The organism is Escherichia sp. MAL-1, from assembly GCF_052948035.1.
In genome coordinates, this window is the sequence record NZ_CM129609.1 from 1,495,565 (window position 1) to 1,610,907 (window position 115,343).

Consider the following 115,343-nt stretch of genomic DNA (forward strand, 5'->3'; position numbering starts at 1 on the left):
TTACAACATAAGTTGGATTCGGTAAGGAATCCGAGAGTGCTTTTCGGAATGATATTTGGTTTTCTAAATCACCCTGAATGACTTTACGACGACGAACTGAGCGTAACAGGTAGAATCCCCATAAAAGGCTACTGCCAACTAATAAAACGGATAATGTCGTAACAATATAAAATTGCTCGCTATATAGGTCCCATGTGTCAATGGTCACATTGGGCATTTTAATCCATTTTTCCGTCAGGCGCAGAACTTCGCTTGGGGGAATTGCATTCAGTGCTTTATTAATAATATCCTTAAGTTCCGGTTCTCCGCGAGGAAAAGCGAACGAAAGCGATGCATTCGGAACGCCAGGAATAAGAAAATGATAAAGTTCATTAGGATAGTAATGATCGATCATGTAACGCGAATTTAGCTGTGTCGCGACCAGAGCATCAAGTTCACCTTCCTTAACCTTGTGAAATGCAGCGCTGGCATTATCGACCTGTATCCATTCAACCTCCGGATACATCTCTTTTAATTGCGAATGCAGCTCATAATAATATGGAATGGCAACTTTCATTCCTTTTTTTAATGTTTGTTCACTGTCAGGCGCTTTTTGCATGACAAAAACGTAAGGCGTTGTTATGAAGGCTTCAGCAAATAAAACATTATTTTCTCGATCTTCACTATAAATAGCGCCAGGTATTATATCCCATCCTCCGGGGCTAAGCTGTGTTCCAGCATGGATATTGTGTGAAACGGTGATCGGAGAAAAATTTAAACCTGTTTGCAAGGTAATAATATTAAGAATGTCCCCCATAACGCCCCGAACCGAGCCATTTTCATCCGTCATAGAATAGGGGGGCGAGTAAGGATTTTCCAGCACCTTTAAATTGGGATGCTGCTTAATCCACTGTTTTTCATGTTCAGTGAGTTCTAATGGTTTGTTCAGAAAGGCCAGGTTTCCTGTATCAAGCCAATTTTGTGATACTTCATAGCGAACTTCATTTGTTAAAGCATCAACAAATCTATTGAGTACTTCATTAAGAATGACAGATTCTTTTCTGGTCAAGAAAAAATTATATTGACGCGGCGAGTTATAATATTTCACTACATTTAAGGAGTGAGTGAAATAGCGGGAAATCATACTGCTGGTAATGATGTTACTACCAATAAAGTAATCATTGTGCCCAGCTGAGACGGATGCTAATGCCTGATATAAATTTGTAAAAGAGATAATTGTTGCTTTTGGAAATGATTGATGAATTACCTCGTCTGGGGGGTAATTTGCTACCCGAGCAATATTTACTGGTTTTGGTGAGGTAAGCGGTCGCATTGAGTCGTGAAGGGTGGTTACCAGCGCCGGAAAGGTAATTATCAATGGTTTGGTTGCAGCAATGTCATTATTAAGAGGCGGCGAAGTAACTAAATGTGATAACACTATATCGACTTCACCTTCTGCAAGCGCGTCCATTGCTTTTTGATGATCTGCGTATTCCCGGAGTGTTAATTTGATATTTAACGCTCTTTTTAAAAGATTTAAATAATCAGCATTAATACCACGAACCCGTTGCTGCGAATCGGTATGCAACAACGTAGCCGTTTGGGACTTATGTACTGCAATCACAAGATTTTTTTTGCTCGCTAACCAACGTAATTCCTTGTTGCTCAGACGTAGTGGATCAAGTGTGACACGGTTGTTACTACTGATGCCACGATATTCGATGTAATCTTCGTCTGCGAAACTTATGGTCGACCAAAGACCACAACAGAGAAGAAAAATATAGGGTAAAAACTTCATGTGGTTAGCCGATTTTGTTACGTTGTGCGAATGTGTAAAGATCCATCAGTGATTTACATTCTAATTTTTCCATCAGGCGACTTTTATAAGTGCTGACAGTTTTGTTGCTGATGAACATTTTTTCAGCAATGTCATTATTATCCTTGCCATCAAGAATATACCGCATGACACTAATTTCTTGTTTCGATAAGGAGTCGAGTTTTTGCTGGTCGGACGTTAAACTTCCAACAAACCGGTTGAGAGAGAAGGGGAAATAGCAGTAGCCATTTTTTGCAGCTTCAATAGCCGCAATGATATTGTTCATGCCTTCTTTTTTACTCACGAAACCATTAGCGCCAGCATCAGCACAATGTTTCCCGTAAAAATGGTCATTTTTAGCGGAGACGATAATAATAATTCCGCTATATTGGCGCTTCCTCAGCGTTTCTAACACCTGGATACCGTTAACTCCGGGGATATCGACATCAATGATGACGATATCAGGCTTAAGTGTTTCCACCCGCTGAACGGCACTTCCGCCTTCAGTCAACTCTGCTAAGATTTCAATATCGTTTTTGATCAATAAATTACGAATTGCTGCGATAGCAAGAGGATGGTCATCAATAATTATTGCGTTCATAGATTATTCCCTTTGCAATGAAGCATCTCCCTTCTCCCTGTAGTAATACAGACATAAGGCGTCATCTCATTTTCTCAATAAAAATAAGAAAATCTGAGCTTCCTTTAAGATAATTCGACAAGTATACCATATAAATAGTCGGCATAAATGAAATGTCAACAATAAAATCAGGGATTGTACCGATGATTTATAGTTTCAAGTTGGCACTATAAGTCTTCTTACTAATCCTACAGGCGTAAGAATTGTATTGCAAAAGCCACGGTTTAGTCCTCTGTTGTTTTTTTTGCACCTCATTTAAATTAGGCCTCCAACGTTCCTGGGATAATGTGCAACACATGCACTGTGTTTGATATGAAGAATGAATGCTCTTTTCATTCAATTCATAAATTTCATCTATGAGAAATGAGAGATAATAGTGGAACAGATTAATTCAAATAAAAAACATTCTAACAGAAGAAAATACTTTTCTTTATTGGCGGTAGTTTTATTTATTGCGTTTTCAGGTGCCTATGCCTATTGGTCAATGGAATTAGAAGACATGATTAGTACAGATGACGCCTATGTCACGGGGAATGCAGATCCAATTTCTGCACAAGTCTCAGGTAGTGTCACTGTCGTTAATCATAAAGATACGAACTACGTTCGACAAGGTGACATTTTAGTTTCACTGGATAAAACTGATGCCACTATCGCACTCAATAAAGCTAAAAATAATCTGGCAAATATTGTTCGGCAAACGAATAAACTATACTTACAGGATAAACAATACAGTGCCGAAGTCGCTTCAGCACGTATTCAGTATCAACAATCTTTAGAAGATTATAACCGTCGAGTGCCGTTAGCGAAGCAGGGGGTTATTTCAAAAGAAACGCTGGAGCATACCAAAGATACGTTAATAAGTAGCAAAGCGGCATTGAATGCCGCTATCCAGGCTTATAAAGCGAATAAAGCTTTAGTAATGAACACACCATTAAACCGTCAGCCACAAGTCGTTGAAGCGGCGGATGCAACTAAAGAAGCCTGGTTGGCGCTTAAACGTACGGATATTAAGAGTCCGGTTACCGGCTATATTGCCCAGAGAAGTGTTCAGGTCGGCGAAACAGTGAGCCCCGGACAATCGTTAATGGCTGTCGTACCGGCACGTCAAATGTGGGTTAATGCCAACTTTAAAGAAACACAACTCACGGATGTACGGATTGGTCAATCGGTCAATATTATCAGCGATCTTTATGGTGAAAATGTTGTGTTTCATGGTCGGGTGACAGGGATCAATATGGGAACCGGCAATGCGTTCTCCTTATTACCTGCACAAAATGCGACAGGGAACTGGATCAAAATCGTTCAGCGTGTACCGGTTGAAGTTTCTCTTGATCCAAAAGAACTCATGGAACATCCCTTGCGTATTGGTTTATCGATGACAGCAACTATTGATACGAAGAACGAAGACATTGCCGAGATGCCTGAGCTGGCTTCAACCGTGACCTCCATGCCGGCTTATACCAGTAAGGCTTTAGTTATCGATACCAGTCCGATAGAAAAAGAAATTAGCAACATTATTTCGCATAATGGACAACTTTAATGGCAATCACTAAATCAACTCCGGCACCATTAACCGGTGGGACGTTATGGTGCGTCACTATTGCATTGTCATTAGCGACATTTATGCAAATGTTGGATTCCACTATTTCTAACGTCGCAATACCGACAATATCTGGCTTTCTGGGAGCATCAACAGACGAAGGCACCTGGGTTATCACCTCGTTTGGTGTAGCAAATGCCATTGCGATCCCTGTTACTGGCAGGTTGGCACAAAGAATAGGCGAATTAAGATTATTTTTACTTTCAGTAACCTTTTTTTCGCTGTCTTCATTAATGTGTAGCCTATCGACCAATCTTGATGTGCTGATATTTTTTAGAGTCGTTCAGGGGTTAATGGCGGGGCCGTTAATTCCACTGTCACAGAGTTTATTATTAAGGAATTACCCACCAGAAAAAAGAACATTTGCTCTGGCATTATGGTCAATGACCGTGATTATCGCTCCGATATGTGGGCCGATATTGGGCGGTTATATTTGTGATAACTTTAGCTGGGGTTGGATATTTTTAATCAATGTCCCTATGGGGATTATCGTCCTGACATTATGCTTAACCTTACTTAAAGGAAGAGAAACTGAGACTTCACCGGTCAAAATGAATCTACCAGGACTGACCCTGTTAGTGCTCGGTGTTGGTGGCTTGCAAATTATGCTTGATAAAGGGCGCGATCTGGATTGGTTCAACTCGAGTACAATAATAATATTAACAGTAGTATCAGTTATTTCTCTGATCTCTTTAGTCATTTGGGAGTCGACCTCAGAGAACCCGATTCTTGATCTCAGTTTGTTTAAGTCCCGTAACTTCACCATTGGTATTGTGAGTATCACATGCGCGTATTTATTTTACTCTGGAGCGATCGTCCTTATGCCGCAGTTACTCCAGGAAACGATGGGGTATAATGCGATATGGGCCGGACTTGCTTATGCGCCCATCGGCATCATGCCACTATTAATTTCACCTTTGATAGGACGTTATGGCAACAAAATAGACATGCGGTTGTTAGTGACATTTAGTTTTTTGATGTATGCGGTTTGCTATTACTGGCGTTCTGTGACATTTATGCCAACGATTGATTTTACAGGCATCATTTTGCCGCAGTTTTTTCAGGGATTCGCCGTTGCCTGTTTCTTTTTACCCTTAACAACGATTTCGTTTTCAGGCTTGCCAGATAATAAATTTGCCAATGCCTCGAGTATGAGTAATTTTTTTCGTACCTTGTCAGGATCAGTTGGTACGTCGTTGACAATGACGCTGTGGGGACGACGCGAATCGTTACACCATAGTCAGTTGACAGCAACCATCGATCAATTTAACCCCGTGTTTAATTCATCGTCACAAATTATGGATAAATATTATGGTTCGCTTTCAGGAGTTCTTAATGAAATTAATAATGAAATAACCCAGCAGTCACTTTCTATTTCTGCAAATGAGATTTTCCGTATGGCGGCTATTGCTTTTATCTTACTTACGGTTTTGGTTTGGTTTGCGAAACCGCCGTTTACAGCGAAAGGCGTTGGGTGATGATAAAAGGAGGGGGTTATAGCGGGTAAGACCGGGGATCTTAAGTCTGCGCCATCGGCAGCATCGCTCACCCAGGGAAAGGATTGCGATGCTGCGTTGAAACGTTATTAACGGCCTTTTGCCAGATATTGATTCATCTCTTCTTCCGGCACCATTCCACCTCCCGTCGCCCACACCAGATGAGTGGTATTACGCAGTTGTTCTGCGCTGAAACCGTGCATCTGTTGGTAACTTACTGATGCACACACGCGCTGAGGTCCGGCCATACCCGCCAGTGCCGAAGGTTCAAGACGAATACCTTCTTCCTGCGCCAGCCAGCCAAGCATGTCATACATGGTTTGATCGCTAAGGGTATAGAAGCCATCCAGCAGACGCTCCATTGCCCGCCCGACAAAGCCTGATGCGCGACCAACTGCAAGGCCATCCGCTGCGGTAAGGTTGTCGATACCAATATCCTGAACAGAAATCTGATCGTGTAATCCTGTATGGACGCCTAACAACATACAAGGGGAGTGCGTTGGTTCGGCAAAAAAGCAGTGAACATGATCGCCAAACGCCAGTTTAAGCCCGAATGCGACGCCACCAGGACCACCGCCAACACCACACGGCAGATAGACAAACAGAGGGTTATCAGCATCGACGATACGGCCTTGCTGGGCAAATTGCGCTTTAAGACGCTGGCCAGCGACGGAATACCCAAGGAACAACGTGCGGGAATTTTCGTCATCAATAAAGAAACAGTTCGGGTCAGACTGCGCTGCTTTACGTCCTTCCTCGACGGCAACACCATAATCTTGCTCATATTCCACGACCGTAACGCCATGGCTGCGCAGTTTCGCTTTTTTCCATGCCCGGGCATCAGCAGACATATGAACTGTCACCTTAAAGCCAATGCGGGCGCTCATAATGCCGATTGATAACCCCAGATTTCCGGTTGAGCCCACAGCAATGCTGTATTGGCTAAAGAACTGTTTAAACTCCGGAGAAAGCAGTTTGCTGTAGTCATCATCAAGCGTCAGCAACCCCGCTTCCAGAGCCAGTTTTTCTGCGTGTGCCAGGACTTCATAAATCCCGCCGCGTGCTTTTATGGAGCCGGAAATGGGCAAATGGCTATCTTTTTTCAGTAACAGTTGCCCGCTGATCGGTTGCTGATATTCTTTTTCCAGCCGTTTTTGCATAGCTGGAATGGCAACCAGTTCTGATTCAATAATCCCCCCAGTGGCAGCAGTTTCAGGAAATGCTTTTGCCAGATAGGGTGCAAAACGGGATAAGCGCGCATGGGCGTCCTGAACATCCTGTTCGGTCAGGCCAACATAAGGTAAACCTTCAGCCAATGAGGTCGTGCCAGGATTAAACCAGGTGGTTTCTTTAAGAGCAACCAGATCCTTTACCAACGGATACTGGGCGATGAGCGAGTTCATTTTAGCGTTTTCCATAGTACGTCTCTTTGCGCTTAGATGATAAATGACAGCAGGAATGTGCCCGCCAGAGCGACGACTGAAGCGATAAATGTCGCTGTCGTATAGTATTTAAATGTTTCATTGAGCGTAGCGCCGCAATATTGCTTCACTAGCCAGAAAAGCGAGTCCGTAACGATCGTGCAGCCAATTGCACCTGAACCGATAGCAATCGCAATAATTTCCGGGCTGATGTCGGGATACAGCGGCAGCATGGGTGCAACAATTGCCGTTGCCCCCATCATTGCCACGGTAGCGGAGCCCACTGCCGCATGCAGAATAAGAGCCACTAACCAGGCCAGAAGAATCGGGTGCATATGCATATTGGAGAGAATAACTGCCAGCGTATCAGCGAGACTGCTGCTTTTTAAAATGGCGTTGAATGCGCCTCCGGCCCCGATAATCAGCAAAATATTAGCAATAGAACCGAAGCCATTTTCTGTATGTGTGAGCATCGTCCCCATGCTCATATGCTGGCGTATACCCAACACATAATAGGCGACAAACACGGCGATAAACATGGCAGTGATAGGGTTGCCAATAAACTCAACCAAGATATACAAACCACTCTCACGCGCCATATTCAATTCGGCAATCGTTTTAACCAACATCAGCGCAATGGGTAGCAGTATGGTGAATAACGTTGCGCCTAATGACGGTAGTGTTTTTTCATCGCGAACTTTGAGATCTGCAAACTCTGTGGGTACAGGTTTAAAGGGCAGTCGTTGACCCAGAAATTTAAGGAAAAGTGGGCCACCGATCAGTGATGCCATCAGCCCAACCAGCAAACCGTAGACGATCACCGAACCGATATCTGCGCCCAGCTTATTGGCAACATATAAAGCAGCCGGATGTGGAGGAACCACGCAGTGCACTGCCATCAATGCGGTACATAGCGGAATGGCAAGCTTTAATAATGAGGTATTGGTTTTTTTGGCAATTGAAAAAGCCAGAGGAATCAATAGCACGACGCCCACTTCAACAAACAGCGTGATGCCACAAATCAGGCCAACCAGCACCATAATGACATCAACTGAAAGCCAGCGGCAGCGTTGAAGTGTCAGACCAATTCTTTCTGCGGCCCCGGATACTTCCATCATTTTTCCCAGTATCGTGCCAAGGCCGATAACCGCTGCGAGGAACCCCAGCGTTCCGCCAATTCCACTTTCAATAGCATTTACCATATCCAGTGGCCCCATGCCCATCATCGTTCCCACGAAGAAGCTGGCCAGCAACAGCGCCAGAAACGGGTGGAATTTGAACTTCACGATGGTCAGTACAATTAACACGATGCTGATAAGCAGCGTGCTCACAACCCAGATTTGAGAGTGCATATCTCACCTTCCCCTGTGATTAACCTGATGATATTGGACAAAAAAACAACGCAGGCTGACAAACGATAAAATTTGCCTTTCACATGAGGTAAATTGCATCAATGGAGTGATTTACATCTAAAAATGAAGGTGAATTGAGATATGGTTCACTTTAGCTCATCTCATAGCTGAAATTTTGCCGCTATTTTTTTACACTTAAGCGAAAAATGAGGTGATTATGGAACCCCTTCGTGAAATAAGAAATCGGCTGCTTAACGGCTGGCAATTATCAAAAATGCATACTTTTGAAGTGGCTGCCAGGCATCAGTCCTTCGCCCTGGCGGCAGAGGAATTGTCGCTGAGCCCCAGTGCGGTAAGTCACCGTATCAATCAGCTGGAAGAAGAATTGGGCATTCAGTTGTTTGTTCGTTCCCATCGCAAAGTGGAATTAACGCACGAGGGGAAACGTGTTTATTGGGCGCTAAAATCGTCGCTGGATACCCTGAACCAGGAAATTCTTGATATCAAAAATCAGGAGTTATCGGGAACGTTAACTCTGTATTCCCGGCCCTCTATCGCCCAATGCTGGTTGGTGCCCGCATTAGGTGACTTTACACGCCGGTATCCGTCTATTTCGCTCACCGTGCTCACTGGTAATGACAACGTCAATCTGCAACGTGCCGGAATCGATTTGGCGATCTACTTTGATGATGCGCCGTCAGCGCAACTCACTCATCACTTTCTGATGGATGAAGAAATCCTGCCAGTATGTAGCCCGGAATACGCTCAAAGACATGCTTTAACCAACACGGTAATTAACCTGTGTCACTGTACGTTGCTCCATGACAGACAGGCATGGAGCAACGACTCCGGTACGGATGAATGGCATAGTTGGGCGCAACATTATGCGGTTAATTTGCCGACATCTTCTGGAATTGGCTTTGATCGTTCTGATTTAGCTGTTATTGCCGCGATGAATCATATTGGGGTGGCGATGGGAAGAAAACGCCTGGTACAAAAAAGGCTTGCCAGTGGTGAGCTCGTCGCGCCGTTTGGCGATATGACGGTGAAATGCCATCAGCATTATTACATCACCACATTACCGGGCAGGCAGTGGCCAAAAATTGAAGCGTTTATTACCTGGCTAAGAGAACAGGTAAAAACCACTTCATAATGAATAAAACCACGAGTTCCTGGTGTGCCTTATTCGGCCTGCTAGTTCGAATTTAATTTACGGTTTTTATGTGGTTTTAGGGATAAACACAAGGATGGTGTCCCCTGCAGGAATCGAACCTGCAATTAGCCCTTAGGAGGGGCTCGTTATATCCATTTAACTAAGAGGACAATGCGGCATGAGTATACCCGCTAATGGAGTGCGGGGTAAGTACGCTGCCGCTCGATTGCTTAAACCCTCGCCATTTATGCCGGGTTTTTATCATTTTTCTTAATGTTTTCCGCACGTTCTGCTTTTTGGCGTGCTTCTGCTTTACGCTTATTGCTCATGTCGTTACGAATCTGTGCATGACTCATTAACGCGAAGATAAAGGTGCCGCCGCAGATGTTCCCCGCTAAAGTAGGTAGTGCGAAGGGCCAGATGAAATCGCTCCAGTGCAGCGTACCGTTAAACACCAGATAGAGGATTTCAACAGAACCGACCACGATATGGGTGGTGTCACCCAGGGCAATAAGCCAGGTCATCAATATAATCACCACAATCTTTGCCGCACCCGCTGCAGGAAACATCCAAACCATAGTGGCGATCAGCCAGCCGGAAATGATCGCGTTGGCAAACATCTCGCTGGGGGTGTTCTTCATCACATCCATGCCGATTTTGACAAATGCATCGCGAGTTTCTTCATTGAAGATAGGCATATATTCAAATGCCCACGCCGCAATACCTGTCCCGAGAATATTACCCAGCAGCACGACGCCCCATAACCGTATAAGTAAGCCGACGTTGCTCATTGTCGGTTTTTGCATGACGGGTAGTACCGCAGTCACGGTATTTTCGGTAAATAATTGCTGGCGGGCCATAATGACGATAATAAAACCAAAGGTATAACCGAGATTCTCCAGCAAGAAGCTGCCCGGCACACCTTCCAGTTCGACATGAAATATCCCTTTTGCCAGTAACGAAGCGCCCATCGACAGACCCGCCGCAATGGCTGACCACAGTAGCGCCATTGCGTCGCGTTCCAGCTCTTTTTCACCATCCTGGCGGATATGCTCATGAATTGCCATCGCCCGGGAGGGGAGTCGGTCTTCATCTATTTCTATTTTTTTGCCGCGCTCTTTTTCTTCGCTCTCAACTTCAATTTCGTCGCTGTGTTGATCAATTTTGTCGTTGTCCATGGTCTCTTCTCTTGAATTAGCACGTATAGCTAAAGCGTAGCGGCTTTTTTGCTCGCAACTGACGGGAGTTACTCTGAAAATGTAGAAAAGGCTGCGTTTGCCTTTTTCTGTTTCTATAGAATCAAGTAGCCTACAGGGCGGCGATTACCAGGCTATGATCAAATCAGCAAATCAGGGCGTCTGGACATCAGTTGACGTGCTGTTACAATCGCCCACACCTAAACAGGCGGATACGGTATCGTTCCGTCATGGATGGCAAACTGCATAAGCCATAAAAAAACAGGGAGACATTTATGAAGCTTCGCCTGTCGGCGCTTGCTCTGGGAACTACGCTTCTGGTGGGGTGTGCGAGTTCCGGTACAGATCAGCAAGGGCGTTCTGACCCGTTAGAAGGGTTCAACCGCACCATGTACAACTTCAACTTCAATGTATTAGACCCGTATATTGTTCGACCGGTCGCTGTCGCCTGGCGTGATTATGTTCCGCAACCGGCGCGTAACGGTTTGAGCAACTTTACTGGCAACCTTGAAGAACCTGCGGTGATGGTTAACTACTTCTTGCAGGGCGACCCTTATCAGGGGATGGTCCACTTTACCCGCTTTTTCCTGAACACCATTTTGGGGATGGGCGGTTTTATTGATGTTGCAGGGATGGCGAACCCGAAACTGCAACGGACTGAACCTCACCGCTTCGGTAGTACGCTTGGTCATTATGGCGTGGGTTATGGGCCTTACGTCCAGTTACCGTTCTACGGTAGCTTCACGCTGCGTGATGACGGTGGTGATATGGCGGATGGTCTTTACCCGGTTCTTTCCTGGCTGACCTGGCCGATGTCTGTGGGTAAATGGACGCTTGAAGGGATAGAAACTCGTGCGCAGTTGTTGGATTCCGATGGTCTGCTGCGTCAGTCGTCCGATCCTTATATTATGGTGCGCGAAGCGTACTTCCAGCGTCATGATTTCATCGCTAATGGCGGCGAACTCAAACCGCAGGAAAATCCGAACGCGCAAGCGATTCAGGATGATTTAAAAGATATCGATTCTGAATAAGAAATAAATAAAAAAGGTGAGTCGCAAAACTCACCTTTTTTGTTGTTATCCCTCAATTACCATAAGTAAAAGGAGATAAACCGACAATGACCCGGACGTAATGATGTAAAAATACTGATGTTCGTCATTGACTATTTCCGATATTCAGTCGTTGAAAAATCAAAAAACTGGAAAAATAATTTTAAATATCATCAAAATTAACACCTAACGCAGATAGTTGATTAATTTCATTTTGATATTCCGTCTGGCAATTTTGAAGCCTTTCTTCAATTTTACCTTCGAGTTTCTTATAGTGCACATATATATTTTGAGAATGGTCAGTGTTAACTTCGTTATCGAATAAAGTAGAAACTATTTCTTTTACATTATTGCGTCTATATTTTGCATTGTCCACTTGAAAATTATATCTTATTGCTCGACCATAACGTTTAAAAACTTCGTTTGGTTCTTTCAGTCTTTCCCCGTTGAGTTCGTTTACAACTTGATGATTTATACCTGTTGCAAATAATTCTGCCATGAGAGCTTTATTGCTTTCAAATGACGCTGAAGCATTCCTGGCGTTTTCACTACAATATTGTGTGAGACTATCACCATTAATACGAATTCCTCTTTTAATGTGGTAGTTGTCCTGATCGTAGTAACCGAGCGATAAATAATCGTTTCCGTTTATATTTTTAATTACAATGGCGAGAGTGTTGTATTTTTTATCTTTACCGTGCCAGGTAAATAAGTCCGTTGGTTTGCTTTTCTCGTTCTCATCGAATTTCGTTACAGTATGTATGAGGTTACGTGATATTTTATCGAAAATGAAATCAGGATCTCCATTATATATTTCTTTTATTGCGCTGAAGATATTTTTCTTGTTATTGATATCATCAGTATTCTCTACTACATTTTCATTGATGATGGTTTGGCCGACTTTTTTGTTTTCATCGTTCGCAGGTGATTTTGTTGGTTCTTGATTATCAAAAGTAATATCGTCTGTATCATTGGAGTCAATGCCAATATCACTACGATCATCAATACCACTAACAATAATACCATCAGTAAATTCAGCATTATTTATATCATCATGAGTCTTCTCAACTATGTTGTCATTAATGATAGCACGGACGAGTTCTTTGTTTTATAGCTCGCAAGTAATTTTATTGTTTCTTGGTTATCGATACCAATAGTAATATGGTCTGTATCATTGGAGCCAATATCAATATAAGTAACTGAGGAATTATTAATATTAAATCTATAAGGATCGTCGTTTACTCGTATGGCGTTTTTTATAAGCTCAAGTAGATGTTTAATACAGGTGCTTATTCCTTCCTTACCATTAAAAAGGTTTTTGAGCTCTTGTACTAATCCATTAACTTCATCATTGTTATTTTCATTAATGGATTCTGGGTAAGTTGCGCTGGTATTGTTGATTGAAATAGATGGTAGCATGATTTTATTCCATTTTGATTGATTTGTTACAAATATATATTACCTAATGAAATAGACTATCAAAAAACGCTCATTTATTTAGAACCTATCTTTAATTTGAGTGTATGAGCGCACAATAGCCAGGGGGGGGTGAGTATCCTGGAAATTCAGAAAAGTAAACTCTTTGAGAAGGACGAGCAGAACGCCTGAAAATATGCCTTTCCCTTCAGGTTTGTCTGTGGATACCGCTTATTGATTTGAAAGGGCAAGCTGCCATCAGGCTGTTTGCAAAACTCAGGAGGTAAGCAATGAGGACACTACTTTCGGTGAAGTGGGGGAGTTAAAGTCACCTGCTATGCAGGTGACTTTATCCAGGCGAACGTGTTATCAGAACGCGTAGTTAAAGTTAGTACCGAACAGCCAGGCTTTACCTTCAGACTCGAACTGGTATGGGCCTTCGTTAATTTTCACGCTCTGACCGTGCATATAAGAAACACCAACGTCGACTGAAGCATCTTTATTAAATGCGTAAGTCGTACCTGCACTCAGCCAGAAACGGTCCTGGTCCGGAATGGAGATAGAACGATTCTGAGCCGGAACTGGGCTGTCATCAAAGGCGATACCTGTACGGAAGGTCCAGTTATCATCGTAGTAATAAGTGGTACCCAACGCGATGCGGTAAGCATCTTTAAAGCCTTCATGTTTCTGGAACAGCGTGTCGCCACTCGTTGAGGTCGCTTTCAGCTGCTGGAACTGACTCCAGCTGGTGTAAGCCAGGCTATAGTGAATCGCCCACTGCGGATCAACACGGTTATAACCTGACACTTCCCACATTTCAGGCAGGTTCAGCGTCAGATAACCCGATTGCGTTGCGCCACCTGTCGCGGTAGGAATTGGCAAACCGTAGTTATTAAACGCACGATTAAGATCGCTGCTGTAGTTACCTTTGAAGTCAATTTTCACTTCAGAACGGTAGGTCAGTGCATAGCGGTTATTTTTATCCAGTTCATACAGGATTCCGGCGTTCCAGCCAAAGCCCCACTGGTTACCGTTCAGATGAGCGATTTTGGTATTACTGTCGATACCGTTGGCGGTAGCTGCCAATGCTTGCCCTTGAGGAGTTTGCCCGGCAGGAGATTGCATAATCTGACCAGCAACCAACTGCCCCAGATCGCCTGCGAAACGTTCAATTTTCGCGCGAGCGTAGACGGCGTTGAAACCAAGACCAAAGCTCCATGCATTATTTAAGCGATACGCACCGCTTAAGTTCAGGTTCATGGTTTCAAGGTCGGTTGTACCCCCGACAGAGCCGCCTGCATAAGTATCGTTAAACTCTGTTGCCAGGCCATAGTTAGAGGTAATAGAAGCGCCCCAACCAAATTGGTCGTTAATCGGTGCAACAAAGTGCATGTTCGGAACCCATGCCGTAGGCGCGATGTTATCGGCTTTCAGGCTACGACCAGATGGAGACGTTCCGCTGATATTTACATCCGGGTCAATATAAACCGCACCCGCAGAAAATGTCGGGCGGTCAAACATGGTAATCAATGCGGGGTTACGGCTAACGTTACCTGCATCATCGGCAATTGCACCTTCCCCTGAATAAGCCCGGCCCAGGCCAGAGGAAGAAAATTCGTTTAACTGAAAGCCTGCCGACCAGGCCTGGGTGGAGATAAGTGCCACTGCGACTGCGAGAGCAGACTTTGTAAACAGGGTTTTCTGGCTCATGACCATAACCTCAATGATTTATTTTTATACAAACTATGTTACGTGCTGTAACAGGAGCGCGAAGTGTAGGGTCTGAGGTACATCTTAGAAATCAGACCAGTGGCGAGAGTATAGGTCGGACCAGCTGGAATGTTGCAAGTATGTTTCTATCTTTTTTCAAATATGATCTAAGAAACGCGATCCAGCTGGCAAAATTTGGAGGTGGCGCACTCATGGATTCGGGTGAATTTTGTTTTAGATCATTTTTAAGTGTGATTTCGGTCACTTATCCGATTTTGCAGAATTAACAACTGGAGCAGCACTTTCCGGAAGCGTAAAATATCCACAACGTTTATCTGGCACCTTGGGTGCACATACAGAGGAAATCAACGATGAGTAAATGTAGTGCTGATGAAACCCCGGTTTGCTGCTGTATGGATGTTGGCACCATTATGGACAACTCCGACTGCACCGCGTCTTACAGCCGCGTGTTTGCAAACCGCGCAGAAGCAGAACAAACGCTGGCGGCGCTGACTGAGAAAGCCCGTAGCGTGGAATCCGAACCGTGCAAAATCTCCCCGACTTTCACTGAAGAGTCTGACGGTGTGCGCCTGGATATCGATTTCACTTTTGCCTGCGAAGCTGAAATGCTGATCTTCCAGCTGGGTCTGCGTTAATTCCTCTCGGGTACGTACGCCCCTGTCAGTTGCTGGCAGGGGCGTTTTCTTTTCTCTTCTTCTTTTCTCTCTGTGTCATAGCTCCCACTTTCCCTTTTCTCCGCTTGGCTAAATGTAAAAAAATGGTTAAGACTATGATCAGGTCAGACCACTTTATTTATTTTTTACAGGGGAGTGTTATGGGTCAGGTTTTACCGCTGGTTACCCGCCAGGGCGATCGTATCGCCATTGTTAGCGGTTTACGTACGCCTTTTGCCCGCCAGGCGACGGCTTTTCATGGCATTCCCGCGGTTGATTTAGGGAAGATGGTGGTAGGCGAACTGCTGGCACGCAGCGAGATCCCCGCTGAAGTGATTGAACAACTGGTCTTTGGTCAGGTCGTACAAATGCCTGAAGCCCCCAACATTGCGCGTGAAATTGTTCTCGGTACGGGAATGAATGTGCATACCGATGCTTACAGCGTCAGCCGCGCTTGCGCTACCAGTTTCCAGGCAGTTGCAAACGTCGCAGAAAGCCTGATGGCGGGAACTATTCGAGCGGGGATTGCCGGTGGGGCAGATTCCTCTTCCGTATTGCCAATTGGCGTCAGTAAAAAACTGGCGCGCGTGCTGGTTGATTTCAACAAAGCTCGAATCATGAGACAGCGCCTGAAACTCTTCTCTCGCCTGCGTTTGCGCGACTTAATGCCCGTACCGCCTGCGGTAGCAGAATATTCTACCGGCTTGCGGATGGGTGACACCGCAGAGCAAATGGCGAAAACCTACGGCATCACCCGAGAACAGCAAGATGCATTAGCGCACCGTTCGCATCAGCGTGCCGCTCAGGCATGGTCAGACGGAAAACTCAAAGAAGAGGTGATGACTGCCTTTATCCCTCCTTATAAACAACCGCTTGTCGAAGACAACAATATTCGCGGTAATTCCTCGCTTGCCGATTACGCAAAGCTGCGCCCGGCGTTTGATCGCAAACACGGAACGGTAACGGCGGCAAACAGTACGCCGCTGACCGATGGCGCGGCAGCGGTGATCCTGATGACTGAATCCCGGGCGAAAGAATTAGGGCTGGTGCCGCTGGGGTATCTGCGCAGCTACGCATTTACTGCGATTGATGTCTGGCAGGACATGTTGCTCGGTCCAGCCTGGTCAACACCGCTGGCGCTGGAGCGTGCCGGTTTGACGATGAGCGATCTGACATTGATCGATATGCACGAAGCCTTTGCAGCTCAGACACTGGCGAATATTCAGTTGCTGGGTAGTGAACGTTTTGCTCGTGATGTACTGGGGCGTGCACATGCCACTGGCGAAGTGGACGATAGCAAATTTAACGTGCTTGGCGGTTCGATTGCTTACGGACATCCCTTCGCGGCGACCGGCGCACGGATGATTACCCAGACATTGCATGAACTTCGCCGTCGCGGCGGTGGATTTGGTTTAGTTACCGCCTGTGCTGCCGGTGGGCTTGGCGCGGCAATGGTTCTGGAGGCGGAATAATGGAAATGGCATCAGCGTTTACTCTTAATGTTCGTCTGGACAACATTGCTATCATCACCATCGACGTACCGGATGAGAAAATGAATACCCTGAAGGCGGAATTTGCCTCGCAGGTGCGCGCCATTATTAAGCAACTCCGTGAAAACAAAGAGTTGCGCGGCGTGGTGTTTATCTCCGCGAAACCGGACAATTTTATCGCCGGAGCAGACATCAACATGATCGGCAACTGCAAAACGGCGCAAGAAGCGGAAGCTCTGGCGCGGCAGGGCCAACAGTTGATGGCGGAGATTCATGCTTTGCCCATTCCGGTTATCGCGGCTATTCATGGCGCTTGCCTGGGTGGTGGGCTGGAGTTGGCGCTGGCGTGCCACGGTCGCGTTTGTACTGACGATCCTAAAACGGTGCTCGGTTTGCCTGAAGTACAACTTGGATTGTTACCCGGTTCAGGCGGCACCCAGCGTTTACCGCGTCTGATAGGCGTCAGCACAGCATTAGAGATGATCCTCACCGGAAAACAACTTCGGGCGAAACAGGCATTAAAGCTGGGGCTGGTGGATGACGTCGTTCCGCACTCCATTCTGCTGGAAGCCGCTGTTGAGCTGGCAAAGAAGGATCGCCCATCTTCCCGCCCTCTACCTGTACGCGAGCGTATTCTGGCGGGGCCGTTAGGTCGTGCGCTGCTGTTCAAAATGGTCGGCAAGAAAACAGAACACAAAACTCAAGGTAACTATCCGGCGACAGAACGCATCCTGGAGGTTGTCGAAACGGGATTAGCGCAGGGCACCAGCAGTGGCTATGACGCTGAAGCACGGGCGTTTGGCGAACTGGCGATGACGCCGCAATCGCAGGCTCTGCGTAGTATCTTTTTTGCCAGTACGGACGTGAAGAAAGATCCCGGCAGTGATGCGCCGCCTGCGCCATTAAACAGCGTGGGGATTTTAGGTGGTGGCTTGATGGGCGCCGGTATTGCTTATGTCACCGCTTGTAAAGCGGGGCTTCCGGTCAGAATTAAAGATATCAACCCGCAGGGCATAAATCATGCGCTGAAGTACAGTTGGGATCAGCTGGAGGGCAAAGTTCGCCGTCGTCATCTCAAAGCCAGCGAACGTGACAAACAGCTGGCATTAATCTCCGGAACGACGGACTATCGCGGCTTTGCCCATCGCGATCTGATTATTGAAGCGGTGTTTGAAAATCTCGAATTAAAACAACAGATGGTGGCGGAAGTGGAGCAAAATTGCGCCGCTCATACCATTTTTGCTTCGAACACGTCATCTTTACCGATTGGTGATATCGCCGCTCACGCCGCGCGACCTGAGCAAGTTATTGGCCTGCATTTCTTCAGTCCGGTGGAAAAAATGCCGCTGGTAGAGATTATTCCTCATGCGGGTACATCGGCGCAAACCATCGCCACTACGGTAAAACTGGCGAAAAAACAGGGCAAAACTCCCATTGTCGTGCGTGACAAAGCCGGGTTTTACGTCAATCGCATCTTAGCGCCTTACATTAATGAAGCTATCCGCATGCTGACCGAAGGTGAACGGGTAGAGCACATTGATGCTGCGCTAGTGAAATTTGGTTTTCCGGTAGGCCCAATCCAACTTTTGGATGAGGTAGGAATCGACACCGGGACTAAAATTATTCCTGTACTGGAAGCCGCTTATGGAGAACGTTTTAGCGCGCCTGCAAATGTTGTTTCTTCAATTTTGAACGACGATCGCAAAGGCAGAAAAAATGGTCGGGGTTTCTATCTTTATGGTCAGAAAGGGCGTAAAAGCAAAAAACAGGTCGATCCTGCCATTTACCCGCTCATTGGCGCACAAGGGCAGGGGCGACTCTCCGCACCGCAGGTTGCTGAACGGTGTGTGATGTTGATGCTGAATGAAGCAGTACGTTGTGTTGATGAGCAGGTTATCCGTAGCGTGCGTGACGGGGATATTGGTGCGGTATTTGGCATTGGTTTTCCGCCATTTCTCGGTGGACCGTTCCGCTATATCGATTCTCTCGGCGCGGGCGAAGTGGTTGCAATAATGCAACGACTGGCCACGCAGTATGGTTCCCGTTTTACCCCTTGCGAGCGTTTGGTCGAGATGGGCGCGCGTGGGGAAAGTTTTTGGAAAACAACTGCAACTGACCTGCAATAAGAAGGTCAAAGCTATATGAATCCGCGCTGAATGGCGGAGTGTTGGTCAAAATGTAAACGCATATTGACTATACTTACGCCATTGAGGTAAAAAACAGCGTTTCATTCGGTGAATGGATAAGGCACAATGCCGGCCACCGTTTTCTTTCTCTGGTTTCAGATGAAAGAAAATGGGCGAATCTGGTTAACAAAAGCGGTGCAATATGCAAGTTTTTATCATGCGTCACGGCGACGCAGCCCTCGATGCCGCCAGTGATTCGGTTCGTCCTCTGACCACTAATGGTTGTGACGAATCTCGCCTGATGGCGAACTGGCTGAAAGGTCAAAAAGTGGAAATCGAACGCGTTCTGGTGAGCCCGTTCCTGCGAGCCGAGCAAACACTGGAAGAAGTAGGGGATTGTCTGAACCTGCCTTCCAGTGCAGAAGTTCTGCCGGAGTTAACGCCCTGCGGCGATGTTGGTCTGGTCAGTGCCTATTTGCAGGCGTTGACCAATGAAGGTGTTGCTTCGGTACTGGTGATCTCTCACTTACCGTTAGTCGGGTATCTGGTTGCCGAGTTATGTCCGGGCGAAACGCCGCCTATGTTTACCACCTCGGCCATTGCCAGCGTAACGCTTGATGAAAGCGGAAACGGCACATTCAACTGGCAGATGAGCCCGTGTAATCTGAAGATGGCAAAAGCTATCTGATGAGTTCCAAATTATGCCCAATGAGGTAGATTCATTGGGCATAATTGCTCATCAGGCAGCGGATATCTGTCAACCTCACTACTATCGAAGACTCTCCCCATCTATAAATAAAACACTTTCTACTTTCATTCGGAAATTATTCTTCTGCGCGTATCTTGATTTTGCCCAAAGTTACATGTTGAAATGAATAATGTCTGTTTGACACTCATTGTCATTTATTAATACAGATAATAGAGAAAATAGAGTTGAATAATCAGGCAGGATGTAATTGAAACTTGATTAAATTCTGGCTATAGTGTTTATATATTATATTGTCAAAAGTGGATAAATGCCAAACGCATTATATGTTCATTGTTTGTTTTTTAAGCTGTTGATATTCATTATTGATATACTTTCTATTTTTTCTAAATACTTATTCCGTATTTTTTAAGGATGTCCTTAAGATAACCTTTCTTTTGTCAATATATTAATTAAATCTACATTTACTCTTTAGTAAAATTAAATTGCATCAGGGGTGTGGAAACATCACTATGCGGCCCCACACCAACGAATACAATTTTCTACGACCTGTTCTTTTTGGATCGCATGCCGTATTCAATGGCTGGGTATAAACATTGGCTATTGACTGAATCAATGTATTGCAATGTTTATATTTTTAATTATTTATAGTTTAAGGACAAATAATGAGTAAGTTTGTTAAAACAGCTATTGCTGCGGCAATGGTGATGGGCGTGTTCACCTCTACGGCAACAATCGCTGCGGGTAACAACGGTACTGCACGTTTTTACGGCACCATTGAAGACTCAGTGTGTTCTATCGTTCCGGACGATCACAAACTGGAAGTTGATATGGGTGATATCGGTGCCGAAAAACTGAAAAATAACGGCACCACCACGCCGAAAAGTTTCCAGATTCGTCTGCAAGATTGCGTATTTGATACTCAGGAAACAATGACCACTACCTTTACTGGTACCGTTTCTTCTGCAAATAGCGGCAATTATTACACCATTTTCAATACCGATACCGGTGCGGCATTTAACAATGTTAGCCTGGCGATCGGTGACTCTCTGGGTACCTCTTACAAAAGCGGCATGGGTATTGACCAGAAAATAGTGAAAGACACTTCTACTAATAAAGGCAAAGCGAAGCAGACACTGAACTTTAAAGCCTGGCTGGTCGGCGCAGCTGATGCGCCAGATCTGGGTAATTTCGAAGCAAATACCACCTTCCAGATTACTTACCTGTAAGGCATACCCCCATAGCGACACTGCTATGGGGGATTTAAATGGATTTTGACCGAACAAGAATAAAAACGGATAGAAACGTGTATGCCTGATCATTCTCTTTTTCGATTACGGATTCTTCCGTGGTGCATTGCGCTGGCAATGTCAGGGAGTTATAGCAGTGTCTGGGCTGAAGACGACATTCAGTTTGATTCCCGTTTTCTGGAATTAAAAGGCGACACAAAAATTGATCTGAAGCGTTTTTCCAGCCAGGGATATGTTGAGCCCGGAAAATACAATTTACAGGTTCAACTAAATAAACAGCCATTGGCGGAAGAGTACGATATTTACTGGTATGCTGGTGAAGATGACGCGAGCAAAAGCTATGCTTGTCTGACACCGGAACTGGTAGCGCAGTTTGGTTTAAAAGAAGACGTGGCGAAAAATCTGCAATGGAGCCACGATGCTAAATGCCTGAAATCCGGTCAACTGGAAGGCGTGGAAATTAAGGCTGATTTAAGCCAGTCCGCATTAGTCATTTCACTGCCACAGGCTTACCTCGAATATACTTATCCCGACTGGGATCCGCCTTCACGTTGGGATGACGGCATCTCCGGGATCGTCGCGGACTACAGCATCAACGCACAAACCCGGCACGAAGAAAATGGCGGTGATGATAGTAACGAGATCAGCGGCAACGGGACGGTCGGGGTTAACCTGGGGCCGTGGCGTATGCGTGCTGACTGGCAGACTAACTATCAACATACTCGCAGTAATGATGACGATGAATTCAGCGGCGATGAAACTCAAAAAAAATGGGAGTGGAGTCGCTACTATGCCTGGCGGGCGTTACCATCATTAAAAGCCAAACTGGCGCTGGGCGAGGATTACCTCAGATCCGATATTTTTGATAGTTTTAACTATGTTGGTGGCAGTGTCAGTACTGACGATCAAATGTTGCCTCCCAATCTGCGCGGCTACGCGCCAGACATTTCCGGCGTGGCACACACCACAGCAAAAGTGACCGTCAGCCAGATGGGGCGTGTGATTTACGAAACGCAGGTTCCGGCTGGACCGTTTCGTATTCAGGATCTTGGTGATTCTGTCTCCGGTACGTTGCATATTCGCATTGAAGAACAGAACGGCCAGGTGCAGGAATATGACATCAGCACCGCCTCGATGCCATACCTCACTCGTCCAGGTCAGGTTCGCTATAAGATCATGATAGGCCGTCCGCAAGAGTGGGGACACCATGTCGAGGGTGAATTTTTTTCTGGTGCTGAAGCTTCCTGGGGGATCGCTAACGGCTGGTCGTTATATGGCGGCGCACTGGGAGATGAAAACTATCAGTCTGCGGCGCTTGGCGTCGGTCGCGATTTGTCTACATTCGGCGCGGTCGCGTTTGATGTTACTCACTCGCACACCAAACTGGATAAAGACACCGCTTATGGCAAAGGTTCGCTGGACGGTAACTCCTTCCGTGTGAGTTATTCCAAAGACTTTGACCAGCTCAACAGCCGCGTTACTTTTGCTGGATATCGCTTCTCGGAAGAGAACTTTATGACCATGAGCGAGTATCTGGATGCCAGTGACAGCGGAATGGTACGCACGGGCAACGACAAAGAGATGTACACCGCCACTTATAACCAGAACTTCCGCGATGCGGGTGTTTCGGTTTATCTCAACTATACCCGCCATACCTACTGGGATCGCGAGGAGCAGACAAACTACAACATCATGCTCTCGCACTATTTCAATATGGGCAGTATTCGTAATGTCAGCATCTCGATGACTGGCTACCGTTACGAGTATGACAACCAGGCCGACAAAGGCATGTACATTTCGCTCAGTATGCCGTGGGGCGACAACAGTACCGTTAGCTATAACGGTAACTATGGCAGTGGGACGGACAGCAGTCAGGTCGGTTATTTCAGCCGTGTCGATGACGCGACTCACTATCAGTTGAACGTCGGCACCAGTGACAAACACACCAGCGTTGACGGCTATTACAGCCATGATGGTTCGCTGGCGCAGGTTGACCTCAGTGCGAACTACCATGAAGGGCAATACACCTCTGCGGGCTTGTCGTTACAGGGCGGCGCAACGCTTACTGCCCACGGTGGCGCACTTCACCGTACCCAGAATATGGGCGGGACACGCTTGTTGATTGATGCCGATGGCGTTGCCGATGTTCCGGTAGAAGGTAACGGTGCTGCTGTTTATACCAATATGTTTGGTAAAGCCGTCGTTTCTGACGTCAATAACTATTACCGCAATTAGGCGTATATCGACCTCAACAAACTGCCGGAAAACGCCGAAGCAACCCAGTCGGTGGTACAAGCCACGCTAACTGAAGGGGCGATTGGCTACCGCAAATTTGCCGTCATCAGTGGTCAAAAAGCGATGGCGGTGCTGCGTTTACAAGACGGCAGCCATCCTCCGTTTGGCGCAGAAGTAAAAAATGATAACGAGCAGACAGTGGGCCTTGTCGATGATGACGGCAATGTTTATCTGGCTGGGGTGAAACCTGGCGAACACATGAGTGTGTTCTGGAGTGGTGTTGCGCATTGCGATATCAACCTGCCGGACCCGCTGCCTGCCGATCTGTTTAACGGCTTGTTACTGCCATGCCAGCATAAAGGCAATGTAGCACCTGTCACTTCGCCGGCGGTCAAACCGGCGATTCAGGAACAGACACAGCGGGTGACGCCAACGGAACCCCCGACTTCAATTTCAGTAAACCAGTAACGTGATTAAGGAATGATCCATGTTTAATCTGACTAACACTGCAAAAATCGTTGTCCCGGCACTGGCGCTGCTGGCGACAGCGGTCAGTTTCTCCAGCCACGCTTCGGTGACGCCCGACAGGACACGGCTGGTGTTTAACGAAAGCGACAAGTCCATCAGCGTCACGCTGCGCAACAACGATCCCAAACTGCCTTATCTGGCGCAGAGCTGGATAGAGGATGCAAAGGGCAACAAAATCAGCTCGCCGCTTGCGGTGCTTCCGCCAGTGCAGCGCATCGATGCGATGATGAACGGCCAGGTGAAGGTGCAGGGGCTGCCGGATATCAACAAACTGCCGGCCGACCGCGAGAGCGTGTTCTATTTCAACGTGCGCGAAATTCCGCCGAAATCAAATAAACCGAACACACTGCAGATTGCGCTGCAGACGCGTATCAAACTGTTCTGGCGACCGAAGGCGCTGGAGAACACCAGCATGAAAAGTCCGTGGCAGCATAAGGTGACGCTCATCCGTAACGGCCAGGACTTCACCGTCAATAACCCGACGCCGTACTACGTGATCATCAGCAACGCCAGCGCTAAAAAAGGCGGCAACCCGCCGGCGGGATTCACACCGCTGATGATGGAGCCGAAAACCTCCGCACCGCTGAATGCGAAGATGGACAGCGTGCCGGTGCTGACCTACATCAACGACTACGGCGCGCGGATGCCGCTGTACTTCAAATGCACCGGCAACAACTGCCAGGTGGATGAAGAGCAGAGCCGCAAAGGCTGATGCCGGGAGGGACTTATGAGTCACAAGTTTTTAGCGGGCGCGGGGCTACTGGTACTGGCCGGATGGGGTGTCAGCGGTTTAGCCGTTGCTGGCAGCGATATCAAACAGGTGGATCTGACGCTGCGAATCCTGGTCGATGGCCCGCCGCCGTGCTCCGTGAAGGGAAGCGCGGTGGAATTTGGCAATGTGGTGATCAACAGGATCGATGGTACCAATTACCAACAGGATGCGAAATACACCCTCAACTGCGGTAATAAAGTCAGCGATGACTTACGGATGCAGCTCAAAGGCAATACCGCCGTGATCAACGGAGAAACGGTTCTCAGCACGGATATCGCCGGCCTGGGGGTGCGGATAGAAAACGCCGCCGACAACTCCCTGTTTGCAGTTGGTGAAAATAACTGGACGCCTTTTAATGTCAACACACAGCCTCAGCTGAAAGCGGTGCCGGTAAAACAGAGCGGGGTGCAACTGACGCCGTCGGAGTTTAACGCCACGATGACCATGGTGGTGGATTACCAATGAAAAAATTCCTGCTCCTTTTACTGTGCGCTGGTTGCGGGGCTGTGCTGGCGGCGGAAGATGACATCACATTCCACGGTACGCTGATGTCGCCGCCCGCCTGTAGCATCAGCGGCGGGCAAACCATCGAAGTGCAATTTCGCGATCTCATTATCGACAGCATTGACGGCAATTATGGTCGTCAGGAAGTGGACTACGAACTGAGCTGTGAGTCTGATGTCCGCGATCCCGAGTGGAATATGACACTCTCATGGACGGGGACTGCCACCTCCTACAACGACTCTGCTATTGAGACGGATGTACCGGGCTTCGGAATTGAGCTTCAGCATGACGGTCAGCGTTTTAAGCTCAACGAGCCGCTTTCCATTAACGCCACCGATTTTAGCCAGAAGCCAAAGCTGGAGGCGGTACCGGTCAAAGCGGCTGATGCGGTGCTGACGGACACGACCTTTTCTGCTTACGCAACCTTACGGGTGGATTACCAATGAAAACAGCACACATTTATTCACCCGGTTATGCGCTGTTAGCAGGCCTGCTGCTGACCGCCAGCACGGGGGCACGGGCAGTCGATAACAACCTGCATTTTTACGGCAACCTGCTGAGTAAATCCTGCACGCTGGTGGTGGATGGTGCCAATCTGGCAGAAATCCATTTTCCCACCGTCAGCAACCGGGATTTGATAGTCGCCGGACAGTCTGTGCATCTGCCGGTTGTGTTTAAGCTGAAAGACTGCAAAGGGCCAGCGGGCTACAACGTCAAAGTCACGCTGAGCGGCACCGAAGACAGCGGTCAGCCGGGTTTTCTGGCAGTCGATGACACCTCCACCGCGCAGGGCGTGGGGATAGGGATGGAAACGCTCGACGGCAAGCGGGTGGATATTAACAACACTACCGGGGCGACTTTTGCGCTTACCAACGGCAACAATGATATTAATTTCCGGGCCTGGATCCAGGCGAAAAGCGGTCGCGATGTGACGATCGGTGAATTCACTGCCAGCCTGACCGCTACCTTCGAGTATATTTAAAATGAAAATTCTACGTTATGTCTTTTACTTTTTGCTGCTCATTTGCCTCAGCACAGGAGTGCAGGCCGCGAAAAAGATCGCGACGTTATACATTCCTGCGGGATCAATGGGAGTGCTCACAGGTTTTCAGTTTAATCTTTCTATCCTCACACCAGAAGGCGCGCAATATGGGGTATATCAATCCAGGTCAGTTGCGATTTTGAATGTGCCACTAGTATCATGGACTGGTCAAGGTACTGCTCCGGAACTGCATTTAGAAGACGCAAGAACCATATTACCAACTTCACGTTGCCCGGGCCTTGAAGAATATGATGCTCGCACCCCACAAACGACCTGGGCCTGCGTGGAAATGAAAGTCACAGTTTTCTATGACGGTGATATGCATGGTTGTCCGTGGATAGTTTCCTCGTATGTAAAGAGTGAGGACGCAACGGAGGCAATATATACAGGTAATAATGTTCCCTATATTGGCCCGACAAAAGTCAGTTCTGACTGTAGCGCAATACCTTTAGATCCTTATGATGTCTCCTGGAATGAAAATACGGTCGTGCATAACAAAATAGTCAGGATGCAATCAACAGGTGCTGTGATTGAACAAACGCTGCCCACTTATCTGATGGAAGGTGGAAAACTGTGTGATGGTAGTAAATATGACGAGCGTGGTGCTTACTGCCGTTTTGTCGCACAGCAGATGACCTTCTCCACTTCGGGCTGTGACGATGCCAAAGTGACAGTGACGCCAGAGCCGCAACCGATCACGTCCAGGCAACTGCATGATATGAAGCTACGCGTGGACACAACGGCGCAACAGCCAATAGATGCCACCTGCCGGTTCACTTACATACTGAATATGTACTAGTGCGTCTTTTTCACAAGGCAGGGTCATTTGACCCTGCCATTCCCCGTACATGGCGCAACGCGCTAAACTTCTCAGGGTAACTCCGGCGGCAGCCACTCTTCCACTTCAATCAATACCAGCAACGCCGCATCACCACCATACTCTTTTGGTGCCTGATGAAAGGCCATCACATGCGGATGTTGTGCCAGCCACAGCGGTGTTTGTTGCTTCAAAATATGCTTCCCGTGCCCATGCATCACGCAGGCGCAAAACACATGTTCACGGCGGCAGGCGGCAATCAACGCGCCCAGTTCCTGCTTAGCTTGCAGCTGCGTCAGACCGTGTAAATCCAAAAACAATTCCGGTGAATAATCGCCGCGGCGCAGTTTCTTCGCCTCAAAATGGCTGACATCCGGGCGAACATATTTCACCGGACCTTCGGTATTTAATAACGGCTGAAACTCATCGGAAAAATAATGGCTGACATCAGCCTGCTCCTGGATCAAGCGTTTCACCGGCACTTCGCTGATTTTTTTACGCTGCGGTCGGTGGACAATCGTGTCCTGCTTAATCTTGCGAGTCCCCGCCATCAACTGGCGAAACAGAGCCTGGTCCTCCTCGCTAAGTGTTGTTTTCTTTTTCATTTATCTGTCTCTATTTCTAATTTTCCTACAGTTTACCCGACTCGTAGCACAATCGATCGTTTAAAACGTATTTTTCCTCACTCACCGCGCGTGAATGCTGATTTATCGTCATCTTCATGGCAAACTAGCCGCCGAAATTATTGCGATCATGCCCTGGAGGAATACGTGGATAAAATTTTCGTTGATGAAGCAGTAAATGAGCTGCAAACCATTCAGGACATGTTGCGCTGGTCGGTTAGCCGCTTCAGCGCGGCAAATATCTGGTACGGTCACGGCACCGATAATCCGTGGGATGAAGCCGTGCAACTGGTGTTGCCTTCGCTCTACCTGCCGCTGGATATTCCGGAAGATATGCGCACCGCGCGTCTGACCTCCAGCGAAAAACACCGCATTGTTGAGCGCGTGATCCGCCGCGTCAACGAACGCATTCCGGTGGCTTACCTGACCAACAAAGCGTGGTTCTGCGGCCATGAATTTTACGTCGATGAACGCGTGCTGGTGCCGCGCTCGCCGATTGGTGAACTGATCAACAATAAATTTGCCGGACTTATCAGCAAGCAACCGCAGCATATTTTAGATATGTGTACCGGTAGTGGCTGCATCGCCATTGCCTGTGCTTATGCCTTCCCGGAAGCGGAAGTCGACGCGGTAGATATCTCTCCCGACGCGCTGGCGGTTGCCGAACAGAACATCGAAGAACACGGTCTGATCCACAACGTCATTCCGATTCGTTCCGATCTGTTCCGCGACTTGCCGAAAGTGCAGTACGATCTGATTGTCACTAACCCGCCGTATGTCGATGCGGAAGATATGTCCGACCTGCCAAATGAATACCGCCACGAGCCGGAACTGGGCCTGGCATCTGGCACCGACGGCCTGAAACTGACGCGTCGCATTCTTGGAAACGCGGCAGATTACCTTGCTGATGATGGCGTGTTGATTTGTGAAGTCGGCAACAGCATGGTACATCTTATGGAACAATATCCGGATGTTCCGTTCACCTGGCTGGAGTTTGATAACGGCGGCGATGGTGTGTTTATGCTCACCAAAGAGCAGCTGCTGGCGGCCCGTGAATATTTCGCGATTTATAAAGATTAAGTAAACACGCAAACACAACAATAACGGAGCCGTGATGGCTGGAAACACAATTGGACAACTCTTTCGCGTAACCACCTTCGGCGAATCGCATGGGCTGGCGCTCGGCTGCATCGTCGATGGTGTTCCGCCAGGCATTCCGCTGACGGAAGCGGACCTGCAACATGACCTTGATCGTCGTCGCCCTGGGACATCGCGCTATACCACCCAGCGCCGCGAGCCGGATCAGGTCAAAATACTCTCCGGTGTTTTTGAAGGCGTTACTACTGGCACCAGCATTGGCTTGTTGATCGAAAATACCGACCAGCGTTCTCAGGATTACAGCGCAATTAAAGACGTCTTCCGTCCAGGCCATGCTGATTACACCTACGAACAAAAATACGGTCTGCGCGATTATCGCGGCGGTGGACGTTCTTCCGCCCGCGAAACCGCCATGCGCGTGGCGGCAGGGGCGATTGCCAAAAAATATCTCGCCGAGAAATTTGGTATTGAAATCCGCGGCTGCCTGACCCAGATGGGCGACATTCCGCTGGAAATCAAAGACTGGTCGCTGGTTGAACAAAATCCGTTCTTCTGCCCGGACCCGAACAAAATCGACGCGTTAGATGAACTGATGCGCGCGCTGAAAAAAGAGGGCGACTCCATCGGCGCGAAAGTCACCGTTGTTGCCAGTGGCGTCCCCGCCGGACTTGGCGAGCCGGTCTTTGACCGCCTGGATGCTGACATCGCCCATGCGCTGATGAGCATCAACGCGGTGAAAGGCGTGGAAATTGGCGACGGTTTTGACGTAGTGGCGCTGCGCGGCAGCCAGAACCGCGACGAAATCACCAAAGACGGTTTCCAGAGCAACCATGCGGGCGGCATTCTCGGCGGTATCAGCAGCGGGCAGCAAATCATTGCTCATATGGCGCTGAAACCGACCTCCAGTATCACCGTGCCGGGGCGTACCATTAACCGCTTTGGCGAAGAAGTTGAGATGATCACCAAAGGCCGTCACGATCCCTGTGTCGGGATCCGCGCCGTGCCGATCGCAGAAGCGATGCTGGCGATCGTATTAATGGATCACCTGTTACGGCAGCGGGCGCAAAATGCCGATGTGAAGACTGATATTCCACGCTGGTAAAAAATGAACAAAACCGCGATTGCGCTGCTGGCCCTGCTTGCCAGTAGCGCCAGCCTGGCAGCGACGCCGTGGCAAAAAATAACCCAACCTGTGCCGGGTAGCGCACAATCGATAGGCAGTTTTTCTAATGGCTGTATTGTCGGCGCTGACACGTTGCCGATACAGTCCGAACATTATCAGGTCATGCGTACCGATCAGCGTCGCTATTTCGGTCACCCGGATCTGGTGATGTTTATTCAGCGTCTGAGTAGCCAGGTGAGCAATCTGGGCATGGGTACGGTGCTGATTGGCGATATGGGGATGCCCGCTGGTGGGCGTTTCAACGGCGGTCATGCCAGCCACCAGACCGGACTGGATGTTGATATCTTCTTACAACTGCCGAAAACACGCTGGACCTCCGCGCAACTTTTGCGCCCGCAAGCGTTAGATTTGGTTTCCCGCGACGGTAAACACGTTGTCTCCACGCTGTGGAAGCCAGAAATTTTCAGCTTGATCAAACTCGCCGCCCAGGACAAAGACGTCACACGCATTTTTGTTAATCCGGCGATTAAACAACAACTTTGCTTTGATGCGGGCACCGATCGCGACTGGTTGCGCAAAGTGCGGCCCTGGTTCCAGCATCGCGCGCATATGCATGTACGATTACGTTGTCCTGCCGATAGTCTGGAGTGTGAAGATCAACCTTTACCGCCACCAGGCGATGGTTGCGGGGCAGAACTGCAAAGCTGGTTTGAACCTCCAAAACCGGGAACAACAAAGCCTGAGAAGAAGACACCGCCTCCGTTGCCGCCTTCCTGCCAGGCGCTACTGGATGAGCACGTGATCTAATGGAAACGTTTAATAGCCTGTTTATGGTTTCCCCGCTGTTGCTGGGAGTTCTCTTTTTTGTCGCCATGCTGGCGGGATTTATCGACTCGATTGCCGGTGGCGGTGGGTTACTCACCATTCCGGCATTGATGGCGGCGGGGATGTCTCCCGCTAATGCGCTGGCAACCAATAAACTGCAAGCCTGCGGCGGCTCTATTTCCGCCACTATCTACTTTATTCGCCGCAAAGTGGTTAGTTTAAGCGATCAGAAACTCAATATCGCCATGACCTTTGTCGGCTCAATGAGCGGCGCACTGCTGGTGCAATACGTTCAGGCTGATGTCTTACGACAGATTTTGCCCATTCTGGTGATTTGTATCGGCCTCTATTTCTTGCTGATGCCAAAATTGGGTGAAGAAGATCGCCAGCGCCGGATGTACGGTTTACCCTTCGCGTTAATTGCAGGTGGCTGCGTCGGTTTTTACGACGGATTCTTTGGGCCAGCTGCCGGATCGTTTTACGCGCTGGCCTTCGTTACGCTGTGCGGATTCAACCTCGCCAAAGCCACGGCTCACGCCAAATTACTCAACGCAACGTCAAATATCGGCGGTTTACTGCTGTTTATTCTCGGTGGCAAAGTGATTTGGGCGACGGGCTTTGTCATGCTGGTGGGGCAGTTCCTCGGCGCGCGCATGGGTTCAAGACTGGTGTTGAGCAAAGGACAAAAACTGATCCGCCCGATGATCGTTATCGTCTCGGCGGTGATGAGTGCCAAATTACTTTATGATAGCCACGGACAGGAGATCCTCCACTGGTTGGGGATGAACTAATGAACAGTACACACCACTATGAGCAGTTGATTGAAATTTTTAATAGCTGCTTTGCCGATGATTTTAATACCCGTCTGATTAAAGGCGACGACGAACCGATCTATCTTCCTGCTGATGCGGAAGTACCGTATAACCGAATCGTCTTTGCTCATGGCTTTTATGCCAGCGCAATTCATGAGATTTCGCACTGGTGTATTGCCGGGAAAGCGCGCCGTGAGCTGGTTGATTTCGGCTACTGGTATTGCCCGGACGGACGCGATGCCCAGACGCAAAGTCAGTTTGAAGATGTTGAAGTGAAGCCGCAGGCGCTGGACTGGTTGTTCTGCGTGGCGGCGGGATATCCGTTTAATGTTAGCTGCGACAATCTGGAAGGGGATTTCGAACCGGACCGCGTGGTGTTTCAACGGCGGGTACATGCGCAGGTAATGGATTATCTGGCAAACGGCATTCCCGAACGTCCGGCACGCTTCATTAAAGCACTACAAAATTATTATCACACGCCGGAACTTACGGCGGAACAGTTCCCGTGGCCGGAAGCGCTCAACTGAAGCCAGCGCCACGTTTTACAATGAGGAAAGAAGATGATCGCGGAGTTTGAATCACGCATTCTGGCATTAATCGACGGTATGGTTGACCATGCCAGTGATGATGAGTTGTTTGCCAGTGGGTATTTGCGTGGCCACCTGACATTAGCCATCGCAGAACTGGAAAGTGGTGATGACCACTCCGCTCAGGCGGTGCATACGACCGTTAGCCAGAGTCTGGAAAAAGCCATTGGTGCCGGTGAATTGTCGCCGCGTGACCAGGCGCTGGTGACCGATATGTGGGAAAACCTGTTTCAGCAGGCGTCACAGCAGTAAGTTGCGGCGTCTGGAGCACCATGCCTGATGCGACGCTTATCGCGTTTTATCAGGCCTACACGTCACACGTAGGTCGGATAAGGCGTTCACGCCGCATCCGGCAAACACTGCGAGAGCAGATTACCCCGCCTTAACCGCTTTACCCTTCAACAATTTCCGCACCCATAACCGATTCGGGTTTAACGCCGCCAGCGTACTGGCATCCATCGGAATCGGTTCGTCGCTCATCTGCGCCGCCAGAATCTCGGCACACAGCGGGGCAGAACACAAACCGCGAGAACCTAAAGCCGCAAACATAAAGAGATCGTCAAAAACCGGCGCGCTTACCGCCTCATCTTTCTGCTCCGCCAACGACGCATATTCCACGAGTGTTGCCTCATAATCGGGAACATTGCCTACCATTGGCAGATGATCGCGGGTGGCACAACGCACACCGCAGCGCGCCTCTTTATCACTGACATCAACCTCTTTTGCCCACTGTGCCTGCGGGAAACAATCAATCAACCGCTGGCGATTCTGCTGCTGATCGTCCTCACTGTACGCCGTATCTTCGCTGCCGCGATGATAACTGGCACCAATACAATGATGTTGATTCGCCGGATTTTGTGGCGTGAGATAACCGTCATAGCACAGCACCTGCTTCAGCTCTGCCAATTCCGGCGTTGTCGGAATATGGCTGACCTGCCCGGCAACCGAATACACCGGGAGAGTCGACGTTTGGCTGAATCGGCTGATTTGATGCCCGTTCGCCAGTACCACTACGCTGTGTGTTGCTTGCTGATCTCCTGCAAAATTCAACAACCAACAGTCATCCTTACGGGATAAATTCTGTAACTGATATTGATAATAAATCTGCAAACCCTGCTGTTGCGCCAGTTCCAGCACATTACGGGTCAGTTCTGCTGGGCACAGCCAACCACCTTGCGGATAAGTAATGCCGCTGCAATTTGTCGCAACGCCCGTAATTTGTTCAACCGCATTTGCCTCAACGGCTACAGCCAGTTCTGCGGGTAAATCCATTGACAACATCTGTGCGATTTTATGCTGGCTTTTCTCATCCCAGCCTAACTGCGTGACGCCGCACCAGTCATGATCAAATTTAACGGGTAATTGGTCGTAAAACCGACGAGCAAAAGTAAACGCATTAGAGAAAAAGCGGTTTAGCGCCTCATCGTGTTTGCTTAATAACGGATACAGCGCCCCCTGGCGATTGCCGGAAGCACCCAGTGCGGGGGCCTCATCCGCGCAATAAAGCGTTACCTGCCAGCCGCGCCGTAATAGCGCCAGCGACAACAACGCGCTGGCAATACCACCGCCGATAATCGCCGCTTCCCGTTTGCTGCTGCCCGTGCGGTTAAACCACGGCGCGGAGCAGGGGAGCGGTAATGTCTGTTCCATCACCCCGCAAAGCATTTCCCGTTTGCGCCCAAAGCCCTTACGTTTTTGCATCGTGAATCCGGCTTCCTGCAAACCGCGGCGGACAAAACCGGCAGACGTAAATGTCGCCAGCGTGCCGCCTGGACGCGCCAACCTTGCCATGGCGTTAAACAGATTTTGCGTCCACATATCCGGGTTTTTAGCTGGCGCAAAGCCGTCCAGAAACCAGGCATCTACTTTTTGATTTAGCGAATCGTCCAGTTGGCTGGTCAGTTCGTTAATATCGCCAAACCATAAATCCAGCGTCACGCGGCCTTCATCGAGCAATAAACGATGGCAACCGGGCAAGGGCATTGGCCACTGCGCCTGAAGTTGTTCTGCCCACGGAGCCAGTTCCGGCCAGTGTTGATGCGCTAAGGCTAAATCCGCACGGGTGAGGGGAAATTTCTCAAAACTAATGAAATGTAAGCGTTGTAATCGCGCTTGCGGATGTGCTTCGCGAAACTGATCAAATGCCTGCCAAAGCGTCAGGAAGTTTAATCCGGTGCCGAAGCCGCTCTCTGCTACCACAAACAGAGGATGTGGATGCTCAGGAAAGCGTACCTCTAATTGGTTACCTCCCAGAAAAACGTAACGCGTCTCTTCCAGCCCGTTATCGTTGGAAAAATAGACATCGTCAAAATCTCGGGAAACAGGTGTACCCTCAGCATTAAATTCGAGGTTGGCAGGTTGTATGGAGTAGTGTTTCACGTAAGTTACTCGTCTTACAGGCGGTGGCTCGATCTTAGCGATGTGTGTAAGGCTGCGCAAATTTCTCTATTAAATGGCTGATCGGACTTGTTCGGCGTACAAGTGTACGCTATTGTGCATTCGAAACTTACTCTATGTGCGACTTACAGAGGTATTGAATGAAACGTGCAGTGATTACTGGCCTGGGCATTGTTTCCAGCATCGGTAATAACCAGCAGGAAGTCCTGGCATCTCTGCGTGAAGGACGTTCAGGGATCACTTTCTCTCAGGAGCTGAAGGATTCCGGCATGCGTAGCCACGTCTGGGGCAACGTAAAACTGGATACCACTGGCCTCATTGACCGCAAAGTTGTGCGCTTTATGAGCGACGCATCCATTTATGCATTCCTTTCTATGGAGCAGGCAATCGCTGATGCGGGCCTCTCTCCGGAAGCTTACCAGAATAACCCGCGCGTTGGCCTGATTGCAGGTTCCGGCGGCGGCTCCCCGCGTTTCCAGGTGTTCGGCGCTGACGCAATGCGCGGCCCGCGCGGCCTGAAAGCGGTTGGCCCGTATGTGGTCACCAAAGCGATGGCATCCGGCGTTTCTGCCTGCCTCGCCACCCCGTTTAAAATTCATGGCGTTAACTACTCCATCAGCTCCGCGTGTGCGACTTCCGCACACTGTATCGGTAACGCAGTAGAGCAGATCCAACTGGGCAAACAGGACATCGTGTTTGCTGGCGGCGGCGAAGAGCTGTGCTGGGAAATGGCTTGCGAATTCGACGCAATGGGTGCGCTGTCTACTAAATACAACGACACCCCGGAAAAAGCCTCCCGTACTTACGACGCTCACCGTGACGGTTTCGTTATCGCTGGCGGCGGCGGTATGGTAGTGGTTGAAGAGCTGGAACACGCGCTGGCGCGTGGTGCTCACATCTATGCTGAAATCGTTGGCTACGGCGCAACCTCTGATGGTGCAGACATGGTTGCTCCGTCTGGCGAAGGCGCAGTACGCTGCATGAAGATGGCGATGCATGGCGTTGATACCCCAATCGATTACCTGAACTCCCACGGTACTTCGACTCCGGTTGGCGACGTGAAAGAGCTGGCAGCTATCCGTGAAGTGTTCGGCGATAAGAGCCCGGCGATTTCTGCAACCAAAGCCATGACCGGTCACTCTCTGGGCGCTGCTGGCGTACAGGAAGCTATCTACTCTCTGCTGATGCTGGAACACGGCTTTATCGCCCCGAGCATCAACATTGAAGAGCTGGACGAGCAGGCTGCGGGTCTGAACATCGTGACCGAAACGACCGATCGCGAACTGACCACCGTTATGTCTAACAGCTTCGGCTTCGGCGGCACCAACGCCACGCTGGTAATGCGCAAGCTGAAAGATTAATTCGCAGTAGGTCGGAGTAGACGCGCCAGCGTCGCATCCGACGTTACGCGCCAATGCGGCCTCCGGCACTAACGCAAAAGGGAACCTGATGGTTCCCTTTTTCACATCATTGACAATCGCCGCCAGTTCCAGGCAAACTTCCCGCTTTGTCGATTTCCTTCTGAAAAGACGTACGCGTTAAATCCTGCCAACGCACCGTAACCCTGAAACCAGAGAGATGAGACGGGGATACTCCTCGCCTTGCGCTGCATTCTGGAGTAATGCATGACTGCTGTAAGCCAAACCGAAACACGATCTTCTGCCAATTTTTCGCTCTTCCGCATCGCTTTTGCGGTTTTTCTCACCTACATGACCGTAGGGTTGCCGTTGCCGGTTATCCCGCTGTTTGTTCATCATGAACTGGGCTATGGCAATACCATGGTCGGCATTGCCGTCGGGATTCAGTTTCTGGCTACGGTGCTGACGCGTGGTTACGCCGGGCGACTGGCCGATCAATATGGTGCAAAACGTTCGGCGCTTCAGGGAATGTTAGCTTGTGGTCTGGCTGGCGGCGCGTTGCTGCTGGCGGCGATTTTGCCTGTCTCCGCACCGTTCAAATTTGCTCTGTTGGTCGTCGGGCGTTTGATTCTTGGCTTTGGTGAAAGTCAGTTACTGACAGGCGCTCTGACCTGGGGACTAGGCATCGTAGGGCCAAAACACTCTGGCAAAGTGATGTCATGGAACGGAATGGCGATTTACGGTGCCCTCGCTGTTGGTGCTCCGCTTGGCCTGTTGATTCATAGCCATTACGGTTTTGCCGCACTGGCGATCACCACAATGGTATTACCCGTACTGGCGTGGGCCTGTAACGGCACAGTGCGCAAAGTACCGGCCCTGGCGGGAGAACGTCCATCGCTGTGGAGCGTTGTCGGGCTTATCTGGAAACCAGGGTTAGGTCTGGCACTACAAGGCGTTGGTTTTGCTGTTATCGGGACTTTCGTTTCGCTCTACTTTGCCAGCAAAGGATGGGCGATGGCGGGCTTTACTCTTACCGCGTTTGGCGGCGCATTTGTCGTGATGCGCGTCATGTTTGGCTGGATGCCGGACCGTTTTGGCGGCGTGAAAGTGGCGATTGTCTCTCTGCTTGTAGAAACGGTGGGCTTGTTGCTGCTCTGGCAAGCCCCAGGTGCATGGGTCGCATTAGCGGGCGCGGCGTTAACCGGAGCCGGATGTTCGCTTATCTTTCCTGCGCTGGGCGTGGAGGTGGTTAAACGCGTCCCCTCACAAGTTCGCGGCACCGCACTGGGCGGTTACGCCGCGTTTCAGGATATCGCCCTCGGCGTCTCCGGGCCGCTGGCGGGAATGCTGGCGACCACGTTTGGTTACTCTTCGGTATTTCTTGCCGGGGCGATCTCTGCGGTGCTGGGTATTATTGTCACGATACTGTCATTTCGTCGGGGTTAACGAACCAGCCAGACCAGCATCAGGATAATCGCGACTAACAGTATCCACAGCGCGGGACGCGTTGCCATATTTTGCAACGTGTCCATCATCGGTGGAAAAGGATTAAGCAGCGGTTGCATAACACGCGGATCAATCCCTTTAACCCGCCGTTGATAAAGCTGATTAAGAATATCCTCGGCCTGGGCAGAAGAAAGCGATGATTGCGCAGAAAGACCATATTTTTGCTGGATATATGCCGATAACGCTGCCAGTTCACTGGCATCTAAAGGTTGTTTTAGCGTCATCTGTAGTGATTCCAGCGTCGGCGTATTTTGCTGGCTTAGCGTCTGACGCGCCTGTAGCCAGGTCACCAGATGGTTAAACAGTTTCGCTGGAATTAACTCGCCATCTTTCACCCCGGAAAGTTCCAGCATCGATTGCCAGATCTGTTTGCTGGGTTCCCCCGTTGCCGCCGCAAGTTTGGTCACCAGCTGTTTTAGCGCATTGTGCTCCGCCGGTAATAAAGGACGGTCGGTCGCCTCGCGCTGCTGTGGTTGCGGAATAACCATCTTCCCTTCCTGCAACAGGGTGAGAATGGTTTTTAATTGCTCCGGTGAGAGCTGATTCAGCGGCGTCTGACCAAAGTTATGACGGATATAATCCGTGACCGCCTGACGATTATTCCCCAGACGTAAATACTCCCCTAATTGCGCTAAAAGCTGGCGGGCAGAATGGCTTTTTTGCGCGGCCAGCAGACGTTGCGCCAGATTATGCTCAGCGGCAGGGAAGTGACGCGAAAGCAGCGGTGAATCTCCCGACAGACCAATATCGTGCCTGATACCCGCCCACAGTTCTGCTCTTTGCTGTTGCGTCAGTGAGGTCACTTTCGTCATTAAGCTTTCCAGCGAAGTACGTTGCTGACTGGATAAAGGCTGATTGCCCGTGCCAGACGGCAGATTATCTCCCTGACCTGGTGGTTGCCCAGGAGGAGGGCCGGAAATAGGTTGTATCATTACGTATCCTTATACCTGAAATCTTCGCAAGTATGCCTGGCCGCGAGATTATGGCACACTTGTCCGGTTAACTCTCGTCTCATACAGGTAACACAAACGTGAAAATCCTTGTTGATGAAAATATGCCTTATGCCCGCGACTTATTTAGCCGTTTGGGTGAGGTGACCGCGGTTCCCGGGCGTCCAATCCCCGTCGCTCAACTGGCAGACGCGGATGCGCTGATGGTGCGTTCGGTCACGAAAGTGAATGAATCTTTGCTGGCAGGAAAACCCATTAAATTTGTTGGCACTGCCACTGCGGGGACCGACCATGTCGATGAAGCATGGTTGAAGCAGGCGGGAATTGGTTTTTCCGCTGCACCTGGCTGTAATGCGATTGCGGTGGTGGAATATGTTTTCTCCTCCCTGCTGATGCTTGCCGAACGCGATGGATTTTCACTGTACGACCGTACGGTGGGGATCGTGGGCGTTGGTAACGTTGGACGTCGATTGCAGGCGCGACTGGAAGCGTTAGGGATTAAAACCTTACTTTGCGATCCGCCTCGCGCCGACCGTGGGGATGAGGGTGATTTCCGCTCGCTGGATGAGTTAGTCCAGCGCGCGGATATTCTGACTTTCCATACGCCACTCTTTAAAGATGGTCCGTACAAAACGCTACATCTGGCGGATGAAAAACTGATCCGTAGCCTGAAGCCCGGAGCGATTCTGATTAACGCCTGCCGTGGCGCAGTCGTCGATAATACTGCGTTGCTGACCTGCCTGAATGAAGGCCAGAAGTTAAGCGTAGTGCTGGATGTCTGGGAAGGCGAACCGGAACTCAACGTCGAGCTGCTGAAAAAAGTGGATATCGGCACGCCGCATATCGCAGGCTATACCCTGGAAGGTAAAGCACGCGGTACTACGCAAGTGTTTGAAGCTTATAGCAAGTTTATTGGGCATGAACAGCACGTTGCGCTGGATACATTACTGCCTGCGCCAGAGTTTGGTCGCATTACGCTGCATGGCCCGCTCGATCAACCGACGCTGAAAAGGCTGGTGCATTTGGTGTATGATGTGCGCCGCGATGACGCACCGCTGCGTAAAGTCGCCGGGATACCGGGTGAGTTCGATAAACTGCGCAAAAACTATCTTGAGCGCCGTGAATGGTCATCTCTGTATGTAATTTGTGATGACGCCAGTGCGGCATCATTGCTGTGTAAACTGGGTTTTAACGCCGTTCATCATCCGGCACGTTAATCTCTTCTTCATGCTCTCTGCTGTAACATTGGCAGGGAGCTTTGCTATTTCTGGAGTAAACCACCATGTCTGAAGGCTGGAACATTGCCGTCCTGGGCGCAACTGGCGCTGTGGGCGAAGCCCTGCTTGAAACGCTGGCTGAACGTCAGTTCCCGGTTGGGGAAATTTATGCACTGGCACGTAACGAAAGCGCAGGCGAACAACTGCGCTTTGGTGGTAAGACAATCACCGTGCAGGATGCCGCTGAATTCGACTGGACGCAGGCGCAGCTGGCATTTTTTGTCGCAGGCAAAGAAGCTACCGCTGCCTGGGTTGAAGAAGCGACCAACTCAGGTTGCCTGGTGATCGACAGCAGTGGATTGTTTGCTCTCGAACCCGACGTACCGCTGGTGGTGCCGGAAGTAAACCCGTTTGTACTGACAGATTACCGGAACCGGAATGTCATCGCCGTACCAGACAGTCTGACCAGCCAGCTGCTGGCGGCACTGAAACCGTTAATCGATCAGGGCGGTTTATCACGTATCAGCGTTACCAGCCTGATTTCAGCCTCCGCCCAGGGCAAAAAAGCGGTCGATGCGTTAGCGGGGCAGAGTGCGAAATTGCTCAACGGCATTCCGATTGACGAAGAAGATTTCTTCGGGCGTCAGCTGGCGTTCAACATGCTGCCGTTACTGCCGGATAGCGAAGGTAGCGTGCGTGAAGAACGTCGTATCGTTGACGAAGTACGCAAAATCCTGCAGGACGAAGGGCTGATGATTTCGGCTAGCGTCGTCCAGGCACCGGTATTCTACGGTCATGCCCAGATGGTCAACTTTGAAGCTCTGCGTCCACTGGCAGCAGAAGAAGCGCGTGATGCGTTTGTTCAAGGCGAAGATATTGTGCTCTCTGAAGAGAACGAATTCCCAACTCAGGTAGGTGATGCTTCGGGTACGCCGCATCTTTCTGTTGGCTGCGTGCGTAATGACTACGGTATGCCGGAGCAAGTCCAGTTCTGGTCGGTGGCCGATAACGTTCGCTTTGGCGGCGCGCTGATGGCAGTAAAAATCGCCGAGAAACTGGTGCAGGAGTATCTGTACTAATGTCCGACCAGCAACAACCGCCAGTTTATAAAATTGCGCTGGGCATTGAGTACGACGGCAGTAAGTATTACGGCTGGCAACGGCAGAACGAAGTCCGCAGTGTGCAGGAGAAGCTGGAAAAGGCGCTCTCCCAGGTGGCGAACGAACCCATCACCGTCTTCTGCGCCGGGCGTACTGACGCAGGGGTACACGGTACCGGGCAGGTTGTGCATTTCGAAACAACCGCGCTGCGCAAAGACGCGGCGTGGACCTTGGGCGTAAATGCGAATTTACCTGGTGACATCGCTGTGCGTTGGGTTAAAGCTGTACCTGATGATTTTCATGCCCGATTTAGCGCCACGGCTCGCCGTTATCGCTACATCATCTACAATCATCGGCTGCGCCCGGCGGTACTGAGTAAAGGGGTAACCCATTTTTACGAACCGCTGGACGCTGAACGGATGCATCGGGCTGCGCAATGCTTGCTGGGCGAGAATGATTTCACCTCGTTCCGTGCGGTGCAGTGCCAGTCCCGAACCCCGTGGCGCAACGTTATGCATATTAATGTCACGCGTCACGGTCCTTATGTGGTGGTAGATATTAAAGCGAATGCTTTTGTACATCATATGGTCAGGAATATTGTCGGCAGCCTGATGGAAGTCGGTGCCCACAACCAGCCGGAGAGCTGGATAGCAGAGTTGCTGGCGGCAAAGGACAGAACGCTGGCGGCAGCAACGGCAAAAGCGGAAGGGCTGTATCTGGTCGCGGTGGATTACCCTGACCGGTATGATCTTCCAAAACCGCCAATGGGCCCGCTATTTCTGGCGGACTAACGAGAATAATGCTCGGAACATTTCAGGCTGTAGCCAACGTAGTTACAGCCTGAAAGATGACGAGTACAAGGCATAGGCAAATATGGACCTGATTTATTTCCTCATCGATTTTATCCTGCACATTGACGTGCATCTGGCAGAGCTGGTCGCGGAGTACGGCGTCTGGGTTTATGCCATTTTGTTCTTAATTTTGTTCTGTGAAACCGGTCTGGTGGTAACGCCGTTTTTACCGGGTGATTCATTGCTGTTTGTTGCCGGAGCGTTGGCATCACTGGAAACCAACGATCTCAACGTCCATATGATGGTGGTGCTGATGCTGATCGCCGCGATTGTGGGTGACGCGGTCAATTACACTATCGGGCGGTTGTTCGGTGAAAAGTTGTTCAGTAATCCCAATTCGAAAATTTTCCGTCGCAGTTATCTCGACAAAACCCATCAGTTTTATGAGAAACATGGCGGCAAAACGATTATTCTCGCCCGTTTTGTGCCGATCGTCAGAACGTTCGCCCCGTTTGTTGCGGGAATGGGCCACATGTCGTACCGTCATTTCGCCGCTTATAACGTGATCGGCGCACTGTTGTGGGTACTGCTTTTTACCTACGCAGGCTATTTCTTCGGTACAATCCCGATGGTTCAGGATAACCTTAAGCTGCTGATCGTCGGGATTATTGTGGTTTCTATTTTGCCGGGCGTCATCGAAATAATCCGTCACAAACGCGCTGCGGCACGCGCCGCAAAATAAAAAGTAACTCCGCGGTTCGACCACTTTTTTATCCAAAGTTTCGGGCTGTTATGTTTTAATGTGCAACATTCATGGTCTGTTGGGGGCAAAAATGGCATTATGCGTCCCCAAAGATAAAACTGGCATCGAACCAGGTTCAGACAGAAAGGTCCCTAATGAGCTGGATTGAACGAATTAAAAGCAACATTACTCCCACCCGCAAGGCGAGCATTCCTGAAGGGGTGTGGACTAAGTGTGATAGCTGCGGTCAGGTTTTATACCGCGCTGAGCTGGAACGTAATCTTGAGGTCTGTCCGAAGTGTGACCATCACATGCGTATGACAGCGCGTAATCGCCTGCATAGCCTGTTAGATGAAGGAAGCCTTGTGGAGCTGGGTAGCGAGCTTGAGCCGAAAGATGTGCTGAAGTTTCGTGACTCCAAGAAGTATAAAGACCGTCTGGCATCTGCGCAGAAAGAAACCGGCGAAAAAGATGCGCTGGTGGTGATGAAAGGCACTCTGTATGGAATGCCGGTTGTCGCTGCGGCATTCGAGTTCGCCTTTATGGGCGGTTCAATGGGGTCTGTTGTGGGTGCACGTTTCGTGCGTGCCGTTGAGCAGGCGCTGGAAGATAACTGCCCGCTGATCTGCTTCTCCGCCTCTGGTGGCGCACGTATGCAGGAAGCACTGATGTCGCTGATGCAGATGGCGAAAACCTCTGCGGCACTGGCAAAAATGCAGGAGCGCGGCTTGCCGTACATCTCCGTGCTGACCGACCCGACGATGGGCGGTGTTTCTGCAAGTTTCGCCATGCTGGGCGATCTCAACATCGCTGAACCGAAAGCGTTAATCGGCTTTGCCGGTCCGCGTGTTATCGAACAGACCGTTCGCGAAAAACTGCCGCCTGGATTCCAGCGCAGTGAATTCCTGATCGAGAAAGGCGCGATCGACATGATCGTCCGTCGTCCGGAAATGCGCCTGAAACTGGCGAGCATTCTGGCGAAGTTGATGAATCTGCCAGCGCCGAATCCTGAAGCGCCGCGTGAAGGCGTAGTGGTACCCCCGGTACCGGATCAGGAACCTGAGGCCTGATAACTGATAAGGGCAGGGCCACTGGCTCTGCCCTTTTGCTATTCTCACCGTAACGAATCAGCGGATACCATGATTATCAAACGCACTCCTCAAGCCGCGTCGCCTCTGGCTTCGTGGCTTTCTTATCTGGAAAACCTGCACAGTAAAACTATCGATCTCGGCCTTGAGCGCGTGAGCCTGGTCGCGGCGCGTCTTGGCGTCCTGAAACCAGCGCCATTTGTGTTTACCGTTGCGGGTACGAATGGCAAAGGCACCACCTGCCGTACGCTGGAGTCGATTCTGATGGCGGCAGGGTACAAAGTGGGCGTCTACAGTTCGCCTCATCTGGTGCGTTATACCGAGCGCGTACGTGTGCAGGGCCAGGAATTGCCGGAATCGGCCCACACCGCCTCTTTTGCGGAGATTGAATCGGCACGCGGTGATATTTCCCTGACCTATTTCGAGTACGGTACGCTGTCGGCGTTGTGGCTGTTCAAGCAGGCACAACTTGACGTGGTGATTCTGGAAGTAGGGCTGGGCGGTCGTCTGGACGCAACCAATATTGTCGACGCCGATGTCGCGGTAGTAACCAGTATTGCGCTGGATCATACCGACTGGCTGGGTCCAGATCGCGAAAGTATTGGTCGCGAGAAAGCAGGCATCTTCCGCAGCGAAAAACCGGCAATTGTCGGTGAGCCGGAAATGCCTTCTACCATTGCTGATGTGGCGCAGGAAAAAGGTGCACTGTTACAACGTCGGGGCGTTGAGTGGAACTATTCCGTCACCGATCATGACTGGGCGTTTAGCGATGCTCACGGCACGCTGGAAAATCTGCCGTTGCCGCTTGTCCCGCAACCGAATGCCGCAACAGCGCTGGCGGCACTGCGTGCCAGCGGGCTGGAAGTCAGTGAAAATGCCATTCGCGACGGGATTGCCAGCGCAATTTTGCCGGGACGTTTCCAGATTGTGAGCGAGTCGCCACGCGTTATTTTTGATGTCGCGCATAATCCACATGCGGCGGAATATCTCACCGGGCGTATGAAAGCGCTACCGAAAAACGGGCGCGTGCTGGCGGTTATCGGTATGCTACATGATAAAGATATTGCCGGAACTCTGGCCTGGTTGAAAAGCGTGGTTGATGACTGGTATTGTGCGCCACTGGAAGGGCCGCGCGGTGCCACGGCAGAACAACTGCTTGAGCATTTGGGTAACGGCAAATCATTTGATAGCGTTGCGCAGGCATGGGATGCCGCAATGGCGGACGCTAAAGCGGAAGACACCGTGCTGGTGTGTGGTTCTTTCCACACGGTCGCACATGTCATGGAAGTGATTGACGCGAGGAGAAGCGGTGGCAAGTAAGTTTCAGAATCGGTTAGTGGGCACGATCGTGCTGGTGGCGCTGGGGGTGATTGTACTTCCAGGGCTGCTGGACGGGCAGAAAAAACATTATCAGGATGAGTTCGCGGCTATCCCGCTGGTGCCGAAAGCGGGCGATCGTGATGAGCCTGATATGATGCCAGCCGCCACCCAGGCGTTACCGACGCAGCCGCCGGAAGGCGCAGCGGAAGAGGTGCGGGCAGGTGATGCCGCAGCACCGTCGCTCGATCCGGCCACTATTGCAGCCAATAACACCGAGTTTGAACCGGAACCTGCACCGGTCGCCCCACCGAAGCCGAAACCGGTGGAGCCGCCTAAACCGAAGGTTGAAGCACCACCTGCGCCGAAGCCAGAACCGAAGCCGGTCGTGGAAGAAAAAGCAGCGCCAACGGGTAAAGCCTATGTTGTGCAACTGGGTGCGCTGAAAAATGCCGATAAAGTGAATGAGATTGTCGGTAAGCTGCGCGGTGCCGGTTATCGGGTTTATACGTCGCCATCCACGCCAGTGCAGGGTAAAATTACCCGTATTCTGGTTGGGCCGGATGCCTCGAAAGATAAGCTGAAAGGTTCGCTGGGTGAGTTGAAGCAACTTTCTGGCTTAAGTGGCGTGGTAATGGGCTATACGCCGAATTAATACAGTCTTGCCTGATGCGACGCTGGCGCGTCTTATCAGGCCTGGGCAGTGTTAGAACCGTAGGTCGGATAAGGCGTTTACGCCGCATCCGACACGCATTGCCCGATGCCGCAAAGGCATAAAAAGTCGATGGCGTTGAATATTTTTTCAGCGCCATTTTTATTGATGCGCGGGAAGGAAATCCCTACGCAAACGTTTTCTTTTTCTGTTAGAATGCGCCCCGAACAGGATGACAGGGCGTAAAATCGTGGGACACATATGGTCTGGATTGATTACGCCATAATCGCGGTGATTGCTTTTTCCTCTCTGGTTAGCCTGATCCGCGGCTTTGTTCGTGAAGCGTTATCGCTGGTGACATGGGGTTGTGCTTTCTTTGTTGCCAGTCATTACTACACTTACCTGTCAGTCTGGTTTACGGGCTTTGAAGACGAACTGGTTCGAAATGGGATTGCCATCGCGGTACTGTTTATCGCTACCCTGATCGTTGGTGCTATCGTGAACTTCGTGATAGGCCAGTTGGTGGAGAAAACGGGGTTGTCAGGCACCGATCGGGTGCTGGGCGTCTGTTTCGGTGCGTTGCGCGGTGTGTTGATTGTTGCTGCCATTCTCTTCTTTCTCGACTCCTTTACCGGGGTGTCGAAAAGCGAAGACTGGAGCAAATCACAGCTGATCCCGCAATTCAGTTTTATCATCAGATGGTTTTTTGATTATCTGCAAAGCTCGTCAAGTTTCTTGCCCAGAGCGTAAGTGCTCTGAGATGTGGCTTAACGAGGAAAAAGACGTATGTGCGGTATTGTCGGTATCGCCGGTGTTATGCCGGTTAACCAGTCGATTTATGATGCCTTAACGGTGCTTCAGCATCGCGGTCAGGATGCCGCCGGCATCATCACCATAGATGCCAATAACTGCTTCCGTTTGCGTAAAGCGAACGGGCTGGTGAGCGATGTATTTGAAGCTCGCCATATGCAGCGTTTGCAGGGCAATATGGGCATTGGTCATGTGCGTTACCCCACGGCTGGCAGCTCCAGCGCCTCTGAAGCGCAGCCGTTTTACGTTAACTCCCCGTATGGCATTACGCTTGCCCACAACGGCAATCTGACCAACGCTCACGAGTTGCGTAAAAAACTGTTTGAAGAAAAACGCCGCCACATCAACACCACTTCCGACTCGGAAATTCTGCTTAATATCTTCGCCAGCGAGCTGGACAACTTCCGCCACTACCCGCTGGAAGCCGACAATATTTTCGCTGCCATTGCTGCCACAAACCGCTTAATCCGCGGCGCGTATGCCTGTGTGGCGATGATTATCGGCCACGGTATGGTTGCTTTCCGCGATCCAAACGGGATTCGTCCGCTGGTACTGGGAAAACGTGATATTGACGAGAACCGTACAGAATATATGGTCGCTTCCGAAAGCGTAGCGCTCGATACGCTGGGCTTTGATTTCCTGCGTGACGTCGCGCCGGGCGAAGCGATTTACATCACTGAAGAAGGGCAGTTGTTTACCCGTCAATGTGCTGACAATCCGGTCAGCAATCCGTGCCTGTTTGAGTATGTATACTTTGCCCGCCCGGACTCGTTTATCGACAAAATTTCCGTTTACAGCGCGCGTGTGAATATGGGCACGAAACTGGGCGAGAAAATTGCCCGCGAATGGGAAGATCTGGATATCGACGTGGTGATCCCGATCCCAGAAACCTCGTGTGATATCGCGCTGGAAATTGCTCGTATTCTGGGCAAACCGTACCGCCAGGGCTTCGTTAAAAACCGCTATGTTGGCCGCACCTTTATCATGCCGGGCCAGCAGCTGCGTCGTAAGTCCGTGCGCCGTAAACTGAATGCCAACCGCGCCGAGTTCCGCGATAAAAACGTCCTGCTGGTCGACGACTCCATCGTCCGTGGCACCACTTCTGAGCAGATTATCGAGATGGCACGCGAAGCCGGAGCGAAGAAAGTGTACCTCGCTTCTGCGGCACCGGAAATTCGCTTCCCGAACGTTTATGGTATTGATATGCCGAGCGCCACGGAACTGATCGCTCACGGTCGCGAAGTTGATGAAATTCGCCAGATCATCGGTGCTGACGGGTTGATTTTCCAGGATCTGAACGATCTGATCGACGCCGTTCGCGCTGAAAATCCGGATATCCAGCAGTTTGAATGCTCGGTGTTCAACGGCGTCTACGTCACCAAAGATGTTGATCAGGGCTACCTCGATTTCCTCGATACGTTACGTAATGATGACGCCAAAGCAGTGCAACGTCAGAACGAAGTGGAAAATCTCGAAATGCATAACGAAGGATGATGCCTTCGCTGAGGGTGCCGGTCTGGCACCCTGACTTGCAACTCCCGCCGAAATCCTGCAAAGTCTGCCTGCAAGTCTGACAGGGCAACTATTTATGAAACGACTCATTGTAGGCATCAGCGGTGCCAGCGGCGCGATTTATGGCGTGCGCTTATTACAGGTTCTGCGCGATGTCACAGATATCGAAACGCATCTGGTGATGAGCCAGGCAGCGCGCCAGACCTTATCCCTCGAAACGGATTTTTCTCTGCGCGAAGTGCAGGCATTAGCCGATGTCACGCACGATGCGCGCGATATTGCCGCCAGCATCTCTTCCGGTTCTTTCCAGACGCTGGGGATGGTGATTTTACCCTGTTCAATCAAAACCCTTTCCGGCATTGTCCATAGCTATACTGATGGCTTACTGACCCGTGCGGCAGATGTGGTGCTGAAAGAGCGTCGCCCGTTGGTGCTCTGCGTGCGTGAAACACCATTGCACTTAGGCCATCTGCGTTTAATGACTCAGGCGGCAGAAATCGGTGCGGTGATTATGCCTCCCGTTCCGGCGTTTTATCATCGCCCGCAATCCCTTGATGATGTGATAAATCAGACGGTTAATCGTGTTCTTGACCAGTTTGCGATAACCCTTCCTGAAGATCTCTTTGCCCGCTGGCAGGGCGCATAACTCCGCTGTTGCCCTGTTTCAGGGCAATTTTGCAACCGCGATCAAATCCTCGACATTTTGTTTCTGCCATTCAATCGAAACGCTGCGATTCAACCGCTATACCTGCTATCTTCAACTTCAGGACAATAATGCAACGTCTTATTAACATATTTAACGTTGAATGTTACTGTTGTCGTCAAGATGGCATAAGACCTGCATGAAAGAGCCTGCAAACACACAACACAATACACAACATAAAAAAGCCATTTTCACTTGAGGGTTATGTATGAAGAAGTCGATTCTCGCTCTGTCTTTGTTAGTCGGTCTCTCCACAGCGGCTTCCAGCTATGCGGCGCTACCGGAGACGGTACGTATCGGAACCGATACCACCTACGCACCGTTCTCATCGAAAGATGCTAAAGGTGATTTTGTTGGCTTTGATATCGATCTCGGTAACGAGATGTGCAAACGGATGCAGGTGAAATGTACCTGGGTTGCCAGTGACTTTGACGCGCTGATCCCCTCACTGAAAGCGAAAAAAATCGACGCTATTATTTCGTCGCTTTCCATTACCGATAAACGTCAGCAGGAGATTGCCTTCTCCGACAAGCTGTACGCCGCAGATTCTCGTTTGATTGCGGCCAAAGGTTCACCGATTCAGCCAACGCTGGATTCACTGAAAGGTAAACATGTTGGTGTGCTGCAGGGATCAACCCAGGAAGCTTACGCTAACGAGACCTGGCGTAGTAAAGGCGTGGATGTGGTGGCCTATGCCAACCAGGATTTGGTCTATTCCGATCTGGCTGCAGGACGTCTGGATGCTGCGTTACAAGATGAAGTTGCTGCCAGCGAAGGATTCCTCAAGCAACCTGCTGGTAAAGATTTCGCCTTTGCTGGCTCATCAGTAAAAGACAAAAAATACTTCGGTGATGGCACCGGTGTAGGGCTACGTAAAGATGATGCTGAACTGACGGCTGCCTTCAATAAGGCGCTTGGCGAGCTGCGTCAGGACGGCACCTACGACAAGATGGCGAAAAAGTATTTCGACTTTAATGTCTACGGTGACTGATACGTCGCTGGGAAGCTGTACCTGATGGAATGATCATCATGGTGCACGCCAGGTTTGTTGCACTATCGTGGTGCATTGAAATGCATACTTAAGCATTTTTAATGAAAAATAATACGTCTAACGGGGCGGGATATTTTGCCTTGATGGTCAATTTTATGGCACGATAAGTGTAACAAACCTGTAAATATTCCCTATAAAAAGACTGTCAGTTGAGGACATTATGAAAAAACTGGTGCTATCGCTCTCTCTGGTTCTGGCCTTCTCCAGCGCAACTGCGGCGTTTGCTGCGATTCCGCAAAACATCCGCATCGGTACCGACCCGACCTATGCGCCATTTGAATCAAAAAATTCACAAGGCGAACTGGTTGGCTTCGATATCGATCTGGCAAAGGAATTATGCAAACGCATCAATACGCAATGTACGTTTGTCGAAAATCCGCTGGATGCGTTAATCCCGTCCTTAAAAGCGAAGAAGATTGACGCCATCATGTCATCGCTTTCCATTACGGAAAAACGTCAGCAAGAAATAGCCTTCACCGACAAACTGTACGCTGCCGATTCTCGTTTGGTGGTGGCGAAAAATTCTGACATTCAGCCGACAGTCGAGTCGCTGAAAGGCAAACGGGTAGGCGTATTGCAGGGCACCACCCAGGAGACGTTCGGTAATGAACATTGGGCACCAAAAGGCATTGAAATCGTCTCGTATCAGGGGCAGGACAACATTTATTCTGACCTGACTGCCGGACGTATTGATGCCGCGTTCCAGGATGAGGTCGCTGCCAGCGAAGGTTTCCTCAAACAACCTGTCGGTAAAGATTACAAATTCGGTGGCCCGTCTGTTAAAGATGAAAAACTGTTTGGCGTAGGGACCGGCATGGGCCTGCGTAAAGAAGATAACGAACTGCGCGAAGCACTGAACAAAGCCTTTGCCGAAATGCGCGCTGACGGTACTTACGAGAAATTAGCGAAAAAGTACTTCGATTTTGATGTTTATGGTGGCTAATCGCCATCGGTGAAAGAAAGCCCGCTCCCTTCGGGTAACCGGAGGGAGACAAGAGGCGGTAATTCACCACACACGACAGGACAGGCAGCATGTTGTATGGGTTTTCAGGTGTTATTTTACAGGGTGCGCTCGTCACGCTGGAGCTGGCTATCAGCTCTGTAGTGCTCGCTGTAATCATCGGTTTAATTGGCGCTGGCGGTAAGCTCTCGCAAAATCGGCTTTCGGGGCTGATTTTCGAAGGGTACACCACGCTGATTCGTGGCGTGCCGGACTTAGTGTTGATGCTGCTGATTTTCTACGGTTTGCAGATTGCGCTAAACACGGTGACGGAGGCGATGGGCGTCGGGCAGATTGATATCGATCCGATGGTCGCTGGTATTATCACTCTCGGTTTTATCTACGGTGCTTATTTTACCGAAACGTTCCGTGGTGCTTTTATGGCAGTGCCGAAAGGACATATAGAGGCGGCGACGGCGTTCGGTTTTACTCGTGGGCAAGTGTTTCGGCGGATCATGTTTCCGGCGATGATGCGTTACGCCCTGCCAGGCATTGGCAACAACTGGCAGGTGATCCTCAAATCTACCGCACTGGTTTCGTTACTCGGCCTGGAAGATGTGGTCAAAGCCACCCAACTGGCAGGCAAAAGTACCTGGGAACCGTTCTATTTCGCCATCGTCTGTGGCGTGATTTACCTGGTTTTCACCACTGTTTCCAATGGTGTGCTGCTGTTCCTTGAGCGCCGCTACTCCGTGGGTGTGAAGAGGGCTGACCTGTGATCGAAATCTTACATGAATACTGGAAACCGCTGCTGTGGACCGACGGTTATCGCTTTACTGGTGTGGCGATCACTCTGTGGCTGCTTATTTTGTCGGTAGTGATAGGCGGAGTCCTGGCGCTGTTTCTGGCGATTGGTCGTGTCTCCAGTAATAAATACATCCAGTTTCCAATCTGGTTATTTACCTATATTTTTCGCGGTACGCCGCTGTATGTTCAGTTGCTGGTGTTCTATTCCGGCATGTACACGCTTGAGATTGTTAAGGGAACCGAATTCCTTAACGCTTTCTTCCGCAGTGGCCTGAACTGTACCGTGCTGGCGCTGACGCTTAACACCTGCGCTTACACTACCGAGATTTTTGCTGGGGCAATCCGTTCGGTTCCGCATGGGGAAATTGAAGCCGCCAGAGCCTATGGCTTCTCGACTTTTAAAATGTATCGCTGCATTATTTTGCCTTCTGCGCTGCGTATTGCGTTACCGGCATACAGCAACGAAGTGATCCTGATGCTGCACTCTACTGCGTTGGCATTTACTGCCACGGTGCCGGATCTGCTGAAAATAGCCCGCGATATTAACGCCGCCACGTATCAACCTTTTACCGCCTTCGGCATTGCCGCGGTGCTCTATTTAATCATCTCTTATGTCCTGATCAGCCTCTTTCGCAGAGCGGAAAAACGCTGGTTGCAGCATGTGAAACCTTCTTCAACGCACTGAGAATACGATGTCCGAGAATAAATTAAACGTTATCGATTTGCACAAACGCTACGGCGAACATGAAGTGCTGAAAGGGGTATCACTGCAAGCGAATGCCGGAGATGTAATAAGCATCATCGGATCGTCGGGATCGGGGAAAAGTACCTTTCTGCGCTGCATTAACTTCCTCGAAAAACCGAGTGAAGGGTCGATCGTGGTCAATGGCCAGACGATCAATCTGGTGCGCGACAAAGACGGTCAACTCAAAGTCGCCGATAAAAATCAACTGCGCTTACTGCGCACACGCCTGACGATGGTATTCCAGCACTTCAATCTCTGGAGCCATATGACGGTGCTGGAAAACGTCATGGAAGCGCCGATTCAGGTGTTGGGCCTGAGCAAGCAGGAAGCGCGCGAGCGGGCGGTGAAGTATCTGGCAAAAGTCGGGATAGACGAACGTGCGCAGGGGAAATATCCGGTGCATCTTTCCGGCGGTCAGCAACAGCGTGTTTCTATCGCGCGGGCGCTGGCGATGGAACCGGAAGTTTTACTGTTTGATGAACCTACCTCGGCGCTCGATCCTGAACTGGTAGGCGAAGTGTTGCGTATTATGCAGCAACTGGCAGAAGAGGGGAAAACCATGGTGGTAGTGACTCACGAAATGGGCTTTGCTCGCCATGTTTCTACTCATGTCATTTTCCTCCATCAGGGGAAAATAGAAGAAGAGGGCGCGCCGGAGCAGTTATTTGGCAACCCGCAAAGCCCTCGTCTGCAACGGTTCCTTAAGGGATCGCTGAAATAATTTCCTCTCCGGTGGCTAACGCTGCCGGAGTATTTTCATGGGGAATTTGCGAGTCAGCTTCCGCTGAAATGTAAAAGTTACAGTCCGCTAAAAATACTTCTGAATTCGCTGTCCAAAGATAAAAACTGCCTGCTGCATTGGGTGTTAATCGTGGTTATTGTCGCGTCATCTTAAATTTGAGGGGTGACGGAACGCCATGACAATATCGACAACTTCCACGCCGCATGATGCGGTATTTAAATCTTTTTTACGCCATCCAGACACCGCGCGGGATTTTATTGATATTCATCTTCCCGCGCCGCTGCGCAAACTGTGTGATTTAACGACGCTTAAACTGGAACCAAACAGTTTTATTGATGAAGACCTGCGGCAATATTATTCCGACCTCTTGTGGTCTGTGAAAACGCAGGAGGGAGTGGGTTATATTTATGTAGTGATAGAGCACCAAAGTAAGCCGGAAGAATTAATGGCTTTTCGCATGATGCGTTATTCCATTGCGGCAATGCAAAACCATCTTGATGCGGGCTATAAAGAGCTTCCATTGGTGATCCCGATGCTGTTTTATCATGGTTGCAGAAGTCCTTATCCTTATTCACTCTGCTGGCTTGATGAATTTGCCGAGCCTGCTATAGCCCGCAAAATATATTCATCGGCTTTTCCGTTGGTGGATATTACCGTGGTGCCGGATGACGAGATTATGCAACACCGCAAAATGGCGCTGTTGGAGTTAATTCAGAAACATATTCGTCAGCGCGATCTGTTGGGATTAGTCGACCAAATTGTTTCGCTGCTAGTTACAGGGAACACTAATGACAGACAGCTAAAAGCCCTGTTTAATTACGTATTACAAACAGGGGATGCCCAGCGTTTTCGTGCATTTATTGGTGAGATAGCGGAACGCGCACCACAAGAAAAGGAGAAACTGATGACCATTGCTGACAGATTACGTGAAGAAGGCGCAATGCAGGGCAAACACGAAGAAGCCCTGCGTATTGCTCAGGAGATGCTGGATAGAGGTTTAGACAGAGAGTTAGTTATGATGGTGACCCGACTTTCACCAGACGATCTTATCGCGCAAAGCCACTAATCCTGTAACACCGGGAGTTAACTGGCGGATGTTTGCTGTAAACCACATCAGCGAACGACATCCGCCAGCGCCTCTTCTAAATCGTACCAGCGAAACGCAAAACCCGCTTCTTCCAGCCGTTTAGGCAGCGCGCGTTGTCCACCTAATACCAGTACTGAAGATTCGCCCATTAACAGTCGAATGGCGGTCGCGGGGACGCGCAAAATGGCCGGGCGATGCAGCGCATGACCGAGCGCATGGGCAAATTGTTCATTGCGTACCGGGTAGGGCGAAACCATATTAAATGGCCCGCGCAGCTCGTTATCCAGCAGCCAGAGAATACCGTTGACCATATCATCAATATGAATCCAGGCCAGATACTGCCGACCAGAGCCAATCGGCCCGCCCAGGCCAAGACGAAACGGCGGCAGCATTTTACCGAGAATACCGCCATCCGGTGCCAGCACTACACCGGTACGCAGCAGGCACACTCGCGTTTTGTCACTTTGCGCCCGGCAGGCAATTTCTTCCCAGCGAGCGCAGAGTTTATGGGTAAATTCGTTATGCGGCGGTTCCTCTTCGGTAACCACCACTTCACCTAAGTCACCATAATAGCCCGTTGCCGAGCCGGAAATGAGTACCGACGGTGGCGTGTCGCTGGCATTAATCAAATCGACCAGTTTTTGCGTGATATTCCAGCGGCTTTGGCAGAGACGCTCTTTTTGCTCGTGAGTCCAGCGTTTATCAGCAATCGGTTCTCCGGCCAGGTTGATTACCGCATCAACGCCGTTGAGGTTGCTTTGATCGGCAAGCCCTTGCCATAGTGTCACCCGAGGGCCGAGAACGGAACTGGCTTTCTGCGGGTTACGCGTCACTACCGTAATTTGATGGCCCAGCTCCAGCAAACGCGGAATCAAATGGCGACCAATTAATCCTGTCCCTCCGGTGATCACTATGTTCATGCAGCCTCCCGATATGGCGATTAACGCTGCCAGCTTAAGGTCATGGATACCGAATCGGCGTAGCGCAGCGCGTGCAGTTTATCGATCTCCACTTCAGCATACGTCACCCAGTGATGTTCACGTGCGATATCGAGCACATCCTGAGTTAATTTTTCCAGCAAAGAGAAACGGTTATTCTCTACATGCTGAATAATGTTTTTCGTTACGGTGCGATAATTCAGCGCATCGTTGATATCTTCGCTAGTGCGCGCTTTATCGGCGGGGTAGTGGATCGTCACATTGATAACAATATCCTGACGGTTGTTAATTTCTTCTTCCTTAATTCCGATAAACGTACGCAAACGAAGGTTCTTTATACGAATAATAGCGGCAGGTTGTGCCATTGCAGGTTCTCCGTTGTTTTACTTAGGATGAAATAATACACGAGAACCTGTTTCTGTTAACTATCCGAACGCTCATCACCGAGTTGTGCTTTTAGCAGTGCCTGCCCGGTGGCAGGGCGCGAACGGATCCGCTCATGCCAGTTCTTGACTGCCGGATACATTGCTAGGTCAATTCGCTGGCGAGTCCAGGCATTAACCCACGGCCAGCAGGCAATATCCGCAATGCTGTAGTTCTCGCCTCCCAGCCAGGGCGAGTTTTCCAGCCGCTTGTTCAGTACATGGTAAAGACGCTGAGTTTCAACCTGATAACGTTCAATAGCGTAAGGAATGGTTTGGGGGGCTGCGTGATTAAAATGATGATTTTGCCCAAGCATCGGCCCCAGTCCGCCTACCTGCCAGAATAACCACTGTAATGTGGCGGCGCGCTCACGCGTTTCATGACTCAAAAAGAGTCCTGTTTTCTCAGCCAGATACAACAAAATGGCACCAGACTCAAAGAGGCTTAGCGGTTCGCCGCCATCGGCAGGAGAATGATCAACAATTGCCGGAATTTTGTTGTTGGGCGAAATGCGCAAAAATTCCGGACGAAACTGACCGCCTTTCCCCAGGTCTACCTTAATCAAGCGATAATCCAGCTCTGCTTCTTCGAGAAACAGCGTAATTTTGTGACCATTGGGTGTCGGGGCGAAATAGAGATCGATCATTGCAGCTCCGGTTGTTTAATCATCTGAACACCACAAGTATAGAAAGCGCGGCGACTTACGTGAGTATTCGTCACGTGACAGTGACAAAAAGGCTCTATAGTTTGATAGCCAGCCCCCTTTATTGCCGAGGACATAATGAGTAAACCCGCTATCACGCTTTGGTCAGATGCCCACTTTTTCTCCCCTTATGTGTTATCCGCCTGGGTGGCGTTGCAGGAAAAAGGCCTGTCGTTTCATATCAAGACCATCGACCTCGACAGCGGTGAACATTTGCAGCCGACGTGGCAAGGTTACGGTCAGACACGCCGTGTGCCGTTATTACAAATCGATGATTTTGAGTTGAGTGAATCTTCTGCCATTGCGGAGTATCTGGAAGATCGATTTGCGCCACCGACCTGGGAACGTATTTATCCGCTTGATTTAGAAAATCGTGCGCGTGCACGACAGATTCAGGCCTGGCTGCGCAGCGATCTGATGCCCATCCGCGAAGAGCGTCCGACGGATGTTGTCTTTGCGGGGGCGAAAAAAGCGCCACTAACGGCCGAGGGAAAAGCCAGTGCAGAGAAACTGTTCGCGATGGCAGAACATTTGTTAGCACTGGGTCAGCCGAATTTATTTGGTGAATGGTGCATTGCTGATACTGATCTGGCGCTAATGATTAACCGCCTGGTACTACATGGCGATGAGGTGCCAGAACGCCTGGTGGATTATGCGACATTCCAGTGGCAGCGAGCGTCTGTCCAGCGTTTTATTGCACTTTCGGCGAAGCAATCTGGCTGATAGCAACGACAGAATCCAGTATCATAGCTTACGTTTTTTCGACGAGGAGTGAGTGATGAAACTGATGTTTGCATCGGACATTCATGGGTCGTTACCGGCGACGGAACGTGTTCTGGAGTTGTTTGCCCAAAGCGGTGCCCAGTGGCTGGTGATCCTTGGCGACGTGTTGAATCACGGCCCGCGTAATGCTTTACCGGAGGGTTACGCGCCAGCCAAAGTCGCTGAACGGCTTAATGAAGTGGCACATAAGGTTATCGCTGTGCGCGGCAACTGCGACAGCGAAGTGGATCAAATGCTGCTGCATTTCCCGATAACCGCGCCGTGGCAACAGGTATTACTGGAAAAACAACGTCTGTTTTTGACGCATGGTCATCTTTTTGGCCCGGAAAATCTACCTGCTTTAAACCAGAACGATGTGCTGGTGTACGGTCATACCCATCTGCCAGTGGCAGAACAGCGGGGGGAGATTTTCCACTTCAACCCCGGCTCGGTGAGTATTCCGAAAGGCGGTAATCCGGCGAGTTATGGCATGCTGGATAATGACGTACTTAGTGTAATCGCACTCAATGATCAAAGTATCATTGCGCAGGTCGCGATTAATCCGTAATTTACCCACAACTCAAAATGCGCCGTAAGAGCGCCAGAAAAAGAAGGTTTCCTGATAATGGAACAGCGTCGTTTGGCAAGTACTGAATGGGTGGATATTGTCAATGAAGAGAACGAAGTCATTGCACAAGCCAGCCGGGAACAAATGCGGGCACAGTGTCTGCGTCATCGTGCAACTTACATCGTCGTGCATGATGGCATGGGCAAAATTCTGGTCCAGCGTCGTACCGAGACAAAAGACTTTTTACCCGGCATGTTGGATGCGACCGCAGGCGGTGTAGTCCAGGCCGATGAGCAACTGCTGGAATCCGCGCGTCGCGAAGCGGAAGAAGAGTTGGGCATTGCCGGTGTCCCCTTTGCCGAGCACGGGCAGTTCTATTTCGAAGATAAAAATTGCCGTGTCTGGGGCGCGTTGTTCAGCTGCGTCTCTCACGGTCCCTTCGCCCTACAGGAAGATGAAGTCAGTGAAGTTTGCTGGCTGACGCCGGAAGAAATCACCGCACGCTGCGATGAGTTCACTCCAGACTCGCTGAAAGCGCTGGCGTTGTGGATGAAGCGCAATGCCAAAAATGAAGCCGTAGAGACTGAAACGGCAGAATGAAAAAAGAGCCGCAATTGCGGCTCTTAACATTTTTAGTGGTAGCCCATCAACTGAGCGCCGATCACTACGACGCTGGACATAATAAACAGCAGTCCAAGTAGGGTCGCGCCCACCTTCAGCCAGTTACGGAAGTCCACCCTGCACACACCGAGAGTTGCCATTAACGAAGCTGAGGTTGGGTAAATGATGTGACTGAAGCCATCACCAAACTGGAATGCCAGCACGGTAACCTGACGGTTAACACCGACCAGATCACCAAGCGGTGCCAGTAACGGCATGGTTAACGCCGCCTGACCAGAACCGGACGTCACGAAGAAATTAAATACCGCCTGGAAGAGCAACATAAACCAGGCCGCGACCGCGTTGTCCAGACCGCTAATGGCATTGGCAATGCTGTTGAGGATGGTATTTAACACGCTGGCATCACCCGCTTCACCATTACCGACCAGCAGCAAAATCCCTTTGGCGAAACCCACCAGCAGGGCAGGGGCGATCATCATTCGCGCCCCTTCGGTAAAGGATGAAGCCATGGTATTAACCGTCATGCCGTTAAGGCGGAAAACAACGCCGATGATGCCAATCACCAGACCCATGGTGAAGAACTGGCTGGCAATTTCTGGAATAAACCAGGCATTAACGATCACGCCCCAAATCACCCAGACCATTACGGCGGTCAGGACAATCAATACCAGCCAGTCACCAAAGGTAAACGGACGTTGTTCAACATCCGCCTGCTTTTCACGAAAGAAGCGGTCGGACTCATGCACGCGTGACAGAAGAGGATTCTTTTTCACTCGTGAGGCGTACACCATGGTAAAGATCAGGCCAATCATAGTGGCGATAACCCACACCACGATGCGCAACCCGGAGCCAGAAAGCACCGGAACGCCGGCAATCCCCTGAGCAACGACCACACAAAACGGGTTCATCCACGAACTGGCAAAACCGATTTGCGTGGCAATATAGGTCACCAGGACGGTGGTAATACTGTCATAGCCCAGCCGGACCATTAGCGGTGCGATGATAATGGCAAAGGCGACGGCCTCTTCTCCCATACCAAATACCGCGCCGCCAAGTGAAAACAGAATAAACAGCGCAGGAATAAAGAGAATTTCATTCCCGCGGGTATGGCGAATAAGCGCCAGGATACCGTTATCAATGGTTCCTGTACGCATCACAATGCCAAACGCGCCGCCAATCACCAGCATAAACATGATGATGCCAACGGCTGTCCCGTATTTCGATCCTGAGGTTAACCCTTCAAACGGGAAGTTCATCAGGCCCGGGCGTTCATCGCCCGTCGTGAACAGCTGTACGCGGTGATACTCAGGTTCGCCTGCTTCGTTAGTCAGAATGCGAAATGAGTGTGGATCTACGACTTTGCGTGTTTTTGTTTGACCATCAACCTGATACTGCACTTCCTGACTGTCAAACATCCCCACCGGAACTACCCAGGTGGCAAGGCTGGTTAAAATAGCAACAAAAAAGATAATCACCAACGTATCGGGCATTGCCCATCTTCTTGTTGGTTTGGATTCAGTGATTGCGGACATAGCGCAAATATTCCCTTGCACAAAACAAAGTGGTAAGTATGCAAAGTGAAATGGCGCAATTCATTGATGCAGCGCAGTTAAGCAAGATAATCAGAAAGGATTAATGCAGATTAAGAGAATAAAAAACCGGAAATAGTGATTATTTCCGGTTCAGATATCCGCAGCGCAAAGCTGCGGATGATGACGAGATTACTGCTGCTGTGCAGACTGAATCGCAGTCAGCGCGATGGTGTAGACGATATCGTCAACCAGTGCGCCACGGGACAGGTCGTTAACCGGCTTGCGCATACCCTGCAGCATCGGCCCGATGGAGATCAGGTCGGCAGAACGCTGTACCGCTTTGTAGGTGGTGTTACCGGTGTTCAGATCCGGGAAGATGAACACGGTAGCGCGACCTGCAACCGGAGAGTTCGGCGCTTTGGATTTCGCAACGTCAGCCATTACCGCAGCGTCGTACTGCAGCGGACCGTCGATCATCAGGTCAGGACGTTTTTCCTGCGCCAGACGAGTTGCTTCGCGAACTTTTTCTACGTCGCTACCTGCACCAGAAGTACCGGTGGAGTAGGAGAGCATAGCAACGCGCGGTTCGATACCGAAGGCCGCAGCGGAATCAGCGGACTGAATCGCGATTTCTGCCAGCTGTTCAGCGGTCGGATCCGGGTTGATCGCACAGTCACCGTAAACGTAAACCTGTTCCGGCAGCAGCATGAAGAACACGGAAGATACCAGGGAGCTGCCCGGTGCAGTTTTGATCAGCTGCAGCGGCGGACGGATGGTGTTTGCGGTAGTGTGAACAGCACCGGAAACCAGACCATCAACTTCATCCTGTTCCAGCATCAGCGTACCGAGCACCACGTTGTCTTCCAGCTGTTCGCGGGCAACGGTTTCGGTCATGCCTTTGTTCTTACGCAGTTCGACCAGACGACCAACATAGCTTTCGCGAACCACTTCTGGATCAACGATTTCAATCCCTGCACCCAGTTCTACACCCTGAGACGCTGCAACACGGTTGATCTCTGCCGGATTACCCAGCAGTACGCAAGTTGCGATACCACGTTCAGCACAGATAGCGGCTGCTTTAACGGTACGCGGTTCGTCACCTTCCGGCAGTACGATACGTTTGCCCGCTTTGCGCGCAAGTTCAGTCAGCTGATAACGGAACGCAGGCGGAGACAGACGACGGCTGCGCTCAGAAGTGGCAGTCAGAGATTCGATCCAGTCAGCGTTGATGTAGTTAGCAACGTATTCCTGAACTTTCTCGATACGTTCGTGATCGTCAACCGGAACTTCCAGGTTGAAGCTCTGCAGGCTCAGAGAGGTCTGCCAGGTGTTGGTGTTCACCATAAATACCGGCAGGCCGGTAGCGAAAGCACGTTCGCACAGTTTAGAAATGCGCGCGTCCATTTCGTAGCCGCCAGTCAGCAGCAGGGCACCGATTTCTACGCCGTTCATGGCTGCCAGGCAAGCGGCCACCAGCACGTCAGGACGGTCTGCGGAAGTCACCAGCAGAGAACCGGCACGGAAGTGCTCCAGCATGTGCGGAATGCTGCGTGCGCAGAAAGTGACGGATTTAACGCGGCGAGTATTGATGTCGCCTTCGTTGATGATGGTCGCATTCAGGTGGCGAGCCATATCGATCGCACGAGTCGCGATCAGGTCAAAGCTCCACGGCACAGCGCCGAGAACCGGCAGCGGGCTGGATTCTTGCAGCTTCGCCGGATCAACATTGTTTACTTTAGCTTTGGAAGAGTCGTCGAAAATCTCGGACAGATCCGGGCGAGTACGACCCTGTTCATCAACCGGTGCGTTCAGTTTGTTAACGATAACGCCGGTGATGTTGGTGTTTTTGGCACCGCCGAAGCTGTTGCGGGTCAGTTCGATACGCTCTTTCAGCTGTTCCGGGGTGTCAGTGCCCTGAGACATAACGAAGACGATTTCCGCATTCAGCGTTTTAGCGATTTCGTAGTTCAGAGACTGGGCAAACTGGTGCTTACGTGTCGGGACCAGACCTTCAACCAGAACGACTTCAGCGTCTTTGGTGTTAGCGTGGTAGTTTGCGACGATCTCTTCCATCAGCACATCTTTCTGATTGCTGGAAAGCAGACCTTCAACGTAGCTCATTTTCAGCGGTTCAGCGGCCGTCGTGGTGGAAGAGTTCGCACGCACGATAGTCGTAGTCTGATCGGGCGCATCGCCACCGGTACGCGGCTGAGCGATAGGTTTGAAAACGCTCAGACGAACGCCTTTGCGTTCCATTGCACGGATCACGCCAAGGCTGACGCTGGTCAGACCGACGCTGGTTCCGGTAGGGATCAGCATAATAATACGGGACACGGTTTATCCTCTTTCGTTACCGCCGATTTGGCGGGTTACAAAACAGCACCGCCAGCTGAGCTGGCGGTGTGAAATCAGGCAGTCAGGCGGCTCGCGTCTTGCGCGATAACCAGTTCTTCGTTGGTTGGGATAACCACCGCAGGACGGGTACCTTCTTTGTTGATGAAACCAGATTTGCCGAAACGTGCAGCCAGGTTGCGTTCATGATCAACTTCAAAGCCCAGCACGCCCAGTTTGCCCAGAGACAGTTCACGAACCATCGCGGCATTTTCACCGATACCACCAGTGAATACAACAGCGTCCAGACGACCATCCATCAGCGCAGTGTAGGCACCGATGTATTTCGCCAGGCGGTGGCAGTAAACGTCCATTGCGCGCTTCGCATCTTCTTTCGTCGCGTAGTTGTCTTCAACATAGCGGCAGTCGCTGGTCACTTCGGTCAGACCCAGCAGGCCAGACTCTTTGGTCAGCAGTTTGTTGATTGCGTCAACGCTCATGCCCAGGGTGTCGTGCAGGTGGAAGATGATCGCCGGATCGATATCACCAGAACGGGTACCCATGACCAGACCTTCCAGCGGGGTCAGGCCCATAGAGGTGTCAACGCATTTACCGTTGCGGATAGCAGAAACGGAACCACCGTTGCCCAGGTGGCAGGTGATGATGTTCAGTTCTTCTACCGGTTTGTTCAGCATTTTTGCCGCTTCCTGGGTTACATAGAAGTGGCTGGTGCCGTGCGCGCCGTAACGACGGATGCCGTGCTCTTTGTACAGGTTGTAAGGCAGGGCGTAGAGGTAAGACTCTTCCGGCATAGTCTGGTGGAACGCGGTGTCAAATACAGCAACGTTTTTGTCTTTCAGCTGTGGGAAAGATTTCAGAGCTTCTTCGATACCGATCAGGTGAGCCGGGTTGTGCAGCGGTGCAAAAGAAGCTGCATCTTTGATACCCTGAATAACAGACTCATCGATCACTACGGAGCTGGTATACTTTTCGCCGCCGTGTACGATACGGTGACCGATAGCAGTCAGCTGCGCAGACAGTTCTGGTTTTTGTGCCAGAATAGTATTAACGATAAAGTTGAGCGCTTCGCTGTGAGCGGCGCCTGCACCTAAAGCCGCTTCCTGTTTATTGCCGTCCATTTTCCATTTGATACGTGCTTCAGGCAGGTGGAAACATTCGGCTAAACCAGAAAGGTACTCTTCACCATTTACTGCATCGATGATGGCAAATTTCAGTGAAGAACTACCGCAGTTCAGAACCAGTACTAACTTACTCGACATGGAAGTACCTATAATTGATACGTGGCTAAAAAAACGTCAGGGAGCCATAGAGCGTAGCGCATGATGACACCGACATTTATGATTAACATCATGCACTGCAAATTTTTTTTTGCATGATGGAAGAAATATCTTGAGTCTATGCCATTTTGCGTAATTTTCAGCCAATGGCATAATGTATATGAATTTGACGACTCAATGAATATGTACTACTTAGGCCTTCAGGCTGCTAAAGGATACCTGATAGTGGGTATGGAAGACAAAATGTTTTGAACGTTGTCCCGCTGAGTTGTGAATTTGCACAAATTTTTGAATCTTTATATGTGAAGTTGAGGTGAAGCATGTCAACGCCGGATAATCGTTCTGTTAATTTTTTTAGCTTGTTTCGCCGGGGACAGCATTACTCAAAGACGTGGCCGCTGGAAAAACGCCTTGCCCCGGTCTTTGTCGAAAATCGCGTTATCAAGATGACGCGTTATGCGATCCGTTTTATGCCGCCGATCGCCGTATTTACTCTCTGCTGGCAGATTGCCCTGGGCGGTCAGCTTGGGCCGGCAGTTGCCACTGCGCTGTTCGCCTTAAGTTTACCCATGCAGGGATTGTGGTGGCTGGGCAAGCGTTCTGTAACGCCATTACCCCCTGCTATCCTCAACTGGTTTTATGAAGTTCGCGGTAAATTGCAGGAGTCTGGACAGGTGTTGGCACCCGTTGAAGGCAAGCCTGATTACCAGGCATTAGCTGACACGCTTAAGCGCGCCTTCAAACAACTGGATAAAACTTTCCTTGATGATTTGTAATTGACCCCTGATTACGCATATAAAAGAAGGCATACTCAGCCTTCTTTTTTTTCACCGTAGTAGAGTGATACAGGAGTCAACAATGGAAATGACCAACGCGCAACGTCTTATTTTGTCTAATCAGTACAAGATGATGACTATGCTCGATCCGGCAAATGCTGAACGTTACCGTCGCCTGCAAACAATTATTGAGCGTGGTTACGGATTACAGATGCGTGAATTGGATCGCGAGTTTGGCGAGCTGAAAGAAGAAACCTGCCGCACTATCATCGACATTATGGAGATGTATCATGCGTTGCATGTTTCCTGGTCTAATTTGCAGGACCAGCAATCCATCGATGAACGTCGTGTCACCTTCCTCGGCTTTGACGCCGCCACTGAAGCACGTTACCTCGGTTATGTCCGCTTTATGGTTAATGTGGAAGGGCGCTATACCCATTTTGACGCCGGAACTCACGGTTTTAACGCCCAGACGCCAATGTGGGAAAAATATCAGCGCATGCTTAATGTGTGGCATGCCTGCCCGCGTCAGTACCATTTGAGCGCCAACGAAATTAATCAAATTATCAATGCCTGAGGAGGCCCGCGTGCGGTGCAAAGGTTTTCTGTTTGATCTTGATGGAACGCTGGTGGATTCCCTGCCTGCGGTAGAACGGGCGTGGAGCAACTGGGCCAGACGTCATGGGTTAGCGCCGGAAGAGGTGCTGGCTTTCATTCACGGTAAACAGGCGATCACCTCTCTGCGCCATTTTATGGCGGGCAAATCCGAGGCTGATATTGCCGCCGAGTTTACGCGTCTGGAGCACATCGAGGCCACGGAAACCGAAGGTATTACCGCGCTTCCGGGGGCAATCGCCTTACTCAGTCATTTGAATAAAGCAGGTATTCCGTGGGCCATTGTGACTTCTGGCTCCATGCCGGTAGCGCGAGCGCGCCATAAAATAGCTGGGCTTCCCGCACCAGAGGTGTTTGTAACCGCTGAGCGAGTGAAGCGCGGAAAACCAGAACCTGATGCGTATCTGTTAGGCGCGCAGCTGCTGGGGCTTGCGCCGCAGGAGTGTGTGGTGGTGGAAGATGCTCCCGCTGGCGTGCTTTCTGGCCTGGCGGCGGGTTGCCATGTCATTGCGGTTAACGCTCCGGCAGATACCCCGCGCCTGAATGAGGTCGATTTGGTCCTCCACAGTCTGGAGCAAATTACTGTGACCAAACAGCCAAATGGCGATGTTATTATTCAGTGAAACACCTGATCATGATTTAGCCCCGTCTCGTCGGGGCTTTTTTATGGCAGAATCAAGTCATCTCCCTCAATTAACAAGGATAAGTTGTGAACGGTGAATTGATTTGGGTTCTTTCATTACTGGCCGTTGCCATTGTCTTGTTTGCGACGGGCAGAGTGCGTATGGATGCGGTCGCTTTGTTTGTTATTGTCGCGTTTGCATTAAGCGGAACGCTGACGGTCCCCGAAGTATTTTCCGGCTTTTCTGATCCTAACGTTGTCCTGATTGCCGCCTTGTTTATTATTGGCGATGGTTTGGTCCGTACCGGTGTTGCCACCGTAATGGGAACATGGCTGGTCAAAGTGGCGGGCAACAGTGAAATCAAAATGTTGGTTTTGTTGATGCTGACCGTCGCGGGGCTTGGCGCGTTTATGAGTTCAACCGGCGTTGTCGCTATCTTTATTCCCGTGGTGTTAAGCGTTGCCATGCGTATGCAAACTTCGCCGTCACGTCTGATGATGCCGTTAAGTTTTGCCGGGCTGATTAGCGGCATGATGACGCTGGTGGCGACGCCGCCGAACCTGGTAGTCAACAGTGAATTGCTGCGTGAAGGCTATCACGGCTTCAGTTTCTTTAGCGTAACACCTATTGGCCTGGTCGTGCTGGTGCTGGGTATTTTGTATATGTTAGTGATGCGTTTCATGCTGAAAGGGGATACCCAGACCCCGCAGCGCGAAGGCTGGACGCGTCGAACCTTTCGCGATCTTATCCGTGAATATCGACTGACCGGGCGTGCGCGACGTCTGGCTATTCGCCCCGGATCGCCAATGATTGGTCAACGGCTGGATGATCTCAAATTACGTGAGCGTTATGGCGCTAACGTCATCGGTGTTGAACGCTGGCGGCGTTTTCGTCGCGTTATCGTGAACGTTAATGGGGTTTCTGAATTTCGCGCGCGTGACGTTTTGCTTATTGATATGTCTGCGGCTGATGTCGATCTCCGGCAATTTTGTAGTGAGCAATTGCTGGAGCCGATGGTACTGCGCGGCGAGTATTTTTCTGACCAGGCCCTTGATGTGGGCATGGCAGAGATTTCATTAATTCCTGAGTCAGAACTGATTGGTAAATCGGTGCGCGAAATTGGTTTTCGTACCCGCTACGGACTGAATGTGGTGGGGCTAAAGCGCAATGGCGTGGCGCTGGAAGGTTCGCTGGCGGATGAGCCTCTGCTGCTGGGCGATATCATCCTGGTTGTGGGTAACTGGAAACTGATCGGTATGCTGGCCAAACAGGGCCGCGACTTCGTAGCGCTGAACTTACCGGAAGAGGTGAGTGAAGCATCGCCCGCGCACAGCCAGGCACCCCATGCCATTTTCTGTCTGGTGCTAATGGTGGCGTTAATGCTGACCGATGAAATTCCTAATCCTGTTGCCGCTATCATCGCCTGCCTGCTGATGGGGAAATTCCGCTGTATAGATGCTGAAAGCGCCTATAAATCCATTCACTGGCCGAGCATTATTTTGATCGTTGGGATGATGCCGTTTGCTGTGGCATTACAGAAAACGGGAGGTGTCGCGCTGGCGGTGAAAGGGCTGATGGACATTGGCGGTGGTTACGGGCCACATATGATGCTGGGGTGTTTGTTTGTCTTGTCGGCGGTTATTGGGCTATTTATCTCTAATACCGCGACGGCGGTGTTGATGGCTCCGATTGCGCTGGCTGCTGCCAAAACGATGGGGGTGTCGCCTTATCCATTCGCGATGGTCGTGGCGATGGCAGCATCCGCCGCCTTTATGACACCGGTTTCTTCACCTGTTAACACACTGGTTTTAGGTCCGGGAAATTACAGCTTCAGTGACTTTGTGAAGTTGGGGGTACCGTTCACCATTATCGTGATGGCGGTTTGTGTGGTGATGATCCCGATGCTGTTTCCGTTTTGACAAGAGCCTGATGTCGCATCCGGCGCTTATTGCCTGATGCGACGCAGACTCCGGCTGCTTACAGCGGTGAATCCTGGCTAATCTCATCGAGCGAAAGATGGAAGCTGGGAACAAATACTTCCATGAAGTAGTCCATCTCCTGGCTGCGACGCGCTTCAAGCGTCGCTTCCAGTCGCGTTTTTGCCAGCAAGAATTCATTATTTCCGGCCGCGAGTTCTTCCAGACATTTCAGATATGCACACAGTGCATCTGCCTGTTTCACCAGCGATTTTTCTTCATCGCTATATGCATGCTCGTCAATTAACGGCGCAAAGATATCCCGCAGCTCTTCCGGAACCATATCGACCAGTTTTTGCTGAGCGATTTTTTCAATAGCCTTGTACTCCTGAGCGATTTGCGAATTGAAGTATTTCACCGGAGTAGGGAGATCGCCGGTGAGCACTTCTGAGGCATCGTGGTACATCGCCAGTAAAGCGATACGTTCGGCGTTGACATTACCGCCAAATTTTCGATTTTTGATAGCTGCCAGCGCATGGGCGACCATCGCTACCTGCAAACTGTGTTCGGACACATTTTCCGTCCGCACGTTGCGCATGAGCGGCCAGCGGTTAATGAGTTTCAGGCGGGAGAGATGGGCAAAAAAATGGCTCTGTTTCATAGTGACCTTACGTATGATGACATCATCAGGTCATTGTGGCGGGATAACGCTGCCGGATGCAATCTCCGGCAGTGAAATTAAGATTACAGCTGATGATAACCAGAAAGGAAACGCGCGAACTTGCTCAAAGACAGCTCGATATCATCGACACGCGGTAGCGTGACAATGCGGAAGTGATCCGGCCACGGCCAGTTGAATGCCGTCCCTTGCACCAACAGAACTTTTTCCTGCAACAGGAAATCCAGCACCATTTTCTGATCGTCGTGAATGTTAAAGCGTTTGGCGTCGATTTTCGGGAACATATACAGCGCACCACGAGGTTTCACGCAGGAAACGCCCGGAATATCGTTGATCAGTTCCCACGCGCGGTTACGCTGCTCATAAAGACGACCGCCAGGGGTAATAAATTCACTGATGCTCTGATAACCACCTAGCGCGGTCTGAATGGCGTGTTGCGCAGGAACGTTAGCACACAGGCGCATTGAAGCCAGCATTTCCAGACCTTCGATGTAGCCTTTGGCGTGTTTTTTCGGCCCGTTCAACACCATCCACCCCTGACGGAAGCCTGCAACGCGGTACGTTTTCGACAGTCCGTTAAAGGTAATGGTCAGCAGGTCAGGTGCCAGCGGTGCAATTGAGTGATGCTCAGCGTCGTCGTAGAGAATTTTGTCATAAATTTCATCGGCGAAGATAATGAGATTATGCTGACGTGCAATCTCCACAATCTCCATTAAAAGCTCTTTGGAATATACCGCGCCGGTTGGGTTATTTGGGTTGATAATAACGATCCCACGCGTACGAGGCGTAATTTTAGCGCGAATATCATCGAGGTCCGGGAACCAGTCAGAGGATTCATCGCAAAGATAATGCACCGCTTTACCGCTGGAAAGCGAAACCGCCGCGGTCCATAGTGGGTAATCTGGTGCAGGAACCAACATTTCGTCCCCGCTGTTCAGCAATGCCTGCATTGCCTGAACGATAAGCTCCGATACACCATTGCCGATGTAAATATCTTCCACGGTAACATCACGCATGCCACGAGCCTGGTAGTGCTGCATGATGGCTTTACGCGCGGAGTAAAGACCTTTGGAATCGCAATACCCTTGAGCGGTAGGCAGGTTGCGTATCACGTCAACGAGGATTTCATCTGGCGCGTCAAAACCGAACGGGGCTGGGTTGCCGATGTTCAGTTTCAGTACCTTGTTACCTTCTTCTTCCAGGCGTTTTGCTTCTTTCAGCACCGGACCACGGATGTCATAACAGACATTCTCTAATTTGCTGGATTTTTCAATGGGGGACATGAATCTTGACCTTTTTTGCTGTTATCGCCACTCCCTGCCGTGGAAGTCAGCTTAGAACAATGTACTCCCCCAGGACGGTGTTTTGAAGGTCTGCAGAATAAGATTTTGCCAGAGGGGAAGGCTCGATTGTGCTGTTAATAACTTAATAATGACAAAATAATGAGGTGTATATGCTTTACATGCAATGTTATATAGTGAATTGTTCTGATTCTTAATTGTAAGTCTGGTTTTTTTATCTGTAAGATAATTGTGTGAAAATGCCTCATTTAAGAATTCACTAATGAAACGCGATGATGATATTTCCGCATTACGGAGAGTTTAACAGCGTGATGATTTCCGAGGTGTCGTAATGGGGGCAAGGTGTGAAACTATTGTTAAGCGGAATTAATGAATGAGGATGATGCTAATTAATTATTATTTAATATTCAAAAAGGTTTTGATGTGCTTATTAATAATAGAAGATTACTTTGCCTAACATAACATAACTTTGCATCAGATAATTCGCAATGACCCTTATAAATAAAAGGTTTTTGGGGTAAAATGCTCGCATAAATGACGGATCCCTGCTCTTGATGCCGCCTCACCATTGCTGTTTGTACGTGTTCGCGTATGACCAGCGATGCTGCACGAGAGTGGAACAAGGACTCACATTTACATTTATACAAACACGCGCATGTCATAAATAGAAAAGAGTGAGTAACTTAATAGATATGCGATCCCTGAAGATATATTCTGTGATCTACTTCAGGCATTATAACGGAACAATGTGAGTCGCTTTTTTAGTGCAACTCATATGCATTTTTACTTTCGTCCGGGTTCCGGATGAAACTGCCAGGGAGGCACATTACAAATGGAATTGCTTGTTTGTGTGTGCACAGCATTAACCAGCTCAGTATGAGCCGCCAGTAAGTGATAATATATGATAAGTGCAAATCGTCCGATAATTAACCTCGACCTCGATCTGCTGAGAACATTTGTTGCTGTTGCCGATCTGAACACTTTTGCTGCCGCAGCTGCCGCTGTGTGTCGTACTCAGTCCGCCGTAAGTCAGCAAATGCAGCGTCTGGAACAACTCGTTGGGAAAGAACTGTTCGCTCGTCACGGTCGCAACAAACTGTTAACTGAACATGGCATTCAACTTCTTGGTTACGCCAGGAAAATCCTGCGTTTTAATGATGAGGCCTGCTCATCATTAATGTTCAGTAATCTTCAGGGCGTGTTAACTATCGGTGCTTCAGATGAATCTGCCGATACGATCTTACCTTTCCTGTTAAATCGCGTGAGTTCGGTTTATCCGAAATTAGCGCTGGATGTCCGCGTTAAACGTAATGCCTATATGGCAGAAATGCTGGAATCCCAGGAAGTGGATTTGATGGTAACCACCCATCGTCCTTCTACCTTTAAGGCATTGAACCTGCGTACCTCGCCAACACACTGGTACTGCGCAGCGGAATACGTATTGCAAAAAGGTGAGCCGATCCCTCTTGTATTGCTGGATGATCCAAGTCCGTTTCGCGATATGGTGCTGGCGACGCTTAATAAAGCAGATATTCCATGGCGACTGGCTTATGTCGCCTCGACGCTTCCGGCCGTTCGTGCGGCAGTGAAAGCCGGTCTTGGCGTGACGGCAAGGCCGGTTGAAATGATGAGCCCGGACCTGCGTGTGCTGAGTGGAGTAGATGGCTTACCGCCGCTACCTGATACCGAATATTTGCTGTGCTATGACCCGTCCAGTAATAATGAGCTGGCCCAGGTGATCTATCAGGCGATGGAGAGCTACCATAATCCGTGGCAATACAGCCCAATGTCTGCTCCGGAAGGGGATGATTCATTGTTGATTGAAAGGGATATCGAGTAATCGACGGACGATAGATAATTCCTGAGACAATAGTGTAAAAAACGAGCCGCTGGGGGTGTTTTAAACCCCAGCGGCTTTTTTTTAGTAAAAATCCTTCCTCGCATAGTGCAGAACGCACAAAACTGTTCATTTTTCAATCACCAGAGATTCACGTCCCGAACGCACAAATAATCGCCTGAAAAAAATCACCTGCTACAATGATGTTAAAAAATACGTAAATTTGTTGCTGCGTTTTTGTTATGGAATGACAAAAGCGTGTCACAGATCAAGAAAATACTCTCTTTTGGGGGGAGGAATCGACACAAATTCCTGTCAAAATAGACCCGTATTTTTTCCATTGCTTCACAACGGACACGATTCAACAACATCTAATTATCCTGGAGTCGTCAAGGATCTGGGGTGAAAGGGCATTAAATGCTAATGGTGTTGATATTATGTAAACTAATGTGAAGAAACTTTTGTTAAAGTTGACAAAAGGTTATAGAAAGGAGTAAAAGACCACATCAATTAGCTGTATAAAAGAATTTCTACAGTGATTGTAAGGTTTTTTTTATTCCTCCCCATGAATCGATGTGGCGTCCATCTGCCGTGAAGAGCAGTGAATCTGGCGCTACTTTTGATGAGTAAGCAATGAGTATGTCAACATCCACTGAAGTCATCGCTCATCACTGGGCATTCGCTATCTTTCTTATCGTTGCCATTGGCCTGTGTTGCCTGATGCTGGTAGGCGGTTGGTTTTTAGGCGGTCGCGCACGCGCGAGGTCGAAAAACGTGCCGTTTGAATCCGGTATCGACTCGGTCGGCTCCGCCCGCTTACGCCTGTCCGCCAAGTTTTATCTGGTGGCCATGTTCTTCGTTATCTTCGACGTTGAAGCGCTGTATCTGTTCGCATGGTCAACCTCTATCCGCGAAAGCGGCTGGGTAGGCTTTGTGGAAGCTGCAATTTTTATTTTTGTGTTACTGGCAGGTCTGGTTTATCTGGTGCGTATTGGCGCGCTGGACTGGACGCCCGCGCGTTCACGCCGCGAGCGTATGAACCCGGAAACGAACAGTATCGCTAATCGTCAACGCTAACCGCGAGGCATTAAGATGGATTATACGCTCACCCGCATAGATCCCAACGGTGAGAACGACCGTTACCCCCTGCAAAAGCAGGAGATCGTAACCGACCCTCTGGAGCAAGAAGTTAACAAAAACGTGTTTATGGGCAAGCTCAATGACATGGTTAACTGGGGTCGTAAAAACTCAATTTGGCCGTATAACTTCGGTCTTTCCTGCTGCTACGTTGAGATGGTGACTTCGTTTACCGCGGTGCATGACGTGGCGCGTTTTGGCGCAGAAGTATTGCGTGCTTCGCCGCGTCAGGCTGACCTGATGGTGGTTGCAGGAACCTGCTTTACCAAAATGGCACCGGTTATTCAGCGTCTGTATGACCAGATGCTGGAACCAAAATGGGTTATCTCAATGGGTGCCTGTGCCAACTCTGGTGGTATGTACGATATTTATTCCGTTGTGCAGGGCGTCGATAAATTCATCCCGGTTGATGTGTATATCCCGGGCTGCCCGCCGCGTCCTGAAGCGTACATGCAGGCACTGATGCTGTTGCAGGAATCTATCGGCAAAGAACGTCGTCCGCTCTCCTGGGTGGTTGGCGATCAGGGCGTTTATCGCGCCAATATGCAATCAGAGCGCGAACGCAAGCGCGGTGAACGCATTGCCGTAACCAACCTGCGTACACCTGACGAGATTTAATTTGCGCCTGTCGGCAAAGGGATTTTTCTTCGCTTATTCCTAAATCTATTTCGCGAAGCTTACTGCGCCGACAGTCACCACGGACCATTTGCAATGGTGAACAATATGACCGACTTAACCGCGCAAGAACCCGCCTGGCAGACCCGCGATCATCTTGATGATCCGGTAATTGGCGAACTGCGCAACCGTTTTGGGCCGGATGCCTTTACTGTTCAGGCGACTCGCACCGGGGTTCCCGTTGTGTGGATCAAGCGTGAACAATTACTGGAAGTTGGCGATTTCTTAAAGAAACTGCCGAAACCTTACGTCATGCTGTTTGACTTACACGGCATGGACGAACGTCTGCGCACACACCGCGAAGGGTTACCTGCCGCGGATTTTTCCGTTTTCTACCATCTGATTTCTATCGATCGTAACCGCGACATCATGCTGAAGGTGGCGCTGGCAGAAAACGACCTGCACGTACCGACCTTCACCAAACTGTTCCCGAACGCTAACTGGTATGAGCGTGAAACCTGGGATCTGTTTGGCATTACTTTCGACGGTCACCCGAACCTGCGCCGCATCATGATGCCGCAAACCTGGAAAGGTCACCCGCTGCGTAAAGATTACCCGGCGCGCGCTACCGAATTCTCGCCGTTTGAGCTGACCAAAGCCAAACAGGATCTGGAGATGGAAGCCCTGACCTTCAAACCGGAAGAGTGGGGGATGAAGCGCGGCACCGAAAACGAGGACTTCATGTTCCTCAACCTCGGTCCGAACCACCCGTCGGCGCACGGGGCTTTCCGTATCGTTTTACAACTCGACGGCGAAGAGATTGTCGACTGCGTACCAGACATCGGCTACCACCACCGTGGTGCGGAGAAAATGGGCGAGCGCCAGTCCTGGCACAGCTACATTCCGTATACCGACCGTATTGAATACCTCGGCGGCTGCGTTAACGAAATGCCTTACGTGCTGGCGGTAGAGAAACTGGCCGGGATCACCGTGCCGGATCGCGTTAACGTCATTCGCGTTATGCTCTCCGAACTGTTCCGTATCAACAGCCACCTGCTGTACATCTCGACCTTTATTCAGGACGTCGGCGCAATGACGCCCGTGTTCTTCGCCTTTACCGATCGTCAGAAAATTTACGATCTGGTGGAAGCGATCACGGGTTTCCGTATGCACCCGGCGTGGTTCCGTATTGGCGGCGTAGCGCACGACCTGCCGCGCGGCTGGGATCGCCTGCTGCGTGAGTTCCTCGACTGGATGCCGAAACGTCTGGCGTCTTACGAGAAAGCGGCGCTGCAAAATACCATTCTGAAAGGTCGTTCCCAGGGCGTTGCCGCCTATGGCGCGAAAGAGGCGCTGGAGTGGGGCACCACTGGCGCGGGCCTGCGTGCTACCGGGATCGACTTCGACGTGCGTAAGGCGCGTCCTTATTCTGGCTATGAAAACTTCGACTTTGAAATCCCGGTTGGTGGTGGTGTTTCTGACTGCTACACCCGCGTAATGCTGAAAGTGGAAGAGCTGCGCCAGAGTCTGCGCATTCTTGAGCAGTGCCTCAACAACATGCCGGAAGGCCCGTTCAAAGCGGATCACCCGCTGACCACGCCGCCGCCGAAAGAGCGCACGCTGCAACATATCGAAACCCTGATCACCCACTTCCTGCAAGTGTCGTGGGGGCCGGTGATGCCTGCCAATGAATCTTTCCAGATGATTGAGGCGACCAAGGGGATCAACAGTTACTACCTGACCAGCGACGGTAGCACCATGAGTTATCGCACTCGTATCCGCACGCCGAGTTATGCGCATTTGCAGCAAATTCCGGCGGCGATCCGCGGCAGCCTGGTGTCTGACCTGATTGTTTATCTGGGCAGTATCGATTTTGTTATGTCAGATGTGGACCGCTAATTATGCACGAGAATCAACAACCACAAACCGAGGCTTTTGAGCTGAGTGCGGCAGAGCGTGAAGCGATTGAGCACGAGATGCACCACTACGAAGACCCGCGTGCGGCGTCCATTGAAGCGCTGAAAATCGTTCAGAAGCAGCGTGGCTGGGTGCCGGATGGTGCGATCCACGCGATCGCCGATGTGCTGGGTATTCCGGCAAGCGACGTCGAAGGTGTGGCAACGTTCTACAGCCAGATCTTCCGCCAGCCGGTTGGCCGCCATGTGATCCGTTATTGTGACAGCGTGGTCTGTCATATCAACGGTTACCAGGGTATTCAGGCGGCGCTCGAGAAAAAGCTAAACATCAAACCAGGGCAAACGACATTTGACGGTCGCTTTACGCTGCTGCCAACTTGCTGCCTGGGGAACTGTGATAAAGGGCCAAACATGATGATCGATGAGGATACTCACGCGCATCTGACCCCGGAAGCGATCCCTGAACTGCTGGAGCGGTATAAATGAAAAACATTATCCGTACTCCCGAAACGCATCCGCTGACCTGGCGTCTGCGCGATGACAAACAGCCAGTGTGGCTGGACGAATATCGCAGCAAAAACGGTTACGAAGGCGCGCGTAAGGCGCTGACCGGGCTGTCTCCGGACGAAATCGTTAATCAGGTAAAAGACGCTGGTCTGAAAGGGCGCGGTGGCGCGGGCTTTTCTACCGGCCTGAAATGGAGCCTGATGCCGAAAGACGAATCCATGAACATCCGTTACCTGCTGTGTAACGCCGATGAAATGGAGCCAGGCACCTATAAAGACCGCCTGCTGATGGAGCAACTGCCGCACCTGCTGGTGGAAGGTATGCTCATCTCCGCGTTTGCGCTGAAAGCTTACCGTGGCTACATCTTCCTGCGTGGCGAATATATCGAAGCGGCAGTAAATCTGCGCCGCGCCATTGCCGAAGCCACCGAAGCAGGTCTGCTTGGCAAAAATATTATGGGAACAGGTTTTGACTTCGAACTGTTCGTCCATACCGGGGCAGGGCGCTACATCTGCGGGGAAGAAACAGCGTTAATCAACTCCCTGGAAGGGCGTCGTGCTAACCCACGCTCGAAACCCCCCTTCCCGGCAACCTCCGGCGTATGGGGCAAACCGACCTGTGTCAACAACGTCGAAACCCTGTGTAACGTTCCGGCGATCCTCGCTAACGGCGTGGAGTGGTATCAGAACATCTCGAAAAGTAAAGATGCTGGCACCAAGCTGATGGGCTTCTCCGGTCGGGTGAAAAATCCGGGACTGTGGGAACTGCCGTTCGGCACCACCGCACGCGAGATCCTCGAAGATTACGCCGGTGGTATGCGTGATGGTCTGAAATTTAAAGCCTGGCAGCCAGGCGGCGCGGGGACTGACTTCCTGACCGAAGCGCACCTTGATCTGCCGATGGAATTCGAAAGTATCGGTAAAGCGGGCAGCCGTCTGGGTACGGCGCTGGCGATGGCGGTTGACCATGAGATCAACATGGTGTCGCTGGTGCGTAACCTGGAAGAGTTTTTCGCCCGTGAGTCCTGCGGCTGGTGTACGCCGTGCCGCGACGGTCTGCCGTGGAGCGTGAAAATTCTGCGTGCGCTGGAGCGTGGTGAAGGTCAGCCGGGCGATATCGAAACACTTGAGCAACTGTGTCGATTCTTAGGCCCGGGTAAAACTTTCTGTGCCCACGCACCTGGTGCAGTGGAGCCGTTACAGAGCGCCATCAAATATTTCCGCGAAGAATTTGAGGCGGGAATCAAACAGCCGTTCAGCAATACCCATTTGATTAATGGGATTCAGCCGAACCTGCTGAAAGAGCGCTGGTAACCGAATTTCGATTAACGCTCAGTCTCTGACTGAGAAAACTGGAAGCATGCTAATGGCTACAATTCATGTAGACGGCAAAGAATACGAGGTCAACGGAGCGGACAACCTGCTGGAAGCTTGTCTGTCTCTGGGCCTTGATATTCCTTACTTTTGCTGGCATCCGGCGCTGGGAAGTGTCGGTGCTTGCCGCCAGTGTGCGGTGAAGCAATACCAAAACGCGGAAGACACGCGTGGTCGCCTGGTGATGTCCTGTATGACACCGGCTTCCGATGGCACCTTTATTTCCATTGACGACGAAGAAGCGAAACAGTTCCGTGAAAGCGTGGTCGAGTGGTTGATGACCAACCACCCGCACGACTGTCCGGTATGTGAAGAGGGCGGTAACTGCCATCTTCAGGATATGACTGTGATGACCGGACACAGCTTCCGTCGCTACCGTTTCACCAAACGTACCCACCGTAATCAGGATTTGGGGCCATTCATCTCTCACGAAATGAACCGCTGCATCGCCTGCTACCGCTGTGTGCGTTACTACAAAGATTACGCTGACGGTACAGATCTGGGCGTTTACGGTGCGCACGACAACGTCTACTTCGGTCGCCCGGAAGACGGCACGCTGGAAAGCGAATTTTCCGGTAACCTGGTCGAAATTTGCCCGACCGGCGTATTTACCGACAAAACGCACTCCGAGCGTTACAACCGTAAATGGGATATGCAGTTTGCGCCGAGCATCTGCCAGCAATGTTCCATCGGCTGTAACATCAGCCCCGGTGAACGTTACGGCGAACTGCGTCGTATCGAAAACCGTTACAACGGTACGGTAAACCACTACTTCCTCTGCGACCGTGGTCGTTTCGGTTACGGTTACGTCAACCTGAAGGATCGTCCGCGTCAGCCAGTACAGCGTCGTGGCGATGATTTCATTACCCTCAACGCCGAACAGGCAATGCAGGGCGCGGCAGATATTCTGCGTCAGTCGAAGAAAGTGATCGGTATTGGTTCTCCGCGTGCCAGCGTGGAAAGCAACTTTGCGCTGCGTGAACTGGTGGGCGAAGAAAACTTCTACACCGGTATCGCTCACGGTGAGCAGGAACGTCTGCAACTGGCGCTGAAAGTGCTGCGTGAAGGCGGCATTTATACTCCGGCTCTGCGCGAAATCGAATCTTACGATGCGGTACTGGTGCTGGGCGAAGACGTTACCCAGACCGGCGCGCGCGTCGCGCTGGCAGTGCGTCAGGCTGTGAAAGGTAAAGCGCGCGAAATGGCGGCAGCACAGAAAGTGGCTGACTGGCAGATTGCGGCAATCCTCAACATCGGTCAACGTGCGAAGCATCCGCTGTTTGTTACCAACGTTGATGACACCCGTCTGGATGATATCGCGGCGTGGACTTACCGCGCACCGGTTGAAGATCAGGCGCGTTTAGGTTTTGCCATCGCCCATGCGCTGGATAACTCTGCACCAGCGGTTGACGGTATCGAACCTGAGCTGCAAAGCAAAATCGACGTCATCGTGCAGGCACTGGCAGGTGCGAAGAAACCGTTGATTATCTCCGGGACGAACGCCGGTAGCTTAGAGGTGATTCAGGCGGCGGCTAACGTCGCGAAAGCCCTGAAAGGTCGCGGCGCTGACGTCGGTATCACCATGATTGCCCGTTCCGTCAACAGCATGGGGCTGGGCATTATGGGTGGCGGTTCGCTTGAAGAAGCGTTAACCGAACTGGAAACCGGACGCGCCGACGCGGTGGTGGTGTTGGAAAACGATCTGCATCGTCACGCTTCTGCTATCCGCGTGAATGCTGCGCTGGCTAAAGCACCGCTGGTGATGGTGGTTGATCATCAACGCACAGCGATTATGGAAAACGCCCATCTGGTACTTTCTGCTGCCAGCTTTGCTGAAAGCGACGGTACGGTGATCAACAACGAAGGCCGCGCCCAACGTTTCTTCCAGGTTTACGATCCTGCTTATTACGACAGCAAAACTGTCATGCTGGAAAGCTGGCGCTGGTTACACTCGCTGCACAGCACCCTGCTGAGCCGTGAAGTGGACTGGACGCAGCTCGACCATGTGATTGACGCTGTTGTGGCGAAAATCCCGGAACTGGCAGGTATCAAAGATGCTGCGCCGGATGCGACATTCCGTATTCGTGGGCAGAAACTGGCCCGTGAACCGCACCGTTACAGCGGTCGTACCGCCATGCGCGCCAATATCAGCGTTCATGAGCCGCGTCAGCCGCAGGATATTGACACCATGTTCACCTTCTCGATGGAAGGTAACAACCAGCCGACTGCGCACCGTTCGCAAGTGCCGTTTGCCTGGGCGCCGGGCTGGAACTCCCCGCAGGCGTGGAACAAATTCCAGGACGAAGTGGGCGGCAAACTGCGCTTTGGCGATCCGGGCGTGCGTCTGTTTGAAACCAGCGAAAATGGTCTGGATTACTTCACCAGCGTACCGGCACGCTTCCAGCCGCAGGACGGGAAATGGCGTATCGCGCCGTATTACCACCTGTTTGGCAGCGATGAATTGTCACAGCGTGCTCCGGTCTTCCAGAGCCGTATGCCGCAGCCGTACATCAAACTCAACCCAGCGGATGCCGCGAAGTTGGGTGTGAACGCAGGTACACGCGTCTCCTTTAGTTACGATGGCAACACGGTCACGCTGCCGGTTGAAATCGCCGAAGGACTGACGGCAGGGCAGGTGGGCTTGCCGATGGGTATGTCCGGCATTGCTCCGGTGCTGGCTGGCGCGCATCTTGAGGATCTCAAGGAGGCACAACAATGAGTTGGATATCACCGGAACTGATTGAGATCCTGCTGACCATCCTCAAAGCGGTGGTGATCCTGCTGGTGGTTGTCACCTGCGGGGCATTCATGAGCTTTGGCGAACGTCGCCTGCTGGGTCTGTTCCAGAACCGTTACGGACCTAACCGTGTTGGCTGGGGCGGTTCGCTCCAGCTGGTTGCGGACATGATCAAAATGTTCTTTAAAGAAGACTGGATCCCGAAATTCTCGGATCGCGTCATCTTTACCCTGGCACCGATGATTGCCTTTACCTCGCTGCTGCTGGCCTTTGCGATTGTGCCAGTCAGTCCGGGTTGGGTGGTTGCCGACCTGAACATCGGGATTTTGTTCTTCCTGATGATGGCAGGTCTGGCGGTTTACGCGGTGCTGTTTGCGGGCTGGTCAAGTAACAACAAATACTCGTTGCTGGGTGCGATGCGTGCTTCTGCGCAGACCCTGAGCTACGAAGTGTTCCTCGGGCTTTCCTTGATGGGCGTGGTGGCGCAGGCCGGTTCATTCAACATGACCGACATCGTCAACAGCCAGGCGCATGTGTGGAACGTTATCCCGCAATTCTTTGGTTTTATTACCTTTGCCATCGCGGGCGTGGCGGTATGTCACCGTCACCCATTTGACCAGCCGGAAGCCGAGCAGGAACTGGCGGATGGTTACCACATTGAATATTCCGGTATGAAGTTCGGTCTGTTCTTCGTGGGTGAGTACATCGGGATTGTGACCATCTCTGCATTGATGGTGACGCTGTTCTTCGGTGGCTGGCAAGGCCCGTTGTTACCGCCATTCATCTGGTTCGCGCTGAAAACCGCGTTCTTTATGATGATGTTCATTTTGATTCGTGCGTCGTTACCGCGTCCGCGTTATGACCAGGTAATGTCCTTCGGCTGGAAAATCTGCCTGCCGCTGACGCTGATCAACTTGCTGGTAACGGCGGCTGTCATTCTCTGGCAGGCGCAATAAGGGGCAATAAGACCATGACCTTAAAAGAATTGTTAGTAGGTTTCGGCACCCAGGTTCGTAGTATCTGGATGATCGGCCTGCACGCGTTCGCCAAACGCGAAACGCGAATGTACCCGGAAGAGCCGGTCTATCTGCCGCCCCGTTATCGTGGTCGTATCGTTCTGACCCGCGCCCCGGACGGCGAAGAGCGTTGCGTAGCCTGTAACCTCTGCGCGGTAGCCTGCCCGGTCGGCTGTATCTCGCTGCAAAAAGCAGAAACCAAAGACGGTCGCTGGTACCCGGAATTTTTCCGCATCAACTTCTCACGCTGCATTTTCTGTGGTCTGTGCGAAGAAGCCTGTCCGACCACGGCGATTCAGTTAACCCCGGATTTCGAAATGGGGGAATACAAGCGCCAGGATCTGGTTTACGAGAAAGAGGATCTGCTGATCTCCGGTCCGGGCAAATACCCGGAATATAACTTCTACCGGATGGCAGGTATGGCAATCGACGGCAAAGATAAGGGCGAAGCAGAGAACGAAGCCAAGCCTATCGACGTCAAGAGCCTGTTACCGTAAGGAGAGGGGCAATGGAGTTCGCTTTTTATATCTGTGGCCTGATAGCCATACTTGCGACCTTGCGAGTGATCACCCATACCAATCCGGTACACGCACTGCTGTACCTGATTATTTCGCTGCTGGCGATTTCCGGGGTGTTCTTCTCACTGGGCGCTTACTTCGCCGGTGCGCTGGAAATTATCGTCTACGCGGGTGCCATTATGGTGCTGTTCGTGTTCGTGGTGATGATGCTCAACCTGGGCGGTTCAGAAATCGAACAGGAACGCCAGTGGCTGAAACCGCAGGTGTGGATTGGTCCGGCAATTTTGTCGGCCATCATGCTGGTGGTGATTGTTTACGCCATCCTCGGTGTTAACGATCAGGGTATCGACGGTACGCCAATCAGTGCTAAAGCAGTGGGTATTACGCTGTTCGGGCCTTACGTACTGGCGGTGGAACTGGCTTCTATGCTGCTGCTCGCAGGTCTGGTTGTGGCCTTCCACGTCGGTCGTGAAGAGCGTGCGGGTGAAGTGCTGAGCAATCGTAAAGACGACAGCGCGAAAAGAAAAACGGAGGAGCACGCATGATCCCCTTACAACATGGACTGATCCTCGCGGCAATCTTATTCGTTCTTGGCTTAACCGGTCTGGTTATCCGTCGCAATCTGCTGTTTATGTTGATTGGTCTGGAAATCATGATTAACGCCTCCGCGCTGGCCTTCGTGGTCGCCGGAAGCTACTGGGGCCAGACCGACGGTCAGGTGATGTACATTCTCGCCATCAGCCTCGCGGCGGCAGAAGCGAGTATCGGCCTTGCGCTGCTGCTGCAACTTCACCGTCGTCGCCAGAACCTGAACATCGATTCAGTAAGTGAGATGCGCGGATGAACATGCTTGCCTTAACCATTATTTTGCCATTGATTGGCTTCGTCCTGCTGGCATTCTCCCGTGGGCGCTGGTCTGAAAACGTCTCGGCGATCGTCGGCGTAGGCTCTGTGGGCCTGGCGGCGCTGGTAACCGCCTTTATCGGCGTTGATTTCTTCGCTAACGGCGAGCAGACATACAGCCAGCCGCTGTGGACGTGGATGTCGGTAGGCGACTTTAACATCGGTTTTAACCTGGTGCTGGACGGCCTGTCGCTGACCATGCTCTCGGTGGTCACTGGTGTGGGTTTCCTTATTCACATGTACGCCTCCTGGTATATGCGCGGTGAAGAGGGCTACTCTCGCTTCTTCGCTTACACCAACCTGTTCATCGCCAGCATGGTGGTTCTGGTGCTTGCCGACAACCTGCTGCTGATGTACCTCGGCTGGGAAGGCGTGGGCCTGTGCTCCTATCTGCTGATCGGGTTCTATTACACCGATCCGAAGAATGGCGCAGCGGCAATGAAAGCGTTCGTCGTGACCCGTGTGGGTGACGTGTTCCTCGCTTTCGCACTGTTCATTCTTTACAACGAACTGGGCACCCTGAACTTCCGCGAAATGGTGGAACTGGCACCAGCGCACTTTGCTGACGGCAATAACATGCTGATGTGGGCGACGCTGATGCTGCTGGGCGGTGCGGTCGGTAAATCTGCGCAGTTGCCGTTGCAGACATGGCTTGCTGACGCGATGGCGGGCCCGACGCCTGTCTCCGCGCTGATCCACGCCGCAACGATGGTAACCGCGGGTGTCTACCTGATCGCCCGTACCCACGGCCTGTTCCTGATGACGCCGGAAGTTCTGCATCTGGTGGGTATTGTCGGGGCGGTTACGCTGCTGCTGGCCGGTTTTGCCGCGCTGGTACAGACCGACATCAAACGTGTTCTCGCTTACTCTACCATGAGCCAGATTGGCTACATGTTCCTCGCGCTTGGCGTGCAGGCATGGGATGCGGCGATTTTCCACTTGATGACTCACGCGTTCTTTAAAGCGCTGCTGTTCCTGGCATCCGGTTCCGTCATTCTGGCCTGCCATCACGAACAGAACATCTTCAAGATGGGCGGTCTGCGTAAATCTATTCCGCTGGTTTATCTCTGCTTCCTGGTGGGCGGCGCAGCACTGTCGGCACTGCCGCTGGTCACTGCGGGCTTCTTCAGTAAGGATGAGATCCTCGCGGGTGCGATGGCGAATGGTCATATCAATCTGATGGTGGCAGGTCTGGTCGGTGCGTTTATGACCTCGCTCTACACCTTCCGTATGATTTTCATCGTCTTCCACGGAAAAGAACAAATTCACGCTCACGCCGTGAAAGGGGTAACTCACAGCCTGCCGCTGATTGTGCTGCTGATCCTTTCCACCTTCGTTGGCGCACTGATTGTACCGCCGCTGCAGGGCGTGCTTCCGCAAACGACGGAACTGGCGCACGGCAGCATGTTGACCCTGGAAATTACCTCTGGCGTGGTCGCGGTGGTCGGCATTCTGCTGGCAGCCTGGCTGTGGCTGGGTAAACGTACTCTGGTGACCTCCATCGCCAACAGTGCGCCGGGCCGCCTGCTGAGTACCTGGTGGTACAACGCCTGGGGCTTTGACTGGCTGTACGACAAAGTGTTCGTCAAGCCGTTCCTGGGTATTGCCTGGTTGCTGAAACGCGATCCGCTGAACTCAATGATGAACATCCCGGCGGTTCTTTCCCGCTTTGCAGGTAAAGGTCTGCTGTTAAGCGAGAACGGTTATCTGCGCTGGTATGTGGCATCCATGAGCATCGGTGCGGTCGTGGTGCTGGCACTGTTGATGGTACTGCGTTGAGTTAAGGATTGTGGGATTGCCCCTGGGCATATAAGAACGTAGGTCGGATAAGCTGCCTTCGCGGCGCATCCGACACTACCCCCAGTCCGAAGAGAATTTTCTGTCGTGAGAATTCGTTGAAAATCCGGTCCTGACGGGACTTTTACAAGGAATAAAGATCGCCATGTTACTACCCTGGCTAATATTAATTCCCTTTATTGGCGGCTTCCTGTGCTGGCAGACCGAACGCTTTGGCGTCAAGGTGCCGCGCTGGATCGCGCTGATCACCATGGGATTGACGCTGGCGCTGTCGCTGCAACTGTGGTTGCAGGGCGGTTATTCACTGACGCAATCCGCCGGAATTCCGCAGTGGCAGTCTGAATTCGACATGCCGTGGATCCCGCGTTTTGGTATCTCTATCCATCTCGCCATTGACGGGCTGTCGCTGCTGATGGTCGTGCTGACCGGTCTGCTCGGTGTGCTGGCGGTACTCTGTTCGTGGAAAGAGATCGAAAAATATCAGGGCTTCTTCCACCTCAACCTGATGTGGATCCTGGGCGGCGTTATCGGCGTGTTCCTTGCCATCGACATGTTCCTGTTCTTCTTCTTCTGGGAAATGATGCTGGTGCCGATGTACTTCCTGATCGCACTGTGGGGGCATAAAGCCTCTGACGGTAAAACGCGTATCACGGCGGCAACCAAGTTCTTCATTTACACCCAGGCGAGTGGTCTGGTGATGTTGATCGCCATCCTGGCGCTGGTTTTTGTTCACTACAATGCGACCGGCGTCTGGACCTTCAACTATGAAGAGCTGCTGAATACGCCAATGTCCAGTGGTGTGGAATACCTGTTAATGCTGGGCTTCTTCATCGCCTTCGCAGTCAAAATGCCGGTGGTTCCGCTGCATGGCTGGCTGCCGGATGCGCACTCCCAGGCTCCGACCGCCGGTTCCGTTGACCTCGCGGGGATCTTGCTGAAAACTGCCGCTTACGGTTTGCTGCGTTTCTCCCTGCCGCTGTTCCCGAACGCGTCGGCAGAGTTCGCGCCAATTGCTATGTGGCTGGGTGTTATCGGCATCTTCTACGGTGCGTGGATGGCCTTCGCCCAGACCGATATCAAACGTCTGATCGCCTACACCTCGGTTTCCCACATGGGCTTCGTGCTGATTGCAATCTACACCGGCAGCCAGTTGGCCTACCAGGGCGCGGTAATCCAGATGATTGCGCACGGCTTGTCGGCGGCGGGTCTGTTTATTCTCTGCGGTCAGCTTTATGAACGTATCCATACCCGCGACATGCGCATGATGGGCGGTCTGTGGAGCAAGATGAAATGGCTGCCAGCACTGTCGCTGTTCTTTGCGGTGGCAACGCTTGGGATGCCTGGCACCGGTAACTTCGTCGGCGAATTTATGATTCTGTTCGGCAGCTTCCAGGTTGTCCCGGTGATTACCGTTATCTCTACCTTTGGGCTGGTCTTTGCATCTGTTTATTCGCTGGCGATGTTACATCGCGCTTACTTCGGTAAAGCGAAAAGCCAGATTGCCAGCCAGGAACTGCCAGGGATGTCGCTGCGTGAGCTGTTTATGATCCTGTTGCTGGTGGTGCTGCTGGTACTGCTGGGCTTCTATCCGCAGCCGATTCTGGATACCTCGCACTCCGCGATTGGCAATATCCAGCAGTGGTTTGTTAATTCCGTTACTACTACAAGGCCGTAAATCGCCATGACAATAACTCCACAAAACCTGATCGCACTGCTACCGTTGCTGATCGTCGGCTTGACGGTGGTGGTTGTGATGCTCTCCATTGCGTGGCGACGCAATCATTTCCTCAACGCTACGCTCTCGGTTATTGGGCTTAACGCGGCGCTGGTTTCGCTCTGGTTTGTTGGCCAGGCGGGCGCTATGGACGTTACGCCGCTGATGCGCGTTGATGGTTTCGCCATGCTTTACACCGGGCTGGTATTGTTGGCGAGCCTCGCCACCTGTACTTTCGCCTACCCGTGGCTTGAAGGCTATAACGACAACAAGGACGAGTTCTACCTGTTGGTGTTAATTGCCGCGCTGGGCGGGATCCTGCTGGCGAATGCCAACCATCTGGCGTCTCTGTTCCTCGGTATCGAACTGATCTCTTTGCCGCTGTTTGGCCTGGTCGGTTACGCTTTCCGCCAGAAACGTTCACTGGAAGCCAGTATCAAATACACCATCCTTTCTGCCGCAGCGTCTTCTTTCCTGCTGTTTGGTATGGCGCTGGTGTATGCGCAGTCTGGCGACCTGTCGTTTGTCGCGTTGGGTAAAAACCTTGGCGACGGTATGCTCAACGAGCCGCTGTTGCTGGCAGGTTTCGGCCTGATGATTGTTGGCCTCGGCTTCAAACTCTCTCTGGTGCCGTTCCACCTGTGGACGCCAGACGTATACCAGGGCGCGCCTGCGCCGGTTTCCACTTTCCTGGCGACGGCGAGCAAAATCGCTATCTTCGGTGTGGTGATGCGTCTGTTCCTCTACGCACCGGTGGGTGACAGCGAAGCGATTCGCGTGGTGCTGGCGATTATCGCCTTTGCCTCCATCATCTTCGGTAACCTGATGGCGCTGAGCCAGACCAATATCAAACGTCTGCTCGGTTACTCATCTATCTCTCACCTCGGCTATCTGCTGGTAGCGCTGATTGCGCTGCAAACCGGCGAGATGTCGATGGAAGCGGTAGGGGTTTACCTGGCCGGTTATCTGTTCAGCAGCCTCGGCGCGTTCGGCGTGGTCAGCCTGATGTCCAGCCCGTATCGTGGCCCGGATGCTGATTCCCTGTTCTCTTACCGCGGTCTGTTCTGGCATCGTCCGATCCTCGCGGCAGTGATGACGGTGATGATGCTGTCTCTGGCCGGTATCCCGATGACGCTGGGCTTTATCGGTAAGTTCTACGTGCTGGCAGTCGGTGTCCAGACACACTTGTGGTGGCTGGTGGGTGCCGTGGTTGTCGGTTCGGCAATCGGCCTCTACTACTACCTGCGCGTGGCGGTGAGCCTGTACCTGCACGCACCGGAACAACCGGGTCGCGATGCACCGTCAAACTGGCAGTACAGCGCGGGCGGTATCGTGGTGCTGATTTCTGCACTGTTGGTACTGGTGCTGGGTGTATGGCCACAACCGCTGATTAGTATTGTGCGGTTAGCAATGCCGCTGATGTAATCTGTTAGTTTGTAAGTCAGAAAGCCGCCGACATGTTCGGCGGTTTTTTTTGGCGCTCTGACACCATCACCCAACAATAACCGTCAGCGCATGATTCCCTTGTCGCAGCATACGTCGATACGCGCTAATCAGCTTTTCCATATCAAGCATGATCGAGGCAAAGAGTTGCCCCTCTAACTCTTCTGAAAAGGTCACTCCCGGATAAATCTCCATTTCATTGAGTCGCTTAATGGAAAACTGTTTACGCAGCTCACTTCGATCCAGTGATTCCAGTCGGTCGATTGTCGCGGCTAATTCCTGATTCCAGGTCAATCCCAGGAAGCCATCTATGCCATCTTCGAGGCTGTGTTCACCAAGCACGGCACGACTCAGCGGATCATTCTTCGCGGGATCAAAAGCAGAGGTGCCTGTCAGCCCAAAGTGTAAAAAATCCCAGCGTTTATCAATATCCAGTCGGCGTAATCCTGAAAGCGTGTCATGTATATTATCCATCAAAGGTTTTTCAGTAGACTCAAGCAGTTGGTTAATCTTTTCTGAGTCAATTTCTGCAAAATAGCCAATCATTCCCATTTATTTTTCCTCCATTGAATTTTATGTTTCGCATCTTAAAACAGACGAGGGAAAATAAAATGTACATGTCGCTGTTTCTGGACCCGCCTCGAGAAATTTTTATTATTTACTGTTGTATAACAAGGTTATAACACCATCCACCACCTGAGCCATTTTCTGATAATTCAATCTGTCTGCGGTATCACCGGGCAAGTGGTATTGTTTATTACGATAAAAAGCGGTGTCAGTAATCATTACGGCGGGAATATCGTGTTGCCAATAATTAAGGTGATCAGAAAAATCAATACCGGGAATAAACCCTGGGGCATTCATAGAATAAACAGATAAATCCCGGGATGACAACAATGCCGCTTTTACCTGACGAACGGCGTTGATATCCTGCATTCTGCCGACCACAGCAATAAAGTCTCCCCGATCGGGATAAAGCCAGGACATTGCCGGGTAAGGGTAATTCTGGCTTCCAGGCGCAGAGTCGTAATAGCCAATCGGGGACGCCCTGCGCGGTAACTCTGGCACCGCTACTGACAAAGAACTCTTTTATATACTCTGCGGACCTATTCAGATTATCAATATTGCCGGCATTACGTGGATGCACAGTTTGTGTAAGATAACGAACTGTTTTTTCTAATTGCCCAGGACTTACGTGTCGGGGCGTTGGCGATAATGCAGTGACCCAGGGTTGGTAAAAATAATCAGAGGGAGTGAAAACAGAAATAATATAACAAAAGGAAAATTTTTTTCATATGTAAATTATCAATAAAAGGCGTTATTTCCTTATTATTTATAATGAATTATGAGCGTTTATTTTATTACGCTTGGTAGAGATATACAAAAAGTGTTTTTTACAGTGGGTTCGCTATTTTTAAAAAGGAATTTCTGTGAGGAATAAAAATATAATTATGTTATTTATTGGCAGATTGAATTGACAAGTGGGGCAGAAATCTGAGGGTAAGAAAAGTCAGCAACTACAATCCACTACATCAACAGACCAGCAATCGCGTGCCGCGATACGCTGGAAATACCCGTAGATTGAACTGGCAGATGGTGTGACTGACATCAGTCAGTGATGACTGTTTAGCAAACTATGTTCGACCAGTCAGCATATTTGCTGACTGGTCGAATTAATTAACAATGATGTTAACTCACTCTTTTGCCGGATGCTCTATTTTTGGGTTGTGAGTGTTTTATTTCTAAGTTTCTATAATAATGATTGATATTTGCATCGCCATATTTATCTAAATAACAATTTCTGTTTGCCAGTCGATGTTGAAAATCAATTTCGTACTGCTCTTCTGCTGAATATTTTTTAAATCTGTCAGCATAGTTTTTTAATAACGTATAGGGGGCGCTGTCAGAATTGCTTTCCCTTTGTTCAATCACTTCCTGGGCTGCCATGCACACAAATGCACCGCAACTTTGGCTTAAGTATTGCTGAAGATCGGCATGTAAAAATATTATCTCTGGTTCATTTAAATGAACTTTTATATTATTATTCGACATTTCTCCCATGAGTTCAGAATTAAAACTATTAATGACACGCTTAAGTGAATTTTCTTTATCATGGCCTAGTGCACGCAATGAGTTGAATATGACGCATTTTATTTGTAGTTTATTATTTTTTTTATTTACTATTTTCTGTAGCGAAACTAATATCCAGTGTCCGCCAGTATTTATGGGGAATAACTGGACTTCATTCGGCCATGATGGATCGCTCTTAATATTTTCATTGAGAGCGTCTTCCAGGTGAGTTCTGGTGGAGTAGGGGACGTAGAGACCAGTAGGATAATTGACTTGAGTATTTTTTGCATTAGCGGCGATCTTCTGAAGATAGCAAGCTATTTCATCTGTGGTTAATTGACGATTTTTATCCCAGAAGTTTGTACCATCACTCAGTTCATTATTCTCATCATTTAAAAGCACCTTTGAAAGCGACTGTTTTTCAGATATAAGAGGAATTTCATCACCGATAATTGTCATTAATTTCGAAGGGGAGAATAGTTTTTTGAACAGGAGATCATCTGAATCATGTGATTTGAGGGGGGAGTTGGTTGCGATATGTGCCAGATTATATAATTTTAAACAAGCATTTTTGATAAGTCGGATAATCGATAGGGTCTCATTTGTTGGGTTTCTAACAATATGGTAAAGAATATCTTCAGCTTTTTTTCCAAATTCATCATAACCTAACGCAATATTATGCAGTAACTCAATGCTTTCTTCATCTCCGGATAACGCTGTTTTTTTTAAAGACTGCAGTAATTCCTCGGTCACAGTAAATTTTTCTGCAAATGTCTGACTGAGTTGCGTTTGAGATAATTGACAATAATTGCTGACAACTGTAACCATCATAGGCTCCTTTTAGTTGCAAAGGTTGTGCTGAATGAAGATAAAAAGAGGCAACTTATTGCTCTGAATATAGTGCGTAAGGAGATGAATAAATATCAAAAATCGCTCAATATGCCCGTGTGGGTGGATATATGTAGCGCGGGTTGCGATAACAGGGCAAGTTTCGCCCTGTTTTTAATAATAAGCAGAGTTAAACGTTAAACACGGTGAAATCATTCGCCAGTTCAGTCGCCGGGAAAATTGACCTGCATTCACGTAACAGGTGCTGACAACCTTTGTCATCATAGCGCGAGCTGACGTGGGTAATGATTAGCTTACCGACTCCAGCCTCACGAGCTAGTGTCGCAGCCTGGCGTGTAGAGCTATGGCCGCGACTATTGGCTTTGGCTTCCATGGTTATATCCAGCGTCGCTTCGTGCACCATGACATCGACACCTTTAGCCAGGTCAAGTGCGGCATCGCAGGGGCCGGTATCGCCGAAAATAGCGAGCGCTTTACCTGGCACTGGAGCAGCTAAGTAATCTGCGCCGTTAATCTGCCTTCCATCTTCCAGCATGATTGTTTTGCCCGCTTTTAATTCCTGAAACAGTGGGCCAGGCGGTACGCCAGCAGCTTTTAATGCCTGGGCATTTAATGCACCCGGTTTATCATGTTCTTCAATACGATAGCCATAGCATTCCAGTGGGTGTTCCATTGGATAAGCGGTCACTTTGCGCAGGCCATCATCGAGAATTTCGCCAGCGCCAATTTCGACAATTTCCAGCGGATAATCGGTCCATGAGCCGCTAATCCGCAGCGCGGTTTCCACAAATTCACGGATACCTTGCGGACCATAAATCGTTAAGGGTTGGATAATGCCTGACATAGAACGACTGCACAGCAAGCCGGGTAAACCAAAAAGATGATCGCCATGAAGGTGACTGATAAAAATCTTGTCCAGTTTTCCAGGGTTAAAGGCGGTATGCAGTAGCTGATGCTGGGTGCCTTCACCGCAGTCAAACAACCAAAGTCCGCTCTGGGTCGGATGTTGCAGGTTAAGCAATATTGCCGTGACATTGCGCGTACGGGTTGGCACACCGGCTGAAGTACCTAAAAAAATTAATTCCATGAGTTCATCACGTTTCAAAAAATATTCCGGCTAGTATAAGGCATACATCTAAAAGGAGAGCATTATGATTGAATGGCAAGATCTGCATCACTCTGAATTATCGGTTTCCCAGCTTTATGCCTTATTACAACTGCGTTGCGCGGTGTTTGTTGTCGAGCAGAATTGCCCTTATCAGGATATCGATGGTGATGATTTGACGGGGGATAATCGCCATATTCTCGGTTGGAAAAATGATGAACTGGTGGCGTATGCGAGGATTCTGAAAAGTGATGATGATCTTGAGCCGGTCGTTATAGGTCGGGTGATTGTCAGTGAAGCGTTGCGTGGCGAAAAAGTGGGGCAGCAGCTGATGAGTAAAACACTCGAAACATGTACGCATCACTGGCCTGATAAGCCTGTTTACCTCGGGGCGCAGGCGCATCTGCAAAACTTCTACCAGAGTTTCGGTTTTATCCCTGTGACGGAGGTCTATGAAGAAGATGGTATCCCACACATTGGGATGGCACGCGAGGTAATTCAGGCGTAATCAATAACCCTTGTCTATAGTTAGTGACAGGTTTTACGCAAATGGAGAACGAGAATGTCTAATCAGTTTGGTGATACACGTATCGATGACGACCTGACGCTGCTTAGTGAAACACTGGAAGAGGTGCTCCGCTCCTCTGGCGATCCCGCCGATCAGAAATATGTTGAGCTGAAAGCGCGTGCAGAAAAAGCGCTGGATGATGTGAAAAAACGGGTTAGCCAGGCTTCAGACAGTTATTACTATCGGGCGAAGCAGGCTGTTTATCGTGCTGATGACTACGTCCACGAAAAACCCTGGCAAGGAATTGGTGTGGGCGCGGCCGTTGGGCTGGTACTAGGACTGTTGCTGGCACGCCGTTAAAACCTCCCTACACCGGGGTACTGCATTTTTTTTGTAGTACCCCGTATAATGTGAGGCTTTTAACAGGGAGAGGTCCGCGTGCAATCACTTACTACGGCGCTGGAAAATCTACTGCGCCATTTGTCGCAAGAGATTCCGGCGACACCCGGCATTCGGGTTATCGATATTCCTTTCCCTCTCAAAGACGCTTTTGATGCCTTGAGCTGGCTGGCCAGTCAGCAAACATACCCGCAATTCTACTGGCAACAACGTAATGGTGATGAAGAAGCTGTCGTCCTGGGCGCGATTACCCGTTTTACGTCGTTGGACCAGGCACAACGTTTTCTTCGCCAGCACCCGGAACACGCCGACTTACGCATTTGGGGGCTGAATGCTTTTGACCCGTCGCAGGGCAATTTACTTTTACCCCGCCTGGAATGGCGACGCTGTGGCGGTAAAGCCACGCTGCGGCTGACGCTATTCAGCGAAAGCTCCCTTCAGCACGATGCGATTCAGGCAAAAGAATTTATCGCCACACTGGTGAGTATCAAGCCCTTGCCTGGGTTACATTTAACCACCACGCGAGAACAACACTGGCCGGACAAAACGGGCTGGACGCAATTAATCGAACTGGCAACGAAAACCATCGCCGAAGGTGAGCTCGACAAAGTGGTGCTCGCTCGGGCAACTGACCTGCATTTCGCAAGTCCGGTCAACGCGGCGGCGATGATGGCTGCCAGTCGTCGACTGAATCTGAATTGCTACCATTTTTACATGGCCTTTGATGGCGAAAATGCTTTTCTTGGCTCTTCACCGGAACGGTTATGGCGGCGGCGTGACAAAGCGCTGCGTACTGAAGCGCTGGCGGGAACAGTAGCAAATAATCCTGATGATAAGCAGGCGCAGCAGTTAGGAGAGTGGCTGATGGCGGATGATAAAAACCAGCGCGAGAACATGCTGGTGGTGGAAGATATCTGCCAACGATTACAGGCCGATACCCAGACGCTGGATGTTTTACCGCCGCAGGTACTGCGTCTGCGTAAAGTGCAGCATCTTCGCCGCTGTATCTGGACTTCACTCAACAAAGCGGATGATGTGATCTGTTTACATCAGTTGCAGCCAACGGCAGCAGTTGCTGGCTTACCGCGCGATCTGGCGCGACAGTTTATCGCCCGTCACGAACCGTTCACCCGAGAATGGTACGCCGGTTCTGCGGGCTATCTCTCATTACAACAAAGCGAATTCTGCGTTTCCCTGCGCTCAGCAAAAATTAGCGGCAATGTCGTGCGATTATATGCTGGCGCGGGCATTGTCCGTGGTTCCGACCCCGAGCAAGAGTGGCAGGAAATCGACAACAAAGCGGCAGGGCTGCGTACTTTATTACAAATGGAATAGTAATGAGTCGCATCATTACCGATTCATATCAATAATCTATTTTTGTAGCTCCTTATACTTAGCCGCAATATTGATACCGGACAAACTCATGTCAGTAAGCGCATTTAACCGACGCTGGGCGGCGGTCATTCTGGAAGCATTAACGCGTCACGGCGTCAGACACATCTGTATCGCCCCAGGCTCGCGTTCTACACCGTTAACGTTAGCGGCGGCGGAGAATTCCGCATTCATTCACCACACCCATTTCGATGAGCGTGGGTTGGGGCATCTGGCGCTGGGGCTGGCGAAAGTCAGCAAGCAGCCGGTGGCGGTGATTGTGACCTCCGGCACGGCGGTGGCAAATCTCTATCCGGCACTGATTGAAGCCGGGTTAACCGGAGAAAAACTGATTCTCTTAACCGCCGATCGCCCGCCGGAGCTAATTGACTGCGGCGCGAATCAGGCAATTCGCCAGCCGGGAATGTTCGCCTCTCACCCCACGCACAGTATTTCATTGCCGCGCCCGACCCAGGATATCCCCGCACGTTGGCTGGTTTCTACCATCGACCACGCTCTCGGTACGCTTCATGCGGGGGGAGTCCATATCAACTGCCCGTTTGCTGAACCGCTGTATGGCGAAATGGACGATACCGGGCTTAGCTGGCAACAGCGTCTGGGTGACTGGTGGCAGGACGACAAACCGTGGCTGCGTGAAGCGCCTCGTCTGGAAAGTGAAAAACAGCGCGACTGGTTCTTCTGGCGACAAAAGCGCGGCGTGGTGGTTGCCGGGCGCATGAGTGCGGAAGAGGGCAAAAAAGTTGCCCTGTGGGCGCAAACTCTTGGCTGGCCGCTGATTGGCGATGTGCTGTCACAAACCGGGCAGCCGCTGCCGTGTGCCGATCTTTGGTTAGGCAATGCCAAAGCGACCAGCGAGCTGCAGCAGGCGCAAATTGTGGTGCAACTGGGAAGCAGCCTGACGGGGAAACGGCTCCTGCAATGGCAGGCAAGCTGTGAACCAGAAGAGTACTGGATTGTTGATGACATTGAAGGGCGACTTGATCCGGCACACCATCGCGGACGTCGCTTAATTGCCAATATTGCCGACTGGCTGGAGCTGCATCCGGCAGAAAAACGCCAGCCCTGGTGCGTTGAAATCCCGCGCCTGGCGGAACAGGCAATGCAGGCGGTTATTGCCCGCCGTGATGCGTTTGGCGAAGCGCAACTGGCGCATCGCATCAGCGACTATCTGCCTGAACAGGGGCAATTGTTTGTTGGTAACAGCCTGGTGGTACGTCTGATTGATGCGCTTTCGCAACTTCCGGCAGGTTACCCGGTGTACAGCAACCGTGGGGCCAGCGGTATCGACGGGCTGCTTTCGACCGCCGCCGGCGTTCAGCGGGCAAGCGGCAAACCGACGCTGGCGATTGTGGGCGATCTCTCCGCACTTTACGACCTCAATGCGCTGGCGTTATTGCGCCAGGTTTCCGCGCCGCTGGTATTAATTGTGGTGAACAACAACGGCGGGCAAATTTTCTCGCTGCTGCCAACGCCGAAAAGCGAGCGTGAGCGTTTCTATCTGATGCCGCAAAACGTCCATTTTGAGCACGCCGCCGCGATGTTCGAGCTGAAATATCATCGTCCGCAAAACTGGCAGGAACTTGAAACGGCATTTGCCGACGCCTGGCGCACGCCAACCACCACGGTGATTGAAATGGTGGTTAACGACACCGATGGTGCGCAAACGCTCCAGCAACTTCTGGCGCAGGTAAGCCATTTATGATCCTGCACGCGCAGGCAAAACACGGAAAACCAGGTTTACCCTGGCTGGTGTTTTTGCACGGTTTTTCCGGCGATTGCCACGAATGGCAAGAAGTGGGCGAGGCGTTTGCCGACTACTCACGGTTGTATGTTGATCTCCCAGGTCATGGTGGTTCGGCGGCGATTAGCGTCGATGGATTTGATGATGTCACCGACTTACTGCGTAAAACCTTGGTTAGTTACAACATCCTTGACTTCTGGCTGGTGGGGTACTCGCTTGGCGGACGGGTGGCGATGATGGCGGCTTGCCAGGGGCTGACGGGGCTTTGTGGGGTTATTGTCGAAGGCGGGCATCCGGGGCTGCAAAATGCTGAACAACGTGCGGAACGTCAGCGTTCCGATCGCCAATGGGCGCAGCGTTTTTGCACAGAACCGTTAACGGCGGTATTTGCCGACTGGTATCAACAGCCTGTTTTTGCCTCGCTCAATGACGATCAACGCCGGGAGCTGGTGGTGCTGCGCAGCAACAATAATGGCGCAACCCTTGCCGCCATGCTGGAGGCGACTTCTCTCGCCGTCCAGCCTGATTTACGTGCTAACCTTAGCGCCCGCACATTTGCGTTTTATTATTTATGTGGTGAACGTGACAGCAAATTCCGCGCCCTGGCGGCGGAACTGGCTGCCGACTGCCATGTCATTCCTCGCGCCGGACATAACGCGCATCGGGAAAATCCCGCTGGCGTAATCGCAAGTCTGGCGCAGATCTTGCGTTTCTGACTAAAGGACACAATATGATTTATCCTGATGAAGCAATGCTTTACGCACCGGTTGAATGGCACGACTGCTCCGAAGGTTTCGAGGACATTCGTTATGAAAAATCCACCGACGGTATCGCAAAAATCACCATTAATCGTCCGCAGGTGCGCAATGCCTTCCGTCCTCTGACGGTAAAAGAGATGATCCAGGCACTGGCAGATGCGCGTTATGACGACAATATCGGCGTGATCATTCTGACTGGCGCAGGCGATAAAGCGTTCTGCTCCGGTGGTGACCAGAAAGTGCGTGGTGATTACGGCGGCTATAAAGATGATTCCGGCGTACATCACTTGAACGTGCTGGACTTCCAGCGTCAGATCCGTACCTGTCCGAAACCGGTTGTCGCGATGGTGGCTGGCTACTCCATCGGCGGTGGTCACGTTCTGCACATGATGTGCGACCTGACTATCGCAGCAGATAATGCCATCTTCGGTCAGACTGGCCCGAAAGTCGGTTCCTTCGACGGCGGCTGGGGCGCTTCCTACATGGCTCGTATCGTCGGGCAGAAAAAAGCGCGAGAAATCTGGTTCCTGTGCCGTCAGTACGACGCAAAACAGGCGCTGGATATGGGCCTTGTCAACACCGTGGTACCGCTGGCGGATCTGGAAAAAGAAACCGTCCGTTGGTGCCGCGAAATGCTGCAAAACAGCCCGATGGCGCTGCGCTGCCTGAAAGCTGCGCTGAACGCCGACTGTGACGGTCAGGCAGGTCTGCAGGAACTGGCGGGTAACGCCACCATGCTGTTCTACATGACGGAAGAAGGTCAGGAAGGTCGCAACGCCTTCAACCAGAAACGTCAGCCTGATTTCAGCAAATTTAAACGGAATCCGTAATGCGTAGCGCGCAGGTATACCGCTGGCAGATCCCCATGGACGCGGGGGTGGTTCTGCGCGACAGGCGGTTAAAAACCCGCGACGGGCTGTATGTTTGCCTGCGTGAAGGCGAGCGCGAAGGGTGGGGGGAGATCTCCCCACTGCCGGGCTTCAGTCAGGAAACCTGGGAAGAGGCGCAAAGTGTGCTGCTTGCCTGGGTAAATAACTGGCTGGCAGGCGATTGCGAATTACCGCAGCTGCCTTCCGTCGCCTTTGGCGTAAGCTGTGCATTGGCGGAGCTGGCAGATACGCTCCCGCAGGCGGCCAATTACCGTACGGCACCACTGTGTAATGGCGATCCGGACGATCTGATCCTCAAACTTGCCGATATGCCGGGCGAGAAAGTGGCGAAGGTCAAAGTGGGATTGTACGAAGCCGTGCGCGACGGCATGGTGGTGAATCTGTTGCTGGAGGCAATTCCGGATCTGCATTTGCGTCTTGACGCAAATCGCGCCTGGACACCGCTGAAAGGTCAGCAGTTTGCCAAATACGTTAACCCGGATTATCGCCACCGCATCGCGTTTCTCGAAGAGCCGTGCAAAACCCGCGATGATTCCCGCGCGTTTGCCCGTGAAACCGGCATTGCCATTGCCTGGGATGAAAGCCTGCGTGAGTCTGATTTTGCCTTTGTGGCGGAAGAAGGCGTGCGCGCGGTAGTTATCAAACCCACGCTCACGGGCAGCCTGGAGAAAGTACGCGAGCAGGTGCAGGCGGCGCATGCGCTGGGGCTGACGGCGGTGATCAGTTCATCTATTGAGTCAAGCTTAGGCTTAACGCAACTGGCGCGGATTGCCGCCTGGTTAACACCAGAGACTATTCCAGGGCTGGACACGCTGGATCTGATGCAGGCGCAGCAGGTTCGTCGCTGGCCGGGTAGCCCACTGCCGTTAGTGGACATTAATGCACTGGAGCGGCTGCTATGATCTTCTCTGACTGGCCGTGGCGTCACTGGCGGCAAGTGCGGGGAGAAACCATCGCCTTACGTCTTAATGACGAGCAACTCAACTGGCGCGAGCTTTGTGCTCGCGTCGATGAATTAGCCTCCGGCTTTGCGGTGCAGGGTGTGGTTGAGGGCAGCGGCGTGATGTTGCGGGCGTGGAATACGCCGCAAACGCTGCTGGCCTGGCTGGCGTTACTGCAATGCGGGGCGCGGGTGTTGCCCGTGAACCCTCAGCTGCCGCAACCGTTGCTTGAAGAATTGCTGCCCAATCTTACGCTGCAATTTGCGCTGGTGCTGGATGGGGAAAACACGTTTCCGGCATTAACTTCGCTGCACATTCAGCTGGTTGAAGGCGCACATGCCGCTACGTGGCAGCCGACGCGTCTGTGCTCAATGACGTTGACCTCGGGTTCTACCGGTTTGCCGAAAGCCGCTGTCCATACTTATCAGGCCCATCTTGCCAGTGCGCAAGGTGTGTTATCGCTGATTCCGTTTGGCGATCACGATGATTGGTTGCTCTCTTTACCGCTGTTTCACGTCTCCGGTCAGGGAATTATGTGGCGCTGGTTATACGCTGGTGCGCGGATGACGGTACGTGATAAACAGCCATTGGAGCAAATGCTGGCAGGCTGTACTCACGCTTCACTGGTGCCAACACAACTCTGGCGTTTGCTGGTTAACCGTAGTTCCGTTTCCCTGAAAGCGGTGTTACTTGGCGGCGCGGCTATCCCGGTCGAGTTGACGGAACAGGCGCGCGAGCAGGGGATTCGTTGCTTTTGCGGCTATGGTCTGACCGAGTTTGCCTCCACGGTGTGTGCGAAAGAAGCCGACGGCCTGGCAGACGTTGGTTCGCCGCTGCCGGGTCGGGAAGTGAAAATCGTTAATAATGAAGTGTGGCTGCGGGCTGCCAGTATGGCAGAAGGTTACTGGCGTAACGGGCAACTGGTTTCACTGGTTAATGACGAAGGCTGGTACGCTACGCGCGATCGCGGTGAGATGCATAATGGCAAGCTGACCATTGTCGGACGTTTAGACAATCTATTCTTCAGTGGCGGAGAGGGTATTCAGCCGGAAGAAGTCGAGCGCGTAATTGCTGCACATCCTGCGGTTTTGCAGGTGTTTATCGTCCCCGTTGCCGACAAGGAGTTTGGTCATCGACCGGTGGCGGTGATGGAGTATGACCACGAGAGCGTTGATCTTAGTGAATGGGTGAAAGATAAGCTGGCCCGTTTTCAACAACCGGTGCGCTGGCTAACTCTGCCGCCGGAGCTGAAAAACGGCGGTATTAAAACTTCACGTCAGGCGCTAAAAGAGTGGGTGCAACGTCAGCAATAATTAACCCTCCGTTTCACTTCTCATTTCTGCCATTCCATTGCCGTTGATAAAGAGTTTATCTGTTAATCTGTAAATTGATGTGAAAACTCTTAGCAAACAGGATAATGCAATGGAATGGCTGGTCAAAAAATCGTGCTGCAATAAACAAGATAACAGACATGTACTTATGCTCTGCGATGCTGGCGGCGCGATAAAAATGATCGCCGAAGTGAAGAGTGACTTCGCCGTGAAAGTGGGGGATTTACTCTCGCCTTTGCAGAATGCGCTTTATTGTATTAATCGTGAAAAGCTGCATACGGTGAAAGTCCTCTCGGCAAGCAGTTATAGCCCCGATGAGTGGGAACGGCAGTGTAAAGTGGCAGGGAAAACTCAGTAACGTTGTTTTGTCGTGGGCAGGAAAATCAGCATCAACCCGCTCATAATACAGGCTACTCCCAGTAGTGCTTTCAGCGAAAAAGTCCCTTCCCAGCCGGGAAGTACCATTGAAGCAATCCATACCAGCACATAACTCATACTGAGCAAGGCATAGGCTTTGCTTAGCGCAAGTTTATGAAGCGTTTTATACCAACAAAAAACGGAAAGCAGATAACCCAGCAGCCCGAGTAACAGTATCCGGGCATCCAGGCCAAAAGCTAACAGAGCCGCGATAAAATCCCATAAGTGCGTCATCGGCGGCAGATGACTCGCCGCAAAACCCAGGCTTAATTGCGCAACTGAGGCAATAATGACGCTGAATAATCCCCACATCAGGCCCATTACACCGTACTCCCGAGGATCACAATGCCGCCAATAATGAACGCCACCCCACACCAGTGACGCGGCGATACCGGTTCGTGCCACAGTTTTACTGCAGCCAGCGTCACCCAGACAAAATTCAGACTTAACATCGGGTAAGCAATGCCTACCGGTACGTTCTGCAAGACCAGCAGCCAGAGCACCATGGCAAGACCAAGACAAGCCAGCGCCAGTCCCAGCCACAGCACGATATGTTTGCGCCGTTTGTTTATCGCCACAAAGCAGGTTGCCTGTTTCTGACACAACTGCCCGGCAACGCTAAGCAAGCTGGCAAAGACTAATGTTAGCCAGATCATTTGGGACGATACTGAATCAGCACCAGACGCTCCTGACGATCGATGGCATCTGCGGGCGGAATGGCGAGACTGTTGATATCTTCATCGCGGTCAACCGAAAGCACGAGAGTAATAATCCCCTCCTGACGATGTTGATTAAGCCAGTTTGCGAACTCATCACCGCTGACAAATCTCCCTTTCGCATCCGGATAATTAAGGCCGTATTTCAACTCACCTGTCTGGCGATACATGATGATGTCATCGCGTTGCAGGCTCCATGCCAGACCTGCGGCAACACCGACGCTATCAGTAAGAATATAGCGGCTTGGCTGAAGTGATTCTTGTGTCATCTCGACAAAAAATTGCGGATGTTTTCCTTCCATAACTCTGTCAGGAATTGAAAATCCTACCAGCAACGCCAGCCCCAGCGGGCAAAGCGCGGCAAAAGGCCAGGTCTTTTCGACGTTTGTTAAGGTGTACCAGCCGAAAAATGCCCATAGCGAAAAAATCGACCAGGCACAAAAGACTTTATAGCTCTCGAAGGTTTGCCACACCGGCGTGTTCATTGGTCCCCACGGGGAGACCACAAATGTGGCAATAATGCCAGTGACGCCAAAAGCGATGTTAATCCAGCCATTAATCCGCAGCGCCAGAGGATTATTTTTTGCTGCCAGCAAAGCGTAATGCGCCATCAGCATTGCCAGAGATGCAAAGCAGGAAAGAATATAGGTGGGCAATTTACCTTTAGCGACGGAGAAAAACAGCAGCGGCATTATCGTCCAGCTCAACAAATAGACGGTTGCGGAATGCTTGCGGTTTTTCCAGCCTGTGTACAGTGCACCGGGGAGTAATCCCAGCCACGGCAGGCTACCGGCAATGATGACCGGCACGTAGTACCAGAACGGAGCTCTATGTTGGGCATCATCCAGTGCAAAGCGTTGAATATGCTCAACCCAGAAAAAATAGTGCCAGAAGTTAGGCTCCCGCTGCGCTATCGCCAGTCCCCAAGGGAGAACCGTCAGTACGCAACTGATAACCGCCAGCCAGCCGTAAATAAAGAGATCTTTCCAGCGTTTTTGCGTCGCTACCCATGGCAGCACGCTTAATACCGGCACGGCAAGGGCGAGAAAACCTTTGGTCATCACCCCCATGCCGCAGGTGATTCCCAGCAGTAAAAATCCTGCGCTTTTGCCTTTCCACGTCTGTGCCTGCATTGCCAGCCAGAAGCTGCACATTCCCGCCACCAGCCAGAATGCAATAAACGGATCGAGCACGGCATAAGTGCCGATGGCATAGACAATAAACAATGAGAGATAAATTACTGTGGCGAGTAGAGCCAGACGTTTATCGCGCCATAAGCGCAGAGTAAACCAGGTCACCAGCGCGGCAGTTAACAGGGTCGCAAAGATAACGCCTGCCCGCACACCAAAGTTATTCGCGCCAAATAGCCATTGCCCAATGCTGTTAATCCAGTATCCGGCAATGGGTTTTTCGAAATAACGTAGCCCTAACAGATGGGGCACAATCCAGTCGCCGGATGCCAGCATTTCTCGACTGATTTCCGCATAACGCGTTTCATCGGGTTGCCAGAGCAGACGCGTGCTGATCGGTAACAGGTAATAGCAGGCAATAAACGCGAAGAGGCCGATAAGGTAACGTACCGATTTCATCAGCGACTACCCGCAATTTGTTGGCAACCCAGCCAGCCTTCACGTCCGGCAATATTTCCGCGAACAACTTGTCCGAGCGGCAACGTCTCTGATAACAGTTCGCTTAAAGGGCAAAATGTCACGCCTTCCTGAGCTGCGCGTTTGAGGAGATCCACAAAATTATGCTGATAAGCGCAGCCTTCAACTTCTGCATGAATGGTATAAACCGGCGTGCCTTTATCTCGCAGGATGCGGTTGAGTAACCAACCGTTAAAATCTTCTGCTTTCACATCCCGACCAATCACTTCATCCCAGGTGGGTAAGGTCACCGGAATTTGCGCAGTGCCAGGGTTTCCTGATTCGAGCAATGGACGGAACGGCATGGCCCCACGACAATCGCTGTTGTAGCGCAAATGGAACGCTTCTTTTGCTTCGATCACCTTCTGGTCGGCACGCCAGCCCGCAGCGGCAGAACAGGTTACCGGTTGACCGATAATCTCTTCCAGAGTGCGAAGACCGCGTGCAATATCGTCGATCATTGTTTGCCGATCCCAGTTACCGCTACGGGCTTGCCAGGCATGGTGATCCCAGGCGTGCAGGCCGACTTCGTGATGTTTAGCCGCTTCACGAATGATATCGGCATTGGCATGACCAATCTCTTTACCTGGCCAGGCCGTACCTGCCAGTAAAATATCCCAGCCATAAAGCGATGCCGCGTTTGAGCGCAGCATCTTCCACAAAAACTGTGGCTTCACCAGTCGCCAGAGATGGCGGCCCATATTGTCCGGGCCGACGCTGAAAAAAATGCTGGCCTGAATATTATGCTTACTCAAGATTTCCAGCAGACGCGGCACGCCTTCACGGGTGCCACGAAAGGTATCGACATCAATGCGTAAGCCTACTTTGGTCATGATGGTTTATCCGTAAGATCAACGGTGCGCAGGAAGAAATCCAGCGTTTCGTCGATGGTTTCCTGCATATCAATTTTCGGCTCCCAGTCCAGGCAGCGGTGGGCATTGCGGATGCTCGGTTTACGATGCTCTACGTCCTGATATCCTTTGCCGTAGTAGCTGCTACTTTCGACAACGCGAAAGCCCGCAAACGGTGGGAAATGATGGCGCAGCGGATGTTTTTCGAAGCTCGCCAGCAGCATCTCGCCCAGTTCCTCAATGCTCGCTTCGTTCTCAGGATTGCCAATGTTGATAATTTCACCGTCGCAGCGATTTCCCGCATTTTCGATAATGCGGTATAACGCCTCGATACCATCGCGAATATCAGTAAAGCAGCGTTTTTGTTTTCCGCCATCAATCAGCTTAATCGGTGAACCTTCTACCAGATTGAGAATGAGTTGCGTAATAGCGCGGGAGCTGCCAATTCGCGCTGCATTAAGGTTATCCAGTCGTGGTCCCATCCAGTTAAACGGGCGGAAGAGGGTGAACTGTAAACCCTCTTTTTCGCCATAGGCCCAGATCACCCGATCAAGTAATTGTTTTGATACCGAATAAATCCAGCGTGGTTTATTCACCGGGCCGACGATTAAATTAGAATGGTCCTCATCGAAGTATTTATCGCTACACATCCCATAAACTTCTGAAGTTGACGGGAAGATGATTCGCTTACGGTACTTCACGCAGTAGCGGATAATGCGCAGATTCTCTTCAAAATCGAGTTCAAATACGCGCAGCGGGTTGCGGGTATATTCAATCGGCGTGGCTATCGCCACCAGCGGCAAGACGACATCACATTTTTTGACATGATACTCAATCCATTCGGAATGAATACTGATATCGCCTTCAACAAAGTGAAAATGCGGATGATTCAGAAAACGGCTTATCGCATCGCTGCCAATATCCAGACCGTAAACTTCATAATGATCTTCGCGCAGCAGGCGTTCTGTCAGATGGTTGCCAATAAAGCCATTCACCCCGAGGATGAGTACCCGGGTACGGCGTCGGGCGGTGCAGGCAGGATGGCTATTCAAGCGTGAACCTTGCACCAGGCCCAGCGTCTGCGCTAATTGCGAGCCCTGCATAGTAATGCCGTCGCCCGCCTGTCCGGTGACGATTTCCAGCGCGCCATCGCCACAGGCAATCAGCAGTGGCGCAACAGAAATCACGCTCCCCGGCTGTGCTTTGCTGGCATGAGGATGAACACGCGACGACCAGACGGTGAATTTCTGATTGCCAACATAGCTGAAGGCACCCGGCCACGGATCGGCAACGGCACGTACCATGTTGTGCAGTACGGATGCCGGTTTATGCCATTCAAGGAAACTGTCATCCGGCGTTCTGCGACCAAAACAGGTGGCTTCGTTTTCGCGCTGGGCGATTTCCAGAATATTACCGTGTTTAATGGCGGGTAATGTCTGTTCCAGTAGCTGGCGCGCGGCATGGCACAATTTATGATGCAGCGTAATAGCGATATCGTCTGGCGCAATGGCAATGCGCAGTTGCGCCACAATGGCCCCGGCATCGGCACGTTTCACCATTCGGTGCAATGTAACGCCAGTTTCCGTTTCACCGTTGACCAGCACCCAGTTCAGCGGCGCGCGACCACGATATTTTGGTAACAGCGAACCATGCAGATTAAATGCACCTGCGGGAGCGAGCTGCAAAATTTCGTCGTAAATAAGATGGCGATAATAAAAAGAGAAAATCACATCTGGCGACAGTTGGGCAATGCGTTCCACCCACAGCGGATGATTAACGTTATCCGGCGCATAAACCGGAATGCCTCTTTCCGCCGCCAGACGAGCCACCGAACCATAAAAGGCTTTTTCACCGGGATTATCAGTATGGGTAAAAATGGCGCTAATTTCGTAACCGGCAGCCAGCAGGGCTTCAATACCGAGGCATCCCATATCGTGGTAGGCAAAAACGACGGTTTTCATTATTCATTTTCCTTGCTGGATGGACGGATAACTTGCTGAACAAAATAGCGGGGGCGGGCGCGGACATCGGTGTAGATCCTGCCGATATATTCACCGAGTAATCCCATGCCGATAAACTGAGCGCCAATAAAAGTAAACAGCACGGCAAATAGCATAAAGACGCCTTCTGCCGCCCATTGTGGTCCGAAGGTCAGGCGTAAAATCACCAGCAGCACCGCAATGCTAAAACCTCCAATCGCAATAATGCTGCCGAGCAGACTCAGCATACGTAGCGGCGTTGTGGTAAGGCAGGTCACCAGGTCGTACATCAAATTAATCAGGCGCATAAAACTGTATTTGGATTCACCAAACTCACGCTCGGCATGATGTACTGGAATTTCAATGGCACGGCGGGCGAAGATATTCGCCAGAATCGGGATAAAGGTGCTGCGTTCATGGCAGTGCAACATCGCATCGACAATATGACGGCGATAGGCGCGCAGCATACAACCGTAATCACCCATCGCTTTGCCAGTGGTGCGCTGAATAAGCCGGTTAATCATCTTCGAAGCGGTTTTACGAAACCAGCTGTCCTGGCGGTTCTGGCGTACAGTCCCTACCACGTCGTAACCTTCATCGGCTTTTGCCACCAGGCGGGGGATTTCTTCTGGCGGATTCTGGAGATCGGCATCAAGGGTAATAATTAAGTCGCCAGTAACGTGACTGAATCCCGCCATAATCGCTGAATGTTGCCCGTAATTGCGGTTAAGCAAAATAGACACAATATGGCTGTTCTCCGCTTGTGAGGCTTCGACCAGCATATGCGCGGAATTATCGCTACTGCCGTCATCAATCAGCAGGATCTCATACTCTTTCCCCAACGATTCACAGGCTGTGGTGGTGCGCCTGATTAATTCCGGTAAGCTTTCCTGCTCGTTATAAACGGGAATAACCACCGAGACTTTCTTAACAGGGTGGATTTCAAACATGGCTTATTGTCCTGCGAGTTGCTGAAGGGCTGTGATGACACGGTCGGCATCGGCGGTGGTCATATCCGGGAACAGCGGCAAAGAACAGATGCGTTCGCTATTCCATTCGGTATTCGGTAACGACAGCGTGGGAAAACGCTCGCGATAATATTTTTGTGTGTGAGCGGCGCGGAAATGTAACCCGGTACCAATGCCTCTTTCTTTTAACGCTTCCATCAACGCATTTCGACTGATACCACAACGTTGTTCATCGACACGAATAATAAACAGATGCCAGGCGTGAACGTGCGGCCAGGCGGGAAGACTTAATGGCTGAAAGGGGAGAGCTGCCAGTGCTTGCTGATATTGCAGGGCAATTTCGCGCCGACGGGTGTTGAGGTACTCTAATTTGGCTAACTGTGTCATGGCAATCGCGGCGTTAATATCGGTCAGATTGTACTTATAGCCCGGCGTTAAGACTTCAGCCTGCGGTGCACGGCCCCAGGTTTGTCTGTCATAGGCATCGACACCCAGACCGTGAAATTTCAGCATCCGTAGCTGGCGGGCAAGATTTTCATTATCAGTAACAATCAGGCCACCTTCCGCACAGGTAATATTTTTGATGGCGTGAAACGAAAAAATAGCGGTACCTTTTGCTCCAATATGTCGCCCTTTGTAATACGTACCGACGGCATGGGCTGCATCTTCGATAACTGCGATGCCGTAACGTTCGCCAATGGCGCGAATGGCGTCAATATCTGCTGGCGCACCGGCATAATGCACCGGAATGATGGCTTTAGTGCGTGGCGTAATGGCTGACTCGATAGCTTCAGGCGTGACCATCAGCGTATCGCGGTCGACATCCACCATTACCGGCGTTGCACCCAACAAGGAGATCATATTGAGAGTTGAAACCCAGGTCAGGGAAGGCGTAATCACTTCATCACCCTTGCCAATTTCCAACGCCATTAGCGTGATATGCATTCCGGCGGTGGCTGAACTGACCGCGATGGCATGCTGATTTCCCGTCAACTGGCAAAAGGCTTGCTCAAGCGCCTGATTCTTCGGGCCGGTTGTGATCCAACCGGATTCGAGAACCTCTTTAACTGCAGCGAGTTCCTCCACGCCCATTGCTGGTCGCGAAAAAGGCAAAAATTCTGACATTGCTTTTCCTTCCGCCATTGAATACCTGTCCACTTATATTTGCTATAAAGAGTGTTGTGTATATTTTGCCTTTTGGAGCGAAATTTTAAGGATAGAATATTAACTTAACCTTAAGAAACTAATATTAGACGTAAATATTGAAATTTTTATATTTTTTCTTATTTAGGCTTTGCATTTGGCAAAATTTTGAGGCATTTTGCCGACATCGTAGGATTTTTAATATTACACCAACTGCGAATTATCGCCAGAAATGTCGCTCAATTTCACGGTAATTGTCTGGTTGCGCTTGTCTATAGGTGGAGTTTACGTGTTAGCTTTTTGCCGCTCTTCGTTGAAGTCAAAAAAATATATCATCATTTTACTGGCGCTCGCTGCAATTGCCGGACTGGGTACTCATGCCGCCTGGAGTAGCAATGGTTTGCCACGTATCGACAATAAAACACTGGCCAGACTGGCACAGCAGCACCCGGTTGTCGTTTTGTTTCGTCATGCTGAACGTTGCGACCGTTCAACCAATCAATGCTTGTCAGATAAAACAGGTATTACGGTTAAAGGTACCCAGGATGCCCGTGAACTGGGCAACGCTTTTAGTGCTGATATCCCTGATTTCGATCTTTATTCCAGTAATACCGTCCGGACCATTCAGTCGGCTACCTGGTTTTCAGCGGGTAAAAAATTGACGGTAGATAAACGACTTCTTCAGTGCGGTAATGAGATTTATAGTGCAATTAAGGACTTACAAAGCAAAGCGCCTGATAAAAATATCGTTATTTTCACCCATAATCATTGCCTGACATATATTGCTAAAGATAAGCGTGACGCGACATTTAAACCTGATTATCTGGATGGTTTAGTCATGCATGTGGAAAAAGGCAAAGTTTATCTGGATGGGGAATTCGTTAACCACTAAATTTTCAATCTGACAGCCAGTAATGGCTGTCATCATTGTTACAGAAGACCTTTCAAACGTAACGTTTTTCGGGTGGCGACATTCAAATCATAATGCACCAGATCTTCAGGTTTTACCCACGCGTAGTCCTGAAACTCTTCGTTTATTTTCACTTCTCGGTTGGCAGAAACGCAGTCAAAAATCAGGTAAATCATATAAATCTCTTCCTTGCGACCATCTGCATACGTCTTGGTGCGAATATCATCGCTGAAGGTCCACGGCGTGATTTCTGTCAAAAGCAGCTGTTCTCCCAGTTCTTCGCGAATTTCGCGGCGTAGTGCCTCTTCAATTCGTTCGCCAGGCTCCACGCCGCCACCCGAAATCGCCCATTGACCGGGGAAAACGCCGCGATCGTCGGCCATTTTACACAGCAAATAAGCACCATCATTTTGAATCAAAGGGCATACAATAGTCCGTTGTCGCACAGGGATATTCCTTATAAATAAAAAGAAACCATGAGAATACGGTAACTCACAAATATGTGAAAGTGACAGTAATCTCTTTTGCGATGATAACTGTACTTATTATTATTTTTGTGTGTATCGATAAAGTGTGTTTATTTTTTCGGCATTTAATTATTTAAGAAGTATTTAGTTACAATAAGTGACTAGATCCTTTTTTTCGCTCATTGAATCCTCTGTGCCAGGCAGTACAATCCCGCAGCTTTGGGAATTTTGATTAATTGCTTGTGGGAAAGGGGATAATGAAAAAAATTGCGCTAGCAGGTCTGGCCGGAATGCTGTTGGTTTCTGCATCGGTCAATGCAATGAGCATCAGCGGTCAGGCGGGTAAAGAATACACCAATATTGGTGTCGGTTTTGGGACTGAAACGACGGGCCTGGCGTTAAGCGGTAACTGGACACATAACGACGACGACGGTGATGTCGCTGGCGTGGGGCTGGGGTTGAATCTGCCTCTCGGGCCGTTAATGGCGACCGTTGGCGGAAAAGGCGTTTACACCAACCCGAATTACGGCGATGAAGGTTATGCCGCAGCGGTAGGAGGTGGTTTGCAGTGGAAAATTGGCAACAGCTTCCGTTTGTTTGGCGAGTATTACTACTCTCCGGATTCGCTCTCCAGCGGTATTCAAAGTTATGAAGAAGCGAATGCTGGCGCGCGTTACACCATTATGCGTCCAGTCAGTATTGAGGCGGGTTATCGCTACCTGAATCTGTCGGGTAAAGACGGTAACCGCGACAACGCCGTGGCTGACGGCCCGTATGTTGGGGTTAACGCCAGTTTCTGATCCCTTCCGGCGCGGCATTCTGTCGCGCCATTCAGTTTCTTACTACGCCTTATCTCCCTTTGCGTTATAGTGATTCGATAACAAAAGCAGGAGATAACCATGTTAAAAGTGGAAATGTTATCCACCGGGGATGAAGTGTTACACGGGCAAATCGTTGACACTAACGCTGCCTGGCTGGCCGATTTTTTCTTTCATCAGGGGTTGCCATTATCTCGCCGCAATACGGTGGGGGATAACCTTGATGACTTAGTCACCATTCTTCGCGAACGTAGTCAGCACGCCGATGTGCTGATCGTTAACGGCGGGCTGGGACCGACCAGCGATGATTTAAGCGCACTCGCCGCTGCGACAGCAAAAGGTGAAGGCCTGGTGCTGCATGAAGCCTGGCTCAAAGAGATGGAACGCTATTTCCACGAACGTGGACGAGTAATGGCACCGAGCAACCGTAAACAAGCGGAGCTGCCTGCCAGTGCTGAATTTATCAATAACCCGGTAGGCACCGCCTGTGGTTTTGCCGTGCAGCTTAATCGTTGCCTGATGTTCTTTACTCCCGGCGTACCGTCAGAATTTAAGGTGATGGTCGAGCACGAAATCCTGCCGCGCCTGCGCGAGCGTTTTTCTTTACCGCAGCCGCCGGTTTGTCTGCGTTTGACTACTTTTGGTCGTTCGGAAAGCGATCTGGCACAAAGCCTGGACACTCTACAACTGCCGCCGGGCGTAACAATGGGCTATCGCTCCTCAATGCCTATCATCGAACTGAAACTCACCGGACCGGCAAGCGAGCAACAGGCGATGGAAAAACTGTGGCTGGATGTTAAACGTGTTGCCGGACAGAGCGTGATTTTCGAAGGCACTGAAGGACTGCCCGCGCAGATCAGTCGCGAATTGCAAAACCGCCAGTTCAGCCTGACGTTGAGCGAGCAATTCACCGGTGGTTTATTGGCTTTGCAACTTTCTCGCGCAGGTGCTCCATTGCTGGCGTGTGAAGTGGTTCCTTCACAGGAGGAAACCCTGGCGCAAACTGCGCACTGGATTACAGAACGGCGGGCCAACCATTTTGCCGGGCTGGCACTGGCTGTTTCGGGTTTCGAGAACGAGCATCTCAACTTTGCGCTAGCCACGCCAGACGGCACTTTCGCTCTGCGTGTGCGTTTCAGCACTACGCGCTACAGCCTGGCTATCCGTCAGGAAGTGTGCGCAATGATGGCACTGAATATGCTGCGCCGTTGGTTAAACGGCCAGGATATCGCCAGTGAGCATGGCTGGATTGAGGTTGTTGAGTCCATGACCTTATCTGTCTGATTCCGCCACTCTGTGCCGGTTTACTGCACCGGCACATTCCCCCTCCGGCAAAATTTGTCCAACCTGTTGTACTCAATAAGAAAAAATCCGTGCGCTGATTCACAAATTTGTGCGTAATTTCTCCAGTCTGCTGGACGAGGAGCGGGATTTGATGCGCTTCACAATTTTACTCCCCCTGAGCAACGAGACTGATTCCAGTATCTAAGACTGGAGTCCAGTATGTTGGAATCAAGCAAAGTTCCCGCCCTGACACGGGCTATTGATATTCTCAATTTGATTGCCCGCATTGGCCCCTGTAGTGCTGCGACGATCATTGACACATTGGGAATCCCTAAAAGCACGGCCTATTTGCTGCTTAATGAACTCAGGCGTCAGCGTTTTCTTAGCCTTGATCACCAGGAAAATTTTTGTTTGTGGACCAGGCTGGTGGAGCTTTCCGGTCATGCGTTAAGCAAGATGGATCTCCGGGAACTGGCTCGACCGCGTTTGACGCAACTGATGGATACCACCGGGCTGTTATGTCACCTGGGGATTATTGATAACGGCAGCGCTTATTACATTTTGAAAGTGGAGTCATCAGCCACTATCAGCGTGCGTTCCCATGAAGGAAAAAGCCTTTCGCTTTATCGCTCCGGAATAGGTAAATGCCTGCTTGCCTGGCAACCTGCAGCGGTACAGCAAAGTATTATCGAAGGGCTGGTCTGGGAGCAGGCGACACCCACAACGATTACTCATCCACAGCAACTTCACGAAGAACTGGCGCGTATTCGCCGTCAGGGCTGGAGCTATGACAACGGCGAAGATTACGCCGATGTCCGTTGTGTCGCTGCGCCGGTGTTTAACGCCAATAACGAGCTTACCGCTGCGATCTCGGTGGTCGGTACCCGCTTACAAATCAATGAAGAATACCGTGATTATCTGGCGGGCAAGGCCATTGCCTGCGCCAGGGATATTTCACGTCTGTTGGGATGGAAAAGTCCCTTTGACTTACAAGCCTCATAACAATGGAGAACATCATGACCCTACCAAAAATTAAACAGGTTCGCGCCTGGTTTACTGGCGGTGCGACAGCAGAAAAAGGCGCTGGCGGCGGTGATTATCACGACCAGGGGGCGAATCACTGGATAGACGATCATATTGCCACCCCGATGAGTAAATACCGCGATTACGAGCAGTCACGCCAGTCATTTGGCATTAACGTTCTTGGCACGTTGGTTGTTGAAGTCGAAGCAGAAAACGGCCAGACCGGATTCGCCGTTTCGACAGCCGGTGAAATGGGCTGTTTTATTGTCGAAAAACATCTTAACCGTTTCATTGAGGGTAAATGTGTCAGTGATATCAAACTGATCCACGATCAAATGCTCAGTGCCACCCTGTATTACTCCGGCTCTGGTGGCCTGGTGATGAATACGATTTCTTGTGTCGATCTGGCTCTGTGGGATCTGTTCGGCAAAGTGGTCGGGCTTCCGGTTTATAAACTTTTAGGCGGCGCTGTTCGTGATGAGATTCAGTTCTACGCCACAGGTGCGCGTCCGGATCTGGCAAAAGAGATGGGCTTTATCGGTGGCAAAATGCCGACGCACTGGGGGCCACATGATGGCGATGCGGGGATCCGCAAAGATGCCGCTATGGTCGCGGATATGCGTGAAAAATGCGGTGAGGATTTCTGGTTAATGCTCGACTGCTGGATGAGTCAGGACGTGAACTATGCGACCAAACTGGCCCACGCTTGCGCGCCCTATAACCTGAAATGGATCGAAGAGTGCCTGCCGCCACAGCAGTATGAAAGTTATCGCGAACTGAAACGCAACGCGCCAGTCGGAATGATGGTCACCAGCGGTGAGCACCACGGCACACTGCAATCTTTTCGTACGCTTTCAGAAACCGGTATCGACATTATGCAGCCGGATGTTGGCTGGTGCGGTGGTTTAACCACGCTGGTGGAAATTGCCGCAATCGCCAAATCCAGGGGGCAACTGGTGGTGCCGCACGGTTCGTCTGTTTACTCTCACCATGCGGTGATCACCTTCACCAATACGCCATTCAGCGAATTCCTGATGACCAGCCCGGATTGTTCAACGATGCGTCCGCAGTTTGACCCGATTCTGCTCAATGAGCCGGTTCCGGTGAATGGTCGTATTCATAAATCAGTGCTTGATAAACCCGGTTTTGGCGTCGAACTCAATCGTGACTGCAATTTGAAACGCCCCTACAGCCACTAATCACTCCGGGCGTTGCTGTGACAACGGTAACGCCCACATATTCTAAGGAGCTTTTTATGAGCACCGCTTTGCTTGACGCCGTGGTGAAGAAAAACCGTGTGCGTTTAATTCCGTTTATGTTGGCGCTGTATGTGCTGGCGTTTCTCGACCGTTCGAATATCGGTTTTGCCAAACAGACCTACCAGATTGATACCGGGTTGAGTAATGAAGCTTATGCGCTGGGAGCAGGCATTTTCTTTGTGGTATATGCGTTTCTGGGTGTTCCGGCGAATCTTTTGATGCGCAAACTGGGGGCCAGAACCTGGATTGGTACGACAACACTGCTGTGGGGATTTCTTTCGGCAGCCATGGCATGGGCCGATACTGAAGCGAAATTTCTGATAGTTCGCACTCTGCTTGGTGCTGCGGAGGCCGGATTTTTCCCTGGTATGATTTATCTCACCTCGCAATGGTTTCCGCAGCGTAATCGCGCCAGCATTATGGGGCTGTTCTATATGGGCGCACCGCTGGCGTTAACACTGGGATCACCGCTTTCCGGCGCGCTGTTGGAGATGCATGGATTTATGGGGCATCCCGGCTGGTTCTGGATGTTTGTGATTGAAGGATTGTTGGCAGTCGGTGCTGGGGTATTCACATTCTTTTGGCTTGATGACACACCGGAGCAGGCACGTTTTCTGAGTAAACAAGAAAAAACGTTGCTTATCAATCAACTGGCAAGTGAAGAACAACAGAAAGTGACTTCTCGGCTGAGCGATGCGCTGCGTAATGGCCGAGTCTGGCAACTAGCGATTATCTACCTGACCATTCAGGTGGCGGTTTACGGATTAATTTTCTTCCTGCCGACCCAGGTTGCGGCATTGCTGGGAACAAAAGTGGGCTTTACAGCGTCGGTGGTCACCGCCATTCCGTGGGTTGCGGCCTTGTTTGGGACCTGGCTTATTCCGCGCTATTCCGATAAAACCGGCGAACGGCGTAATGTCGCAGCGCTGACATTACTGGCGGCGGGCATTGGTATTGGTCTGTCCGGGCTGCTTTCTCCAGTAATGGCGATCGTAGCGCTGTGTGTTGCAGCTATCGGGTTTATTGCCGTGCAGCCAGTGTTCTGGACGATGCCGACACAACTGCTTTCCGGTACGGCGCTGGCTGCGGGAATTGGTTTTGTAAACCTGTTTGGTGCAGTGGGCGGGTTTATTGCCCCGATCCTGCGCGTGAAAGCAGAAACGTTATTTGCCAGCGATGCGGCGGGATTACTGACGCTGGCAGCGGTGGCGGTCATCGGTTCGCTGATTATTTTCACTCTGCGTGTAAATCGCACTGTTGCGCAGACCGACGTGGCACATCATTAAATAGGTTAAGGAACACGATGAACGCATTATTAAGCAATCCCTTTAAAGAACGTTTACGCAAGGGCGAAGTGCAAATTGGTCTGTGGTTAAGCTCAACGACTGCCTATATGGCAGAAATTGCCGCCACTTCTGGTTATGACTGGTTGCTGATTGACGGGGAGCACGCGCCAAACACCATTCAGGATCTTTATCATCAGCTACAGGCGGTAGCGCCCTATGCCAGCCAACCCGTGATCCGTCCGGTGGAAGGCAGTAAACCGCTGATTAAACAAGTCCTGGATATTGGCGCGCAAACTCTACTGATCCCGATGGTCGATACTGCCGAACAGGCACGTCAGGTGGTGTCTGCCACGCGCTATCCTCCCTACGGTGAGCGTGGTGTCGGGGCCAGTGTGGCACGGGCTGCGCGCTGGGGACGCATTGAGAATTACATGGCGCAAGTTAACGATTCGCTTTGTCTGTTGGTGCAGGTGGAAAGTAAAACGGCACTGGATAACCTGGACGAAATCCTCGACGTCGAAGGGATTGATGGCGTGTTTATTGGACCTGCGGATCTTTCTGCGTCGTTGGGCTACCCGGATAACGCCGGGCACCCGGAAGTGCAGCGAATTATTGAAACCAGTATTCGGCGGATCCGTGCTGCGGGTAAAGCGGCTGGTTTTCTGGCTGTGGCTCCTGATATGGCGCAGCAATGCCTGGCGTGGGGAGCGAACTTTGTCGCTGTTGGCGTTGACACGATGCTCTACAGCGATGCCCTGGATCAACGACTGGCGATGTTTAAATCAGGCAAAAATGGGCCACGCATAAAAGGTAGTTATTGATATCAAAGGCCCATGGGGATCGGCTGTGGGCCTGTGTTAATTAGTGGTTATTCGCTGCCAGATCGGCTTCGCTTAGCTGGGTGGCCGCGAGCACCTGGTGACGATCAAAGCCCTGTTCCAGCATGCGCAAAGCAATTTTAATGGCTTGTTCATGCAAACCTTCTAATTTACCTTCCTGCCAGCCAATTTGATGTCCTTCCTGCCGCAGCCGTTCAGCAATAGTCATTAATCTCTCCTTTTAATGACAGTTCGGAATATCAGCATCAGTGAGTTGGGTTGTCGCCAGCACAATCTCACGTTCAAAGCCCTGCTCCAGCATGCGCAAAGCAATTTTAATGGCTTGTTCATGCATACCTTCCTGCCAGCCAATTTGATGCCCTTCCTGCCGTAGCCGTTCAGCAATAGTCATTAATCTCTCCTTTTGTAGTGGTGAACGTTCGGCAATCTCCTCAATAAAACGGGTGAAACGGGAGGTATCGCCGCATTGCAGCAGATAATTAAACAGTGTTTGTAGCTGGCTGTCATTAGTGAAGCCTCTAACCAAAAGCGTGGTGATCCTGTCGACCATGCCGATTAAATCGCGGTCGCGAATATGCTTTTGAATCAGTTCCAGCAGAGCTATACGCCGATGTTGCATGATCTCATCGTCAGGTACGATGGTGATATCCACCAACGGAAAAGCTTCGGTGTACAACTGCCGGGCAAGTTGCGGATCGTCAAACTCATCCAGCCAGTTGAGTGAGTACGGGTAAGGCGAGGTTTCGCCATGATAAAACAGCAACGGCACCACCAGCGGGACTCTGTCATAGCCTTTGTCCAGGTGACGCTGCATGGCGGCAGTGGCATAGCGCATTAGCCGAAAAGCCATATTCTTTTCTGCAGAGCTTTGATGTTCAATCACGCAGTAGATATAGCCGTCACCGTCGCTGGTTTCCACGGACCACAAAACATCCGAGTAGTAAGCGCGTAAGCTTTTTTCAATAAAACTAGTGGGTTCCAGGCGTAAGGTTTGCAGGTTGCAAAGCTTGCGCAGTGGTTCTGGTAAATGTATTTCGAGAAAATCCCGTGCGGTTTCGGGTGTGAACATAAAGGTTTTAAATACCGCATCATGCGGGGAGGAGGTTGTTGATTCGGTCATGGTTGTCCGTCACCTGATATTTATGATGACGCGACATTACGGTTATCCCAGGCCTTTGACATCTGCCAGTTTCAGCCTTTGCGAGACGTTTTCAGAGGAATTTTCACTGCGTTGCAACGCATACATTGGGCACGGAATCGTGTACGCAAAAATGCCCGGTAACCACATGCTTACCGGGCATCAGAAAGGAGTTTAAGCCAGCGCCTGGGCCAGTAGCGTAATCGGATGTTCGCAGCGAAGACTTGTGGACATCTCAATCTGCCATTTACAGGTTTCGCAGTCGGTGACCACCAGATCTGCGCCGCTTTCTTCTATCTGGCGGAACAGTGGTGCGCCGATGGCTTGTGAGGTGGGGTAGTTCTCTTTTTTGAAACCGTAAGTACCCGCAATACCGCAGCACTGGGAATCCAGCACCGTTAACTCAAGCCCCGGGATGTTACGCAACAGCTCCAGGGTGTAGAGCGTCCAGCCCATTTTTT

The 115,343-nt window shown here is 50.8% G+C and carries 105 protein-coding genes, 1 tRNA gene and 4 pseudogenes (2 of these 110 running past the window's edge); 76 read left to right on the top strand and 34 right to left on the bottom strand.

Going from position 1 to position 115,343, the window contains the following annotated elements; genetic code table 11:
* Positions 1-1,777, bottom strand: the start of a protein-coding gene (evgS, locus tag ACU8XX_RS07305) for an acid-sensing system histidine kinase EvgS (protein WP_001326970.1). The gene continues 1,817 nt to the left of window position 1, outside the view; the window shows 1,777 of its 3,594 coding nt (coding positions 1-1,777); the start codon lies at positions 1,775-1,777; its stop codon lies off the left edge, out of view.
* A gap of 4 nt (positions 1,778-1,781) precedes the next feature.
* Positions 1,782-2,396 carry an acid-sensing system DNA-binding response regulator EvgA gene (gene evgA / locus ACU8XX_RS07310; RefSeq protein WP_000991370.1) on the bottom strand — a complete coding sequence of 205 codons (615 nt, stop codon included), beginning with the start codon at positions 2,394-2,396 and terminating at the stop codon, positions 1,782-1,784.
* Between the two features lie 415 nt (positions 2,397-2,811).
* On the opposite strand from evgA, the gene emrK reads away from it, so the two are divergent.
* Both emrK and emrY read left to right on the top strand, forming a co-directional pair.
* Positions 2,812-3,975, top strand: a complete 1,164-nt coding sequence (gene emrK / locus ACU8XX_RS07315; protein ID WP_000435167.1) for a multidrug efflux MFS transporter periplasmic adaptor subunit EmrK — start codon at positions 2,812-2,814, stop codon at positions 3,973-3,975.
* Entirely contained in the window at positions 3,975-5,513 is a 1,539-nt protein-coding gene (gene emrY / locus ACU8XX_RS07320) for a multidrug efflux MFS transporter permease subunit EmrY (RefSeq protein ID WP_001018714.1), read from the top strand. Before emrK ends, emrY begins: the two co-directional genes overlap by 1 nt.
* Before the next feature lie 107 nt (positions 5,514-5,620).
* Here emrY and dsdA read toward each other — a convergent pair whose 3' ends face one another.
* Entirely contained in the window at positions 5,621-6,949 is a 1,329-nt protein-coding gene (gene dsdA, locus ACU8XX_RS07325; RefSeq protein ID WP_000426427.1) for a D-serine ammonia-lyase, read from the bottom strand.
* Between the two features lie 17 nt (positions 6,950-6,966).
* Complete coding sequence (gene dsdX, locus ACU8XX_RS07330; protein WP_000556048.1) at positions 6,967-8,304, bottom strand: D-serine transporter DsdX; 1,338 nt, start codon at positions 8,302-8,304, stop codon at positions 6,967-6,969.
* A 217-nt stretch (positions 8,305-8,521) separates the two neighbouring features.
* On the opposite strand from dsdX, the gene dsdC reads away from it, so the two are divergent.
* Positions 8,522-9,457: a DNA-binding transcriptional regulator DsdC gene (gene dsdC / locus ACU8XX_RS07335; protein ID WP_001300996.1), complete on the top strand. Its 936-nt coding sequence runs from the start codon at positions 8,522-8,524 to the stop codon at positions 9,455-9,457.
* Between the two features lie 95 nt (positions 9,458-9,552).
* Here dsdC and ACU8XX_RS07340 read toward each other — a convergent pair.
* Both ACU8XX_RS07340 and ACU8XX_RS07345 read right to left on the bottom strand, forming a co-directional pair.
* A tRNA-Arg gene (locus tag ACU8XX_RS07340) sits at positions 9,553-9,627 on the bottom strand.
* 75 nt (positions 9,628-9,702) lie between these two features.
* A complete protein-coding gene (locus tag ACU8XX_RS07345) occupies positions 9,703-10,635 on the bottom strand; it encodes a formate/nitrite transporter family protein (protein ID WP_016242292.1) in 933 nt (310 codons plus the stop codon).
* 293 nt (positions 10,636-10,928) lie between these two features.
* Between ACU8XX_RS07345 and mlaA the strand changes: the two genes are divergently transcribed.
* On the top strand, positions 10,929-11,684 hold the full coding sequence (gene mlaA / locus ACU8XX_RS07350) for a phospholipid-binding lipoprotein MlaA (RefSeq protein WP_000776768.1): 756 nt from the start codon (positions 10,929-10,931) through the stop codon (positions 11,682-11,684).
* A gap of 181 nt (positions 11,685-11,865) precedes the next feature.
* On the opposite strand, the pseudogene ACU8XX_RS07355 reads toward mlaA, so the two are convergent.
* Both ACU8XX_RS07355 and fadL read right to left on the bottom strand, forming a co-directional pair.
* Positions 11,866-13,121, bottom strand: a pseudogene (locus ACU8XX_RS07355) (hypothetical protein).
* A gap of 366 nt (positions 13,122-13,487) precedes the next feature.
* Positions 13,488-14,828, bottom strand: coding sequence for a long-chain fatty acid transporter FadL (gene fadL / locus ACU8XX_RS07360; RefSeq protein WP_001296861.1), 1,341 nt, complete (start codon positions 14,826-14,828; stop codon positions 13,488-13,490).
* A gap of 371 nt (positions 14,829-15,199) precedes the next feature.
* Here fadL and ACU8XX_RS07365 point away from each other — a divergent pair, with 371 nt between their 5' ends.
* The 11 genes and pseudogenes from ACU8XX_RS07365 (at position 15,200) to ACU8XX_RS07415 (ending at position 26,954) form a co-directional block, all read left to right on the top strand.
* A complete protein-coding gene (locus tag ACU8XX_RS07365) occupies positions 15,200-15,484 on the top strand; it encodes a YfcZ/YiiS family protein (protein WP_000030901.1) in 285 nt (94 codons plus the stop codon).
* Between the two features lie 179 nt (positions 15,485-15,663).
* Positions 15,664-16,974 carry an acetyl-CoA C-acyltransferase FadI gene (gene fadI, locus ACU8XX_RS07370; protein WP_000531931.1) on the top strand — a complete coding sequence of 437 codons (1,311 nt, stop codon included), beginning with the start codon at positions 15,664-15,666 and terminating at the stop codon, positions 16,972-16,974.
* Entirely contained in the window at positions 16,974-19,118 is a 2,145-nt protein-coding gene (gene fadJ / locus ACU8XX_RS07375; protein WP_000424985.1) for a fatty acid oxidation complex subunit alpha FadJ, read from the top strand. The genes fadI and fadJ overlap by 1 nt, the downstream gene beginning before the upstream one ends.
* Before the next feature lie 202 nt (positions 19,119-19,320).
* Entirely contained in the window at positions 19,321-19,806 is a 486-nt protein-coding gene (gene sixA / locus ACU8XX_RS07380; protein WP_001195819.1) for a phosphohistidine phosphatase SixA, read from the top strand.
* 683 nt (positions 19,807-20,489) lie between these two features.
* Positions 20,490-21,053 carry a fimbrial protein gene (locus tag ACU8XX_RS07385; protein WP_000033328.1) on the top strand — a complete coding sequence of 188 codons (564 nt, stop codon included), beginning with the start codon at positions 20,490-20,492 and terminating at the stop codon, positions 21,051-21,053.
* 81 nt (positions 21,054-21,134) lie between these two features.
* Positions 21,135-23,777 (top strand): annotated as a pseudogene (gene yfcU / locus ACU8XX_RS07390) (fimbrial usher protein YfcU).
* Between the two features lie 19 nt (positions 23,778-23,796).
* Entirely contained in the window at positions 23,797-24,549 is a 753-nt protein-coding gene (locus tag ACU8XX_RS07395; protein ID WP_000482742.1) for a fimbria/pilus periplasmic chaperone, read from the top strand.
* A 15-nt stretch (positions 24,550-24,564) separates the two neighbouring features.
* Positions 24,565-25,074: a fimbrial protein gene (locus ACU8XX_RS07400; RefSeq protein WP_000018448.1), complete on the top strand. Its 510-nt coding sequence runs from the start codon at positions 24,565-24,567 to the stop codon at positions 25,072-25,074.
* The gene (locus ACU8XX_RS07405) at positions 25,071-25,559 is read left to right on the top strand and encodes a fimbrial protein (protein WP_000714137.1); all 489 of its coding nucleotides are present in this window, start codon (positions 25,071-25,073) and stop codon (positions 25,557-25,559) included. Before ACU8XX_RS07400 ends, ACU8XX_RS07405 begins: the two co-directional genes overlap by 4 nt.
* Positions 25,556-26,095, top strand: coding sequence for a fimbrial protein (locus ACU8XX_RS07410; protein WP_000844747.1), 540 nt, complete (start codon positions 25,556-25,558; stop codon positions 26,093-26,095). Before ACU8XX_RS07405 ends, ACU8XX_RS07410 begins: the two co-directional genes overlap by 4 nt.
* Position 26,096: 1 nt before the next feature.
* Positions 26,097-26,954 carry a StfH/YfcO family fimbrial adhesin gene (locus tag ACU8XX_RS07415; protein ID WP_000698770.1) on the top strand — a complete coding sequence of 286 codons (858 nt, stop codon included), beginning with the start codon at positions 26,097-26,099 and terminating at the stop codon, positions 26,952-26,954.
* Positions 26,955-27,025: 71 nt separating this feature from the next.
* Here ACU8XX_RS07415 and smrB read toward each other — a convergent pair whose 3' ends face one another.
* Positions 27,026-27,577, bottom strand: a complete 552-nt coding sequence (gene smrB / locus ACU8XX_RS07420; protein ID WP_097466523.1) for an endonuclease SmrB — start codon at positions 27,575-27,577, stop codon at positions 27,026-27,028.
* A gap of 165 nt (positions 27,578-27,742) precedes the next feature.
* Here smrB and prmB point away from each other — a divergent pair, with 165 nt between their 5' ends.
* From prmB to ACU8XX_RS07450, 6 genes are read left to right on the top strand one after another with little or no spacing between them, the layout of a single operon-like run.
* Positions 27,743-28,675: a 50S ribosomal protein L3 N(5)-glutamine methyltransferase gene (prmB, locus tag ACU8XX_RS07425; RefSeq protein ID WP_001295704.1), complete on the top strand. Its 933-nt coding sequence runs from the start codon at positions 27,743-27,745 to the stop codon at positions 28,673-28,675.
* 34 nt (positions 28,676-28,709) lie between these two features.
* Positions 28,710-29,795 (top strand): chorismate synthase, encoded by a 1,086-nt coding sequence (aroC, locus tag ACU8XX_RS07430; protein WP_016242287.1) that lies wholly within the window; start codon positions 28,710-28,712, stop codon positions 29,793-29,795.
* 3 nt (positions 29,796-29,798) lie between these two features.
* Positions 29,799-30,623 carry a penicillin-insensitive murein endopeptidase gene (gene mepA / locus ACU8XX_RS07435; RefSeq protein WP_001043816.1) on the top strand — a complete coding sequence of 275 codons (825 nt, stop codon included), beginning with the start codon at positions 29,799-29,801 and terminating at the stop codon, positions 30,621-30,623.
* Positions 30,623-31,432 carry a sulfite exporter TauE/SafE family protein gene (locus ACU8XX_RS07440; protein ID WP_000447361.1) on the top strand — a complete coding sequence of 270 codons (810 nt, stop codon included), beginning with the start codon at positions 30,623-30,625 and terminating at the stop codon, positions 31,430-31,432. Before mepA ends, ACU8XX_RS07440 begins: the two co-directional genes overlap by 1 nt.
* A complete protein-coding gene (epmC, locus tag ACU8XX_RS07445) occupies positions 31,432-31,980 on the top strand; it encodes an elongation factor P hydroxylase (RefSeq protein WP_001089218.1) in 549 nt (182 codons plus the stop codon). The genes ACU8XX_RS07440 and epmC overlap by 1 nt, the downstream gene beginning before the upstream one ends.
* Before the next feature lie 33 nt (positions 31,981-32,013).
* The gene (locus ACU8XX_RS07450) at positions 32,014-32,292 is read left to right on the top strand and encodes a YfcL family protein (RefSeq protein ID WP_000559764.1); all 279 of its coding nucleotides are present in this window, start codon (positions 32,014-32,016) and stop codon (positions 32,290-32,292) included.
* Between the two features lie 120 nt (positions 32,293-32,412).
* Here the strand turns inward: ACU8XX_RS07450 and mnmC are convergent, their stop codons facing one another.
* Positions 32,413-34,419 carry a bifunctional tRNA (5-methylaminomethyl-2-thiouridine)(34)-methyltransferase MnmD/FAD-dependent 5-carboxymethylaminomethyl-2-thiouridine(34) oxidoreductase MnmC gene (gene mnmC, locus ACU8XX_RS07455; RefSeq protein ID WP_000683822.1) on the bottom strand — a complete coding sequence of 669 codons (2,007 nt, stop codon included), beginning with the start codon at positions 34,417-34,419 and terminating at the stop codon, positions 32,413-32,415.
* Positions 34,420-34,577: 158 nt separating this feature from the next.
* Between mnmC and fabB the strand changes: the two genes are divergently transcribed.
* Together fabB and ACU8XX_RS07465 are read left to right on the top strand one after the other, a co-directional pair.
* Complete coding sequence (gene fabB, locus ACU8XX_RS07460; RefSeq protein WP_000817178.1) at positions 34,578-35,798, top strand: beta-ketoacyl-ACP synthase I; 1,221 nt, start codon at positions 34,578-34,580, stop codon at positions 35,796-35,798.
* Positions 35,799-36,062: 264 nt separating this feature from the next.
* On the top strand, positions 36,063-37,241 hold the full coding sequence (locus tag ACU8XX_RS07465) for an MFS transporter (RefSeq protein ID WP_000127781.1): 1,179 nt from the start codon (positions 36,063-36,065) through the stop codon (positions 37,239-37,241).
* On the opposite strand, the gene flk is transcribed toward ACU8XX_RS07465, so the two are convergent.
* Positions 37,238-38,233 carry a flagella biosynthesis regulator Flk gene (gene flk / locus ACU8XX_RS07470; protein WP_000615834.1) on the bottom strand — a complete coding sequence of 332 codons (996 nt, stop codon included), beginning with the start codon at positions 38,231-38,233 and terminating at the stop codon, positions 37,238-37,240. The two genes, ACU8XX_RS07465 and flk, sit on opposite strands and share 4 nt — an antisense overlap.
* Before the next feature lie 98 nt (positions 38,234-38,331).
* On the opposite strand from flk, the gene pdxB reads away from it, so the two are divergent.
* The 16 genes from pdxB (at position 38,332) to rpnB (ending at position 53,534) form a co-directional block, all read left to right on the top strand.
* Complete coding sequence (pdxB, locus tag ACU8XX_RS07475) at positions 38,332-39,468, top strand: 4-phosphoerythronate dehydrogenase PdxB (RefSeq protein WP_000699145.1); 1,137 nt, start codon at positions 38,332-38,334, stop codon at positions 39,466-39,468.
* A 65-nt stretch (positions 39,469-39,533) separates the two neighbouring features.
* A complete protein-coding gene (locus ACU8XX_RS07480; RefSeq protein WP_001289167.1) occupies positions 39,534-40,547 on the top strand; it encodes an aspartate-semialdehyde dehydrogenase in 1,014 nt (337 codons plus the stop codon).
* Positions 40,547-41,359 (top strand): tRNA pseudouridine(38-40) synthase TruA, encoded by an 813-nt coding sequence (gene truA / locus ACU8XX_RS07485; protein ID WP_001283585.1) that lies wholly within the window; start codon positions 40,547-40,549, stop codon positions 41,357-41,359. Before ACU8XX_RS07480 ends, truA begins: the two co-directional genes overlap by 1 nt.
* An 82-nt stretch (positions 41,360-41,441) precedes the next feature.
* On the top strand, positions 41,442-42,101 hold the full coding sequence (locus tag ACU8XX_RS07490; protein WP_000364335.1) for a DedA family protein: 660 nt from the start codon (positions 41,442-41,444) through the stop codon (positions 42,099-42,101).
* Positions 42,102-42,256: 155 nt separating this feature from the next.
* Positions 42,257-43,171 carry an acetyl-CoA carboxylase, carboxyltransferase subunit beta gene (accD, locus tag ACU8XX_RS07495; RefSeq protein ID WP_000118404.1) on the top strand — a complete coding sequence of 305 codons (915 nt, stop codon included), beginning with the start codon at positions 42,257-42,259 and terminating at the stop codon, positions 43,169-43,171.
* 69 nt (positions 43,172-43,240) lie between these two features.
* Positions 43,241-44,509 (top strand): bifunctional tetrahydrofolate synthase/dihydrofolate synthase, encoded by a 1,269-nt coding sequence (gene folC / locus ACU8XX_RS07500; RefSeq protein WP_000584546.1) that lies wholly within the window; start codon positions 43,241-43,243, stop codon positions 44,507-44,509.
* Positions 44,499-45,161 carry a cell division protein DedD gene (dedD, locus tag ACU8XX_RS07505; RefSeq protein ID WP_000146992.1) on the top strand — a complete coding sequence of 221 codons (663 nt, stop codon included), beginning with the start codon at positions 44,499-44,501 and terminating at the stop codon, positions 45,159-45,161. Before folC ends, dedD begins: the two co-directional genes overlap by 11 nt.
* A 258-nt stretch (positions 45,162-45,419) precedes the next feature.
* A complete protein-coding gene (gene cvpA, locus ACU8XX_RS07510; RefSeq protein ID WP_000262113.1) occupies positions 45,420-45,908 on the top strand; it encodes a colicin V production protein in 489 nt (162 codons plus the stop codon).
* Between the two features lie 36 nt (positions 45,909-45,944).
* Positions 45,945-47,462 carry an amidophosphoribosyltransferase gene (purF, locus tag ACU8XX_RS07515; RefSeq protein WP_000334220.1) on the top strand — a complete coding sequence of 506 codons (1,518 nt, stop codon included), beginning with the start codon at positions 45,945-45,947 and terminating at the stop codon, positions 47,460-47,462.
* Positions 47,463-47,556: 94 nt separating this feature from the next.
* Positions 47,557-48,126 carry a flavin prenyltransferase UbiX gene (gene ubiX / locus ACU8XX_RS07520; protein ID WP_000825700.1) on the top strand — a complete coding sequence of 190 codons (570 nt, stop codon included), beginning with the start codon at positions 47,557-47,559 and terminating at the stop codon, positions 48,124-48,126.
* A 265-nt stretch (positions 48,127-48,391) separates the two neighbouring features.
* Positions 48,392-49,174 carry a lysine/arginine/ornithine ABC transporter substrate-binding protein ArgT gene (argT, locus tag ACU8XX_RS07525; RefSeq protein WP_000748271.1) on the top strand — a complete coding sequence of 261 codons (783 nt, stop codon included), beginning with the start codon at positions 48,392-48,394 and terminating at the stop codon, positions 49,172-49,174.
* Between the two features lie 220 nt (positions 49,175-49,394).
* Positions 49,395-50,177 (top strand): histidine ABC transporter substrate-binding protein HisJ, encoded by a 783-nt coding sequence (gene hisJ / locus ACU8XX_RS07530; protein ID WP_000737621.1) that lies wholly within the window; start codon positions 49,395-49,397, stop codon positions 50,175-50,177.
* A gap of 89 nt (positions 50,178-50,266) precedes the next feature.
* Positions 50,267-50,953: a histidine ABC transporter permease HisQ gene (hisQ, locus tag ACU8XX_RS07535; protein WP_000965518.1), complete on the top strand. Its 687-nt coding sequence runs from the start codon at positions 50,267-50,269 to the stop codon at positions 50,951-50,953.
* A complete protein-coding gene (locus tag ACU8XX_RS07540; protein ID WP_000569958.1) occupies positions 50,950-51,666 on the top strand; it encodes an ABC transporter permease in 717 nt (238 codons plus the stop codon). Before hisQ ends, ACU8XX_RS07540 begins: the two co-directional genes overlap by 4 nt.
* A gap of 7 nt (positions 51,667-51,673) precedes the next feature.
* Positions 51,674-52,447 (top strand): histidine ABC transporter ATP-binding protein HisP, encoded by a 774-nt coding sequence (gene hisP, locus ACU8XX_RS07545; protein ID WP_001293613.1) that lies wholly within the window; start codon positions 51,674-51,676, stop codon positions 52,445-52,447.
* 196 nt (positions 52,448-52,643) lie between these two features.
* A complete protein-coding gene (gene rpnB, locus ACU8XX_RS07550) occupies positions 52,644-53,534 on the top strand; it encodes a recombination-promoting nuclease RpnB (protein ID WP_000156140.1) in 891 nt (296 codons plus the stop codon).
* Positions 53,535-53,581: 47 nt separating this feature from the next.
* On the opposite strand, the gene ACU8XX_RS07555 is transcribed toward rpnB, so the two are convergent.
* From ACU8XX_RS07555 to yfcG, 3 genes are read right to left on the bottom strand one after another with little or no spacing between them, the layout of a single operon-like run.
* Positions 53,582-54,475, bottom strand: a complete 894-nt coding sequence (locus ACU8XX_RS07555; RefSeq protein ID WP_001028341.1) for a TIGR01777 family oxidoreductase — start codon at positions 54,473-54,475, stop codon at positions 53,582-53,584.
* Positions 54,476-54,495: 20 nt separating this feature from the next.
* Complete coding sequence (gene folX, locus ACU8XX_RS07560; RefSeq protein ID WP_000068457.1) at positions 54,496-54,858, bottom strand: dihydroneopterin triphosphate 2'-epimerase; 363 nt, start codon at positions 54,856-54,858, stop codon at positions 54,496-54,498.
* 56 nt (positions 54,859-54,914) lie between these two features.
* Positions 54,915-55,562, bottom strand: a complete 648-nt coding sequence (gene yfcG, locus ACU8XX_RS07565) for a GSH-dependent disulfide bond oxidoreductase (RefSeq protein WP_000566471.1) — start codon at positions 55,560-55,562, stop codon at positions 54,915-54,917.
* Positions 55,563-55,697: 135 nt separating this feature from the next.
* Between yfcG and yfcF the strand changes: the two genes are divergently transcribed.
* From yfcF to yfcD, 3 genes are read left to right on the top strand one after another with little or no spacing between them, the layout of a single operon-like run.
* Entirely contained in the window at positions 55,698-56,342 is a 645-nt protein-coding gene (gene yfcF / locus ACU8XX_RS07570) for a glutathione transferase (protein ID WP_000042440.1), read from the top strand.
* Between the two features lie 55 nt (positions 56,343-56,397).
* The gene (gene yfcE, locus ACU8XX_RS07575; RefSeq protein WP_000772452.1) at positions 56,398-56,949 is read left to right on the top strand and encodes a phosphodiesterase; all 552 of its coding nucleotides are present in this window, start codon (positions 56,398-56,400) and stop codon (positions 56,947-56,949) included.
* A 57-nt stretch (positions 56,950-57,006) separates the two neighbouring features.
* Positions 57,007-57,549 (top strand): NUDIX hydrolase YfcD, encoded by a 543-nt coding sequence (yfcD, locus tag ACU8XX_RS07580; RefSeq protein ID WP_000437935.1) that lies wholly within the window; start codon positions 57,007-57,009, stop codon positions 57,547-57,549.
* A gap of 32 nt (positions 57,550-57,581) precedes the next feature.
* On the opposite strand, the gene yfcC is transcribed toward yfcD, so the two are convergent.
* The 3 genes from yfcC to ackA form a co-directional block, all read right to left on the bottom strand.
* The gene (yfcC, locus tag ACU8XX_RS07585) at positions 57,582-59,102 is read right to left on the bottom strand and encodes a putative basic amino acid antiporter YfcC (RefSeq protein WP_001274501.1); all 1,521 of its coding nucleotides are present in this window, start codon (positions 59,100-59,102) and stop codon (positions 57,582-57,584) included.
* A 189-nt stretch (positions 59,103-59,291) separates the two neighbouring features.
* Positions 59,292-61,436 (bottom strand): phosphate acetyltransferase, encoded by a 2,145-nt coding sequence (gene pta, locus ACU8XX_RS07590; RefSeq protein WP_000086722.1) that lies wholly within the window; start codon positions 61,434-61,436, stop codon positions 59,292-59,294.
* A 74-nt stretch (positions 61,437-61,510) separates the two neighbouring features.
* On the bottom strand, positions 61,511-62,713 hold the full coding sequence (gene ackA, locus ACU8XX_RS07595; protein WP_000095707.1) for an acetate kinase: 1,203 nt from the start codon (positions 62,711-62,713) through the stop codon (positions 61,511-61,513).
* A 338-nt stretch (positions 62,714-63,051) separates the two neighbouring features.
* Here ackA and yfbV point away from each other — a divergent pair, with 338 nt between their 5' ends.
* From yfbV to ACU8XX_RS07615, 4 genes are all read left to right on the top strand, one after another.
* Entirely contained in the window at positions 63,052-63,507 is a 456-nt protein-coding gene (gene yfbV, locus ACU8XX_RS07600; RefSeq protein WP_000106627.1) for a terminus macrodomain insulation protein YfbV, read from the top strand.
* A gap of 82 nt (positions 63,508-63,589) precedes the next feature.
* Positions 63,590-64,084, top strand: a complete 495-nt coding sequence (locus ACU8XX_RS07605) for a YfbU family protein (RefSeq protein ID WP_000426124.1) — start codon at positions 63,590-63,592, stop codon at positions 64,082-64,084.
* 10 nt (positions 64,085-64,094) lie between these two features.
* Complete coding sequence (hxpA, locus tag ACU8XX_RS07610; protein ID WP_001203392.1) at positions 64,095-64,745, top strand: hexitol phosphatase HxpA; 651 nt, start codon at positions 64,095-64,097, stop codon at positions 64,743-64,745.
* 86 nt (positions 64,746-64,831) lie between these two features.
* Positions 64,832-66,664, top strand: coding sequence for an SLC13 family permease (locus ACU8XX_RS07615; RefSeq protein WP_001012899.1), 1,833 nt, complete (start codon positions 64,832-64,834; stop codon positions 66,662-66,664).
* 58 nt (positions 66,665-66,722) lie between these two features.
* On the opposite strand, the gene yfbR is transcribed toward ACU8XX_RS07615, so the two are convergent.
* Together yfbR and alaA are read right to left on the bottom strand one after the other, a co-directional pair.
* Positions 66,723-67,322, bottom strand: coding sequence for a 5'-deoxynucleotidase (gene yfbR, locus ACU8XX_RS07620; RefSeq protein ID WP_000813860.1), 600 nt, complete (start codon positions 67,320-67,322; stop codon positions 66,723-66,725).
* 83 nt (positions 67,323-67,405) lie between these two features.
* Positions 67,406-68,623, bottom strand: a complete 1,218-nt coding sequence (alaA, locus tag ACU8XX_RS07625; RefSeq protein WP_000074527.1) for an alanine transaminase AlaA — start codon at positions 68,621-68,623, stop codon at positions 67,406-67,408.
* Between the two features lie 919 nt (positions 68,624-69,542).
* On the opposite strand from alaA, the gene lrhA reads away from it, so the two are divergent.
* The 14 genes from lrhA (at position 69,543) to nuoN (ending at position 86,136) form a co-directional block, all read left to right on the top strand.
* The gene (gene lrhA, locus ACU8XX_RS07630) at positions 69,543-70,481 is read left to right on the top strand and encodes a transcriptional regulator LrhA (protein ID WP_000622290.1); all 939 of its coding nucleotides are present in this window, start codon (positions 69,543-69,545) and stop codon (positions 70,479-70,481) included.
* Between the two features lie 630 nt (positions 70,482-71,111).
* The gene (gene nuoA / locus ACU8XX_RS07635; protein WP_000062997.1) at positions 71,112-71,555 is read left to right on the top strand and encodes an NADH-quinone oxidoreductase subunit NuoA; all 444 of its coding nucleotides are present in this window, start codon (positions 71,112-71,114) and stop codon (positions 71,553-71,555) included.
* A 15-nt stretch (positions 71,556-71,570) separates the two neighbouring features.
* Positions 71,571-72,233, top strand: coding sequence for an NADH-quinone oxidoreductase subunit NuoB (nuoB, locus tag ACU8XX_RS07640; RefSeq protein ID WP_000386733.1), 663 nt, complete (start codon positions 71,571-71,573; stop codon positions 72,231-72,233).
* 93 nt (positions 72,234-72,326) lie between these two features.
* Entirely contained in the window at positions 72,327-74,129 is a 1,803-nt protein-coding gene (gene nuoC, locus ACU8XX_RS07645; RefSeq protein ID WP_000247878.1) for an NADH-quinone oxidoreductase subunit C/D, read from the top strand.
* A 2-nt stretch (positions 74,130-74,131) separates the two neighbouring features.
* Positions 74,132-74,632: an NADH-quinone oxidoreductase subunit NuoE gene (nuoE, locus tag ACU8XX_RS07650; protein ID WP_000545042.1), complete on the top strand. Its 501-nt coding sequence runs from the start codon at positions 74,132-74,134 to the stop codon at positions 74,630-74,632.
* Complete coding sequence (gene nuoF, locus ACU8XX_RS07655) at positions 74,629-75,966, top strand: NADH-quinone oxidoreductase subunit NuoF (protein WP_000789502.1); 1,338 nt, start codon at positions 74,629-74,631, stop codon at positions 75,964-75,966. The genes nuoE and nuoF overlap by 4 nt, the downstream gene beginning before the upstream one ends.
* A 52-nt stretch (positions 75,967-76,018) precedes the next feature.
* Positions 76,019-78,745 carry an NADH-quinone oxidoreductase subunit NuoG gene (nuoG, locus tag ACU8XX_RS07660; protein WP_000190939.1) on the top strand — a complete coding sequence of 909 codons (2,727 nt, stop codon included), beginning with the start codon at positions 76,019-76,021 and terminating at the stop codon, positions 78,743-78,745.
* Positions 78,742-79,719, top strand: coding sequence for an NADH-quinone oxidoreductase subunit NuoH (nuoH, locus tag ACU8XX_RS07665; protein WP_000118507.1), 978 nt, complete (start codon positions 78,742-78,744; stop codon positions 79,717-79,719). The genes nuoG and nuoH overlap by 4 nt, the downstream gene beginning before the upstream one ends.
* Before the next feature lie 14 nt (positions 79,720-79,733).
* The gene (gene nuoI / locus ACU8XX_RS07670) at positions 79,734-80,276 is read left to right on the top strand and encodes an NADH-quinone oxidoreductase subunit NuoI (protein WP_112033916.1); all 543 of its coding nucleotides are present in this window, start codon (positions 79,734-79,736) and stop codon (positions 80,274-80,276) included.
* Positions 80,277-80,287: 11 nt separating this feature from the next.
* Positions 80,288-80,842: an NADH-quinone oxidoreductase subunit J gene (nuoJ, locus tag ACU8XX_RS07675; RefSeq protein WP_000393511.1), complete on the top strand. Its 555-nt coding sequence runs from the start codon at positions 80,288-80,290 to the stop codon at positions 80,840-80,842.
* A complete protein-coding gene (gene nuoK, locus ACU8XX_RS07680; RefSeq protein WP_000612644.1) occupies positions 80,839-81,141 on the top strand; it encodes an NADH-quinone oxidoreductase subunit NuoK in 303 nt (100 codons plus the stop codon). The genes nuoJ and nuoK overlap by 4 nt, the downstream gene beginning before the upstream one ends.
* The gene (gene nuoL, locus ACU8XX_RS07685) at positions 81,138-82,979 is read left to right on the top strand and encodes an NADH-quinone oxidoreductase subunit L (RefSeq protein ID WP_001056644.1); all 1,842 of its coding nucleotides are present in this window, start codon (positions 81,138-81,140) and stop codon (positions 82,977-82,979) included. The genes nuoK and nuoL overlap by 4 nt, the downstream gene beginning before the upstream one ends.
* A gap of 163 nt (positions 82,980-83,142) precedes the next feature.
* On the top strand, positions 83,143-84,672 hold the full coding sequence (gene nuoM / locus ACU8XX_RS07690; RefSeq protein WP_000926441.1) for an NADH-quinone oxidoreductase subunit M: 1,530 nt from the start codon (positions 83,143-83,145) through the stop codon (positions 84,670-84,672).
* Positions 84,673-84,678: 6 nt separating this feature from the next.
* Positions 84,679-86,136, top strand: coding sequence for an NADH-quinone oxidoreductase subunit NuoN (gene nuoN / locus ACU8XX_RS07695; RefSeq protein ID WP_000156704.1), 1,458 nt, complete (start codon positions 84,679-84,681; stop codon positions 86,134-86,136).
* A gap of 66 nt (positions 86,137-86,202) precedes the next feature.
* Here the strand turns inward: nuoN and ACU8XX_RS07700 are convergent, their stop codons facing one another.
* The 4 genes and pseudogenes from ACU8XX_RS07700 to rbn form a co-directional block, all read right to left on the bottom strand.
* The gene (locus ACU8XX_RS07700) at positions 86,203-86,706 is read right to left on the bottom strand and encodes a YfbM family protein (RefSeq protein ID WP_000525365.1); all 504 of its coding nucleotides are present in this window, start codon (positions 86,704-86,706) and stop codon (positions 86,203-86,205) included.
* Positions 86,707-86,808: 102 nt separating this feature from the next.
* Positions 86,809-87,426, bottom strand: a pseudogene (locus ACU8XX_RS07705) (hypothetical protein).
* Between the two features lie 417 nt (positions 87,427-87,843).
* Entirely contained in the window at positions 87,844-89,055 is a 1,212-nt protein-coding gene (gene elaD, locus ACU8XX_RS07710; protein ID WP_072171649.1) for a deubiquitinase ElaD, read from the bottom strand.
* Between the two features lie 187 nt (positions 89,056-89,242).
* On the bottom strand, positions 89,243-90,160 hold the full coding sequence (gene rbn, locus ACU8XX_RS07715) for a ribonuclease BN (RefSeq protein ID WP_001329358.1): 918 nt from the start codon (positions 90,158-90,160) through the stop codon (positions 89,243-89,245).
* A gap of 64 nt (positions 90,161-90,224) precedes the next feature.
* On the opposite strand from rbn, the gene ACU8XX_RS07720 reads away from it, so the two are divergent.
* From ACU8XX_RS07720 to pmrD, 9 genes are all read left to right on the top strand, one after another.
* Positions 90,225-90,686, top strand: a complete 462-nt coding sequence (locus ACU8XX_RS07720) for a GNAT family N-acetyltransferase (protein WP_000574091.1) — start codon at positions 90,225-90,227, stop codon at positions 90,684-90,686.
* Positions 90,687-90,740: 54 nt separating this feature from the next.
* Positions 90,741-91,046, top strand: coding sequence for a stress response protein ElaB (gene elaB / locus ACU8XX_RS07725; RefSeq protein ID WP_000070621.1), 306 nt, complete (start codon positions 90,741-90,743; stop codon positions 91,044-91,046).
* A gap of 78 nt (positions 91,047-91,124) precedes the next feature.
* Positions 91,125-92,420 (top strand): isochorismate synthase MenF, encoded by a 1,296-nt coding sequence (gene menF / locus ACU8XX_RS07730; RefSeq protein WP_001191419.1) that lies wholly within the window; start codon positions 91,125-91,127, stop codon positions 92,418-92,420.
* Positions 92,421-92,508: 88 nt separating this feature from the next.
* Positions 92,509-94,179 (top strand): 2-succinyl-5-enolpyruvyl-6-hydroxy-3-cyclohexene-1-carboxylic-acid synthase, encoded by a 1,671-nt coding sequence (gene menD / locus ACU8XX_RS07735; RefSeq protein ID WP_001543978.1) that lies wholly within the window; start codon positions 92,509-92,511, stop codon positions 94,177-94,179.
* Positions 94,176-94,934 (top strand): 2-succinyl-6-hydroxy-2,4-cyclohexadiene-1-carboxylate synthase, encoded by a 759-nt coding sequence (menH, locus tag ACU8XX_RS07740; protein WP_000600503.1) that lies wholly within the window; start codon positions 94,176-94,178, stop codon positions 94,932-94,934. The genes menD and menH overlap by 4 nt, the downstream gene beginning before the upstream one ends.
* Before the next feature lie 14 nt (positions 94,935-94,948).
* Positions 94,949-95,806, top strand: a complete 858-nt coding sequence (menB, locus tag ACU8XX_RS07745; RefSeq protein ID WP_000639996.1) for a 1,4-dihydroxy-2-naphthoyl-CoA synthase — start codon at positions 94,949-94,951, stop codon at positions 95,804-95,806.
* Positions 95,806-96,768: an o-succinylbenzoate synthase gene (gene menC / locus ACU8XX_RS07750; RefSeq protein ID WP_001515640.1), complete on the top strand. Its 963-nt coding sequence runs from the start codon at positions 95,806-95,808 to the stop codon at positions 96,766-96,768. Before menB ends, menC begins: the two co-directional genes overlap by 1 nt.
* A complete protein-coding gene (gene menE, locus ACU8XX_RS07755) occupies positions 96,765-98,120 on the top strand; it encodes an o-succinylbenzoate--CoA ligase (protein WP_032174153.1) in 1,356 nt (451 codons plus the stop codon). The genes menC and menE overlap by 4 nt, the downstream gene beginning before the upstream one ends.
* A 109-nt stretch (positions 98,121-98,229) precedes the next feature.
* Positions 98,230-98,496 (top strand): signal transduction protein PmrD, encoded by a 267-nt coding sequence (gene pmrD / locus ACU8XX_RS07760; protein WP_001295285.1) that lies wholly within the window; start codon positions 98,230-98,232, stop codon positions 98,494-98,496.
* On the opposite strand, the gene arnF is transcribed toward pmrD, so the two are convergent.
* Genes arnF through arnB form a run of 7 tightly spaced genes read right to left on the bottom strand, consistent with a single transcriptional unit; the run spans position 98,490 to position 105,840 of the window.
* Positions 98,490-98,876 carry a 4-amino-4-deoxy-L-arabinose-phosphoundecaprenol flippase subunit ArnF gene (arnF, locus tag ACU8XX_RS07765; protein WP_000523880.1) on the bottom strand — a complete coding sequence of 129 codons (387 nt, stop codon included), beginning with the start codon at positions 98,874-98,876 and terminating at the stop codon, positions 98,490-98,492. The two genes, pmrD and arnF, sit on opposite strands and share 7 nt — an antisense overlap.
* Positions 98,876-99,211: a 4-amino-4-deoxy-L-arabinose-phosphoundecaprenol flippase subunit ArnE gene (gene arnE / locus ACU8XX_RS07770; protein WP_000638031.1), complete on the bottom strand. Its 336-nt coding sequence runs from the start codon at positions 99,209-99,211 to the stop codon at positions 98,876-98,878. The genes arnF and arnE overlap by 1 nt, the downstream gene beginning before the upstream one ends.
* Positions 99,208-100,860 (bottom strand): lipid IV(A) 4-amino-4-deoxy-L-arabinosyltransferase, encoded by a 1,653-nt coding sequence (gene arnT, locus ACU8XX_RS07775; RefSeq protein ID WP_000844057.1) that lies wholly within the window; start codon positions 100,858-100,860, stop codon positions 99,208-99,210. The genes arnE and arnT overlap by 4 nt, the downstream gene beginning before the upstream one ends.
* A complete protein-coding gene (arnD, locus tag ACU8XX_RS07780; RefSeq protein WP_000169728.1) occupies positions 100,860-101,750 on the bottom strand; it encodes a 4-deoxy-4-formamido-L-arabinose-phosphoundecaprenol deformylase in 891 nt (296 codons plus the stop codon). The genes arnT and arnD overlap by 1 nt, the downstream gene beginning before the upstream one ends.
* Positions 101,747-103,729 (bottom strand): bifunctional UDP-4-amino-4-deoxy-L-arabinose formyltransferase/UDP-glucuronic acid oxidase ArnA, encoded by a 1,983-nt coding sequence (gene arnA / locus ACU8XX_RS07785; protein ID WP_016242282.1) that lies wholly within the window; start codon positions 103,727-103,729, stop codon positions 101,747-101,749. Before arnA ends, arnD begins: the two co-directional genes overlap by 4 nt.
* Positions 103,729-104,697 (bottom strand): undecaprenyl-phosphate 4-deoxy-4-formamido-L-arabinose transferase, encoded by a 969-nt coding sequence (gene arnC / locus ACU8XX_RS07790; protein ID WP_000461657.1) that lies wholly within the window; start codon positions 104,695-104,697, stop codon positions 103,729-103,731. The genes arnA and arnC overlap by 1 nt, the downstream gene beginning before the upstream one ends.
* Positions 104,698-104,700: 3 nt before the next feature.
* Positions 104,701-105,840 (bottom strand): UDP-4-amino-4-deoxy-L-arabinose aminotransferase, encoded by a 1,140-nt coding sequence (gene arnB, locus ACU8XX_RS07795; RefSeq protein WP_001300684.1) that lies wholly within the window; start codon positions 105,838-105,840, stop codon positions 104,701-104,703.
* Positions 105,841-106,147: 307 nt separating this feature from the next.
* Here arnB and ais point away from each other — a divergent pair, with 307 nt between their 5' ends.
* A complete protein-coding gene (ais, locus tag ACU8XX_RS07800; RefSeq protein WP_000879112.1) occupies positions 106,148-106,750 on the top strand; it encodes a lipopolysaccharide core heptose(II)-phosphate phosphatase Ais in 603 nt (200 codons plus the stop codon).
* Positions 106,751-106,788: 38 nt separating this feature from the next.
* Here the strand turns inward: ais and nudI are convergent, their stop codons facing one another.
* Positions 106,789-107,214 carry a nucleoside triphosphatase NudI gene (gene nudI, locus ACU8XX_RS07805; RefSeq protein ID WP_001300564.1) on the bottom strand — a complete coding sequence of 142 codons (426 nt, stop codon included), beginning with the start codon at positions 107,212-107,214 and terminating at the stop codon, positions 106,789-106,791.
* Between the two features lie 278 nt (positions 107,215-107,492).
* Here nudI and ACU8XX_RS07810 point away from each other — a divergent pair, with 278 nt between their 5' ends.
* The 6 genes from ACU8XX_RS07810 to yfaU all read left to right on the top strand — a co-directional run bounded on the left by ACU8XX_RS07810 (position 107,493) and on the right by yfaU (position 113,726).
* The gene (locus ACU8XX_RS07810; RefSeq protein WP_001300392.1) at positions 107,493-108,035 is read left to right on the top strand and encodes a YfaZ family protein; all 543 of its coding nucleotides are present in this window, start codon (positions 107,493-107,495) and stop codon (positions 108,033-108,035) included.
* Between the two features lie 99 nt (positions 108,036-108,134).
* Positions 108,135-109,337 (top strand): nicotinamide mononucleotide deamidase-related protein YfaY, encoded by a 1,203-nt coding sequence (locus ACU8XX_RS07815; protein ID WP_000921621.1) that lies wholly within the window; start codon positions 108,135-108,137, stop codon positions 109,335-109,337.
* Positions 109,338-109,556: 219 nt separating this feature from the next.
* Entirely contained in the window at positions 109,557-110,339 is a 783-nt protein-coding gene (locus ACU8XX_RS07820) for an IclR family transcriptional regulator (protein WP_000894185.1), read from the top strand.
* A 14-nt stretch (positions 110,340-110,353) separates the two neighbouring features.
* On the top strand, positions 110,354-111,559 hold the full coding sequence (gene rhmD / locus ACU8XX_RS07825; protein ID WP_001319848.1) for an L-rhamnonate dehydratase: 1,206 nt from the start codon (positions 110,354-110,356) through the stop codon (positions 111,557-111,559).
* Positions 111,560-111,615: 56 nt separating this feature from the next.
* The gene (locus ACU8XX_RS07830; RefSeq protein WP_001295288.1) at positions 111,616-112,905 is read left to right on the top strand and encodes an MFS transporter; all 1,290 of its coding nucleotides are present in this window, start codon (positions 111,616-111,618) and stop codon (positions 112,903-112,905) included.
* Positions 112,906-112,922: 17 nt separating this feature from the next.
* On the top strand, positions 112,923-113,726 hold the full coding sequence (gene yfaU, locus ACU8XX_RS07835; RefSeq protein WP_000992954.1) for a 2-keto-3-deoxy-L-rhamnonate aldolase: 804 nt from the start codon (positions 112,923-112,925) through the stop codon (positions 113,724-113,726).
* A 40-nt stretch (positions 113,727-113,766) separates the two neighbouring features.
* Here yfaU and ACU8XX_RS07840 read toward each other — a convergent pair.
* From ACU8XX_RS07840 to glpC, 3 genes and pseudogenes are all read right to left on the bottom strand, one after another.
* A pseudogene (locus ACU8XX_RS07840) lies at positions 113,767-113,964 on the bottom strand (hypothetical protein); the annotation flags it as partial.
* The gene (locus ACU8XX_RS07845) at positions 113,965-114,864 is read right to left on the bottom strand and encodes an ISNCY family transposase (RefSeq protein ID WP_000140569.1); all 900 of its coding nucleotides are present in this window, start codon (positions 114,862-114,864) and stop codon (positions 113,965-113,967) included. It abuts the pseudogene before it with no gap.
* A gap of 192 nt (positions 114,865-115,056) precedes the next feature.
* On the bottom strand, positions 115,057-115,343 hold the final stretch of the coding sequence (gene glpC / locus ACU8XX_RS07850; protein WP_001000379.1) for an anaerobic glycerol-3-phosphate dehydrogenase subunit GlpC. 904 nt of this gene lie beyond the right edge of the window; 287 of the gene's 1,191 nt are visible here — the last part of the coding sequence; its start codon lies off the right edge, out of view — the gene reads right to left on this strand; the stop codon is at positions 115,057-115,059.

Excerpts from the sequence above, each read along its gene's own strand:
- evgA (WP_000991370.1), bottom strand. The coding sequence starts at position 2,396 with ATGAACGCAATAATTATTGATGACCATCCTCTTGCTATCGCAGCAATT.
- fadL (WP_001296861.1), bottom strand. The coding sequence starts at position 14,828 with ATGAGCCAGAAAACCCTGTTTACAAAGTCTGCTCTCGCAGTCGCAGTG.
- pmrD (WP_001295285.1), top strand. The coding sequence starts at position 98,230 with ATGGAATGGCTGGTCAAAAAATCGTGCTGCAATAAACAAGATAACAGA.
- menH (WP_000600503.1), top strand. The coding sequence starts at position 94,176 with ATGATCCTGCACGCGCAGGCAAAACACGGAAAACCAGGTTTACCCTGG.
- arnE (WP_000638031.1), bottom strand. The coding sequence starts at position 99,211 with ATGATCTGGCTAACATTAGTCTTTGCCAGCTTGCTTAGCGTTGCCGGG.
- ACU8XX_RS07815 (WP_000921621.1), top strand. The coding sequence starts at position 108,135 with ATGTTAAAAGTGGAAATGTTATCCACCGGGGATGAAGTGTTACACGGG.
- yfcE (WP_000772452.1), top strand. The coding sequence starts at position 56,398 with ATGAAACTGATGTTTGCATCGGACATTCATGGGTCGTTACCGGCGACG.
- ACU8XX_RS07385 (WP_000033328.1), top strand. The coding sequence starts at position 20,490 with ATGAGTAAGTTTGTTAAAACAGCTATTGCTGCGGCAATGGTGATGGGC.
- ACU8XX_RS07395 (WP_000482742.1), top strand. The coding sequence starts at position 23,797 with ATGTTTAATCTGACTAACACTGCAAAAATCGTTGTCCCGGCACTGGCG.
- yfaU (WP_000992954.1), top strand. The coding sequence starts at position 112,923 with ATGAACGCATTATTAAGCAATCCCTTTAAAGAACGTTTACGCAAGGGC.
- purF (WP_000334220.1), top strand. The coding sequence starts at position 45,945 with ATGTGCGGTATTGTCGGTATCGCCGGTGTTATGCCGGTTAACCAGTCG.
- smrB (WP_097466523.1), bottom strand. The coding sequence starts at position 27,577 with ATGAAAAAGAAAACAACACTTAGCGAGGAGGACCAGGCTCTGTTTCGC.
- nuoN (WP_000156704.1), top strand. The coding sequence starts at position 84,679 with ATGACAATAACTCCACAAAACCTGATCGCACTGCTACCGTTGCTGATC.
- yfbR (WP_000813860.1), bottom strand. The coding sequence starts at position 67,322 with ATGAAACAGAGCCATTTTTTTGCCCATCTCTCCCGCCTGAAACTCATT.
- hisP (WP_001293613.1), top strand. The coding sequence starts at position 51,674 with ATGTCCGAGAATAAATTAAACGTTATCGATTTGCACAAACGCTACGGC.
- folX (WP_000068457.1), bottom strand. The coding sequence starts at position 54,858 with ATGGCACAACCTGCCGCTATTATTCGTATAAAGAACCTTCGTTTGCGT.
- ACU8XX_RS07450 (WP_000559764.1), top strand. The coding sequence starts at position 32,014 with ATGATCGCGGAGTTTGAATCACGCATTCTGGCATTAATCGACGGTATG.
- ACU8XX_RS07480 (WP_001289167.1), top strand. The coding sequence starts at position 39,534 with ATGTCTGAAGGCTGGAACATTGCCGTCCTGGGCGCAACTGGCGCTGTG.
- nuoC (WP_000247878.1), top strand. The coding sequence starts at position 72,327 with ATGGTGAACAATATGACCGACTTAACCGCGCAAGAACCCGCCTGGCAG.
- ACU8XX_RS07490 (WP_000364335.1), top strand. The coding sequence starts at position 41,442 with ATGGACCTGATTTATTTCCTCATCGATTTTATCCTGCACATTGACGTG.
- yfcG (WP_000566471.1), bottom strand. The coding sequence starts at position 55,562 with ATGATCGATCTCTATTTCGCCCCGACACCCAATGGTCACAAAATTACG.
- arnF (WP_000523880.1), bottom strand. The coding sequence starts at position 98,876 with ATGGGCCTGATGTGGGGATTATTCAGCGTCATTATTGCCTCAGTTGCG.
- menD (WP_001543978.1), top strand. The coding sequence starts at position 92,509 with ATGTCAGTAAGCGCATTTAACCGACGCTGGGCGGCGGTCATTCTGGAA.
- nuoH (WP_000118507.1), top strand. The coding sequence starts at position 78,742 with ATGAGTTGGATATCACCGGAACTGATTGAGATCCTGCTGACCATCCTC.
- ACU8XX_RS07700 (WP_000525365.1), bottom strand. The coding sequence starts at position 86,706 with ATGGGAATGATTGGCTATTTTGCAGAAATTGACTCAGAAAAGATTAAC.
- arnA (WP_016242282.1), bottom strand. The coding sequence starts at position 103,729 with ATGAAAACCGTCGTTTTTGCCTACCACGATATGGGATGCCTCGGTATT.
- accD (WP_000118404.1), top strand. The coding sequence starts at position 42,257 with ATGAGCTGGATTGAACGAATTAAAAGCAACATTACTCCCACCCGCAAG.
- fadJ (WP_000424985.1), top strand. The coding sequence starts at position 16,974 with ATGGAAATGGCATCAGCGTTTACTCTTAATGTTCGTCTGGACAACATT.
- ACU8XX_RS07415 (WP_000698770.1), top strand. The coding sequence starts at position 26,097 with ATGAAAATTCTACGTTATGTCTTTTACTTTTTGCTGCTCATTTGCCTC.
- yfcF (WP_000042440.1), top strand. The coding sequence starts at position 55,698 with ATGAGTAAACCCGCTATCACGCTTTGGTCAGATGCCCACTTTTTCTCC.
- fabB (WP_000817178.1), top strand. The coding sequence starts at position 34,578 with ATGAAACGTGCAGTGATTACTGGCCTGGGCATTGTTTCCAGCATCGGT.
- epmC (WP_001089218.1), top strand. The coding sequence starts at position 31,432 with ATGAACAGTACACACCACTATGAGCAGTTGATTGAAATTTTTAATAGC.
- nuoB (WP_000386733.1), top strand. The coding sequence starts at position 71,571 with ATGGATTATACGCTCACCCGCATAGATCCCAACGGTGAGAACGACCGT.
- ACU8XX_RS07845 (WP_000140569.1), bottom strand. The coding sequence starts at position 114,864 with ATGACCGAATCAACAACCTCCTCCCCGCATGATGCGGTATTTAAAACC.
- ACU8XX_RS07820 (WP_000894185.1), top strand. The coding sequence starts at position 109,557 with ATGTTGGAATCAAGCAAAGTTCCCGCCCTGACACGGGCTATTGATATT.
- cvpA (WP_000262113.1), top strand. The coding sequence starts at position 45,420 with ATGGTCTGGATTGATTACGCCATAATCGCGGTGATTGCTTTTTCCTCT.
- ackA (WP_000095707.1), bottom strand. The coding sequence starts at position 62,713 with ATGTCGAGTAAGTTAGTACTGGTTCTGAACTGCGGTAGTTCTTCACTG.
- ACU8XX_RS07400 (WP_000018448.1), top strand. The coding sequence starts at position 24,565 with ATGAGTCACAAGTTTTTAGCGGGCGCGGGGCTACTGGTACTGGCCGGA.
- arnB (WP_001300684.1), bottom strand. The coding sequence starts at position 105,840 with ATGTCAGAATTTTTGCCTTTTTCGCGACCAGCAATGGGCGTGGAGGAA.
- elaB (WP_000070621.1), top strand. The coding sequence starts at position 90,741 with ATGTCTAATCAGTTTGGTGATACACGTATCGATGACGACCTGACGCTG.
- ACU8XX_RS07810 (WP_001300392.1), top strand. The coding sequence starts at position 107,493 with ATGAAAAAAATTGCGCTAGCAGGTCTGGCCGGAATGCTGTTGGTTTCT.
- hisJ (WP_000737621.1), top strand. The coding sequence starts at position 49,395 with ATGAAAAAACTGGTGCTATCGCTCTCTCTGGTTCTGGCCTTCTCCAGC.
- lrhA (WP_000622290.1), top strand. The coding sequence starts at position 69,543 with ATGATAAGTGCAAATCGTCCGATAATTAACCTCGACCTCGATCTGCTG.
- yfbV (WP_000106627.1), top strand. The coding sequence starts at position 63,052 with ATGTCAACGCCGGATAATCGTTCTGTTAATTTTTTTAGCTTGTTTCGC.
- dsdA (WP_000426427.1), bottom strand. The coding sequence starts at position 6,949 with ATGGAAAACGCTAAAATGAACTCGCTCATCGCCCAGTATCCGTTGGTA.
- fadI (WP_000531931.1), top strand. The coding sequence starts at position 15,664 with ATGGGTCAGGTTTTACCGCTGGTTACCCGCCAGGGCGATCGTATCGCC.
- dsdX (WP_000556048.1), bottom strand. The coding sequence starts at position 8,304 with ATGCACTCTCAAATCTGGGTTGTGAGCACGCTGCTTATCAGCATCGTG.
- ACU8XX_RS07365 (WP_000030901.1), top strand. The coding sequence starts at position 15,200 with ATGAGTAAATGTAGTGCTGATGAAACCCCGGTTTGCTGCTGTATGGAT.
- nuoL (WP_001056644.1), top strand. The coding sequence starts at position 81,138 with ATGAACATGCTTGCCTTAACCATTATTTTGCCATTGATTGGCTTCGTC.
- yfcD (WP_000437935.1), top strand. The coding sequence starts at position 57,007 with ATGGAACAGCGTCGTTTGGCAAGTACTGAATGGGTGGATATTGTCAAT.
- ACU8XX_RS07830 (WP_001295288.1), top strand. The coding sequence starts at position 111,616 with ATGAGCACCGCTTTGCTTGACGCCGTGGTGAAGAAAAACCGTGTGCGT.
- nuoJ (WP_000393511.1), top strand. The coding sequence starts at position 80,288 with ATGGAGTTCGCTTTTTATATCTGTGGCCTGATAGCCATACTTGCGACC.
- arnD (WP_000169728.1), bottom strand. The coding sequence starts at position 101,750 with ATGACCAAAGTAGGCTTACGCATTGATGTCGATACCTTTCGTGGCACC.
- nuoK (WP_000612644.1), top strand. The coding sequence starts at position 80,839 with ATGATCCCCTTACAACATGGACTGATCCTCGCGGCAATCTTATTCGTT.
- argT (WP_000748271.1), top strand. The coding sequence starts at position 48,392 with ATGAAGAAGTCGATTCTCGCTCTGTCTTTGTTAGTCGGTCTCTCCACA.
- hisQ (WP_000965518.1), top strand. The coding sequence starts at position 50,267 with ATGTTGTATGGGTTTTCAGGTGTTATTTTACAGGGTGCGCTCGTCACG.
- rbn (WP_001329358.1), bottom strand. The coding sequence starts at position 90,160 with ATGGAATTAATTTTTTTAGGTACTTCAGCCGGTGTGCCAACCCGTACG.
- ACU8XX_RS07465 (WP_000127781.1), top strand. The coding sequence starts at position 36,063 with ATGACTGCTGTAAGCCAAACCGAAACACGATCTTCTGCCAATTTTTCG.
- elaD (WP_072171649.1), bottom strand. The coding sequence starts at position 89,055 with ATGATGGTTACAGTTGTCAGCAATTATTGTCAATTATCTCAAACGCAA.
- rpnB (WP_000156140.1), top strand. The coding sequence starts at position 52,644 with ATGACAATATCGACAACTTCCACGCCGCATGATGCGGTATTTAAATCT.
- ACU8XX_RS07410 (WP_000844747.1), top strand. The coding sequence starts at position 25,556 with ATGAAAACAGCACACATTTATTCACCCGGTTATGCGCTGTTAGCAGGC.
- ACU8XX_RS07405 (WP_000714137.1), top strand. The coding sequence starts at position 25,071 with ATGAAAAAATTCCTGCTCCTTTTACTGTGCGCTGGTTGCGGGGCTGTG.
- mlaA (WP_000776768.1), top strand. The coding sequence starts at position 10,929 with ATGAAGCTTCGCCTGTCGGCGCTTGCTCTGGGAACTACGCTTCTGGTG.
- folC (WP_000584546.1), top strand. The coding sequence starts at position 43,241 with ATGATTATCAAACGCACTCCTCAAGCCGCGTCGCCTCTGGCTTCGTGG.
- nuoI (WP_112033916.1), top strand. The coding sequence starts at position 79,734 with ATGACCTTAAAAGAATTGTTAGTAGGTTTCGGCACCCAGGTTCGTAGT.
- menE (WP_032174153.1), top strand. The coding sequence starts at position 96,765 with ATGATCTTCTCTGACTGGCCGTGGCGTCACTGGCGGCAAGTGCGGGGA.
- ubiX (WP_000825700.1), top strand. The coding sequence starts at position 47,557 with ATGAAACGACTCATTGTAGGCATCAGCGGTGCCAGCGGCGCGATTTAT.
- aroC (WP_016242287.1), top strand. The coding sequence starts at position 28,710 with ATGGCTGGAAACACAATTGGACAACTCTTTCGCGTAACCACCTTCGGC.
- sixA (WP_001195819.1), top strand. The coding sequence starts at position 19,321 with ATGCAAGTTTTTATCATGCGTCACGGCGACGCAGCCCTCGATGCCGCC.
- mepA (WP_001043816.1), top strand. The coding sequence starts at position 29,799 with ATGAACAAAACCGCGATTGCGCTGCTGGCCCTGCTTGCCAGTAGCGCC.
- nuoM (WP_000926441.1), top strand. The coding sequence starts at position 83,143 with ATGTTACTACCCTGGCTAATATTAATTCCCTTTATTGGCGGCTTCCTG.
- yfcC (WP_001274501.1), bottom strand. The coding sequence starts at position 59,102 with ATGTCCGCAATCACTGAATCCAAACCAACAAGAAGATGGGCAATGCCC.
- flk (WP_000615834.1), bottom strand. The coding sequence starts at position 38,233 with ATGATACAACCTATTTCCGGCCCTCCTCCTGGGCAACCACCAGGTCAG.
- arnT (WP_000844057.1), bottom strand. The coding sequence starts at position 100,860 with ATGAAATCGGTACGTTACCTTATCGGCCTCTTCGCGTTTATTGCCTGC.
- nuoF (WP_000789502.1), top strand. The coding sequence starts at position 74,629 with ATGAAAAACATTATCCGTACTCCCGAAACGCATCCGCTGACCTGGCGT.
- arnC (WP_000461657.1), bottom strand. The coding sequence starts at position 104,697 with ATGTTTGAAATCCACCCTGTTAAGAAAGTCTCGGTGGTTATTCCCGTT.
- ACU8XX_RS07345 (WP_016242292.1), bottom strand. The coding sequence starts at position 10,635 with ATGGACAACGACAAAATTGATCAACACAGCGACGAAATTGAAGTTGAG.
- ACU8XX_RS07605 (WP_000426124.1), top strand. The coding sequence starts at position 63,590 with ATGGAAATGACCAACGCGCAACGTCTTATTTTGTCTAATCAGTACAAG.
- ACU8XX_RS07555 (WP_001028341.1), bottom strand. The coding sequence starts at position 54,475 with ATGAACATAGTGATCACCGGAGGGACAGGATTAATTGGTCGCCATTTG.
- emrY (WP_001018714.1), top strand. The coding sequence starts at position 3,975 with ATGGCAATCACTAAATCAACTCCGGCACCATTAACCGGTGGGACGTTA.
- menB (WP_000639996.1), top strand. The coding sequence starts at position 94,949 with ATGATTTATCCTGATGAAGCAATGCTTTACGCACCGGTTGAATGGCAC.
- ACU8XX_RS07720 (WP_000574091.1), top strand. The coding sequence starts at position 90,225 with ATGATTGAATGGCAAGATCTGCATCACTCTGAATTATCGGTTTCCCAG.
- truA (WP_001283585.1), top strand. The coding sequence starts at position 40,547 with ATGTCCGACCAGCAACAACCGCCAGTTTATAAAATTGCGCTGGGCATT.
- menC (WP_001515640.1), top strand. The coding sequence starts at position 95,806 with ATGCGTAGCGCGCAGGTATACCGCTGGCAGATCCCCATGGACGCGGGG.
- alaA (WP_000074527.1), bottom strand. The coding sequence starts at position 68,623 with ATGTCCCCCATTGAAAAATCCAGCAAATTAGAGAATGTCTGTTATGAC.
- dsdC (WP_001300996.1), top strand. The coding sequence starts at position 8,522 with ATGGAACCCCTTCGTGAAATAAGAAATCGGCTGCTTAACGGCTGGCAA.
- ACU8XX_RS07440 (WP_000447361.1), top strand. The coding sequence starts at position 30,623 with ATGGAAACGTTTAATAGCCTGTTTATGGTTTCCCCGCTGTTGCTGGGA.
- nuoE (WP_000545042.1), top strand. The coding sequence starts at position 74,132 with ATGCACGAGAATCAACAACCACAAACCGAGGCTTTTGAGCTGAGTGCG.
- rhmD (WP_001319848.1), top strand. The coding sequence starts at position 110,354 with ATGACCCTACCAAAAATTAAACAGGTTCGCGCCTGGTTTACTGGCGGT.
- nuoA (WP_000062997.1), top strand. The coding sequence starts at position 71,112 with ATGAGTATGTCAACATCCACTGAAGTCATCGCTCATCACTGGGCATTC.
- nuoG (WP_000190939.1), top strand. The coding sequence starts at position 76,019 with ATGGCTACAATTCATGTAGACGGCAAAGAATACGAGGTCAACGGAGCG.